Source organism: Burkholderia sp. SIMBA_051 (assembly GCF_046534915.1).
GTDB classification, from domain to species: Bacteria; Pseudomonadota; Gammaproteobacteria; order Burkholderiales; family Burkholderiaceae; genus Burkholderia; species Burkholderia ambifaria.
In genome coordinates this window covers 1-115,343 of record NZ_JAWRXS010000013.1, presented here as the reverse complement: position 1 = coordinate 115,343, position 115,343 = coordinate 1, and the positions used below count along the sequence as shown (strand labels likewise).

The 115,343-nt window shown below is 65.7% G+C and carries 90 protein-coding genes and 1 pseudogene (1 of these 91 running past the window's edge); 45 read left to right on the top strand and 46 right to left on the bottom strand.

Annotated features, from left to right (window positions below):
- From SB771_RS27785 to SB771_RS27770, 4 genes are all read right to left on the bottom strand, one after another.
- Positions 1 to 2,783: the 5' portion of an N-acetylmuramoyl-L-alanine amidase gene (locus SB771_RS27785; RefSeq protein WP_244096840.1), read on the bottom strand. 1,021 nt of this gene lie to the left of the window's left edge; only the first 2,783 of its 3,804 coding nucleotides appear in the window; it begins with the start codon at positions 2,781 to 2,783; the stop codon falls past the left edge of the window.
- A gap of 9 nt (positions 2,784 to 2,792) precedes the next feature.
- Complete coding sequence (locus tag SB771_RS27780; protein WP_175661646.1) at positions 2,793 to 3,191, bottom strand: DUF3467 domain-containing protein; 399 nt, start codon at positions 3,189 to 3,191, stop codon at positions 2,793 to 2,795.
- A gap of 158 nt (positions 3,192 to 3,349) precedes the next feature.
- A complete protein-coding gene (locus SB771_RS27775) occupies positions 3,350 to 4,312 on the bottom strand; it encodes a sigma-54 interaction domain-containing protein (RefSeq protein WP_175661647.1) in 963 nt (320 codons plus the stop codon).
- 454 nt (positions 4,313 to 4,766) lie between these two features.
- The gene (locus tag SB771_RS27770; protein WP_175661648.1) at positions 4,767 to 5,717 is read right to left on the bottom strand and encodes a LysR substrate-binding domain-containing protein; all 951 of its coding nucleotides are present in this window, start codon (positions 5,715 to 5,717) and stop codon (positions 4,767 to 4,769) included.
- Positions 5,718 to 5,856: 139 nt separating this feature from the next.
- On the opposite strand from SB771_RS27770, the gene SB771_RS27765 reads away from it, so the two are divergent.
- The 5 genes from SB771_RS27765 to SB771_RS27745 all read left to right on the top strand — a co-directional run bounded on the left by SB771_RS27765 (position 5,857) and on the right by SB771_RS27745 (position 11,743).
- Positions 5,857 to 6,702, top strand: coding sequence for a MaoC family dehydratase N-terminal domain-containing protein (locus SB771_RS27765; RefSeq protein ID WP_175661649.1), 846 nt, complete (start codon positions 5,857 to 5,859; stop codon positions 6,700 to 6,702).
- 30 nt (positions 6,703 to 6,732) lie between these two features.
- Positions 6,733 to 7,890 (top strand): acyl-CoA dehydrogenase family protein, encoded by a 1,158-nt coding sequence (locus SB771_RS27760; protein ID WP_175661650.1) that lies wholly within the window; start codon positions 6,733 to 6,735, stop codon positions 7,888 to 7,890.
- Between the two features lie 14 nt (positions 7,891 to 7,904).
- Complete coding sequence (locus tag SB771_RS27755; RefSeq protein WP_175661651.1) at positions 7,905 to 9,083, top strand: CaiB/BaiF CoA transferase family protein; 1,179 nt, start codon at positions 7,905 to 7,907, stop codon at positions 9,081 to 9,083.
- 100 nt (positions 9,084 to 9,183) lie between these two features.
- Positions 9,184 to 10,572, top strand: a complete 1,389-nt coding sequence (locus tag SB771_RS27750; protein WP_175661652.1) for an MFS transporter — start codon at positions 9,184 to 9,186, stop codon at positions 10,570 to 10,572.
- Between the two features lie 238 nt (positions 10,573 to 10,810).
- Positions 10,811 to 11,743: a hypothetical protein gene (locus tag SB771_RS27745; protein ID WP_105832216.1), complete on the top strand. Its 933-nt coding sequence runs from the start codon at positions 10,811 to 10,813 to the stop codon at positions 11,741 to 11,743.
- A gap of 384 nt (positions 11,744 to 12,127) precedes the next feature.
- Here SB771_RS27745 and SB771_RS27740 read toward each other — a convergent pair whose 3' ends face one another.
- The 4 genes from SB771_RS27740 to SB771_RS27725 form a co-directional block, all read right to left on the bottom strand.
- The gene (locus tag SB771_RS27740; protein WP_175705099.1) at positions 12,128 to 12,532 is read right to left on the bottom strand and encodes a hypothetical protein; all 405 of its coding nucleotides are present in this window, start codon (positions 12,530 to 12,532) and stop codon (positions 12,128 to 12,130) included.
- Between the two features lie 12 nt (positions 12,533 to 12,544).
- Positions 12,545 to 12,841, bottom strand: a complete 297-nt coding sequence (locus SB771_RS27735) for a hypothetical protein (RefSeq protein WP_175661653.1) — start codon at positions 12,839 to 12,841, stop codon at positions 12,545 to 12,547.
- 467 nt (positions 12,842 to 13,308) lie between these two features.
- A complete protein-coding gene (locus SB771_RS27730) occupies positions 13,309 to 14,742 on the bottom strand; it encodes a DEAD/DEAH box helicase (protein WP_175661654.1) in 1,434 nt (477 codons plus the stop codon).
- A 78-nt stretch (positions 14,743 to 14,820) separates the two neighbouring features.
- A complete protein-coding gene (locus SB771_RS27725) occupies positions 14,821 to 15,006 on the bottom strand; it encodes a hypothetical protein (protein WP_410721830.1) in 186 nt (61 codons plus the stop codon).
- A 191-nt stretch (positions 15,007 to 15,197) separates the two neighbouring features.
- Here SB771_RS27725 and dapA point away from each other — a divergent pair, with 191 nt between their 5' ends.
- From dapA to SB771_RS27685, 8 genes are all read left to right on the top strand, one after another.
- A complete protein-coding gene (dapA, locus tag SB771_RS27720) occupies positions 15,198 to 16,094 on the top strand; it encodes a 4-hydroxy-tetrahydrodipicolinate synthase (protein WP_175661655.1) in 897 nt (298 codons plus the stop codon).
- Between the two features lie 14 nt (positions 16,095 to 16,108).
- The gene (locus SB771_RS27715; RefSeq protein ID WP_175661656.1) at positions 16,109 to 17,275 is read left to right on the top strand and encodes an iron-containing alcohol dehydrogenase; all 1,167 of its coding nucleotides are present in this window, start codon (positions 16,109 to 16,111) and stop codon (positions 17,273 to 17,275) included.
- Complete coding sequence (locus SB771_RS27710; protein ID WP_175661657.1) at positions 17,272 to 18,555, top strand: four-carbon acid sugar kinase family protein; 1,284 nt, start codon at positions 17,272 to 17,274, stop codon at positions 18,553 to 18,555. The genes SB771_RS27715 and SB771_RS27710 overlap by 4 nt, the downstream gene beginning before the upstream one ends.
- An 11-nt stretch (positions 18,556 to 18,566) precedes the next feature.
- On the top strand, positions 18,567 to 19,586 hold the full coding sequence (pdxA, locus tag SB771_RS27705; RefSeq protein ID WP_175661658.1) for a 4-hydroxythreonine-4-phosphate dehydrogenase PdxA: 1,020 nt from the start codon (positions 18,567 to 18,569) through the stop codon (positions 19,584 to 19,586).
- A 129-nt stretch (positions 19,587 to 19,715) separates the two neighbouring features.
- Positions 19,716 to 21,134, top strand: coding sequence for a sodium:solute symporter family protein (locus SB771_RS27700; protein WP_175661659.1), 1,419 nt, complete (start codon positions 19,716 to 19,718; stop codon positions 21,132 to 21,134).
- A 23-nt stretch (positions 21,135 to 21,157) separates the two neighbouring features.
- On the top strand, positions 21,158 to 22,345 hold the full coding sequence (locus SB771_RS27695) for a sialidase family protein (RefSeq protein WP_175661660.1): 1,188 nt from the start codon (positions 21,158 to 21,160) through the stop codon (positions 22,343 to 22,345).
- Between the two features lie 104 nt (positions 22,346 to 22,449).
- On the top strand, positions 22,450 to 23,256 hold the full coding sequence (locus tag SB771_RS27690; protein WP_175661661.1) for a DeoR/GlpR family DNA-binding transcription regulator: 807 nt from the start codon (positions 22,450 to 22,452) through the stop codon (positions 23,254 to 23,256).
- An 11-nt stretch (positions 23,257 to 23,267) separates the two neighbouring features.
- The gene (locus SB771_RS27685) at positions 23,268 to 23,972 is read left to right on the top strand and encodes an SDR family NAD(P)-dependent oxidoreductase (protein WP_175661662.1); all 705 of its coding nucleotides are present in this window, start codon (positions 23,268 to 23,270) and stop codon (positions 23,970 to 23,972) included.
- A 31-nt stretch (positions 23,973 to 24,003) separates the two neighbouring features.
- Here SB771_RS27685 and SB771_RS27680 read toward each other — a convergent pair whose 3' ends face one another.
- Both SB771_RS27680 and SB771_RS27675 read right to left on the bottom strand, forming a co-directional pair.
- Positions 24,004 to 25,059 (bottom strand): aldo/keto reductase, encoded by a 1,056-nt coding sequence (locus SB771_RS27680; protein ID WP_175661663.1) that lies wholly within the window; start codon positions 25,057 to 25,059, stop codon positions 24,004 to 24,006.
- A 418-nt stretch (positions 25,060 to 25,477) separates the two neighbouring features.
- Positions 25,478 to 26,518: a lipase family protein gene (locus tag SB771_RS27675; protein ID WP_175661664.1), complete on the bottom strand. Its 1,041-nt coding sequence runs from the start codon at positions 26,516 to 26,518 to the stop codon at positions 25,478 to 25,480.
- A gap of 391 nt (positions 26,519 to 26,909) precedes the next feature.
- On the opposite strand from SB771_RS27675, the gene SB771_RS27670 reads away from it, so the two are divergent.
- The 3 genes from SB771_RS27670 (at position 26,910) to SB771_RS27660 (ending at position 29,216) form a co-directional block, all read left to right on the top strand.
- The gene (locus SB771_RS27670; RefSeq protein ID WP_175661665.1) at positions 26,910 to 27,656 is read left to right on the top strand and encodes an SDR family oxidoreductase; all 747 of its coding nucleotides are present in this window, start codon (positions 26,910 to 26,912) and stop codon (positions 27,654 to 27,656) included.
- A gap of 102 nt (positions 27,657 to 27,758) precedes the next feature.
- Positions 27,759 to 28,613 (top strand): DJ-1/PfpI family protein, encoded by an 855-nt coding sequence (locus SB771_RS27665; protein ID WP_175661666.1) that lies wholly within the window; start codon positions 27,759 to 27,761, stop codon positions 28,611 to 28,613.
- Between the two features lie 120 nt (positions 28,614 to 28,733).
- The gene (locus SB771_RS27660) at positions 28,734 to 29,216 is read left to right on the top strand and encodes a YybH family protein (protein ID WP_175661667.1); all 483 of its coding nucleotides are present in this window, start codon (positions 28,734 to 28,736) and stop codon (positions 29,214 to 29,216) included.
- 66 nt (positions 29,217 to 29,282) lie between these two features.
- On the opposite strand, the gene SB771_RS27655 is transcribed toward SB771_RS27660, so the two are convergent.
- Together SB771_RS27655 and SB771_RS27650 are read right to left on the bottom strand one after the other, a co-directional pair.
- The gene (locus tag SB771_RS27655; RefSeq protein ID WP_175661668.1) at positions 29,283 to 30,230 is read right to left on the bottom strand and encodes a GlxA family transcriptional regulator; all 948 of its coding nucleotides are present in this window, start codon (positions 30,228 to 30,230) and stop codon (positions 29,283 to 29,285) included.
- A gap of 59 nt (positions 30,231 to 30,289) precedes the next feature.
- Positions 30,290 to 30,688, bottom strand: a complete 399-nt coding sequence (locus SB771_RS27650; RefSeq protein ID WP_175661723.1) for a RidA family protein — start codon at positions 30,686 to 30,688, stop codon at positions 30,290 to 30,292.
- 126 nt (positions 30,689 to 30,814) lie between these two features.
- On the opposite strand from SB771_RS27650, the gene SB771_RS27645 reads away from it, so the two are divergent.
- Positions 30,815 to 31,732: a LysR family transcriptional regulator gene (locus SB771_RS27645; RefSeq protein WP_175661669.1), complete on the top strand. Its 918-nt coding sequence runs from the start codon at positions 30,815 to 30,817 to the stop codon at positions 31,730 to 31,732.
- A 64-nt stretch (positions 31,733 to 31,796) separates the two neighbouring features.
- On the opposite strand, the gene SB771_RS27640 is transcribed toward SB771_RS27645, so the two are convergent.
- The 3 genes and pseudogenes from SB771_RS27640 to SB771_RS27630 form a co-directional block, all read right to left on the bottom strand.
- Positions 31,797 to 32,672, bottom strand: a complete 876-nt coding sequence (locus SB771_RS27640; RefSeq protein WP_175661670.1) for an HpcH/HpaI aldolase/citrate lyase family protein — start codon at positions 32,670 to 32,672, stop codon at positions 31,797 to 31,799.
- 34 nt (positions 32,673 to 32,706) lie between these two features.
- A pseudogene (locus tag SB771_RS27635) lies at positions 32,707 to 32,832 on the bottom strand (electron transfer flavoprotein subunit alpha/FixB family protein); the annotation flags it as partial.
- 230 nt (positions 32,833 to 33,062) lie between these two features.
- The gene (locus tag SB771_RS27630) at positions 33,063 to 33,935 is read right to left on the bottom strand and encodes a LysR family transcriptional regulator (RefSeq protein ID WP_175661671.1); all 873 of its coding nucleotides are present in this window, start codon (positions 33,933 to 33,935) and stop codon (positions 33,063 to 33,065) included.
- Between the two features lie 120 nt (positions 33,936 to 34,055).
- Here SB771_RS27630 and SB771_RS27625 point away from each other — a divergent pair, with 120 nt between their 5' ends.
- The 9 genes from SB771_RS27625 to SB771_RS27585 all read left to right on the top strand — a co-directional run bounded on the left by SB771_RS27625 (position 34,056) and on the right by SB771_RS27585 (position 42,477).
- Positions 34,056 to 34,487, top strand: coding sequence for a DoxX family protein (locus SB771_RS27625; protein ID WP_175661672.1), 432 nt, complete (start codon positions 34,056 to 34,058; stop codon positions 34,485 to 34,487).
- 17 nt (positions 34,488 to 34,504) lie between these two features.
- Positions 34,505 to 35,194 (top strand): glutathione S-transferase family protein, encoded by a 690-nt coding sequence (locus SB771_RS27620; RefSeq protein ID WP_175661673.1) that lies wholly within the window; start codon positions 34,505 to 34,507, stop codon positions 35,192 to 35,194.
- A gap of 83 nt (positions 35,195 to 35,277) precedes the next feature.
- On the top strand, positions 35,278 to 36,489 hold the full coding sequence (locus SB771_RS27615) for an aspartate/tyrosine/aromatic aminotransferase (RefSeq protein WP_244096839.1): 1,212 nt from the start codon (positions 35,278 to 35,280) through the stop codon (positions 36,487 to 36,489).
- Positions 36,486 to 37,004 carry a DUF6190 family protein gene (locus tag SB771_RS27610; RefSeq protein ID WP_175661674.1) on the top strand — a complete coding sequence of 173 codons (519 nt, stop codon included), beginning with the start codon at positions 36,486 to 36,488 and terminating at the stop codon, positions 37,002 to 37,004. The genes SB771_RS27615 and SB771_RS27610 overlap by 4 nt, the downstream gene beginning before the upstream one ends.
- Positions 36,994 to 37,779 carry a dihydrodipicolinate synthase family protein gene (locus SB771_RS27605; protein ID WP_175661675.1) on the top strand — a complete coding sequence of 262 codons (786 nt, stop codon included), beginning with the start codon at positions 36,994 to 36,996 and terminating at the stop codon, positions 37,777 to 37,779. Before SB771_RS27610 ends, SB771_RS27605 begins: the two co-directional genes overlap by 11 nt.
- Positions 37,780 to 37,788: 9 nt before the next feature.
- Positions 37,789 to 38,640, top strand: coding sequence for an iron-containing redox enzyme family protein (locus tag SB771_RS27600; protein WP_175661676.1), 852 nt, complete (start codon positions 37,789 to 37,791; stop codon positions 38,638 to 38,640).
- Positions 38,637 to 39,974, top strand: a complete 1,338-nt coding sequence (locus SB771_RS27595; RefSeq protein ID WP_175661677.1) for a methyltransferase domain-containing protein — start codon at positions 38,637 to 38,639, stop codon at positions 39,972 to 39,974. The genes SB771_RS27600 and SB771_RS27595 overlap by 4 nt, the downstream gene beginning before the upstream one ends.
- Before the next feature lie 239 nt (positions 39,975 to 40,213).
- Positions 40,214 to 41,521, top strand: coding sequence for a dicarboxylate/amino acid:cation symporter (locus SB771_RS27590; protein ID WP_011661123.1), 1,308 nt, complete (start codon positions 40,214 to 40,216; stop codon positions 41,519 to 41,521).
- A 14-nt stretch (positions 41,522 to 41,535) separates the two neighbouring features.
- On the top strand, positions 41,536 to 42,477 hold the full coding sequence (locus SB771_RS27585; protein ID WP_175661678.1) for an amino acid ABC transporter substrate-binding protein: 942 nt from the start codon (positions 41,536 to 41,538) through the stop codon (positions 42,475 to 42,477).
- Positions 42,478 to 42,557: 80 nt separating this feature from the next.
- Here SB771_RS27585 and uvrA read toward each other — a convergent pair whose 3' ends face one another.
- On the bottom strand, positions 42,558 to 48,461 hold the full coding sequence (uvrA, locus tag SB771_RS27580) for an excinuclease ABC subunit UvrA (protein ID WP_410721829.1): 5,904 nt from the start codon (positions 48,459 to 48,461) through the stop codon (positions 42,558 to 42,560).
- A gap of 746 nt (positions 48,462 to 49,207) precedes the next feature.
- On the opposite strand from uvrA, the gene ltrA reads away from it, so the two are divergent.
- From ltrA to SB771_RS27555, 5 genes are all read left to right on the top strand, one after another.
- Complete coding sequence (gene ltrA / locus SB771_RS27575; RefSeq protein WP_124477645.1) at positions 49,208 to 50,731, top strand: group II intron reverse transcriptase/maturase; 1,524 nt, start codon at positions 49,208 to 49,210, stop codon at positions 50,729 to 50,731.
- Between the two features lie 421 nt (positions 50,732 to 51,152).
- A complete protein-coding gene (locus SB771_RS27570) occupies positions 51,153 to 51,959 on the top strand; it encodes a response regulator transcription factor (RefSeq protein ID WP_244096838.1) in 807 nt (268 codons plus the stop codon).
- A 1,306-nt stretch (positions 51,960 to 53,265) separates the two neighbouring features.
- Positions 53,266 to 56,586, top strand: coding sequence for a YadA-like family protein (locus tag SB771_RS27565; RefSeq protein WP_175661726.1), 3,321 nt, complete (start codon positions 53,266 to 53,268; stop codon positions 56,584 to 56,586).
- A gap of 110 nt (positions 56,587 to 56,696) precedes the next feature.
- Positions 56,697 to 57,491: an OmpA family protein gene (locus tag SB771_RS27560; RefSeq protein ID WP_175661680.1), complete on the top strand. Its 795-nt coding sequence runs from the start codon at positions 56,697 to 56,699 to the stop codon at positions 57,489 to 57,491.
- 97 nt (positions 57,492 to 57,588) lie between these two features.
- Positions 57,589 to 58,407 (top strand): NYN domain-containing protein, encoded by an 819-nt coding sequence (locus SB771_RS27555; RefSeq protein ID WP_105832181.1) that lies wholly within the window; start codon positions 57,589 to 57,591, stop codon positions 58,405 to 58,407.
- Positions 58,408 to 58,459: 52 nt separating this feature from the next.
- Here SB771_RS27555 and SB771_RS27550 read toward each other — a convergent pair whose 3' ends face one another.
- A complete protein-coding gene (locus tag SB771_RS27550) occupies positions 58,460 to 60,559 on the bottom strand; it encodes an ATP-binding protein (RefSeq protein ID WP_175661682.1) in 2,100 nt (699 codons plus the stop codon).
- Between the two features lie 675 nt (positions 60,560 to 61,234).
- Here SB771_RS27550 and SB771_RS27545 point away from each other — a divergent pair.
- Positions 61,235 to 62,035, top strand: coding sequence for an EAL domain-containing protein (locus tag SB771_RS27545; RefSeq protein WP_175661683.1), 801 nt, complete (start codon positions 61,235 to 61,237; stop codon positions 62,033 to 62,035).
- A 253-nt stretch (positions 62,036 to 62,288) separates the two neighbouring features.
- On the opposite strand, the gene SB771_RS27540 is transcribed toward SB771_RS27545, so the two are convergent.
- The 5 genes from SB771_RS27540 to SB771_RS27520 all read right to left on the bottom strand — a co-directional run bounded on the left by SB771_RS27540 (position 62,289) and on the right by SB771_RS27520 (position 69,794).
- The gene (locus SB771_RS27540) at positions 62,289 to 63,281 is read right to left on the bottom strand and encodes a beta-ketoacyl-ACP synthase III (RefSeq protein ID WP_175661684.1); all 993 of its coding nucleotides are present in this window, start codon (positions 63,279 to 63,281) and stop codon (positions 62,289 to 62,291) included.
- A gap of 69 nt (positions 63,282 to 63,350) precedes the next feature.
- Complete coding sequence (locus SB771_RS27535; protein WP_011661096.1) at positions 63,351 to 63,680, bottom strand: acyl carrier protein; 330 nt, start codon at positions 63,678 to 63,680, stop codon at positions 63,351 to 63,353.
- Positions 63,681 to 63,766: 86 nt separating this feature from the next.
- A complete protein-coding gene (locus tag SB771_RS27530) occupies positions 63,767 to 67,651 on the bottom strand; it encodes a type I polyketide synthase (protein WP_244096837.1) in 3,885 nt (1,294 codons plus the stop codon).
- Between the two features lie 32 nt (positions 67,652 to 67,683).
- Positions 67,684 to 68,961 (bottom strand): crotonyl-CoA carboxylase/reductase, encoded by a 1,278-nt coding sequence (gene ccrA, locus SB771_RS27525; protein WP_175661686.1) that lies wholly within the window; start codon positions 68,959 to 68,961, stop codon positions 67,684 to 67,686.
- A 74-nt stretch (positions 68,962 to 69,035) separates the two neighbouring features.
- Positions 69,036 to 69,794 carry an SDR family NAD(P)-dependent oxidoreductase gene (locus SB771_RS27520; RefSeq protein WP_175661687.1) on the bottom strand — a complete coding sequence of 253 codons (759 nt, stop codon included), beginning with the start codon at positions 69,792 to 69,794 and terminating at the stop codon, positions 69,036 to 69,038.
- 217 nt (positions 69,795 to 70,011) lie between these two features.
- On the opposite strand from SB771_RS27520, the gene SB771_RS27515 reads away from it, so the two are divergent.
- Both SB771_RS27515 and SB771_RS27510 read left to right on the top strand, forming a co-directional pair.
- On the top strand, positions 70,012 to 71,103 hold the full coding sequence (locus SB771_RS27515; protein ID WP_175661688.1) for a carboxymuconolactone decarboxylase family protein: 1,092 nt from the start codon (positions 70,012 to 70,014) through the stop codon (positions 71,101 to 71,103).
- A gap of 60 nt (positions 71,104 to 71,163) precedes the next feature.
- Positions 71,164 to 71,634 (top strand): MaoC family dehydratase, encoded by a 471-nt coding sequence (locus SB771_RS27510; protein WP_175661689.1) that lies wholly within the window; start codon positions 71,164 to 71,166, stop codon positions 71,632 to 71,634.
- Here the strand turns inward: SB771_RS27510 and SB771_RS27505 are convergent.
- The 12 genes from SB771_RS27505 to SB771_RS27450 form a co-directional block, all read right to left on the bottom strand.
- Positions 71,622 to 73,121: an aspartate/glutamate racemase family protein gene (locus SB771_RS27505; protein WP_175661727.1), complete on the bottom strand. Its 1,500-nt coding sequence runs from the start codon at positions 73,119 to 73,121 to the stop codon at positions 71,622 to 71,624. The two genes, SB771_RS27510 and SB771_RS27505, sit on opposite strands and share 13 nt — an antisense overlap.
- On the bottom strand, positions 73,121 to 74,392 hold the full coding sequence (locus tag SB771_RS27500) for a dicarboxylate/amino acid:cation symporter (protein WP_175661690.1): 1,272 nt from the start codon (positions 74,390 to 74,392) through the stop codon (positions 73,121 to 73,123). Before SB771_RS27500 ends, SB771_RS27505 begins: the two co-directional genes overlap by 1 nt.
- A gap of 183 nt (positions 74,393 to 74,575) precedes the next feature.
- Complete coding sequence (locus SB771_RS27495) at positions 74,576 to 75,490, bottom strand: LysR substrate-binding domain-containing protein (RefSeq protein ID WP_175661691.1); 915 nt, start codon at positions 75,488 to 75,490, stop codon at positions 74,576 to 74,578.
- Between the two features lie 124 nt (positions 75,491 to 75,614).
- Positions 75,615 to 75,929, bottom strand: a complete 315-nt coding sequence (locus tag SB771_RS27490) for a high-potential iron-sulfur protein (RefSeq protein ID WP_175661692.1) — start codon at positions 75,927 to 75,929, stop codon at positions 75,615 to 75,617.
- A 30-nt stretch (positions 75,930 to 75,959) separates the two neighbouring features.
- Positions 75,960 to 76,301 (bottom strand): cytochrome C oxidase subunit IV family protein, encoded by a 342-nt coding sequence (locus SB771_RS27485; RefSeq protein ID WP_006756511.1) that lies wholly within the window; start codon positions 76,299 to 76,301, stop codon positions 75,960 to 75,962.
- 8 nt (positions 76,302 to 76,309) lie between these two features.
- Positions 76,310 to 77,017, bottom strand: coding sequence for a heme-copper oxidase subunit III family protein (locus tag SB771_RS27480; protein WP_410721828.1), 708 nt, complete (start codon positions 77,015 to 77,017; stop codon positions 76,310 to 76,312).
- The gene (locus SB771_RS27475) at positions 77,014 to 77,625 is read right to left on the bottom strand and encodes a cytochrome c oxidase subunit 3 (protein WP_175661693.1); all 612 of its coding nucleotides are present in this window, start codon (positions 77,623 to 77,625) and stop codon (positions 77,014 to 77,016) included. Before SB771_RS27475 ends, SB771_RS27480 begins: the two co-directional genes overlap by 4 nt.
- Positions 77,622 to 79,382: a cytochrome c oxidase subunit I gene (ctaD, locus tag SB771_RS27470; protein WP_175661694.1), complete on the bottom strand. Its 1,761-nt coding sequence runs from the start codon at positions 79,380 to 79,382 to the stop codon at positions 77,622 to 77,624. The genes SB771_RS27475 and ctaD overlap by 4 nt, the downstream gene beginning before the upstream one ends.
- 13 nt (positions 79,383 to 79,395) lie before the next feature.
- Positions 79,396 to 80,544, bottom strand: coding sequence for a c-type cytochrome (locus tag SB771_RS27465; RefSeq protein WP_175661695.1), 1,149 nt, complete (start codon positions 80,542 to 80,544; stop codon positions 79,396 to 79,398).
- 342 nt (positions 80,545 to 80,886) lie between these two features.
- A complete protein-coding gene (locus SB771_RS27460) occupies positions 80,887 to 81,402 on the bottom strand; it encodes a hypothetical protein (RefSeq protein WP_011661082.1) in 516 nt (171 codons plus the stop codon).
- 266 nt (positions 81,403 to 81,668) lie between these two features.
- Positions 81,669 to 82,178: a hypothetical protein gene (locus SB771_RS27455; RefSeq protein ID WP_011661081.1), complete on the bottom strand. Its 510-nt coding sequence runs from the start codon at positions 82,176 to 82,178 to the stop codon at positions 81,669 to 81,671.
- A 48-nt stretch (positions 82,179 to 82,226) separates the two neighbouring features.
- Complete coding sequence (locus SB771_RS27450) at positions 82,227 to 82,469, bottom strand: DUF3820 family protein (protein WP_175661728.1); 243 nt, start codon at positions 82,467 to 82,469, stop codon at positions 82,227 to 82,229.
- Positions 82,470 to 82,532: 63 nt separating this feature from the next.
- Between SB771_RS27450 and SB771_RS27445 the strand changes: the two genes are divergently transcribed.
- Positions 82,533 to 82,721 carry a hypothetical protein gene (locus tag SB771_RS27445; protein WP_126224338.1) on the top strand — a complete coding sequence of 63 codons (189 nt, stop codon included), beginning with the start codon at positions 82,533 to 82,535 and terminating at the stop codon, positions 82,719 to 82,721.
- A 210-nt stretch (positions 82,722 to 82,931) separates the two neighbouring features.
- On the opposite strand, the gene SB771_RS27440 is transcribed toward SB771_RS27445, so the two are convergent.
- Both SB771_RS27440 and SB771_RS27435 read right to left on the bottom strand, forming a co-directional pair.
- Positions 82,932 to 83,594 (bottom strand): OmpA family protein, encoded by a 663-nt coding sequence (locus tag SB771_RS27440; RefSeq protein WP_175661696.1) that lies wholly within the window; start codon positions 83,592 to 83,594, stop codon positions 82,932 to 82,934.
- A gap of 125 nt (positions 83,595 to 83,719) precedes the next feature.
- Complete coding sequence (locus SB771_RS27435; protein ID WP_175661697.1) at positions 83,720 to 87,643, bottom strand: YadA-like family protein; 3,924 nt, start codon at positions 87,641 to 87,643, stop codon at positions 83,720 to 83,722.
- A gap of 1,466 nt (positions 87,644 to 89,109) precedes the next feature.
- On the opposite strand from SB771_RS27435, the gene SB771_RS27430 reads away from it, so the two are divergent.
- Both SB771_RS27430 and SB771_RS27425 read left to right on the top strand, forming a co-directional pair.
- Complete coding sequence (locus tag SB771_RS27430) at positions 89,110 to 89,952, top strand: response regulator (RefSeq protein WP_410721827.1); 843 nt, start codon at positions 89,110 to 89,112, stop codon at positions 89,950 to 89,952.
- Positions 89,945 to 92,272, top strand: coding sequence for a sensor histidine kinase (locus SB771_RS27425; protein ID WP_175661699.1), 2,328 nt, complete (start codon positions 89,945 to 89,947; stop codon positions 92,270 to 92,272). The genes SB771_RS27430 and SB771_RS27425 overlap by 8 nt, the downstream gene beginning before the upstream one ends.
- 87 nt (positions 92,273 to 92,359) lie before the next feature.
- On the opposite strand, the gene yjfF is transcribed toward SB771_RS27425, so the two are convergent.
- The 4 genes from yjfF to SB771_RS27405 form a co-directional block, all read right to left on the bottom strand.
- A complete protein-coding gene (gene yjfF / locus SB771_RS27420) occupies positions 92,360 to 93,448 on the bottom strand; it encodes a galactofuranose ABC transporter, permease protein YjfF (protein ID WP_175661700.1) in 1,089 nt (362 codons plus the stop codon).
- Positions 93,445 to 94,485 (bottom strand): ABC transporter permease, encoded by a 1,041-nt coding sequence (locus SB771_RS27415; protein WP_175661701.1) that lies wholly within the window; start codon positions 94,483 to 94,485, stop codon positions 93,445 to 93,447. Before SB771_RS27415 ends, yjfF begins: the two co-directional genes overlap by 4 nt.
- A complete protein-coding gene (locus SB771_RS27410) occupies positions 94,482 to 95,996 on the bottom strand; it encodes a sugar ABC transporter ATP-binding protein (protein WP_175661702.1) in 1,515 nt (504 codons plus the stop codon). The genes SB771_RS27415 and SB771_RS27410 overlap by 4 nt, the downstream gene beginning before the upstream one ends.
- A 69-nt stretch (positions 95,997 to 96,065) precedes the next feature.
- Positions 96,066 to 97,028 (bottom strand): ABC transporter substrate-binding protein, encoded by a 963-nt coding sequence (locus SB771_RS27405; RefSeq protein WP_011661068.1) that lies wholly within the window; start codon positions 97,026 to 97,028, stop codon positions 96,066 to 96,068.
- A 488-nt stretch (positions 97,029 to 97,516) separates the two neighbouring features.
- Between SB771_RS27405 and SB771_RS27400 the strand changes: the two genes are divergently transcribed.
- Positions 97,517 to 98,593, top strand: coding sequence for a DNA topoisomerase IB (locus SB771_RS27400; RefSeq protein WP_175661703.1), 1,077 nt, complete (start codon positions 97,517 to 97,519; stop codon positions 98,591 to 98,593).
- Positions 98,594 to 98,621: 28 nt separating this feature from the next.
- Here the strand turns inward: SB771_RS27400 and pqqE are convergent, their stop codons facing one another.
- The 6 genes from pqqE to SB771_RS27370 form a co-directional block, all read right to left on the bottom strand.
- Positions 98,622 to 99,746, bottom strand: coding sequence for a pyrroloquinoline quinone biosynthesis protein PqqE (gene pqqE, locus SB771_RS27395; protein ID WP_175661704.1), 1,125 nt, complete (start codon positions 99,744 to 99,746; stop codon positions 98,622 to 98,624).
- Position 99,747: 1 nt separating this feature from the next.
- Entirely contained in the window at positions 99,748 to 100,029 is a 282-nt protein-coding gene (gene pqqD, locus SB771_RS27390; protein WP_012372245.1) for a pyrroloquinoline quinone biosynthesis peptide chaperone PqqD, read from the bottom strand.
- On the bottom strand, positions 100,026 to 100,745 hold the full coding sequence (gene pqqC, locus SB771_RS27385; RefSeq protein WP_175661705.1) for a pyrroloquinoline-quinone synthase PqqC: 720 nt from the start codon (positions 100,743 to 100,745) through the stop codon (positions 100,026 to 100,028). The genes pqqD and pqqC overlap by 4 nt, the downstream gene beginning before the upstream one ends.
- Positions 100,746 to 100,747: 2 nt before the next feature.
- On the bottom strand, positions 100,748 to 101,671 hold the full coding sequence (gene pqqB, locus SB771_RS27380; protein ID WP_175661706.1) for a pyrroloquinoline quinone biosynthesis protein PqqB: 924 nt from the start codon (positions 101,669 to 101,671) through the stop codon (positions 100,748 to 100,750).
- 64 nt (positions 101,672 to 101,735) lie between these two features.
- Positions 101,736 to 101,810: a pyrroloquinoline quinone precursor peptide PqqA gene (pqqA, locus tag SB771_RS27375; RefSeq protein WP_006410019.1), complete on the bottom strand. Its 75-nt coding sequence runs from the start codon at positions 101,808 to 101,810 to the stop codon at positions 101,736 to 101,738.
- 292 nt (positions 101,811 to 102,102) lie between these two features.
- A complete protein-coding gene (locus SB771_RS27370; protein WP_175661707.1) occupies positions 102,103 to 104,112 on the bottom strand; it encodes a sigma-54-dependent Fis family transcriptional regulator in 2,010 nt (669 codons plus the stop codon).
- Positions 104,113 to 104,520: 408 nt separating this feature from the next.
- Between SB771_RS27370 and SB771_RS27365 the strand changes: the two genes are divergently transcribed.
- From SB771_RS27365 to SB771_RS27335, 7 genes are all read left to right on the top strand, one after another.
- Entirely contained in the window at positions 104,521 to 105,525 is a 1,005-nt protein-coding gene (locus SB771_RS27365) for an alpha/beta fold hydrolase (protein ID WP_175661708.1), read from the top strand.
- Positions 105,526 to 106,304: 779 nt separating this feature from the next.
- Entirely contained in the window at positions 106,305 to 108,032 is a 1,728-nt protein-coding gene (locus SB771_RS27360) for a methanol/ethanol family PQQ-dependent dehydrogenase (RefSeq protein ID WP_011661037.1), read from the top strand.
- Positions 108,033 to 108,107: 75 nt separating this feature from the next.
- Positions 108,108 to 109,382: a c-type cytochrome gene (locus SB771_RS27355; RefSeq protein ID WP_175661709.1), complete on the top strand. Its 1,275-nt coding sequence runs from the start codon at positions 108,108 to 108,110 to the stop codon at positions 109,380 to 109,382.
- Positions 109,383 to 109,457: 75 nt separating this feature from the next.
- Positions 109,458 to 109,775 carry a high-potential iron-sulfur protein gene (locus SB771_RS27350; RefSeq protein ID WP_105830906.1) on the top strand — a complete coding sequence of 106 codons (318 nt, stop codon included), beginning with the start codon at positions 109,458 to 109,460 and terminating at the stop codon, positions 109,773 to 109,775.
- Positions 109,776 to 109,791: 16 nt separating this feature from the next.
- Positions 109,792 to 111,657: a sigma-70 family RNA polymerase sigma factor gene (locus tag SB771_RS27345; protein WP_175661729.1), complete on the top strand. Its 1,866-nt coding sequence runs from the start codon at positions 109,792 to 109,794 to the stop codon at positions 111,655 to 111,657.
- Positions 111,658 to 111,909: 252 nt separating this feature from the next.
- Entirely contained in the window at positions 111,910 to 113,904 is a 1,995-nt protein-coding gene (gene acs, locus SB771_RS27340) for an acetate--CoA ligase (RefSeq protein WP_175661710.1), read from the top strand.
- Positions 113,905 to 114,131: 227 nt separating this feature from the next.
- Positions 114,132 to 115,199 (top strand): porin, encoded by a 1,068-nt coding sequence (locus SB771_RS27335; RefSeq protein WP_175661711.1) that lies wholly within the window; start codon positions 114,132 to 114,134, stop codon positions 115,197 to 115,199.
- Positions 115,200 to 115,343: the final 144 nt, after the last annotated feature.

Genomic DNA, 115,343 nt, shown 5'->3' with positions numbered 1-115,343 from the left:
AGCGCCGGATCGACGCTCTGGTTGTCGCGCCAGCCGAGCACCATCGACGCGGCCGTCGCCCAGCAGCCCATGTCGGTGGGTTGCGGGACCATCTGCACCTCGTCCCAGTTCACCGTCCAGTCGTCGGCGCCGAACGCGCGCGCGGCGCCCGGCGCGACCGACAGCGCCTGGCTCATGCCGAAGAAGCCGCGGCTCGGGATCGGCGCCTTCAGATGGCCGACATACGCGAGCGTTCCCGCGGCCATCGTGCCGGTCGACAAGCTGGCGAGATCGCCCGGCGGCACCCAGTGCGGCGGCACGCTGACGATCGGCTTGCCTGCGTCCTGAAACGACTGCGCGACCAGTTGCGAACAGAAGAAGTTGTCGGTGTCGGCGCCCTCGCCGAGCTCGATGCGGCCGACGAAACGGCGACAGCGCTGCGCCGCGTCGCCCGACAGCAGGTCGCACGCGCGGCGATCGATCAGGTAGCCGCCGCAGCGCACCAGCCCGACATAGTTGAAGCCGCGATCGAGGTAGCGCGCGGCGGCATCGGCGACCTGCCGCTGCTGCGTATCGGTCAGGCCCGGCACCCGAAACGCGACCGCGAGCCGCGCGTCGGCCAGCGCATCCGCGAGCGGGCGCAGCTGGACCCCGCCGGGAATCGCCTCGATCACCTGCCCGCCCTGACCGACATAGAGCATCGCGTGGCTGACCTCGGCGCCTGAGCCGGCGCGAATGACGCCGGAGCCGGAATTGCCGGTGGTGCTGAGAATAATGTCGCCGATCTCCAGCGCGTCGGTGCCGATCGACAGGCCGCCGACGCCGGGATCGAGCGGAATGTCATCGCCGAGGCCGCGCGCGGCGAACCCGAGCGCCTGGCCGGCCGCCTGCGGCTGGCAGGTGCGGCTGTTGACCAGCCGCATGAAGTAGTCCCAGTCCCAGTTGCCGTCGGGGCACGCGGTGTGGCCGGTCGACGTGTCGGCCTCTCGATGGCCCATGATCGTCGTGCGATTGATCGGCAGCTGATACTTGTCGCACAGCGACGCGACCAGCGCCGCCGAGGTTTCGTACTGGAGCTGGGTCGGCGCCAGCGCGTCGAAATGCTGGACGGTGCCGTTGCGACGCGGGTAGTCGGCGCCGCCGCGCTTCACCGCAATATGTTCGATGCCGATGCTGCGCTGGTTCGAGCCCTTGCAGTGCCACGCCGTGTCGGCCTCGGACACGAACTGGACCACTTCGCCCGCCTGCCCGACCAGGTAATGCGAACTCACCTTGGATGCGGCATTGGTGAAGGTATTCACCACCTGCTGGACCGTGGGTACATCGGCGATGTGGATGATGATCCGGTCGATCGTCTTGCTGCCGCGCCCCTCGTCGAAATTCGGGCTGGCCGCGGTGCGCGTGACGAGACTGTTCTCGCGCGCGCCCAGCGCCAGCGCGCTGGCCGTCGCGGGCGGCTCGGCGGCCGCATCGTCGTCGCTGTACGGCGGCGTATCGATGCCGTACGCCTCGGGGTCGTCGCTCAGGCCGCGCGACCATGCGAGCGCCGACGCGGTGGCGATCGTGCCCGACGCGGCGCGCGAGACGCCGACGAAGATGCTCACCGGGCTGCCGACGCTCACGCCGGCCGCCAGCGTGACGCCGACGAATTCGTTGCGCGCGTTGAACAGCGCCGAGATGCCGCCGGCCGGGCTTTCGCCGACCATGACGCCCACCGTCGTACCGGTGCCCGAGAAATCGTCGATATGGCCGCGCAGCAAGCTGATCTGGCCGGTGAGGCTCGCCGACAGGATGTAGCCGAAGTCGAGCTCGCCCGACACGAACACGCCGATGTCGTCGCCGTTGGCGTCGAAGATGAGGCCGACTGCGCCGGCCCCCCCGGTTTCCAGCCCTGCCCCCGCGCCCGCGCCGATCGAGACCGACAGGCCGTTGCGCATCGCGACCGGCAGCAGCAACAGCAGCGACGCGGTGGCCGGATTCGCGCTCAGCATCGCGCGCAGCGCGGCCCGCTCGACGCTCGACAGCTTTCGCGGTCGCGGCCAGGTAAAGCCGCGGCGCTCGCCGGCAAGGCGGAACTCGGCATCGCCGCTCATCCCCTGCGAGACGGGCGCCGGTGCGACGGCGGGCACCGGGCGCGCGGCCGGCGCAGGCGCCGGCGCCGGAGCGACGGGCGTCGCCGCGACAGGCGTCGCCGCGACAGGCGTGGCGGCATGGAGCGGCGGAAGCGGACCGAACCCATCGTCGTAATGGACGTCGTGGCGCGGCGCGGCGGGCTCGACGGCCGGCTGCGGCGGGGCTGACACGGCGCCCGGTGCGGCAGGCGCCGGCACGGCGGTAGCGCCCGGCCGGGTGCCGTCGCCCGCCCAGTTCAGCAGCGGGCTCCTGACGGCGGCGGGGCCGCGCGTCGGGAACACGCGGACCCTGCGCAATCCCCGATCGCTGAGCCCCGACAGCGACACGTAGGGACTGTCGGCATTCGGCAGCACGTCGACCGTCCACGCGTCGGCATCGGACGACGCCGCGGTGGCGAGACCGAACCACAGACGGCTCGCGCCCGCGAAGCGCGCCAGCACCGCCGGCGGCACCATGAACACCGCTTCGCCGCGCGGGATCGCCAGCAGACCGTCCTCGCGACTGGTATAGAACGTCGACGACGTGCGCCCTTCCTTGCGCGTGAACAGTGCGGGATCGGTGGCGATCACCAGTTCCGCGACGCACGGCGCGTGGCCGACGCGAATCGTGAAGCCCAGCATCGGGAAACGGTCGGTCAGGACCATGCGGTTGGGATGGAGTTGCGCTGCCATGTCGTGTCCTCAGCTCTGGTTTTGATCGGGCTCGTCGCGACGGCCGCCGAGCATCGGCTTGCTGCGCGCATCGATCGCGCGCCGTTCGAATTCCTGCGGGGGAAGAATCGCCAGATCCGGTTCCGGGTCGCCGATGTCGGGGATTTCGTGGTGCGTCGCCTCGAACTGGGCGATCGCGCGCGCCAGCAACTGCGCCAGCAGCTTGGCGTGAACCGGGCTGACCGCGACGCGGCTCATCAACTGGACGTTGCCGGACTGCGGCTCGACCTGTCCGGCATCGATCAGGAACTCGAACGCGTTATGCCCGACCTCGAAATAGTTCGCATAACTGGCGAGCAGCGACCGTGGCGGGCCGGCGGGCTGGGCCGGATCCGGCGGGGCGTCCTGGAGTGGCTCGATGACGTGCACGACGGCCTCCTTGCATGGCGACGGTCGGTCTGTCCGTTCTTCGCAAGGAGCGGGCCAACGCGCGCGCGCTGACGCAAGCGCATGATTAGCCGTGGAATTTTCCGACTGGAGTGGAATTCGCGAACGCTGCCGGGCTGTACCATGTGACAGCCACGCTGTCACACCGATGCAGTGTTGCCGGCGTCCAGGTTGTACTTGGCCAGCTTGCGGTACAGCGTCATGCGCGACCAGTTCATCTGGCGCGCCGCTTCCATCTTGTTCCAGTTGGTCTGGCGCAGGACCGAGACCAGCCGTTCGCGCTCCTGTTCGCCAGCGGAAAAGTCCTGCAGGAACAGGCGGCGAAACGCCGGCGGAAGGTCGCCCAGCCCGAACGGGCGCCCTTCCGGTGCATCGATGAACAACGCCTCGACCAGGTTGCGCAGCTCACGTACGTTGCCGGGCCACGGGTAGTGCCGCATGTACTCGAGCAATGCCGGATCGGGTCGCCCCACGCGCATCGCCCGCCGCTGGTTGTGTTCGGCGACGAAGTGATCGACGATCGACGCGATGTCCTCCGGCCGTTCCCGCAGCGGCGGAATCTCGATGCGCGCGACGTTCAGGCGATAGAACAGGTCGGCGCGGAAACGGCGCTCCGCGACCAGGTCCTCCAGTCTTTCGTTGCTGGCGGCCACGATCCGGACATCGACAGGGCGCCGGCGCAGCGAGCCGACCGGCATCACCGTACGGTCTTCGAGCAGGCGCAGCAGCTTCGCCTGGACAGCGGGCGGCATCTCGCTGACTTCGTCGAGGAACAGCGTGCCGCCGTCGGCCTCGACGAAGCGGCCGGGAAACGCGTGCTGGGCGCTGGTGAAGGCGCCGCGCTCGTGGCCGAACATCTCGGATTCGAACAGGCTGTCGGGCACGGCGGCGCAGTTCACCGCGATGAACGGCTTGTCGGTGCGGGTGCTGAGGTGATGGACGGCGGTCGCGACGCGCTCTTTGCCGGTGCCGGTTTCACCGGTCACGAGCACCGTCGTATCGGTTTGCGCGACCTTCGCCAGATAGCGACGCAGATCGATCATCGCCGGACTCGAGCCATGCAGCCCGAGTGACGTCGCGCAAATGCCTCCGATCGTGCTCATGCGCGCGCCGTACGGCTAGCAAACCGTTGACGGATGTTGCGCAGCCCCGAATTTCATCGCCACTTCCCCCCCGCTGGATGTTGAGGAACAAGGCAACCATCCTCGATGGCGATTGTTGGCACGCGTTTAATTAGTACTGGAATGCGTGTTGAATGGATAGCCGCGTGTCACGACGCCGGCCGATAATCAGTGTAGTGTCAATATCGAGGTTCGTACAACCTTCCGAGAGGCGACGCTTGCGCATGACATGCCGGCTCGCCGGTGCGACTGTGAGCCAGTCGACTCGGACATGCGCGGACGCGATCGCGAATGTGTCATGTCACGCATGTTCATCGATCCGTGCGCAATCAGCACGACGAACGGAACACCGATCGCGGCATCCGGTGAATGCGGGTCCTGACCGTCCGCACACTGGCTCGCCGACTCATCCCGCGCATGCCGCGCATCCCACCCGTCACGACGGCGTGGCATCGCTCTCGCGCAGCGTGATGCCCGTCCACGCGCCGCTTGCGGCCAGTTCGCCGATCAGCTCGACGATCGTTTGCCGCACGGCGAGCGCGGCGGAATTGACGGGGGACGTGTTCGACCAGCACAGGCTCGCGGGCCGGCGAATCTCCGGCTCGACGATCCGGCGCATCTTCGGCCGGCTCGACGGCTCGCGCGACGCCAGCGCGGAAGCAGGCAGGATCGTGCACGCGAGGCCCGCCTGCGCAAGCGATATCATCGTCGGCAGCGAATCGATATCCGCGACGATATTCAGCGGCACTTCTTCACGCGCGAACGTGCGCTCGAGCAACAGGCGCAGCCCGTTCTGCACGCCGGGTGCGACGAGCGGCACGCCGGCGAGCGACGCGAGGGAACAGGTTCGCGCGCGCGACGGCACCGCGCCGCCCGGCTCGCCGAGCAGATACAGCACCTCGTCGAACAGCGGCATCGCGGTAATACCGGTGGTGTTCGATTCGCGGAACAGGATCGCGAGGTCGAGCCGCCCGTTCGCCAGCAGCTCGTTGATGAAGCCGCTCATGGTCTCGATGTACTGCAGCCGGATGCCCGGATAACGCGCCCGGATCCGTTCGAACAGCGGCACCGCGAGAATCGACGTCATCGTGGTCGGAAACCCCACCGCGACCGTGCCCGACTCGCTGCCCGCGCCTTCCCGCACTTCCTGGCGCAGTTGCTCCATCTGCCGCAGCACGAGCCGCGCATGGCGGTACAGCGCCTGGCCGGCCGCCGTCGGCTTCACGCCCTGCGGGCTGCGCACCAGCAGCGCGACGCCGAGGTCGCCTTCGAGCTTCGCGATCTGCTGGCTCAGCGACGGCTGCGCGACGAAGAGTTTTTCGGCCGCTTTGCCGAGGCTCCCGTATTCCACGATGCTGACGAAGTAGCGGAGCTGACGGATGTCCATGGCGGTTCGATCGAAGCGAAAGCCATAGGGTACCCCTATGACGGGTACATTCAAACGGTATTTCCGCCGCGCCCGCGCTTCACCTACAGTCACTTCATGCCCAGTCAGAAGCGCCGGCCGCCCGGCGATGGAGGTGACAGTGAATGCTTCCCGGTCGAATGCCAGTGACGATGTGCAGCAGGTCGCGACCGACCTGATCAGCGCCGAACGGGCGGCCGCACTCGCGGCCACGCTCGACCATCCGACCGTTCCCGCCGCCGGCGATGCGTTGCCGCCCGCGTGGCACTGGCTGTATTTCTGGTCGATCGCGCCACACGCCGAGCTCGGCCCCGACGGCCATCCGCGCAAGGGCGGCTTCCTGCCGGACCTCGGGCTGCCGCGCCGCATGTGGGCCGGCGGCCGGCTGACGTTCGAACGCCCGCTGCCGATCGGCGCGATCGCGACGCGCACGTCGCGCGTGCTGTCGGTCGAGCGCAAGGAAGGCCGCAGCGGCACGCTCGGCTTCGTGACCGTCGAGCACGTGATCGAAGCCGCGGGCGAAGTCGCGATCCGCGAGGAACACGACATCGTCTATCGCGGCGCGGCGGCGCCCGGCACCGTCGCGCCCCCGCCGAAGGCCGCGCCCGAGCATGCGCAATGGCGGCGCGACATCACGCCGGACGAAGTGATGCTGTTCCGCTATTCCGCGCTGACCTTCAACGGCCATCGCATTCATTACGACCGCAGCTACGTGCGCGACGTCGAAGGCTATCCGGATCTCGTCGTGCACGGCCCGCTGATCTCGACGCTGCTGCTCGACCTCGTCACGCGCTCGCTGCCCGGCGCGACGATCAGCGAATACGCGTATCGCGCGGTGCGGCCGGCCTTTCTCGGCCACCGCTTCAGCGTGTGCGGCCGCCTCGCCGACGACGGCAAGACCGTCGAGCTCTGGGCGAACGACCACGACGGCTGGCTGACCATGTCCGCGAGCGCGACCCTCGCCTGACCCATTCCGACGCTTTCCCCGATACGACGCATGAACCCTACCGACGCGTACCAAGACATTCGCGAAGCCGTTCGCGACCTGTGCGGCGAGTTTCCCGCCGAATATTTCCGCGGGATCGACGAAGCGCGCGGCTATCCCGAAGCGTTCGTCGACGCGCTGACGAAAGCCGGCTGGCTCGCCGCGCTGATTCCGCAGGAATACGGCGGCTCCGGCCTCGGGCTGACCGAGGCGTCGGTGATCATGGAGGAAATCAATCGCGCGGGCGGCAACTCCGGCGCGTGCCACGGCCAGATGTACAACATGGGCACGCTGCTGCGCCACGGCTCGGCCGAGCAGAAGCAGCGCTATCTGCCGAAGATCGCGAGCGGCGAGCTGCGCCTGCAGTCGATGGGCGTGACCGAGCCGACCACCGGCACCGACACGACCAAAATCAAGACGACCGCCGTGCGCAAGGGCGACCGCTACGTGATCAACGGCCAGAAGGTGTGGATCTCGCGCGTGCAGCACTCCGACCTGATGATCCTGCTCGCGCGCACGACGCCGCTGTCGGACGTGCAGAAGAAGTCGGAGGGGATGTCGATCTTCATCGTCGATCTGCATCACGCGATCGGCAACGGGATGACCGTGCGCCCGATTCCGAACATGGTCAACCACGAGACGAACGAGCTGTTCTTCGACAACCTTGAGATCCCCGCCGAAAACCTGATCGGCGACGAAGGCCAGGGCTTCAGGTACATCCTCGACGGGCTCAATGCCGAACGCACGCTGATCGCCGCCGAATGCATCGGCGACGGCTACTGGTTCGTCGACAAGGTATCGCAGTACGTGAAGGATCGCGTCGTGTTCGGCCGCCCGATCGGCCAGAACCAGGGCGTGCAGTTTCCGATCGCCCGCGCGTTCGTCAACGTCGAGGCCGCGAGCCTGATGCGCTTCGAGGCCGCGCGCCGGTTCGACGCGCACGAACCGTGCGGCGCGCAGGCGAACATGGCGAAGCTGCTCGCGGCCGACGCGTCGTGGGAAGCCGCGAACGCGTGCCTGCAGTTCCATGGCGGCTTCGGCTTCGCGTGCGAATACGACGTCGAGCGCAAGTTCCGCGAAACGCGCCTGTACCAGGTCGCGCCGATCTCGACGAACCTGATCCTGTCGTATGTCGCGGAGCACATCCTCGGCCTGCCGCGGTCGTTCTGACGGGAGCGACGAGCATGCGTCCACTGGAAGGCATCAAGGTCGTCACGTTCGAGCATGCGATCGCCGCGCCGTTCTGCACGCGTCAGCTCGCGGATCTCGGCGCGCGCGTGATCAAGATCGAACGGCCGGGCGTCGGCGATTTCGCGCGAGGCTACGACGAACGCGTGTCGGGACTCGCGTCGCACTTCGTGTGGACCAACCGCTCGAAGGAAAGCATCACGCTCGACGTCAAGCAGCCCGCGGCGCTCGACGTCGTGCACAAGCTGCTCGCGGATGCCGACGTGTTCGTGCAGAACCTCGCACCCGGCGCGACGCAGCGCCTGGGGCTCGACTACGACGCGCTGCGCGCGCGCTATCCGCGGCTGATCGTCTGCGACATCTCCGGCTACGGGCTCGACGGGCCGTTTCGCGACAAGAAGGCATACGACCTGCTGATCCAGAGTGAATCCGGATTCCTGAGCATTACCGGCTCCGACGGCGAGCCGGCCAAGGCTGGCTGCTCGATCGCCGATATCGCGGCGGGCATGTATGCGTATTCGAACATCCTCGCCGCGCTGATCGAGCGCGGCCGCACCGGACGCGGCCGGCACATCGACGTGTCGATGCTCGAAAGCATGGTCGAGTGGATGAGCTATCCGCTCTACTACGCGATCGACGGTCAGCCGCCGCCGCGGCAAGCCGGCGCGTCGCACGCGACGATCTTTCCGTACGGTCCGTTCAAGGCCGGTGACGGCCACACCGTGATGCTGGGCCTGCAGAACGAGCGCGAATGGAAAAGCTTCTGCGAGACCGTGCTCCGCATGCCCGAGCTCGCGGCCGACGCGCGCTTCGGGTCGAACAGCCGCCGCGTCGCGAATCGTGACGACCTTGCATCCGTCATCGTCCGCGCGTTCTCGACGCTGACGGCCGCCGACGTGATCGACCGGCTCGAGCAAGCCGGCATCGCGAACGCGCGGATGAACGACATGCACGGCGTGTGGACGCATGAACAGCTCGCCGCCCGGCAGCGCTGGACACGGGTCGACACGCCCGCCGGCGAGATTCCTGCGCTGCTGCCGCCCGGCATCGCACCGAGCGACGAACCGCGCATGGATCCCGTCCCGGCGCTCGGACAGCATACCGACGCGGTGCTGCGCGAGCTCGGCTATGCCGATGAACAGATTCACACGTTGCATGCATCCGGCGCGGTCTGACCGGGCCTTTCCGCGCTGATCGCAGCGCGCCTCTCATCCAACTATCGAAGCGTCTCCGCGTCTGGTCAGCAGACGCGAGAGCGCCACATCTGGAGACATCATGGCGAACACCGTCAATGCCGCCGGCCGGCTCGACCGGCTGCCCGTTTCAAGGTTCCACTGGAAGATACTTGGATTGATCGCCGGCGGCGCGTTCCTCGACGCGTTCGACATCTATCTCGCCAACGGCTCGGTCGCGTCGATGGTCAAGGACGGCTTCACCGATCTGCGGCACGGCGCGATGTTCGTGTCGTCGACGTTCGTCGGGATGATGATCGGCGCGTTCGTCGCGGGGTATGTCGGTGATCGGCTCGGGCGGCGGTATTCGTATCAGCTCAATCTCGCGGTGTTCGGGCTCGCGTCGATCGCCGCGTGTTTTGCGCCCGACATCGAATGGTTGATCGTGCTGCGGTTCATCATGGGGATCGGGCTCGGCGCGGAACTGGTCGTCGCGGCCGGGACGCTCGCCGAATTCGTGCCGCCCGACACGCGCGGGAAGTGGGTGTCGCTGCTTGCGATCATTACCAACAGCGGGTTGTTCGCCGCGCTGGCCGCGGGGTACTGGATCATTCCGCATCTCGGCTGGCGCTATATGTTCGCGCTGGCCGGTATCGGTGCGCTGGTCGTATGGTTCATGCGCAAGCGGATGCCGGAATCGCCGCGCTGGCTCGAATCCGTCGGGCGGCTCGACGAAGCGGAGGCGACGCTTGCCGCGATCGAGCAGGAGGTGAGCAAGCAGGTCGGCGCGCTGCCGCCGGTGCGGCGCACCATTGATCTGCATGTCGGGAAGGCGCCGCTCGCGGTGCTGTTTTCGAAAGGGATGCGTGGGCGGATGGCGGTTGCCGCGCTGACTGCGATCGGCGTGAACGTCGGGCTCTATGGCTTCATTGCGTGGCTGCCGACGTTTTTCGTCACGCAGGGCTTGTCGGTCGTCAAGTCGCTCGGGTTCGTGTTCCTGATGTCGATCGGGTCGCCGGTCGGCGGGTTGATCGGATATCTGATCGCGGACCGGATCGGCCGTGCGAGGGGAATCGTGATCGCGTCGATTCTCAGCATCGCGCTCGGCTGGCTGTATGTGTCGCTGCGCGATACCACGGCGATCATTCTGGTCGGTTTCTGTCTCGTCAGTGCGATCTATACGATCACGACGCTCGGGTTGTTTGGGTATATTCCCGAGCTGTTTCCGACCGAGGTGCGGCTGCGTGGCACGGGCGTCGCGGGGATGTGCGGGCGGATGTCGTCGATCGGGACGCCCGCGCTGGCACTCGCGCTTTACCAGGCGTTCGGCGTGTCAGGCGTGATCGCGATGGTCAGCGCGACACTCGGCGTGCTCTGTGTCGCGATCGGGTTGCTGCGGGTCGAAACGGGGCGACAGGCGCTGGAGGAGGTCGCACCGGGGACGAGCGACGCGGATGGCGCGGCGGTCGCGACGCGGGTGACGCAAGTTTGACGTCGAAGATGTATCGGCGTACCGGTCGACGCGCGTCACCCGACTGCCCACGCGTGCCCGGCCGCTGAATGATCGGCTGAAATCCTAATGTCATCTCCGCGACGCGCGCCATAGTATTAGCAGGAATCGATCGGCGTCGGGATAGCCGCATGCGCGCCGCGCGCGCAAGCCGCGACCGCGATCGAGGTGTACAGGTGCGATGGGGCCGCCCATCGGAGTCGTCAGCCGGAGCACGTTGATGAGCAAGCGTGACCGAAACCCAGCGAGCGCCGCGCTACGCAGGAAGGCGTGGATGTTGATCGTTCTGGCGGCCTGTTGGCTGCCGTGCGTGGGGTTGTGGGCTGGAACCTCCGACGACGCCACCCGTTTGCGCGCGCTATATCAGAGTCTGAAGCCGCAGCTCGATAACAACGCGTTTCATCGGCGGCTGTATCTGGATTCGCAGGAGTCGTTCTCCACGGTCACGGGTGAAGTCTACGCAGAAGTGGACTACCCGTTCGCGACCGTCAGCAACGTCCTGGATTACCAGTCGCAGGGCCTCGCGAACTGGTGCGAGCTGTTGATCCTGCATCCGAACATCAAGTACTGCCGTGCGCCCGGCACGAATAGCGACAACATGCTGGCCCTGAATATCAGCAAACGGGAAGCCGCCGCGGAGCTCCCGGCCACTTACCGCCTGTATTTCCGTTACGACGCGGCGGCCCGGGCCCCGGGATACTTCAAGGTCAAACTCCACGCCGACAGCGGACCGTTGAATACCCGGGATTATCAGATTGTCCTGGAAGCGGTGCAGCTCGGTAGCAACCGCACGTTCCTGCATCTGACCTATGCATTCAGCTATGGCCTGGTCGGGCGCCTTGCGATGAAAAGCTTTCTGGCAACGTTTGACCGCGGCAAGATCGGCTTCACAAACGTCGCAGGTCCGTCCGCGGCACAAGCGGAATACGTCGACGGCATACGAGGCCTCGTGGAGCGCAACACCATGCGCTACTACCTCGCCATCGATGCCTATCTTGCCACCCTATCGAGCCCGCCCGACAAGCAGCTCGAGCAACGCCTGAGCACGTGGTTCAATTCCAGCGAGCAATATGCGCGGCAGTTGCACGAAATCGACCGGCAGCAGTACTTGCGGATGAAACAGGACGAATACCGGCGCCAGCAGACGGAGTAGCGGGCGGCGAAGCGCCGGCGGACAGGACCGGAATGTTCGCGCCGAGCCGCCATGAAAAGCGGACGCATCGCCGTGACGCCCGCGATCCGACGCTCGCGACGCATGGTTTAAATGTATAAGGGTGCACTAGACCGAACAGACAGCGTCAGTTCGTCTGACTCGGTTCGGCCATGAGCCGCCGGTCGAAAGCCTCACCCCTCGGACGTATAAGCGCCGGCTTCACTCCGTAACCGGCCGTCCGATTGATAAAGAAAGCTTGTTCGTCGGCCGAAGCGGTAACAGATATAGTTACTTCCGCGCGCGGTCTCATGCATCGGTCTCTTAAAGAAGACTGTATCGGCCACCACGACGCCAAGGTACCCCCTGGGCTACTGGCCTTTTTTCCTATTTTGTAGATGCGGAAGTTGTTTTGAGCTTAATATCTTTCCCCTTTTTTTGCATAGATGACCGTTTTCTGAACGCCGTACCTGCAGATATTGCAAAAAGGAGCCAAAACATAGCCGCAGTCCAGCACGCGTACGACACCGTAGAAGATTTAGAGTCAATTGCCTGATACAACGCAACAGAAAATCCAACTGCTGCATTGGATATTACTGAGGCTATAAAAATCCAAATCTCATAATCAGAGAGCGCCGACGCATCAACCATCTTTACATGAATTATCTCCGGAACGGAAATAACTACGTTAAATGGATCCCCCGCTGGATTATCTGAAGAAGGTGAACCTTTGAAAGATTCGACCTCGTCGTGTTTGGGTGCTGATGATGATTCGATATTGTTTTCTGACATTGAGCCGCCCGATCACTTTGTCCGAAGATTGATTTTTTCCCAAAGGCCCTTTGGCAGCCATCCCGCGTACGTACCGCCTTCCATCGCTGGCGTAATTAGAAGATGTATTTTTTCGTCAACGGACTTGATTACATCGTTTAGGGCGTCTTTTAATTCAATCCGATCCTCCAGTGAGTCCACCTTGACTACATATACAGACTTGAGTGGCTTAACCCAAGAATACCCCTTAAGCTTTGCCTTCATCATGTCATTTATCTCTGACCAGCGATTATCACTGGCAGATATATCCCAGCTAATAGTGACGTGCATTTGCCATCCTTTAAATATTCTTCGACATCCATCGCCGAAAAGTGATGGATGGATCGGCAAAGAAAACTGATCGCCATGCGATTATAGTGTCAAACCGGTAACAGCTCGAGCATGGATCGAATAAACGATGTTGCCCCCGCCAGCTCCGTATCCGTGAGTCGGCGCGGCCAATGTGCGCCCAAAAATGGGCGCTCAAGATAGAGAGACTGGAAGACCGCTCCGGGTCGATTACGGCCCTTGATGAAGTGACGGCCGAGCAATCTCAGACCTGATCTGACGCTGACTGAGAGATTAGGTCTTGACTTGCACGGTTTAAACGTCCGTTCGGCCGCCAAGTTGTTAGCGATCCTTGATTCTGTGCGCCCTTGCCCACCGCCCTGCTGCGCAACAAAGCCGCGCCACCCGCCCGCGGACCTCAAATCGCCCGTCCTTTCAATGACCGGCGTCAGCCACCCAACGAATCAGCGTTAGTGTTTACCGCGACCACCCGCAGGCTTCCCGGCCGGCTTGCGCGCGCCCGCACCCGCCTTGCCAGCGGGTTTGCCTTTGCCGCGCGGTTTTTGCACGCTGAACGGGCTACCGTTCAACACGCTTGCGCCCTTGCCCGCGGCTCCGCCACCCTTGCGCTTGCCGTCACCGCCTTGCGGCCGCGGCTTTTTCCCGGCCACCGGCATGGCCGCCGCCCCACCTTGCGGCACTTTGGGCTTCTTCGGCTTTTTAGGCTTCTTGATGATCTGCCCGGTCGAACTGGTTTCCGGCACGCGGTGTTCCGCTTCAAACCCCGGCTCTTCTTCGCGGCGCAGCGTCTGCCCGATCAGCGCTTCGATCGCGGCCAGTTGCGGGGCTTCATCCGCACACACGAGAGACACCGCCACGCCACTGGCGCCCGCGCGCCCGGTACGCCCGATCCGGTGCACGTAATCCTGCGCGACGATCGGCAGATCGACGTTGATCACGAGCGGCAAGTCATCGATATCCAGCCCGCGCGCAGCCACATCGGTGGCGACCAGCATCTGCACTTCGCCCGTCTTGAAGCGCTCGAGCGCCCGCAGCCGCGCGGGTTGCGGTTTGTCGCCGTGGATCGTGTCGACCGCATAGCCGGCCTCGTCCAGCATGGCCGCCAGATACTCCACGCCATTGCGGGTCTTGACGAACACCAGCGCGTGATCCCAGTTGTTCTCGGCCACCAGGTGCATGAAGAGGTCCGGCTTGTTGCGCTTGTCGACCGTCACCACCCATTGCTTGATCTTGCTCGCCGTGACATTGGGCGGGCTGACGCTGATATTGACCGGGCTGCGCAGAATGGTCGCCGCCATCGTGCGGATATCGTCGGTAAACGTCGCGGAGAACAGCAGGGTCTGGCGCTGAACGGGCAGCGCGGCGAAGACGGCATTGAGCTCGCGCGCGAAGCCCAGATCGAGCATGCGGTCGGCCTCGTCCAGCACCAGCGTTTCGACCTGATCGAACTGCACCGCATTCTGGCGGTTGAGATCCAGCAGACGGCCCGGCGTGGCAACGAGCACATCGACGCCTTTGCGCAACTTCATCATCTGCGGGTTGATGCTCACGCCGCCGTAGGCGGCCAGAAATCGCAAGTCGAGGCCCTTGCCGTAAGCGACGAAGCTTTGCAGCACCTGCTCGGCCAGCTCACGCGTCGGCACCAGCACCAGAACCCGCGCGCGGTTGCTGGACACCGCCGGGCCCTGCTGCACGAGCCGCTGCAACAGCGGCAGCGCGAAACCCGCGGTCTTGCCCGTGCCGGTCTGGGCGCCGGCCATCACGTCCTTGCCGCCGAGCACCGCGGGTATCGCCTTGACCTGCACCGGCGTAGGCGTCTGGTAATTGAGGTCCTGCAGATTACGCAGCAAGGGGTCGATCAGGCCGAGCGAGGCAAAAGACATGGACGTGTTCCGGGCTAAAACCGCAATTCTAGCGGTTGGCGCTGATCGCACCGTGCAGATCAGCGCGCCCGCGCGCCGTCACCCGAACAACTTCGTCGCCGCCGTGAGCGTATTGACGACACGCCACGCAAGCGGAATGCGCACATGGAGCCCCAACAGGGCGCGCACCGCCTGATTGGTAGGGACTGAATGAAAGCGACCGATGACATCGACCAAAATGATCGATTCGGTCACATTAGGGTTTTCATTGACTGTTTCAGTCACCACATCAGCTAGAATGCACACATCGCGCAACAATTTTGACCGAAACGAGCACATCGTTCCGTCCTGCGAGTTGCGCTGGCTGACGTACGTGGCGGCGCCCTAGGGCCCGCAAGTGCGCAGCCCCGCTGATTTTCTGCCCAACCCATGGCGACGGCGCCTTCGCCCGCCGTCCCTTCCGCGATGGAGCCTGCATGTCAATGTCGTTCAAGGGGATCGTTCCCGCGCTGATCACGCCGATGACGGCGGACGAGGACGTCGATGAAGACGGCCTGCGCGCGCTGGTCGAACGGCTCATCGAAGCGGGTGTGCATGGCCTCTTCGTGCTCGGCACCAATGGCGAATTCATCGCACTGAACGAAGAAGAGAAACTGCGCGTCGCGCGCATCGCGGTCAGTCAGGCCCGCTCGCGCGTGCCCGTCATCGCGGGCACCGGCGCCTATGCGACGCGTGACGTGATCGACCTGACCCGCAAGATGACCGAGGTCGGCGTGGATGCCGTGTCGGTGATCACGCCGTATTTCAACGGCGCGACGCAACCGGAGCTCTACGCTCACTACAAGAAGATCGCCGAGGCCACGCCGCTTCCGGTCATGCTCTACACAATCCCCGCAAAAGCGGGCATCACGCTGGCGGTCGATACCGTGCGCCGGCTTTCGGAGATTCCGAACATTCGCGGCATCAAGGACAGTGGCGGCGACTTCGATCGCCTGCTGCAACTGATCAACCTGCGACGCGACGACTTCGCGGTCTTCACCGGCACCGACTCGATGATTCTCTGGACGCTGATCGCCGGCGGCGACGGTGCGGTCGCCGCGACGACCAATGCCGTCCCGCAGGTCGTCATGTCCATCTGGAACAAGTTCCAGGCGGGCGACATCGCCGGCGCACGCGCGGCCCAGGAATCGCTGCGTGCGCTGCGCGATGCGTTCGCGCTGGGCACGATGCCCGTCGTGCTGAAAACCGCCGCGCAGATGCTCGGGATGCCCGCAGGCCCAGCGCGGTCCCCTGCCCAGCCGCTCGACGCCAGCGCGCGCGAACGCCTGGCGCAAGCGCTCTCCCTCTACCACGACGCCGCGCGCGGCCACTGAAACGGGTCATCAGCATGACTACCTATCACTTCCAGACCGTCAAGCACATCGTCCATGGCGCCGGCAGCCTCGACACGCTTGCCGACAAGCTGTCGCTGCTCGATACGCCGGTCGAGCGCATTGCGCTGATCACGCAACCTGCGATGGAAGAGCTCGGCGTCGCCGATCGCGTGATCGAATCGCTCAACGCGAAAGACGTCGACGTACGCATCATTCGCGGCGTCGAGCCGGAGCCGACCATCGGCAACGTCGAGGCCGTGTACCAGGAACAGATCGCGCCATTCGCACCGCAGGCGATTCTGTCCATCGGCGGCGGCAGCGTGCTCGATGCGGCGAAGCTGTTCGCGGTCCGGCTGACCAACGACGAACCGCTGCGCAACTGGCTCGGCATCGACCTGATCAAGCACCCGGGCGTGCCGATGATCCTGGTGCCGACGACCGCCGGAACCGGCTCCGAAGTCACGCCCAACGCGATCGTGACGCTGCCGGACGAAGCGCTGAAGGTGGGGATCGTCAGCCGTCACCTGCTGCCGCAAATCGTGATTCTCGATGCGGAGCTGACACTCGGCCTGCCGAAGCCGATCACGGCCGCGACCGGCATGGACGCATTCGTGCATGCACTCGAATCGTACATCTCGACGAAGGCGAACCCGATCAGCGACATGTACGCGATGGAGTCGATGCGCCTGATCGGCGCGAACATCGTCGAAGCGTATGAAAACGGCCGGTCGCTGAAAGCACGCGAAGCGATGATGCTCGGCTCGATGTACGGCGGCCTCGCGCTCACCGCCGCCGGCACGGCAGCGGTGCATGCGCTCGCCTACCCACTCGGCGGCATGTTCAACGTCACGCACGGCGTCGCGAACGCGATGCTTCTGCCTCACGTGATGGCCTTCAACCTCGATGCGATCGAAGGCCGGCTGTCGAACGTTGCGCGCGCACTCGATCTGGCATCGAAAACGGACGCGGATGCGGTCGCGGCACGCAAGCTGATCGACAAGATGGAGGAATGGACGGCGGCCGTCGACATTCCGCAGGATCTGCGCAAGTTCGGCGTGTCCGAAGCACATCTCGATGCGTTGGCGGTCGCGGCATCGAAGGTCAAGCGCCTGCTCGGCAACAATCCGAAGGCGCTGACGCTCGACGACATGAAATCCATCTACAGCCGCCTGCTGCCATGAACGCGAACGCGGTCGCACAGCACGCGGCACGGCTCCTGATCATCGCCGACGACCTGTCGGGCGCGGCCGATTGCGCGGTGGCCGGGCTGCGTCACGGCTTGACGGCGATGGTCCTGCTCGACGCCGACCACGCGGCGGCGCCGACGAACGGCGTGGACATCCTGTCGGTCGACGTGGACTCGCGCCGCGCATCGAAGGACGAGGCCGCCCGACGCAACGTCGCTGCCGTCGAGTCGCTGTCGCATTTCGGCACGCGCATCTACAAGAAGGTGGACTCGACGCTGCGCGGCAATGTCGCGGCGGAGGTGGCCGCGCTGGCGTCGCATCTTGGCATGGCGATCGTGTGCCCCGCCTATCCGGCATCCGGCCGCACCACCCGCGACGGGCGGCAATGGGTGCGCGGCGTGCCGGTCGAAGCCAGCGAATACTGGCTCAACGAGAACATCACGGGCAAGGCCGATCTGGTTGCGCTGCTCTGCGCCGAACATCTGCGCGTCGCCTACGCGGCAATCGGCACGGTGCGCGGCGACCCGGGCGAGCTCGCGGCGTGCCTGCGGGAAATGCAATCCGAGGGCGCGCAAGCCGTCGTGTGCGATGCGGAGTCCGACGACGATCTGCACCGCATTGCCCGCGCATCCGCGGCGCTCGACAACGTGTTCTGGGTCGGCTCGGCCGGCCTGGCCCCCGCGGTCATCGAAGCGCTGGAGCCGCCCCGCGGCATCGCCGAACCAGCGGCCGCCGGCGACGATCCGCAAGGACCGGTTCTCACGGTCGTCGGCAGCATGTCGAGCATCTCGCATGCGCAGGTGGAGTACCTCAAGGCCAACACCGGTGCCGGTCTCGTTGCGCTCGAGGTCGCCGTCTCCGCACTGGATGATCCGCGCAGCGACGTGACGACGGCCGTATGCGACGCACTGCGCGACGGCCGGCACGTGGTGGTCTCGTTGAGCCAAACGCAGCGCGGCGACGTGAACGACGGCCTGCTGTTCTGCAATCGTCTTGCGTCGTTGCTTGCGCCTGCCGTGCGCCACGCGGGCGCGATCATCGCGACCGGCGGCGAAACGGCGCGCGCGCTGCTCGCCGCGGCCGGCGCGAGCGCGTTGCGCGTCGTCGACGAAATCGAGGACGGCATGCCGCTGCTCGAATGCCGGCTGCACGGAAAGACCCTCCCCGTCGTGACCAAGGCCGGCGGCTTCGGCCAGCCCGGATCGATCCATCACGCGTGGCGCCGGCTTGCGAATCAAGGCAAGACGGCCAATACCGCTCAAACCAATTTGTGAAGGGAACTGACATGGACAACCGCCCCATCATCGGCATCACCATGGGCGACGCGGCCGGCGTCGGACCGGAAATCATCATGAAGAGCCTTGCCCATGCGTCCGTGTATGAGCAGTGCCGTCCCGTGGTCATCGGCGACGCCGCGCGCTTGCGGGACGCCGGCAGCAGAGCGGGCGTCGATCTCGAGGTGCGCGCCGTCAGCCGGCCGTCCGACGGCGCGTTCCGCGTGGGCGTCGTCGATTGCATCGACATGGCGCTCATTCCGGCCGACCTGCCCTACGGCAAGCTGTCCGCGGTCGCCGGAGACGCCGCGTATCAATACATCGCGCGCACCGTCGAGCTGACGTCGAAAGGTGAGCTCGACGCGATCTGCACCGCGCCGCTCAACAAGGAAGCGCTGCATGCCGGCGGCCATATTTTCCCCGGCCACACGGAAATGCTCGCGCATCTGACCGGCATCGACGAGGTATCGATGATGCTGGTCGCGCCCAATCTTCGCGTGATCCACGTGACGACGCACATCGGCCTGCTCGACGCGATTCGCAAGATCGAGCCGGGCCTCGTGCAACGCACGATCGAACGCGCGCACGACACGCTGGTTCGCGCCGGCATCGCGAATCCCCGCATCGGCGTGTGCGGCATCAACCCCCATGCCGGCGAGAACGGCCTGTTCGGCTACGGCGAAGAGGAAGAGAAGATCGTTCCGGCGGTCCAGGTGCTCCAGGCGCGCGGGTGGGACGTGGAAGGCCCGCTGCCGGCGGACACGCTGTTCTTCCGTGCGGGCCGCGGCGATTTCGACGTGGTCGTCGCGATGTATCACGACCAGGGGCACGGGCCGGTGAAGGTGATGGGCCTCGAAGCCGGCGTGAACGTGACGGTCGGCCTGCCGGTCATCCGCACGTCGGTGGACCACGGCACCGCGTTCGACATCGCCGGCAAGGGCATCGCCGACGAACGCAGCCTGCTGGAGGCTTTCCGCCAGGCCGTGGAGCTCGCCACGCGACGCAACGAGCCGGCGCCCGTCGCCGCGTAAGCGGCATCGGCAACGACACGCAACAACACGTAGCAACCCGCATCACCAAGAGGCGCTACCGGCAGGCACATGCCGGATCGCCCGACATACCCGAACGCATATCAACCGAAGGTAACGTGGAGACAAGCGATGGCCACCTTCAGTTATTGGGACACAGCCACCATCATCGGCATGGTGGTCGTCTACATTGTGATTACGAGCGTGATCAGCATTCGCCTGCGCAGCCGTAATTCCGAACAGTTCATGGTGGCCGGGCGCGCGATGCCCGCGCTGGTGGTCGCCATCCTGCTGATGTCGGAATTCATCGGCGCGAAATCGACGGTCGGGACCTCGCAGGAAGCGTTCTCGGCCGGCATCGCCGCGTCGTGGTCGGTGCTGGCGGCGGCCATCGGCTTTCTGTTGTTCGGCCTGTTCATGGCCAAGCGCCTGTATGCGTCCGGCGAGTTCACGATCTCCGGCTTCATCGCGCAACGCTATGGCCACGGCGCGAAGCTCGCCGTCTCCGCGATCATGATCTACGCGCTGTTCGTGGTGAACGTCGGCAACTACGTGAGCGGCGCGGCGGCCATCTCGACGGTCATGCGGATCAACCTGCCCACCGCCGCCATCATCACCGCCATCGTCAGCACCGTCTACTTCGTGTGGGGCGGCCTCAAGAGCGTCGCGTACCTGACGGTCGTTCACAGCGCCGTGAAGCTGCTCGGCATCGCCATCCTGGTCGGTGTCGCATGGAAGCTGTCGGGCGGCATCCGACCGATGGCGCAGAACATGCCCGCGCACTATTTCACGTGGACGGGCGCGCTGTCGGGCGGCACGATCGGCGCATGGATCATCGGCACGGCCGGCGCGATCTTCTCGACGCAGTTCATCATCCAGGCCATCTCGGCCACCCGGAGCCCGGAGGGTGCGCGCGCGTCGTCGCTGATCGCCGCCGTGCTGTGCGTGCCGATCGCGCTCGCGCTCGGCTTCATCGGCGTGACGGCCAAGTACCTGTATCCGAACATCAAGAGCCTCTACGCGCTGCCGGTGTTCCTGCAGCATATGAACCCGATCCTGGCCGGCATCGTCACGACGTCGCTCGTCGCGTCCATCTTCGTGAGCGTATGCACCGTCGCGCTGGCGATCGCTTCGCTGATCGTCAAGGACTTCTACGTGCCGCGCTTCAAGCCGACGCCCGACGTCGAACTGAGAATGACACGCTGGATCTCGCTGGTCGTCGGCTTCCTCCCGCTGATCTTCGTGCTGTTCGTCCCGCAGATCCTCGCGCTGTCGTTCTTCAGCCGCGCGCTGCGTCTGTCGGTGTCGGTCGTTGCGCTGATCGGTATCTACCTGCCGTTCTTCAGCGGCAAGCGCGGCGCTGTCTCGGCCCTGATCGTCGCGACGATCGCCACGACGGTCTGGTACCTGCTCGGCAACCCGTTCGGCATCGACAACATGTACGTCGCATTGGTGACGCCCGCCATCGTGCTGGTCATCGGCAAGCTGTTGTTTCATGGCGAGAGCTCGAATCTTCGCGACAAGCCGCTCACGCATCGCGAATCGCACTAACCTCGTAACTCGACAAACATTTCATGAGCACGAACCTCGTTGAAGCGGCGAGCGCCGCGTCGGATCACTGCGTTCGCACCGCGTATGCCGACGCGCAACGGCAGGAAGCGTTCCTGCCCACCGCCTGCGTGCAGAACCACGCGGCCAACCTGCATTGCCTCGCAAACGGCGACCTGCTGTGCGTGTGGTTCGGCGGCACCCAGGAAGGCATTCCCGACGTCTCCATCTACCTGTCGCGTCTCGCGGCCGGCGCGAGCGCGTGGTCGTCGCCTCAAAAGCTGTCGGACGACCCGACCCGCTCGGAACAGAACCCGGTGCTGTTCACCGCGCCGGACGGCCGCCTGTGGCTGATCTACACCGCGCAACTGTCCGGCCATCAGAACACCGCGATCGTCCGCCGCCGCGTGTCGACGGACGGCGGCGTCACCTGGGGCCCCGTCGAGACCCTGTTCGATCGCCCCGGCACATTCGTCCGCCAGCCGATCATTGCGCTCGACAGCGGCACGTGGCTCTGCCCGGTGTTCCTGTGCCGCACGGCCCCTGGTGAGCGCTGGGTCGGCAACGACGACATCAGCGCGGTCATGGTCTCCGACGACCAGGGCGCGTCGTGGGCGCTGCACGAGGTACCGGACAGCGTCGGGTGCGTGCACATGAACGTTCACGTGCTGCACGATGGCTCGCTGCTGGCGCTCTACCGCAGCCGCTGGGCGGACTTCGTCTACGCGAGCCGCTCGACGGATGGCCGCACGTGGAGCGCGCCCGAGCCGACCGATGTGCCGAACAACAACTCGTCGATCCAGTTCACGGTGTTGCGGAACGGTCACCTCGCCCTTGTGTTCAACGAGAGCGACGCTTCGCACGCCAACGAGCGCCGCGCGTCCCTGTACGACGACATCGAAGACTCGGAGGACAGCGGCGAGCTGCGCGACCAGAAGGCGTCCGCGCGCGGCACCGCTGTCTGGGGCGCCCCGCGCGCGCCGATGTCGCTGGCCATCTCCGAGGACGGCGGCAGGACATGGCGGCGCCGCCGCAACCTGGAGATCGGCGACGGGTACTGCATGACGAACAATTCCGCGGATCAGCGCAACCGGGAGTATTCCTATCCGTCCATCGTGCAGTCGCAAGACGGTGCATTGCACATCGCATTCACGTGGTTCCGGCAGAAAATCAAATACGTTCGCGTCGACGAAGCGTGGGTTCGCGGTCGATGACACTCGCCGGCGCAACTGGCCGGTCAATGCGGCAATTCGATAAACTTGTCGGTCGGGATGCGCAGACTTGCGCGCCAATGCGATCAGACCAGGAAATCACGCACATGAAAGTGACCAGGCGCCGGGAGGCGATGCTGCAGGCCGTGCTCGGGGGCATGACGGACGTTGCGACGTTGTGCGAGCACTTCGGAATGTCGGAAGCGACCGTTCGCCGGGATCTGCGTGCGCTCGCGAGCGACCGTCGCATTCTGCGCACCTACGGCGGTGCCGCCGCGGTGGGCGGCCACGAGCCGGAGCCCTCGCTCGAAGAGCGCCGCGTCAGTTCGCAGGAACAGAAGGAGGCGATCGCGCACACGGCAAGCGCATTCGTCGAGGACGGCGACACAGTATTCCTCGATGGCGGCACCACGACCGCGGCGCTCGCGCGCCTGCTTGCCGGCCGGACAGGCGTTCACGTCGTCACCAACAATCTGCTGGTCGTGAGCCCGCTCGCCGCATCGGGCGTGCAGGTGACGGTGATTGGCGGCGACGTCCGCTCGTCCAGCATGAGCACGCTTGGGCCGCTCGCGCAGATCGCGCTGAGCCGCCTGAGCGTCGACAAGGCATTCCTCGGCGCGGATGGCGTGGTCGCGGAACTCGGCTTGTGCGAGGCGAGCAGCGAACAGTCGTATCTGAAGGAGTGCGTGATGCGGCAGGCGGCCGAGGTCTTCGTGCTCGTGACCGCGGACAAGCTCGGACGCGCGAGCCAGCAGCACTGGACGCCGCTCGAGCGCGACTGGACGCTCGTGACGGACGACGCGGCGCTGCCCGAGCAGCTCGAGCCGTTCCATTCGCAAACGCGGATCACCGTGCATGCGGTCAGCACGAAGGCTGCGGCGACATCCGGCGGCTCATCGCAGGTTCAAACCTAGCAGGAGCGATCGTGGGTCAATTGGAGCAGTCGGGTTCGGGTTCGCGCCATGCGGTCGTGACGGGCGCGTCGTCGGGGATTGGACGCGCGATCGTCGGTCGTCTGCTCGCCGACGGCTGGCGCGTCACGGGACTGTGCCGCTCGCGCATTGAAACGACGCATGGTTCCCTGACCATCGTGCCGGTCGACGTCACCGACTTCGCGGCACTCGGGCCCGTGTGCGATGCACTGGGTGCGGTGGACGCGCTGGTGCATGCGGCCGGCTTCATGCGTACCGCGCCACTCGGTGAGCTTTCACACGAGGACGGCGCGGCAATGTGGCGCCTGCACGTTGAGTCCGCAACCTTTCTCGCCGATCGTCTGGTGCCCCGGATGCCCGCCGGCGGACGCATCGTGCTGCTGGGCAGCCGCACCGCCAACGGCGCAGCCACGCGCAGTCAGTATGCGGCGACCAAATCCGCGCTGGTCGGCCTGGCGCGATCGTGGGCCGCGGAACTCGCGCCGCAGCGCATCACCGTCAATGTCGTCGCCCCCGGCGCGACGGACACGCCGTTTCTGCGCGATCCGGCGCGCGCGGCAACGCCCCCGAAGCTTCCGCCGATCGGGCGATTCATCACGCCCGAGGAAGTCGCCGCGCTGACCGGCTTCCTGTTGAGCACGGATGCGAGCGCGATCACCGGGCAGCAGATCGTCATGTGTGGTGGCGCGTCGCTTTAACGCAAGCGGATGGTGTTGGCGTCGCCGAACCCTAGTTCGACACGACGCGCGCGAACGGCTTGGGCCGCCTGCCCGACTCCTGACGATCGATCATCCAGCCCGGGTAACACGGAGGCAAAGCACTCACGGCGTCGAGACGCGCCAGCTCGTCGTCGGTCAGGACGACATCGACCGCGCCGAGATTGTCTTCGAGCTGTTCGACCCGCTTGGCACCGATGATGACGCTCGTGACATGCGGCTTGGCGAGTAACCATGCGAGCGCGATCCGGGCGACCGACACATCTCGCGCGTCGGCGATGGCGCGCATCGCTGCGACGCACGGCCACGCCCGGTCAAGATCGACCGGCGGAAAATCGAAATGGCTGCGCCGCGCACCTTCTTCCGTTGGCGCGCCCGGACCAAACTTCCCCGACAGCAATCCGCCGGCGAGCGGCGACCAGACGAGCAGCCCCATCCGCTCCTCGATCGCGAGCGGCACCAGTTCGCGCTCCACGTCGCGTCCGGCGATCGAATAGTAGGCCTGGAGCGTCTCGAAGCGCGTCGCGCGGAGCGCTTCGCTGAGTCCGAGCGCCTTGCCGATCTTGCCTGCGCGCCAGTTCGAGACACCGACATAGCGCACCAGCCCCTGGCGCGTCAGATCGTCGAGCGCCCGCAGCGTTTCTTCGATCGGCGTGACGGAATCGTTCGCGTGGATCTGGTAAAGGTCGATATGGTCGACCTGCAGCCGTTCCAGGCTTCGCTGCACCGAATCCATGATGTGGCCGCGCGATGCGCCCTGATCGTTGGGCTTCGGACCCATCACGCCGGCCGTCTTGGTCGCCAGCACGATCTCGCCGCGCGGGACGCCGAGGTCCCGGAGCGCTTGTCCGACGAGGCGTTCGGCGTGGCCAAAGGAGTAAATATCGGCGGTATCGATGAAGTTGATTCCGGCCGCCAGTGCGCCGGCGATCAATCGGGTCGCGTCGTCCTGACCGACCGCGCCAATCGCCGCCCAGATGCCGGCATCGGCATTGCCGCCCAGCGTCATCGTGCCGAGACACAGCTCGGAGACATACAGGCCCGTGCGGCCCAGTTGCTTGTATTGCATCGTCGTTTCCTTCTGGATCGGCTGGAAAGAATGCGGCGGCGTCCGGTGCGGCGCGCCGCGCGCACCCGGATTTCAGTTGATTCGAGCGCGCCCGGCGCCGAACTGTGCGGCCATCGTTGCGACGCCTGCGCCATAACGGCGTGCCGTTTGTGGAGCCCCGGGCGACGACATGGGAAAGCACTCTACTGAGTCGCAGCCGGGTGATAAATGACGGCCGATTGAACGTTCTGTTACTTCCAGAGTGAACAATGCAAAACCGCAACGTGCGCTTGATCTTTGCCAAGCGTCGATCCCACGACGTATCGACGGCGGCTACCCACGCCATTGCGGCCACGCAGAACCCGACCATGAAAAAACCCGCCGAAGCGGGTTTTCACACTGCGTGCCGGTGTTCTTATGGGTTTTGCTTCGTACTACTTCACACGGGCGTCTTACCGACCTTGGGGTTGACCTGTGGCAGCGGGGGGAGATCAATGTCACTGCGGGCCATACCTAGGCAGGCAATGTATCCGTCGATATGCTGAAAGCCAACCTGCGCCTGGAAATCCAGAATGGCTACATTGACGTCCGCCTTCAGCGGGTACTCCATCGCCGTCGCCACGGGCCCTGATGGTTCGGACGTTCCCCATTGCGTGTAGTTCAGCGAATTTGTCGCAATGCTGACCATATCGACAGCAATTTTCACGTTGTCAGGGGTGTCATGGGGGGGAACGTCGCTGTAGACGTGTTTCACCTTCTGGAGGCTGTCCGCATTCCATGCCATCGGCACGATATCCCGCGTCGTGAATATGCGTACCGCATTGCCTCGCATCTGCTCGTCGAAATAGTCGGCGAACACCTTGTTGCCTGCTGTCGGCGCGGCAAACGTCTGGCAGTGGTACGTCAGAGATTGCAAGCCGCTCTGATTCTTTAGGTACAACACGATCGCGGACGCCAGCGCGCCTCCGAGGCTGTGCCCGACAACGTTGACTATCGATGACGGTGGCACGGTGCTCAGGAATTGGACGAGCGTCTGATGACTTTCATCGGGCGTCTTCAGTACGTGGTACAGCGCTCCGTTCGTACCCGCCGATATGCGTGCGTCCGACGGACAGTTCGGCACATACGCGCTGAATGGCTCGAGGGTGTCATAGGAAAAATCGCTCAGAACATCAAGCGGGGACGTGAAATTGGTGCCGCTCGTCACCACTGTATATTCGCCGCTACCGGCCAATTGCAAGACGACGGTCACATTGGCAGCTTCGCCATTAGGATCCGATACGATCGCCGGCCCCCACGCAATTTCGAATCGATCGTTCCGGGTCATCTTCGATCGGTTCAGGCGATCCACGATGATCTTTTTGACCTGCGACGCAGTCGGATGCTTGAGTTCCCTCCCGGCTCCGTCGACTGCTGCGTTGTTAAGAACATAGGCCAACGTGAGATTGGCCTGCATTTGCTCGAGTCTGCTGGATGTCATGGTTCGCCTCGTCGTCGCGCTGCGGAAGGGGGTCATTGCGAACCAGCCGATCACCCCCTGTTGCGCCGCAGCGGATCGGAATGGGGCTTGATTGCACGGAACGCAAGCGGGGCAGGCTCGCAATGAGCACGCAAATCATCGCGCGCGCGGTACGGCGGAACAACCTGTCGAGATTGGCAGGTACCGTCGGCCGGTCACGGCCGCGCGGGACGACTCGTGCTTCCGGCCGACGTGCGGCTTGCATGGCGCTTTTTGAGGGTTATACGACCTTTGCGCCATTCGCCTCACATTCCATACTTCACATCGAAAGATCACGCCGGGAAAGGCGCACGAACGCGATTGCATTTCGAGCGTTTGCCCCGATCAATCACGACATGGAAAGGAATGGAAGATGAGGCTCAAGAACAAGTCCGCGTTGATCACGGGCGGAACCAGCGGCATCGGTCTTGCAACCGCGAAGCTGTTCATTGCGGAAGGCGCGCGAGTAGCGGTTACGGGTCGCGACGATTCCGTATTCGAGCGGGTGAAGGCCGAGCTTGGCGAGCACGCGCTCGTTCTCAAGGGCGACGTGCGTTCGATCCAGGACATGCGGGCAATCGCTGCCGACGTAAACGCGCAATTCGGCGGCCTGGATGTCGTGTTCGCCAACGCCGGCTGGGCTTTCCCGTCCGCGGTCGCCGACATCGACGACAAACTCTACGACGAGATCATGGACGTCAACGTCAAAGGTGTGGTGTTCACGCTTCAAGCGGCGCTGCCGTACTTGCGGGAAGGTTCCTCAGTGATCCTCAACACGTCGTTCGTTGCGCAGACCGGCAAGCACGGCATCTCGTTGACCGCCGCTGCGAAGGCCGCCGTGCGATCGCTCGCCCGCAGCTGGTCCTACGAGTTTCTCGACCGGAAAATCCGCTTCAACGCGATCGCGCCCGGCGTGATGAACACGCCGCTGATCACCAAGTGGGGCATGTCCGACGAATGGGTTCGTGACCGTCGGGCCGAGTTCGCCGCGGCTATTCCACTGGGCCACATGGGCAAGGCCGAGGACATTGCCTACGCCGCACTCTATCTCGCCAGCGACGAGTCCGCCTACGTCGTCGGCACCGAACTGGTCGTCGATGGCGGTGCGTCGCAGCTTTGAGCCTGCGGTTCATGTCCGCCACGCGGTTCGTCGTGGCGTTGATTCAATCCGGTCCAGCCCGGTGGCACGCGCCGAGGGGCCGAAGTGCAAGGAGAAATCATCTTGACCGACAGTAGCGACAACAACGCTTCCGTAAAACCACTCACCCGAGCAGGTCGCTCGCGCCGCGATGTGCTCAAGCTTGGAAGCGCCGCCACGCTCGGCGCCGTCCTGGGCGGCGGCGCGTTGCTCGCGCACGCCACACCGGTTGGCGCACAGGCAAACAGCGAGGGGCTACTTCCCCCGAATGCCCCGCTCAACATTCTGATCGTCAACTACGACGGCGGTACGCTTCTCGACTTCGCCGGCCCCAGCGAGATTTTCCACCGGCTACCCAATACGAACGTTCGCTACGCAAGCCTCGACGGCGGCAACGTAACGCTCGAATTTGGCGTCGTGTATGGCAACACCGAACGACTGGCCGATATCGAGCAGACCGACGTGATCCTCGTCCCCGGCGGGTCCGATCTGACGGTGCCGATGCGCCCGGCGTATCAGGCGCAGATCCGGCGTCTGGCGGAAAGCGCCAAGCACATTACGTCGGTATGCAACGGATCGCTCGTGCTCGCCGCAACCGGCGTGCTCAACGGCAAGCGAAGCGCCTGCCATTGGGCCTTCGTCAACAAGCTGTCCGAATATGGCGCGATTCCCGTTCCCGAGCGCTTCGTCGAAGACGACAACGGCCGGTTCATGAGCGGCGGTGGCGTGACGGCGGGCATCGACTTCGCGCTTCGCGTCGCAGCGAAACTGCGCGGTCGACAGGCCGCCGAATTCACGCAGCTCGCGATCGAATACGATCCCGCGCCGCCGTTCCACTCCGGTCATCCGCGGGACGCACGGCCGGAAATCATCGCGATGGTCGACAAGAAACTGCCCGGCGCATCGAGGGGGCTCGCACGAATCCCCGGCGTTCGCTGAAACGCTTGTCTGCAACAGGTGCAGGCCGCGGCCACTCGATGAAGGTCGCGGCCACCTGTCCGCTCCACCGGCCCATTTGGCGCCGCCCTTTTCAATTCAAGCCCGTTCGGGAATCACACGATGCAACAGATCCGTCTTTGTACCGCTGCTCTGGCAGCCTGCGTCTCCTTTTTCGCATTCACGGCGCCGGCCACGGCCGGTGGCACGCAACGTCCACCCGAAGCGGCCATCAAGGCCGAAAACGCCCGATGGGCGAATGCTTTTGCGCGAGGGGACTACGAGGCGATAGGCCGCCTCTACACCGATGACGGCACACTCCTGCCGCCCGGAGGCGACAAAGTCACCGGGGGCCGCGCGATCGCCGAGTACTTAACCAAGGGCTATGCCGGAACGAAACCGGGCACCGTATCGTTCAGCCATTACGAGTTCTACGGTGACGACCGGATGGTGACGGAGGTGTCGGATGCGGAGGTGCGCGACCACGAGGGAAAGCTCAAGATCCGCGGCAAGCAGATCCTCGTGTTTGTGAAGCAGGCCGGCGAGTGGAAGCTGCATCGCGACATGTGGAACGACTACCCTCCGGTCAAAACCGCCGACCATTGAGCGGCCGGCGAAATCGCCCGTCAGACGGGCGTTGACCACGCAGCGCGCTGATGGGCCGACTGTCGATCAGCGCGCGCCGTTCGATCTGCTCTCGCGTCGAATCGCTTGCGGCGGATGCCCATGCAGTTTGATGAAGGCCCGTCGCATCCGCTCCGGATCGGTGAATCCCACCGCCAACGCGATCTGTTCGATTGGTTCGCTGCCGCTCTGCAGGCGCAGCCGCGCAGCTTCGACGCGCAAACGCTCGACTGCCTTGGCCGGCGTTTCTCCGGTTTCCCGGCGAAAGGCACGGCCGAACTGTCGCACACTCAATCTCGCGGCATCGGCAAGCCGTTCGACCGGCAATGCTTCAGCCAGATGCTCCCGGGCAAAATTCAGCGCGATGCGGATGCGATCCGATTCCGGCTCCATCTGCGACATGGCCGAGAATTGCGACTGCCCTCCCGGTCGACGATACGGAACGACCAACAGCCTCGAGACAGCGCGCGCGGTCTCCGCGCTCATGTCTCGTTCAATCATGCCGAGCGCCAGGTCTATGCCGGACGCGATGCCCGCCGACGTCCAGACGCGCCCGTCCACCACGTAGATGCTGTCGCCGTCGACCCGGGTGCGAGGAAAGCGCGCCTGCAATAGCGCCGCGTATCGCCAGTGCGTCGCGGCTCTCAAGCCGTCCAGCAAGCCCGTTTCCGCGAGCAGAAACGCGCCCGTACAGACGCTCGCGACCCGCGATGCCCTGGCCGCCAATTTTCTGGCGGCGGCGATATTCTCCGATGTCTGCATCGGATCGATATCGCCGCCCACGAACACGACGGTGTCGAACGTGCGCCTTGCGGCGGGCTTCGTCTCGATCGACAGGCCCGTATTGCCTTGCACCGGGCCGCCGGATTGCGAGATGACATGAAGATCGTACGGCGTATGGCCCGCGGCCGTGGCCACCTGATTGAAGGCCGCCAGGGGCCCGCCCAGATCAAGCGCATCGTAGCCACGGCAAACGAAGAATCCGATTCGATGCATGACGAGCGATTACCGAAAACTCAGAAGAGGCCCATTTTAACGAGATCCCTCGAATCGCGTCATTCGGTGACCGGAAGCTCCGCCACGACCTTGATCTCGAAGTCGAAGCCGTAAAGCCAGGTCACGCCGACCGCGGTGAGCGCCGGATGCGGCGCGTCGCCCCAGAACTCCGGCACGACCTGCCAGACGCGCTCGAACGTCGATTGTGGATCGACCATGAACACCGTGACGTCGACCACATCGTCGAACGTGCAGCCGGCCGCGTGCAGGATCGCATTCAGGTTTCGAAACGCGAGCCGCACCTGTTCCTGCAGATCCGGCTCGGGCGTGCCGTCCTCGCGACTGCCGACCTGACCGGAGACGAACAGCAACCCGCCCGCCCGTACGGCCGGCGAGTATCGGTTGCGCTCGTACAGCGCCCGACGTCCCGGCGCAAACACCACATCGCGCTTGCCCACCTTCACCTCCATGGATCACTGGTTTCGATCGGCACACTGTACCGACCGACACCCGCGCGATAAACGACCATCCCTGTCCATGACCGTTTGTAAAATGCAAACAATTCAAATGCGAGGCACACACTCATGGATCGCTTCGATGCGATGCGCGCTTTCGTCCGGGTCGTCGAGGCGGGCAGCTTCACGAAGGCCGCCGAGACGCTGCATATGAGCAAGACCACGGTCACGCAGCTGGTCCAGCAGCTCGAGGCGCGCTTGCGGGTCCGGCTGCTGAACCGGACGACGCGCAAGATCAACGTCACGCCGGACGGCATCGCGTACTACGAGCGCGCGACCCGGCTGCTCGCCGACATGGACGACGCCGAAACGAGCCTGTCGAGCGCATCGGCGGTGCCACGAGGCCGGCTGCGCGTTGATGTGCCGAGTCCGTTCGCGCGGCTGATCCTGATCCCCGCGCTGCCGGCCTTCCTCGCCCGCTATCCGGACATTCAGCTCGACATGGGCGTGAGCGACCGCACCGTCGACATCATCGGCGAGAACGTGGATTGCGTCGTGCGCGGCGGCGAGCCGAACGATCAGTCGATGGTCGCCCGGCGCGTGGCGGACCTGTCGCTCGGCATCGTTGCGTCGCCCGGCTATCTCGCGCTCGCAGGCACGCCTTCGCATCCCGCGGAACTCGAAAACTCGCATCACCGCATCGTCGGGTTCTCGTGGGGACGCGCGGGCAAACTCTATCCGCTCGTCATGCATCACGGCGGCGAGACCATCGCGGTGCAAGGCCGTTGCGCGCTCGCCGTCGATGACGGCAATGCCTATCTCGCGGCCGGCGTGGCCGGCCTCGGCATCATGTGGCTGCCGCACTATATGGCGAAAGTGCATCTGGAACGCGGCGAACTCGTCACGCTGTTCGAAGACTGGCAACTCGATCCGATGCCGCTATATATCGCGTATCCGCCGAACCGCCACGTCAGTGCCAAACTGCGTGCGTTCATCGACTGGGTCGTCGAGCTGATGAACGCCCCTGCTCCCGTGGAGCCGCAATGAGCACGTTACGTGCGTCATGCGCGACCGCGCCCTTCGTCAGGGTGGTGGCGGCATCCGCGTCGGATCATGCGCGGGCCGCCCGTTCCGCTGCCTCTCCGGCGGATGACGCCAGCTCGTCGATCCGCATCGCACGCAGCAACACGGGCCGATCGACCATCTTCCCGTCGACCGTCACCACGCCGCCATTCGACTCGCGCATCGCATCGAGCACCTGCCGCGCCCAGCGCACCTCATCCTCGCTCGGCCGATAGCACTGGTGCACGAATGCGATCTGTTTCGGGTGAATGCACAGCTTCGCGCCGAATCCCAGTTGCTTCCCGTTGAGCGCGTCACGCGCGATCCGTTCCCCGTCGTGAATGTCCGGCGTCACGCCGTCGACCGGCGACTCGATTCCGGCCACCCGCGAAATCAACGTCAGTTGCGACCGAAAGTGATTGAGCGAAACGCCATCGTCCGACATGCCCATGTCCGCGATGAAATCGAGCGTGCCGAACATCAGCCGCGCGACGTACGGCGCTTTCGCGATATCGAGCGCGTTCCACATGCCGTGCGCGCTTTCGATCAACGGATAGATGGGCACACGCCGGCGTGCAAGCGCGACGGCCGCGCACACATCGTCCGCATGCGCGGCCTTCGGCAGCACGATTCCCGCGACGCCCTTCAACGCGCCGAGCGCGGCATCGGCCTCGAACCACGGCGTATTGCGCGCATTGATCCGCACGAGCACCGGATGCTCGGGCGAAACCCACTGGGCGATCGCGTCACGCGCCGCCGCTTTCGCGTCCGGTTCGACGGCATCCTCGAGATCGATGATGACCGCGTCGGCGCCACTTGCGAGCGCCTTGTCGAACCGCTCGGGCTTGTTCCCGGGCACGAACAGGTAAGACTGGGCGAGCGCCGAGCGTCCGGTACCGGCACGCATCGCAGCATCAGACGGCATCGACCACCTCCGGAACCCGTGCGAACCGATCGCCGACGAGGCCGCAACCGGCCACTGCCCGTGACGCACCAAGCGCTGCCGACAGCTTGTCCGCCAGCGGCTCCAGCACCAACGCGAAGTGCTCGCCGCTGCTGCCCGGCCCCCGTCTTGCGTTCACGATCTTCACGCGCTGCGCCTCCATCGATTCGTTGGCTTCAACCGGTTTCGTCGGCCATTACACGCGGAAACCCGTTCGGCGACCACTATCGATTGACTCTGCCGGTCATAGCCCGAACCTATTGCGCCGCACGTGTCCCGGCGCGCACGACCCCGTGCGGCATCCCGCGATTGAAACGGCCCGGCAGGCCCATGACGCGATGCGCCCGCATCGCTGCACACCGAAGCACACGGTCAGATCTTCAGCGTCATCGACAGATATTTGAATACGGTCGAGACCCGCAGCAGATGTCGCGACTCCCGGTGGGTCAGCACCCACAGCTCGGTCTGGCAGTCGTGCAGGACATCGGTCAGTTGCACGAGATCGGAGCGGCCGCGGGTCAGGAACGTCGGCAGGATGCCGACGCCCATGCCGAGGGCGACCAGCTCCATCACGGTCAGGATACTGTTGACCTTGTAGTGCGGCACCACTTTCCTGAAATGACGTTTGCGCCAGATGACCGACGGGTGGCCCGGAAGCGCGTCGTCCGGCGCAATCCAGCGTGCCTGGCCCGCCGTGACGTCCTCATAGCAGCGTGCGGCGTCGTAGTGCTTGGACGCGAACAGCGCCACGTCGATCGACCCGACATGCTTGCCCACGAGATATTCCGGCGGCTGCTTGGTCGCACGCACCGCGATATCGGCATCGCGGCGCCCCAGGTCGGCGATCTCGTTGCCCGTGTGCAGCTCGTACGCGAGCCGCGGGTGGATGGCTTCCATCTGCTTCAACGCCGGCCCGACCAGCCCGTGCAGAATCGTGTCGGTGGTGGTGATGCGCACCGTGCCCGACACTTCCTCGGGCGCTTGTTGCGCGATCGAGCGGGCCGATTCCACCTGCACTTCCACCTGCTCCGCGTGTTCGGCCAGCGCCAGCGCGATTTCCTTCGCGCGATAGCCTGAGCGGGACCGTTCAAACAACTGCTGCTGCAGGCCGCGCTCGATCCGCCGGAGGTTGCGAAACACGGTCGAAGCATCCACGTCGAGTCGCTCGCCCGCCTGAACCAGCGTGCCCGAGCGGGACAGCGCCAGGATCGTTTCGAGGTCTGCCGCGCTGAGTTTGTATGGCATCCAGTTATCCCCCGTGCATTGCATTTTTGCATTCCGTCATTGTAATTATGCGTATTATTAAAGCATATCCGCAATGCTAAATTCGGTGCCGCTTTGCTAACTCTCGCAATGGGTGCCGTTATGAATCAATCGATTTCGACCAGTGACCAGGCCGCCGCCTATGGCGCGTTGCTGCTCCGCGTGGCGCTGGGCGTCATGTGGATTTCCCATTCACTGCTGAAACTGCTGGTCTTTACCCTGCCGGGTACCGCGCAGTATTTCCAGAGCGTCGGCTACCCCGGCTTCCTCGCCTATCCGGTCTTCACGGCCGAGCTGGCCGGTGGCATCGCGCTCGTGCTGGGCGTCTATGCGCGCCAGGTCGCATTGTTGCTGGTGCCGATCATGGTGTGCGCGACGCGTGTGCACCTGCCCAATGGCTGGGTGCATACGAGCCAGGGCGGCGGCTGGGAATACCCGGTGTTCCTGATCGTCGCGTCCGTCGCACTGTGGCTGCTCGGCGATGGTGCGCTGGCGGTACGGCGCAGCCCGCGCTTCGCGCTTGGCGCGGCCTGACACGGCGAGGTGACGACATGAGCACGCCGCAATACCACCTCGTCAGCCATGTGCTGTGCCCGTACGTCCAGCGCGCCGTCATCGTGCTGACCGAAAAAGGCGTGCCGTTCGAACGGACGGACGTCGACCTGGGCAACAAGCCGGACTGGTTTCGCCGGATTTCCCCGCTCGGCAAGACCCCCGTGCTGGTCGTCGATGGCGCGCCCATCTTCGAATCGGCCGTGATCTGCGACTACCTCGACGAGACGCTCGCGCCGCGGCTGCATCCCGATGCGCCGCTCGAGCGGGCGCGGCACCGCGCCTGGGTCGAGTTCGCATCGGCGCTGCTGAACGCCGTGTGGGGCTTCTACACCGCGCCGGATGAAACGGCGCTGGCCGCGAAAACCCGTGACATCCGCGCACGATTCGAGCAGCTCGAAGACACGCTCGGCGCCGGCCCGTATTTTGGCGGCGCGCACTTCAGCATCGTGGACGCGGCCTTCGGGCCGGTGTTCCGGTACTTCGACGTGTTCGAGCAGATCGACGACTTCGGCTTCTTCGCGGGCCTGCCCAAGGTCACCGCGTGGCGGCAACGGCTCGCCGAAAGGCCGTCCGTGCGCGCGGCGGTCCGGGCCGATTATCCGCAACTGCTGATGGACTTCCTGCTCAAGCGCGGCTCGATGCTGTCGACGCGTATCCGCGATCAGGTCTTGCGCATCCAGGATTGAACTGAACCCCTTTTACATGCCGGCGCCGAACAGGCGCCGGCAGCTTCGCTGCGCCCATTCCAACTCCAACAAGGATCCATTCCGTGACTGCAGAAACCATAGAGTTGCCGCACTCGAGCATCAGCAATGTTCAGGCGAAGGCAGACATCACTCAGCACGAAATCGCCGCACTGCGCACGCGTTACAACCTGGCGGATGCGCACACGCACCAGGATCAAAGCGCCACTCAACGTGCGATCGTCGCGAGCCTGCCCGACCTCTGGTACGCGGCGGCCAACCAGACACAGTACAAGAGCGAGCAGGAGTTCATCCACGCGTTCTATTCGTTGCACGGCCAGCACCGCGCGTTGCAGCGACACGACGAGATCTATCTCGTCTACGCGGCCTCGATCGCCATGCATATCACCGCCACGTATCTGCAGAAGAAGCGCATGCGTGTCGGGCTGATCGAGCCTTGCTTCGACAACCTGCATGACCTGATGAAGCACATGCAGGTGCCGATGGTACCGCTTCGGGAAGAGATCCTTCAGGATCCTGCCCAGATCTACGACAATCTCGTCGCGCGCGTGGATAGCCTCGACGCCGTCTTTCTGGTCGATCCCAACAACCCGACGGGCTTCAGCCTCTTCAGCCTCTTCAGCCCGACCGACCACGCGTTCCGCGAAGTCGTGCGCTTCTGCGTGGACCATGACAAGCTCCTCGTCATGGATTTTTGCTTCGCGTCGTTCATCCTCGCGTCCGGCCAGCCCCGCCCCGATGTGTACGAGATTCTCGAGGATTCCGGCGTGCGCTATATCGCGATGGAGGACACCGGCAAGACATGGCCGCTGCAGGATGCGAAATGCGCGACGCTGACGTGCAGCCGCAACCTGACCGACGACATCTATCCGATCGTCACCAGCGTGCTGCTGAACGTGTCGCCGTTCGTGCTGAAACTGGTCACCGAGTACGTGCTCGACAGCGCTCGCGACGGCTTTGCTTCGGTGCGCGACCTGCTCGACACGAATCGTGAGATCGCACGTACGCGGCTCGACGGCGGATTGCTGCGCTACCGGACGCCGGCCGTGGCAACCAGCGTCGCGTGGTTCGAGATCACCGACCCGAACTGGAGCGCGGACGCGCTGCAGGCCTATCTGCTGACGCACAACATCTATGTGCTGTCCGGCAAATATTTCTACTGGAGTAATCCGGCCAGGGGGCAGCGCTATATCCGGATTGCGCTCGCGCGTGAAACGCCGGTATTCGCGTCAGCGGTCGATGCAATCAACGGTGCGCTCAAGGAGCTGCAGCAATGACGCGGCCGCCCCTGTTCATCGACGCCAGCTTCTTCCTCGGCATGCACCACGGCAATGAGCGTCACCGCCTGAAGTCGCTCGCCTACTTCTCGCGCCACCTGTCCGGGCAGCCGCGGATGAATTACGAGCAGATCGGCATCTGCGACGCAGTCATCTGGACCCAGCGCCGCGAAGTCCAGGATCTCTATTACCCGTTCATGGATCGGCTCCACACCGACATGGCCATCCAGCGCAGCGGGTACACCTACCACGAGATCGATACCGCGCTGAGCGATCCGCACCTGCGGGCGTTGACGCCGGAGCGCGCGCTGCTCGCGGCGCAGGTGCTGCGCAGCCAGGGATCGCTGGCGACGCACGATCCCGTCCTGCTCGGCCTCGACTGCCTGCAGGGCCGCATCTGGACCGCACCGCCCGGCGACGATCAGCCGGTCGCGTTTCCGCCGGAACTGCAAGCGCTGTACGAAGCGTCGCGCGCATTCATTCACCACGATGAAGAACCCACCCATGGCAACTGATGTCTTCGTTCCGTTGATCACGCCGGTCGATGCCGACGGCAAGGTATGCGGCCGCAGTGTCGCGCACCTCCTCGCGTCGTTGCGTGTGTCCGCAAGCGGGTACATTCCGTGCCTGACCTCGGGGGAAGGCTGGCGCCTGACCGACCGGCAGTGGGAGGACATGCTCGCGTTCACGCTCGAACACGCCGGCGATCGTCGTGTCGTGGTCGGCATCGAGCGGCCGTCGACCGAAGAGGTGATCGCCCGCGCGAAGCGCGCCCGGCAACTGGGGGCGACCGGCGTCATGCTGACCTCGCCGTTCGGCGCATCCGTCGGACAGGACGCGATATTCGCTCACTACCGGCAGGTGCACGATGCGACCGACCTGGATGTCTACATTTACAACGAGTCCAGCCTGTCCGGCAACGAGACGTCGGTCGAGACGCTGCTCGCCATTGCGTCGCTGCCGCGTGTCGTCGGCATCAAGGACTCCGCGGAGGCCGCACCCGACATCGATCTGATCAACACGCTGCAACGGCACGGCCTGAAGTACTTCGTCGGCTGGGAACATCATCTGGGCGCCGGGCTGCCGGCGGATGGCTGCGTGGTGTCCCTGGCCAATCTCGAACCGGCGCTATGCCGCGTCGCGGCCGCGCTCGGGGGCGGTGTGCTGAAGAACGAGGTGGACAGGCTCACAGCGGCCTATTCGCTGCTCAGCGAGGACTGGTATGCGCAAGTCAAGGCGGAGCTCTTCACGCGCGGCATCATCTCCTCCCCGCAACCTGCGGGACAGTGAGGAATCGACATGCCCTCCCCGACACAGAAAGACCTGTACCTCTCCAACCGGGCAAGATTGCAGGCGCCGTGGGATCGGGACGACGCCGTCGACGCATTCGAGCGCGAATGGATCGCCCGACGCCTCGGCGAGCTGCCGGACATCGCGCTGCCTGCTTCGCTGGCCGAACTGAAGGCCGCGCTCGCGCAGCAGATCGCGGCGGAGCAGCGTGCCCCTCAGGCCGAGGCCGAGTATGTCGCTGAACACATGCCGCCGGACGAGTTCCGCATCCTCGTCCAGGAGTTCGCGATCGACGGATTGACGGAGGCGCAGGTCTTCTATTACGTGCTGCCTCGCCTGCCCCTCGAAGCGCAGATGCCGCTGCTGCGGATCATGATCGACGAGTTCGGCTCGGGCAATCTCAAGCGCGCGCATACGACGCTGTACGTCAACCTGCTGCGCGAGCTCGGCATGCCGACCGCGCTCGCGTTCTATCTGGACCAGGTCGGCACGTCGAGCTTCGAGTTCGTCAACCTGTTCTTCTGGCTGGCGCTACGCGCCGACGACGCATCGTATTTCGCCGGCGCGCTCACCTACCTCGAGACGGCCATTCCCGCGTTCTTCGAGTGCTACGCACGGGCATGCCGGCGGCTGAAAGTGGACGCGCACGCGTACTACACCGAGCACCAGCACATCGACGGCTTCCACGCGGTCGAAGGCCAGAAGTTGCTGGCGGCGATGCATGCCACCCGCACGCTCGACGCCGCGAAAGCGTGCCAGGGCGCGCGACTGATGAGCCACGTGACGGACCTGGCTTTCAGGAACGCGGTGACCCACGCGCAGCAATGCGGGAAATCGCTCGAGCAGGTGGCGGTCGAATGACGATGGCGCACGACAACTACGAGGAAACGGGCCACTTCCCGGTCGATATCGACGGGCGCAGATATCACATTCCCAACCATTGCCCGCATCGTGCGGGGCGGTTGCGGTACGGACACGTCGACACGCAGCGCAAGACGATCACGTGCCCGCTTCATCACTCGGTCTTCTGTCTCGAATCGGGCCGGCAGATCGCGGGAGTCGAATGCGGCGCGCTGGACGTCGGACATGCATCGATCAACGGCATCGACACACGGGAGACCGCGCCATCCGGCGGCGCGGTGCCCGTCACGATTTCTCCAGACAAGGACAAGCGCATGCAATACGTGCCCGAGCAATTGTGGACACCTTTCTCCGAATCCCTTCTCGGCTGGGACGACGCGTTCCACGACCTCATGCTCAACGACCGGTTGCGCATGAAAGCCTACCGCGACGCGATCATGGAGACCGTCCGGCCGGGCGATCACGTCGTCGATCTCGGGACCGGCACGGGCATCCTGAGCCAATGGGCGCTGGAAGCCGGCGCGGCGCGCGTGACCGGCATCGAGATGAACACCGAGATTCTCGATCTGGCGGTGCGCCGCATGAACGACGCCGGATACGGCGCACGTTTCGTTCCGGTCAATCAGGTTTCCTATGACGTCGAACTCGACGCGCACGCCGATGTGCTGATCTCCGAGATCATCGGCAACATGGCGGACAACGAGAATTTCCAGCCGATTCTCGAAGATGCGATCCGGCGCTTCCTGAAGCCGGACGGAAGCATCCTGCCGCTGTCGGTCTCGTCGTTTCTGGTGCCTGTGGCCGCCCCCCGCGCGCACGAGGACTTGCGCGGCGGCGCGGTGTCGAGCCTCACGCCGCGGTACGACGTCGCGCAGCTCTACGAGAAAAAGGGCATCCGCTCGCCCTTCAATCTCTACTACGACTGCATTCTCCCGCGCGCGCTTTACCTGAGCGACCCGCAGCAACTGTGCCACTACGCGGGCAAATGGGATCAGCCTTCCAGCTACACGCGCCAGCTGCGTTACGTGTTGCACGCGGATGGCCTCCTGACCGGCTTCAAGTGCTGTTTCACGGCCGCGCTGACGGCTGGCACCGTGCTGGACATTTCCGGCGGCGACGTGCCGGCGGGCGAGACGTCCGACAGCTGGAAGCACGCCTATCTGCCGATCGAGTGCCCGATCGAGGTTCAGGCAGGCGACACGTTGAACCTGTCGTTCAGCCGGCGCTATCCCGACGGAGGCGAAACGGGGTTCCAGCAGTTGTACGCGTGGCGCGGCACGGTGGAACGGCAAGGCAACCTCGTCGGTCGGTTCGCGCAGGACATGGGCGAGTAGCGTAGCGCCGGGCACCGCGATGCCGGGGCCGTCGGCCGGGCATTGTGCTGCCCTGCACAAATCAGGATCGGGTTGCGCCGGCGGCGGGCACGAAGTGCCACCGGCGCAATCGCCGTCGCCCGATCGGCCGTGAGACGGTGCTAGCGCAAACCCGGGTCCGGTTGCACTGTTCATCGCCATTCTGGTCCTGTATTGTCCTTCCATCCCCGGTTGCCGAACCGGTGCATGGGAGGCTCACGATGCAGAAAAAGAATGCTGCAGCCGTCTGGATCCTGGTCGCGATGGTGGCGGGCATCGTGATCGGCTACATGATCTACACGAGCTTTCCCGACAAGAAAGCCACCACCGAAATCGCCGGTTACATCTCGCTCGTCTCCGACGTGTTCCTGCGCTTGATCAAAATGGTGATCGGGCCGCTCGTGTTCTCCACGCTGGTCGTCGGCATCGCGCACATGGGCGACGCGGCATCGGTCGGGCGCGTGTTCGTGAAGGCGTTCGGCTGGTTCGTCACCGCGTCGCTGATCTCGCTGCTGCTCGGCCTGTTCATGGCGAACCTGCTCCGCCCCGGCGACAACCTCGGCTTGCCGCTGCCGGACATCGGCGCCTCCGCGAACCTCGCGACCTCCAAGTTCACGCTGAAGGATTTCGTCGGCCACATGGTGCCGAAGTCGTTCGCCGAGGCAATGAGCAACAACGAAATCCTGCAGATCGTCGTGTTCTCGATGTTCTTCGGCGTGGCGCTCGCCGCGCTCGGCGAGCGCGGCAAGATCCTCGTCGCCGCGATCGACCAGCTGTCGCACGTGATGCTCAAGATCACCGGCTACGTGATGAAGCTCGCGCCGCTCGCGGTGCTGGCCGCGATGGCCGCGACCGTCGCGGTCAACGGGCTGTCTGTGTTGCTGAAGTTCGCGGTGTTCATGGGCGACTTCTACCTCAGCCTGTTCCTGCTCTGGGCGCTGCTCGTCTGTGCGGGGATGGTGTTCCTCGGCCGTCGTGTGTTCAAGCTGCTGGCGCTGATCAAGGAAGCATTCATGCTGTCGTTCGCGACCGCGAGCTCGGAAGCCGCGTACCCGAAGATCCTCGATGCACTCGATCGGTTCGGCGTGCGACGCAAGATCTCGAGCTTCGTGATGCCGATGGGTTATTCGTTCAACCTCGACGGCTCGATGATGTACTGCACGTTCGCGTCGCTGTTCATCGCGCAGGCATACAACGTGCACCTGTCGCTCGGCACGCAGATCACGATGCTGCTGGTGCTGATGCTCACGTCGAAGGGGATGGCCGGCGTGCCGCGCGCATCGCTCGTCGTGATCGCGGCCACGCTGCACCAGTTCGGGCTGCCGGAGGCCGGGCTGCTGCTGATCCTCGGCGTCGACACGTTCCTCGACATGGGCCGCTCGGCCACCAACGCGGTGGGCAACTCGATCGCGAGCGCCGTGGTCGCGAAATGGGAAGGCCAGCTCATGTCGGAGGCGGAAGCCGAGGCCAACCTGGCGCGCATCGAGGCGGAGCAGGAAGGCACGATCGCGCATCCGGCGGACGTCTGAACGGAGGCCCGGCGATGAAGATGCAGCGATTCTGGCGCGCGCTCGCGCTCGCAGGCCTGCTTGCCGCGGGCGCAACCGCGCGTGCCGACGATGCACCCGCCCCGCCGCCGCGCGCCGAGCCGCTCGCGCCGGCCCAACTGACCGGCACGCTCGCGAAGGTGCGCAGCAGCGGCACGATCGCGCTCGGCTATCGCGACGCGTCGATACCGTTCTCGTACCTGAATGCGCGCAACCAGCCGATCGGCTATTCGATCGAACTGTGCAAGGCGCTCGTGTCGTCGATCGAGGATGCGGTCAACAAGAGCCTGACGATCCGCTGGGTGCCGGTCACGTCCGACAACCGCATCGACGCGGTGGTCAGCGGCAACGTCGATCTGGAGTGCGGCTCCACGACGAGCAACCTCGAGCGCCAGCAGCGCGTGGCGTTCTCGCCGATCATCTTCGTGGCCGGCACGAAGGTGATGGTGAAGCGAGGCTCGCCGATCCGCTCGTTCCGCGATCTAGCGGGCAAGAAGGTCGCGGTGACGGCCGGCACGACCAACGAGAAGGCGCTGCGCGACCTTGACGCACGGTTCAAGCTCGGGATCCAGTTGCAGGTGGTGCCGGATCATGCGCAGGGCTTCGCGCTCGTCGCGAACGGCCGCGCCGATGCGTTCGCGACGGATGACGTGCTGCTGTACGGCCTGATTGCCGAGAATGCGGCCAAGGGCGGCCAGTACGACGTGGTGGGCGATTTCCTGTCATACGACCCGTACGGAATCATGTTCCGCAAGGACGATCCGCAGCTCGCGCAGGTCGTGAAGAGCACGTTCGAGGAGCTGGCCGTCGACGGCGAGATCACGCGTCAGTACAAGCGCTGGTTCCTGCGTCCGCTTCCGTCAGGCGTGAGTCTGAACCTGCCGATGAGCCAGCAACTGCAGACCATCATCGACGCGATCGGCGTCAAGAGCGATTGAGCGCGGCGGCTCGCATGACGAAATGACAACGGCCCCGGTGTCTTGCCAGACACCGGGGCCGCTCGCCGCAAGCACCGCGCTTAACCGACCCGCGCTTCGTCCTGCCGCTCGGCTTCACCGCCATCCGCGGCCGTTCGCGCCAGCACCGGCTTCAACGCCTGCCCCGTATGGCTCGCGCTCACCCGCACGAGCCCTTCCGGCGGCGCCGCCGCGACGATCGTGCCGCCGCCCACGCCGCCTTCCGGACCGAGATCGATGATCCAGTCGGCTTCCGCGATCACGTCGAGATCGTGCTCGATCACGACGACGCTATGCCCGCCGTCGACCAGCCGGTGCAGCACGCGGATCAGCTTCGCGACGTCGGCCATATGCAGGCCGACCGTCGGCTCGTCGAGCACGTACAGCGTGTGCGGCGCCTTCTGGCCGCGTCGCGTGATGTCGTCGCGCACCTTCGTGAGCTCGGTGACGAGCTTGATGCGCTGCGCCTCGCCGCCCGACAATGTTGGCGACGGCTGGCCGAGCGTCAGGTAGCCGAGGCCGACGTCCTTCATCAGCTGCAGCGGATGCGCGATATTCGAAATCGGTGCGAAGAACTCCACCGCTTCGTCGATCTCCATCGTCAGCACGTCGCCGATGTTCCGGCCGCGCCACGTGACCGCGAGCGTCTCCGGGTTGAAGCGCTGCCCGTGGCACACGTCGCACGGCACCTTCACGTCGGGCAGGAAGCTCATCCCGATCGTGCGCACGCCCTGCCCTTCGCAGGCCGGGCAGCGCCCGTCGCCGGTGTTGAACGAGAAACGCGACGCCGTGTAGCCGCGCGCACGCGCTTCCAGCGTATCGGCGAACAGCTTGCGGATCGTGTCCCACACGCCGATGTAGGTGGCCGGACACGAGCGCGGCGTCTTGCCGATCGGCGTCTGGTCGACTTCGAGCACGCGGTCGATCCGCTCCCAGCCGCTCAGCGACGCGCAGCCCTGCCATGCATGCGTGACGTTCAGCGACGGCCGCGGCGCGCTGCGCGCGAGCACGCTCGAGCGGCGGTTGGCGGCCGGCGCGTCCTGCTGCGCGGCCTTGCGCGCGCGCCGCGTGGCCGGCGACGACAGCACCGAGCGGCCGACCGCGTCGAGCAGGTTCGTCATCAGCACGTCGCGCGCGAGCGTCGACTTGCCCGAGCCGCTCACGCCCGTCACCGCCACGAGCCGCGCGAGCGGAATGCCGACGGTGACGTCGCGCAGGTTGTGCAACGTCGCGCCGTGCACGGTCAGCCAGGCCTCCGGCACCGCCGGCGCGCCCTTCTTGCCCGCCAGGCTCACCGCGCGACGCGGTTGCAGCGGGTGCGTCATCGGCTGCGCGAGCAGGCGCCCCGTCACCGAATCCGGCTGTGCGGCCAGATCGGCGACCGCCCCCTCGGCGACCAGCGTGCCGCCGCGCTTGCCGGCGCCGGGGCCGACGTCGATGATGTGATCGGCGCGGCGAATCGTGTCCTCGTCATGCTCGACGACGACGAGCGTGTTGCCCTTGTCGCCGAGCTTGCGCAGCGCGTCCAGCAGGATCCGGTTGTCGCGCGGATGCAGGCCGATCGTCGGCTCGTCGAGCACGTAGCACACGCCCTGCAGGTTGCTGCCGAGCTGCGCGGCGAGCCGGATGCGCTGGGCTTCGCCGCCCGACAGGCTCGGCGCCGCGCGATCGAGGCTCAGGTAGCCGAGCCCGACCTCCTCGAGAAACGCGAGGCGGCTGCCGATCTCGCTGACGATGTCGCGCGCGATCTGCGCGTCGCGGCCGGTCAGTTCCAGCGCGTCGATCCAGCGGCGCGTATCGGACACCGTCCACTGCGCGACCTCGACGATCGGATGCGCGTCGAACGTGACCGCGCGTGCGGACGGGTTCAGACGCGTGCCGCCGCAATCCGGGCACGGCTCGTTGCCGACGCCTTCCGGTTCCTGCTCGTCCGACGGCAGCGTCTGCTCGCGGCCGCGATCGTCCCCGGCGCGCACGGTGTCGTCGTACGCCGCGCGCTGTTCGCGCGTGAGCGTGACGCCCGTGCCGACGCAGGTCGTGCACCAGCCATGCTTGCTGTTGTACGAGAACATCCGCGGATCGAGCTCCGGATAGCTGGTGCCGCACACCGGGCACGCGCGCTTGACCGACAGCACCTTGACCTCGCCGACGCGCGCGGTCGAATGACCGTTCTGCACCGCGTGGTGCAGCCCGTCGAGCGGCGCGAGCAGGTGCATCACGCCCTTGCCGAGTTCGAGCGTCTCGTCGAGCACCCGCCGCAATTCGGCTTCGTCGTCCGGCGACACGACGATGTCGGCCACCGGCAGCTCGATCGTATGCTCGCGGAAGCGATCGAGCTTCGGCCACGGATCGACCGGCACGAACTCGCCGTCCACGCGCAGATGCGTGCTGCCGCGCGCCTTCGCCCACTTCGCGAGATCGGTATATACACCCTTGCGGTTGACGACGAGCGGCGCGAGCAGCCCGACGTGCTGGCCGCGATGATCACGCAGCAGCTGCGCGGCGATCGACTCGACCGTTTGCGACGTGACCGGCGTGCCGTCGTGGATGCAATGCTGGAGGCCGAGCTTCACATACAGCAGCCGCAGGAAGTGCCAGACTTCGGACGTGGTCGCGACCGTGCTCTTGCGACCGCCGCGCGACAGGCGCTGCTCGATCGCGACCGTCGGCGGAATGCCGTACACCGCGTCGACTTCCGGCCGCCCGGCCGGCTGCACGATCGAGCGCGCATACGCGTTCAGCGATTCGAGGTAGCGGCGCTGGCCTTCGTGGAACAGGATGTCGAACGCGAGCGTCGACTTGCCGGAACCCGACACGCCGGTGATCACGTTGAACTTGCCGTGCGGGATGTCGACGTCAAGCGCCTTCAGGTTGTGCTCGCGTGCATTGACGATCCGCACGACGTCCTCGCCCTCGATCGCGCGCCGCTCGCGGGCGGCGTTCAGCACGGATTGCAGCGGCACGCCTTCGTCGGCCAGCGCCATTTCGCCGTCCATCGCGCGGTCGTACTGCAGCAGCGCGACGCCGGTATGCGATTCCGCGCAGGCCTTCACGTCGTCGGGCGTGCCCGCGCACAGCACGCGGCCGCCGCCGTCGCCGCCTTCCGGGCCGAGATCGATCAGCCAGTCGGCCGCGCGGATCACGTCGAGATTGTGCTCGATCACGATCAGCGAATGGCCGGCCGCGAGCAGCTTGCCGAACGCCTGCATCAGCTTCGCGATGTCGTCGAAGTGCAGCCCGGTGGTCGGCTCGTCGAACATGAACAGCTTCGCCCGCGCGACGCGCGCCTCCTCGCTGGCGACGCGGCGCCCGCCAGCGGCCGCCGCCGATTCGGCGAGGAAGCCGGCCAGCTTCAGCCGCTGCGCTTCGCCGCCGGACAACGTCGGCACCGGCTGGCCGAGCTTCACGTATTCGAGACCGACGTCGACGATCGGCTGCAGCACGCGCAACACCTCGGCGTCGGTCGCGAAGAACGCGGTTGCCTCGCTGACGGTCAGGTCGAGCACGTCAGCGATGTTCAGCGCACGGCCGTCGCGCTCGATGGGCACCTCGAGAATCTCGGCGCGGTAACGGCTGCCGTCGCAGTCCGGGCAACGCAGGTAGACGTCGCTCAGGAACTGCATCTCGATGTGCTCAAAGCCCGAGCCGCCGCACGTCGGGCAACGGCCGTCGCCCGAATTGAAGCTGAACGTGCCGGCGCCGTAGCCGCGTTGCAGCGCGAGCGGCGCCTTCGCGAACAGCTTGCGGATCTCGTCGAACGCGCCGACATAGCTGGCCGGGTTCGACCGCGTGGTCTTGCCGATCGGCGACTGATCGACGAACACGACGTCGCCGACCTGGTCGGCGCCCGTCAGCTCACGGAACGCGCCCGGCGACTCGGTCGCCTTGCCGTGGTGGCGCGCCATCGCCGGATAGAGCATGTCCTGCAGCAGCGTCGACTTGCCGGAACCCGACACGCCCGTCACGCACACGAGCCGCTGCAGCGGAATCTCGACCGTCACGTCGCGCAGGTTGTGCTCGGTCGCGCCTGCGAGCACGATGCGCGGCGTGTTCGCGTCCACCGGACGGCGCGCCCAGTTCGACGCATGCGCGACGTGCTTGCGGCCGCCGAGATACTCGCCCGTCAGCGTGTGCGCGGAACGGATGTCGCCCGGCGTGCCGTCGTAGACGATCGTGCCGCCGCGCTCGCCGGGCCCCGGGCCCATGTCGATCAGCCGGTCGGCCGCGAGCATCACCGACGGATCGTGCTCGACGACGACCAGCGTATTGCCCGCGTCACGCAGCCGCTGCATCGCCTCGACGATTCGCGTGAGGTCGCGCGGATGCAGCCCGATGCTCGGTTCGTCGAGCACGAACAGCGTTTTGGTGAGCGACGTGCCGAGCGCCGTGGTCAGGTTGATCCGCTGGACCTCCCCGCCGGACAGCGTGCGGCTCTGCCGGTCGAGCGTCAGGTAGCCGAGGCCCACGTCGCACAGGTATTTCAGGCGCGTGCGCACCTCGGCGAGCAGCAGCTTCAGCGCGTCGTCGAGCAGCGCGCTCGGCAGGCTCACGTCGTCGAAGAAGCGGCGGATGCGCTCGATCGGCAGCAGCATCAGGTCGTGCACCGTCAGGCCCGGCAGCGCCTCGAGCTGCGCGCGCGTCCAGTCGACGCCGCGCGGCAGGAAGCGAGCGGCGGGCGCGAGCACCGCATCGGCGTTCGCCTTCGAGCCGAGCCGCCACTGCAGCGATTCGGTCTTCAGGCGCGCGCCGCCGCACACGTCGCACGGCGTGTAGCTGCGGTACTTCGACAGCAGCACGCGGATGTGCATCTTGTACGCCTTCGACTCGAGATAGCCGAAGAAGCGTTTGACGCCGTACCACTGGCTCTGCCACTTGCCGTTCCAGTCCGGCGAGCCGTCGATCACCCATTCGCGCTCGGCATCCGACAGCTCGGACCACGGCGTGTCGCGCGGGATGCCGGCTTTCGCCGCGTAGCGCATCAGGTCGTCCTGACATTCCTTCCAGGCGGGCGTCTGCATCGGCTTGATCGCGCCGCCGCGCAGCGTCTTGCGCGCGTCGGGGATCACGAGGCCGAGATCGACGCCGATCACGCGGCCGAAGCCGCGGCAGGTTTCGCATGCGCCGTAGGCCGAGTTGAACGAGAACAGCGCCGCCTGCGGCTCCGCATAGCGCAGGTCACTGTCGGGATCGTGCAGCCCGGTGGAGAAGCGCCACACCTGCGGCTCGGCGGTTGCGGCGAGCGCGTTGTCGGATTCCGGCGCCAGCACGTAGACGTTCACGCGGCCGCCGCCGCGCTTGAGCGACGCCTCGATCGCCTCGACCACGCGCACCTTGTCGGCCTGCTGCACGCGGAAGCGGTCGGCCACCACGTCGAGCAGCTTGCGCGGGCCGGTGGGCGACGCGACTTCGCGCTGCGCCTGCACGCGCGTGTAGCCGCTCGCGGACAGCCACTGCGCGACTTCGTCCTCCGAAGCGCTTTCCGGCAGCTCGACCGGGAACGTGACGACGACGCGCGGATCGTCGGCGCGCGTGCGCTCGACGAGTTCCGCGTAGATCGTCTCGGGCGTGTCATGCCGCACCTGCCGCGCGGTCTGGCGGTCGAACAGCTCGGCCGCGCGCGCGTACAGCAGCTTCAGGTGATCGTTGAGCTCGGTCATCGTGCCGACCGTCGAGCGCGAGCTGCGGACCGGGTTGGTCTGGTCGATCGCGATCGCGGGCGGCACGCCATCGACGCGCTCGACCTGCGGGCGGTCCATCCGGTCGAGGAACTGCCGCGCATACGCGCTGAAGGTCTCGACGTAGCGCCGCTGGCCTTCCGCGTACAGCGTGTCGAACACGAGGCTCGACTTGCCGGAGCCCGACGGGCCGGTGACGACCGTCATTTCGCCGGTGCGCAGATCGAGATCGAGGTTCTTGAGGTTGTGCTGACGTGCTCCGCGAATGCGGATCAGATTGCTGGATGACAATTTGCCTGCCCGTCTGAATGAGTTAGCCGGAATCACGGTGCCGGAACGCTGCGGCGGATGCCCGCAGACGCGGCGCACGTGCCGCACGGGTCATGCCCGCGCCGCTCGAGTTCGACGGATACTATACTGTATATTCATACAGGTGCGACCTGGAAGTCGCTATCGCAATTGTCTTGCCGATAGCAATCGGACAAGACCTGCTGTTCTGCCAGCAGTAGCCTACTCGATCGTGCGTCGCTGGTAACGGCGGGGTGCGGAGCATCGAGGACAACGATCGGGGCCGCAAGGCCTAACCCGAGCCGCGAGGCAAAGGTAACACCTGCAAGCGCCAATGCGGGAGCCGTGAGGGCTTGGATGGCATGGTTAACGGAAGTGAATCCTCGCAAGCGTCGTGAGAACAGTCCAGCCAAAGGTGCTGTCAGGCTGAGGGCAAAAGCTAAGCGATCGGGTGCATACAGTCTGTAGTGGATGCACGCAGAACATGACGTCGCCGGCGTAAAGAGGAAACCTTCGCCATCTTCGTTGCAGTAGCGGAACAGGGTAAGCCCATCCCGTCGCCCTCACCGGGCAGGCCAACCGTAAGGGAAGCTGGTGGCGGAGTGGGTAAAGGAGGTTGGAGAAAGCGAATGCCTAGCTGTAATGGCTGGGATACGAGCTGAGACATCGCTCGACACGAAAGTGGGCAGACTTCCAACTGGTCTCTCATCACGAGATAACTTGCGTAATCTTTGAAGGCGAGAAAGCAAATGAACGGGCAGTCAACGTGTGCACTGGCCGACCAAGGTACGTCGTGGCACAGCATCGACTGGAACACGGCGCGCGCCACGGTTAAAAGAATGCAGGCACGTATTGTGAAGGCGACACAGGCCGGTCGCTGGAACAGGGTCAAGGCCCTGCAACGGCTACTGACCACCTCGTTCTACGGCAAAGCGTTGGCCGTTAAACGAGTGACGGAAAACCAAGGCAAACGTACACCGGGCGTCGACAAAGTGCTTTGGTCGACCCCGGATGCCAAATACATGGCGATAGGTTCGCTGACACGATGCGGGTATCAACCGCTGCCGCTGAAGCGCATCTACATACCAAAGAGTAACGGCAAGCTGCGTCCGCTGAGCATCCCCACGATTCGAGATCGGGCGATGCAGGCACTATACCTGCTAGCCCTCGACCCCGTATCTGAAACGATCTCTGATGGCCAATCCTATGGATTCCGAAAAGAGCGATCCACTCATGATGCGATAGCACAATGCTTCATGAACGGTCGGTACCACGGCAACCCAAAGGACCGGGGCGCACGGGTCTCGGCGCAGTGGATTCTTGAAGCGGACATCCGCGGCTGCTTCGACAATATCGACCACGCGTGGCTCCTAAAGCACGTGCCGACGGACAAGGCCGTGTTGGCGAAATGGCTGAGGGCCGGTTACTTGAAGGACGGTGTATTCGCAAGGACTACCGAAGGGACGCCCCAGGGCGGCATCATCAGCCCTGTACTCGCTAACTTTGCGTTGAACGGACTGGACAAGGTTTTATCGTCTGTCTTCAAATATCCGTCACATCGCATCGCCCACAAGGTCAATCTTGTGCGATACGCCGACGACTTCGTCATCACTGGTGTGAGTCGGGACGTGCTGCAAGACACAGTCACCCCGGCAGTCACCGCCTTTCTTGCAGAGCGCGGACTGGAACTCGCTCCGGAGAAGACGAAGATCACCCACCTGACAGAAGGCTATGATTTCCTTGGCCAAAACATCCGGCGATACGGCAAGAAGTTGCTTATCAAACCGGCGCGGAAGAATGTGCAGTCCTTCCTGCAAAAGGTCCGGGAACTCATTAGACGGCTATGGTCCGCGCCGCAACATGTGCTGATCGACACCCTGAATCCTGTGATAACCGGCTGGGCCATGTACCACCGCCACGTCGTTGCGCAGGAAACCTTCTCGTACGTGGACAGCCATATCTGGTACGCACTATGGCAATGGGCCAAGCGACGCCACCCCAAGAAACGTTCGGAATGGGTACGACGACGCTACTTCCACCAAATCGGCCAGCGACGATCGATGTTCGCCGTCGCCACCGATCAAATGGACAACAGCGGACATCCCCTGCTTCGAGCACTTCGGACGGCGGCGAGCATGACCATCGAACGGCATCCGAAAGTCCAGTCGGACGCCAACCCCTACGACCGGGCGTGGTATGCCTACTTCGCGCAGCGCGCTGCGATCCGAAGTCGGGTCTCCCGCGCACGCCGCAAGGGGCAAGGCCGCAGTTAGCACGCGTGCTGTCATAGAGCAGGTACATACGCCGGTCGGTACGTTGTGCCGCCGGGTTAGTTTAACCACCGGCCTTATAGAGGCTTGAGCCGTATGCGGGGAAACTCGCACGTACGGTTCTTAGGGGGCGGCGGCGCAGCAATGCGCCGTCGCTACCCGACTTTTTCCAACCACGGCTGCATCGTGCCGGAAACGTTCGCACGATTGCGACATCCGTGTGTCGCGTTGGCCCGACCCCGTTGTTACGTATAGCGAAGCGTCGCGCGGGCAAGTAAGAATTCCCTGAAAAATGCGGGCGTTCCGGCGCTTTTTACCACCAGCGACATTCTTACGACGAATTCACAAAATGTCACAATCGCGTTCATTGGCCATGATTTATATTCCCTAACCGGTTGTTCCGCACGCATCAAAAGGCAAACGTTTGCGTGCTCGTAAAGCCATGTTTTGCCATGTAAATCGAGAAGGCCAACCACGATATTCGGGGGCACGAATGCGCATTTTGGTTGTGGAGGACGATCCCGTTCAGGCGGAGGAAGTGCAGAACGCGCTCGCTCCGTTCTGTCACACGATCAAGGTCGTCGTCGATGGAGAGCAGGCGCTGCGTTACCTGCGATCCGAGTCGGTCGACGCGGTCGTCCTCGACTGGCACTTGCCGTGTCTGACCGGCATCGAAGTGCTGAACTGGATTCGCACGCGCGCCGACGTCGAATACGGCGTGCTGTTCCTGACCAGCCGCGTGCAGGAGCTCGATGTCGTCAGAGCGCTCGAAGCCGGCGCCGACGACTATCTGAGCAAACCGTTCCGTGCGGAAGAACTGGCTGCACGGGTCAATGCGTTGCTGCGCCGCGTCGCACGCAACGTGAAGCGGGACGAGCCGATTCGGGCCGGCGAGTATCTGCTGGACCCTGTGCATCGGGCCGTGAAGCTGCGCGGCAGCACGATCGAATTGACGACGAAGGAATTCCAGCTCGTTGCGTGCCTGTTCAATAACATCGGCAAAATCATGTCCCGAGAGCAGCTCGCAACGACGGCCTGGGGACGAGAGCTGGGAACGGAATCGCGTTCGCTCGATACCCACATCTACCGAATCCGGCAAAAGCTGAAGCTCGGCATCGAGAATGGCTTGCGCCTGTCCGCGATTTATACGTTGGGCTATCGACTGGATCAGACCAAGGCGACACCCGAGCTGCATTGCAGCCCGGAGGTGATGATGGAAAGTCGCGTGTGAGTTTCAGTTGGATGCCGGTGGCGGCGTCGCAGGCAATACGCGTCGTCTGCGCGCCGACGATTCTCGTCGAGCGAACGGCTCGACGCCCGCATCTCGCCGGCAAGCGAATCGGTTAATCCGAGCCGCGTCGCGTATACGATCCTGCGGCGACAAATCCGGGCGAACCACTGCCGGATACGAATGACGTCGTGCTCCACATAGTTCACGCTGCCTGCCGCCGGTGTCGGGCAGCGACCACCTTCCCCGCCTCCCCGTCGATCGATACGTCCGGCATTCTTCCATCCTGCTTCGGCTCGCCTTCCTCCCACGGTTGCTTCGGATTCCTTTGTTGTCGAACGATCAGCAATTGATCCGGGTCTCGCCGACCGCTCGGCCGCATTCTTTTCCAGGCGTTATTTCCGCGCAAGATTGCATTCATCAATCGTGTACGAGCCGATGAAAATCACCGTGTCGTCACAGTTTTAAAACTTACGCCACAGGTGACAAATGTTCACTTTTTAATTCCCCGATACTCTCCTAACATCTAGCCATCACAAGGATCATTAAATTAAGCATTTTTATATTTTCGATACAGCACGAAACCATCGATGCGATAACAAAGAAACACCACCGAAAGAACGTTTCGCGAACACGTCACATGGCCCGCGCCGCCGAGAGTCGACTCGATCATCTCAGGACGTAGCCATGCTTATCGCATCACGACATTGAGTGGTTTTTTCAGTTCGGATCAGTCAACAAAGATTTATATAGCGCATCGGGCATTTATTAAAGTAACGGCGATATATCGCCAATCGTGACGTATCTATATCGAGATTAAGAGATGTCAAATCTCCCGAGACGATTCATGGTCGTCGACACTGCATCCGGCCACACCGCATATTGCCGACCCATGGCGACGACGTGCCGCATTCGCGCAACCTCAACCGGGCTCCACGCCGCCCGACTCGCGCTCTATTCCCGGCTGCGCCAGATACCCCTCCATGTCACCCCACCCGGCCACGCCACGACCGGCGTAATGCCCGCCTCCGCGGAACTCGCGTCATGCGATCGATCCGGGAATGCGAGCTCCATCGACATGCAATGCGTGTCGCCGATTCGATGTGACATGACATTCCCCTCAGCATCGATCGCGGTCGAGACGAACGGCCATGCCAGTCACAAGAAGCCGCACAAATCACCGACGTACATGGCGCCATCCAAGTCTCGATCAGATCGATGATGACTTGATTTTTATTTGTCAATTCAACTTCGTACTACTACGAAATTTACTCTGACAGAGCGTTCTCATTTCATACGGAGCATCAAGATGAACAGAGTGTACAAGGTCATATGGAGCAAGGCGCGCGGCACCCTTGTCGCCGTATCGGAAGTCGACATGGCGGTAGGGAAAGGGAAACAGGCATCGTCAGGCACGGTCGACCGACGCGGTGAGGCCATCGACGGCGAATTCGGTATCACGCGCGGCGCAGCGGCCCTGCCAGTCGATCGCATGAGGCACCCGTCCAGGCGAGCGGTCGTCGCCGCTTCAATCGGCATTCTCACCGCAGGCATTCCGGCGTTGGGGTACGCGCAGGCAGCGGGGTCTGTCACAGTAGGCGGTTTTAACTGTGGCCCGGCCGCTGCAACCACCAACGCAATCGCCGTCGGATGTTCGGCCAATGCCGCCGGGCAGGGATCAATGGCACTCGGTTTTGGAGCCGGTGCGGGCGGGGGCAATGCAGTCGCAATCGGTGAAAACTCGAATTCGAACGGTAATGCGTCAACTGCGGTCGGCGCTGCGACGACCGCGACGGCCAGCAGCGGTGTAGCGCTCGGGGTACTCGCGGCATCCACGGGCGCCGGTAACGCGATTGCGATCGGTGCAAGTACCGCGGCGAGCGGGTTCAACGCTACAGCGGTCGGTGCCGGCGCCATTGCGAATGACACAGGCGCAAGCGCCTTCGGCCAGGCCGCGACGGCATCCAACAGCAGTTCGACCGCCATCGGCGGCAACACCACGGCGAGCGGCATTGGTGCGAGCGCGATTGGACATCAGGCACTGGCGACCGGCACCAATGCTTCCTCGCTCGGTGCGTCGGCAGCCGCGACAGGCGAAAACGCCAGCGCATTGGGCGATTTCTCGACGGCGTCCGGCGTCGGCAGCACCGCGGTGGGCGCGGGCGCCCGAGCGAGCGCCGACAACACTTTAGCCGGCGGCTTGAACGCAGCCGCCAGCGGCATTTCATCGATTTCCTTAGGCAATTCATCGGTCGCCTCGAACAATTCCGCGACGGCGCTCGGCGCCGGCAGCACCGCATCGGGTGACCATTCGACCGCACTGGCGACGATGTCGACAGCAGCCGGCGGCTACTCGATCGCAATGGGCTTCGACTCGATTACGACCACCACCGCCGCCGCCGGCGTGGCGATCGGATCGGGGGCATCGGCCAGCGGCGCGTCGGGCATCGCGATCGGCGTCAACAGCGGCGTGTCGGGCGTCAACGCGATCGCGCTCGGCCCGGGCGGCACGGCCGGCGTCCCCGGTTCCGGCACTCAGGCCACAGGCGACCAGGCGGTCTCCATCGGCTTCAACGCGCTCGCCAGCAATACTGGTGCGCAGGCATTCGGCAGCCAGGCGACGGCGAGCGGAACCACTTCCATCGCCATCGGTAACGTAGCCACCGCGTCCGGCATATCGGCCGTTGCGCTCGGATCGGGCGCCGTCGCTAGCGTTGCCAACAGCGTCGCACTCGGTGCTGGCTCGACGACGACCGCGGCGACACCGACATCCAGCGCGGTGATCGGCGGCGTGACCTACAACTTCGCGGGCACAGCACCCGTCGGCGTGGTGAGCGTCGGCGCACCGGGCGCCGAGCGGCAGATCCAGAACGTCGCCGCCGGTCAGCTGAGCGGCGCCAGCACGGACGCCGTGAACGGCTCGCAGTTGTTCGCGACCAACCAGCAAGTGACCGCCAACACGACGGCGATCTCGAACATCAGCAACGGCGCGGGGATCAAATACTTCCATGCAAACTCAACGCTGGCCGACAGCCAGGCAACGGGCACGGACAGCATTGCCGTCGGCCCTCAGGCAGTCGCCAGCGCGGCTGACAGCTTCGCAGCCGGCAGCGGCGCGCAATCGACCGCCGCAAGCGGCATGGCGCTCGGCGCGCAAACGACCGCTTCGATCGTCGGCAGTGTAGCGATCGGCTCGGGCGCCGTGTCGGACCGCGCGATCGCGGCGGGCAGCGGTACCATCCCGGCCGGCAGCCACACGGTGCCGTTCAATACGTCCGACGCGACGCTGCTCGGCGCGGTGTCGTTCGGCAGTGCATCGGGGAACACCTACCGGCAGCTCATCAACGTCGCCGACGGCACGAACGCGCACGACGCGGTGACGGTCCGGCAGTTGACCGGCGCGCTGCAATCGTTCGCCGTCACGCCGACGATGTACTTCCATGCCAATTCAACCGCGGCCGATTCGCTCGCCGTGGGCGCGGAGTCGATCGCGGTAGGGCCGACGACGGTCGTCAACGGCGACAACGGCGTGGGGATCGGCAACGGCGCGATCGTCCAGCAGACGGCGCCTGGCGGCGTAGCGATCGGGCAGGCGGCGAATTCGGGGCAGGCCGATGGGATCGCACTCGGCAGCGGCGCGAATGCGACCGGGCCTCAGTCGATCGCGCAAGGCGCCAACGCCGTCGCGACTTCGTCGGGCGGCATCGCGATCGGCTCCGGCGCGAACAGCAGCGCCACCGATGCGCTCGCGCTCGGTTCCGGCGCCAGCGCGAACGTCGCGAACAGCATCGCGATCGGCGCCGGCTCGGTCACGACGGTCGGCGCGCAGTCGAACTACATTGCGTACGGCCTGAGCAGCCCGCAATCGTCGGCCGGCGAGGTCAACATCGGTAACCGCAAGATCACCGGTGTCGCCGCCGGGTCCGCCGGCACCGATGCGGTCAACGTCAGCCAGCTCGATGCCGTCAACCAGAACCTGACGACGCTGATCCAGAATATCAGCAATACCAACGGCGGCGGCGGTTTCCCGTCGACACCGGGCTCGTCGACGCCCCCTGCGTCGACCGGCTCGAACTCGTCGGCCGGCGGCAACGGCGCGGTCGCGTCCGGTTCGAACAGTACCGCGGTCGGCAACGGTTCGACTGCGTCGGGCACCGGCTCGACCACGATCGGCGCAGGCTCGACGTCGTCGGGCAACAACTCGGTGGCGATCGGTGCGGGCAGCAACGACGGCGGACGAAACAACGTCGTGTCCATCGGTACGGCCAGCTCGCCGCGGCAGCTCACGAACGTCGCGGCGGGCACCGCGCCCACCGATGGCGTCAACGTCCAGCAGTTGAATGCCGCGGTCGGCAATGCGAACGCGTACACCGACGCGAAGATTCAAGGCCTGCGGCGAGACGCGGATGCGGGAGCCGCGAGCGCAATGGCCGTCGCGGGGCTGCCCCAACCTTCCGGGCCGGGCAAGAGCATGGTCGCCATCGCCGGCAGCGTCTATCGAAGCCAGTCCGGGCAAGCCATCGGCATCTCGACGATCTCGGAAAACAACCACTGGATCTACAAGGCCGCCATCACGACCAATACGCGCAACGACTACGGTGCCGTGATCGGCGCGGGCTATCAGTGGTGATCGCGAGAACCCGATATCCAACCGGGCTCGTCCGCGGCCGTGCAACGCCTCCATCGCGCGTTGCACGGCTGTCGGATGCGCTGCTCCCAATACGATGAGAGAAACAGATCATGAAAATCCAATGGGCACTTGCGCTGTCTATCAGCCTGCTTTCCGTTGCAACCCTCGAAGGCTGTGCCGTCAGCGGTCCGCCCAAATTCCCGGATCCGCAGTCGGCCAGCCCGAAGGGCGGCACGTTCGTGAACGTGGACAATCTTCGTAACGTCGCGCCAGGTCTGAACAAGGATCAGATGTACGACCTGCTCGGCCCGCCGCATTTCAACGAATGGTTCGTCGGCAGCCATGTGTGGAACTATCTGTTCGACTTCCGTCGCGGCAATGAGGTCGTCAGCTGCCAGTATCAGGTGCGCTACGACCAGCACATGAAGGTCACCGATACCTATTGGCGCGAACCCGCATGCGCCGACTTCATACGCGCGCCGTCGGCCGCGCCGGTGGCCGCGGCCGAGCCGCCGGTGTCGACGCTCGAGCAATTCACGCTTCAGAGCGACGCGCTGTTCGCATTCGGAAAATCGAGCCTCGATTCGATGCTGCCGGCCGGCAAGGCGCAGCTCGACGACGCCATCGAGCGGATCAAGCGGCATAAGGAGATCACGCGCATCGTCGTTGTCGGGCACACGGATCGTATCGGCCCGAGCACGGTGAACGAACCATTGTCGCGCGCGCGTGCGCAAACGGTGCGCGGTTATCTGATCTCGCACGGGCTGAACGGCAGCATCATCGACGCGCAAGGCGTGGGATCGAGTCAGCCGGTCACGCATTGCCCGGCGGGTCCAAGCCGCGCCGTGATTGCATGCCTGCAGCCGGATCGCCGGGTGTCGATCAGCGTAAGCGGCCGCAACTGAAACGCGGCGAGCCGGTCGCGCCACGCACGCTTCGCCCGCGTGGCGTGCATCGCGCGACCGGCCGCGCCGACGGTTGGAACGGATAGCGCACCTCCGGATGACGATGATGAGAAGGGTCGGGGTTTATGTGGATGGAAGCAGCATGGACGCGAACGGCGGCCATCTGATGCGGTACGAGGTATTGCGCTCGCTCGCCGGGCGTGCCGGGGCCACGATCCAGCGGCTGCATGCGTATCTGAGCTTCGACGAACGCCGCGCCGCGCGTTCGCCCGACTACGACGCACGCATCAAGGGCTACCAGGCGGCGCTGCGAGACAAGGGGTTTCGCGTCACGATCAAGCCGCTCAGGCATTACGCGGACGAAGACGGAACGGAAACCGTCAAATCCAATTCGGATCTCGGGATGGCGATCGACGCGCTGTCGGAATCTGACCGGCTGGACACCGTCCTGATCGCGACCAGCGACGGAGACTTCGTTGAAGTCGTCCGCGCGCTGCAGAAAAAAGGTTGCCGGGTCGAAGTCCTGGGTTTCGATAACGTCCCCCTCGAGCTGCGGGAAGCGGCCGATCAGTTCATCAGCGGCTATCTCGTGCCCGGCCTGCTGCCGGTTCGAGATTCGGCCGCCGGCCTGCCCGCATGGGGTCAAGTGGGTTCGCGCGTGCGTGGCGTGTGCAACCGTTTCGAGCCGGACGACGGGTATGGCTTCATCGCGTTCTGGCCTTCACTGCCCGATACGCCGCTGCTCGCGGCCGCCGAGACGAGCCCCGCCTACTTTCGTAGCAGCAGTGTTCAGGATGCGTCGATACTCCATCGCTTGCCGTCGAGAAACACCGTGCTCGAATTCGAACTGGCCACGCCGGCGAAGCAGAACGGTGCGCCCGAGGCGCGCCGGATTCAGGTCGTTTCCGGCGCGTAGCGCGGGCCGGCGCGGCGGACCGCATCACATCGTCATCCTGCCGGCGCCGCGGTCAGCTTCCTAGCGCCGCGTCGTGATCGTGCCGCGACAGGAACATGAGGAAGGTCGTCCCTTCTCCGAGCTTCGATCGCACCTGCAGCTTGCCGCCGAGTGAATCCACGACCGTCTTGACGAATGCCAGACCGAGGCCATGCCCGGACAAGGGCGAGGTCCCGTCCAGCTGCGTGAATTCCCGGAACAGCTTTTCCTGATCTCGCTCCGATATGCCCATCCCGTAATCGGTCACGGCGATCTTCACATGCCGTTCCGTGGCGGACAGCTCCACGTCGACCGTCGAGGCTTCCCGGCCGAACTTGATCGCATTGCCGATCAGATTGACGAACGCCCGCCGCAGCAGCTGCACGTCGGCGATCGTGCTCAGCCCCGGCTCTGCCATCAGGTTGACGATCGTGGATTTCGCACTTGCCTGCGGCAGCAGATCGTCGACCGCATCGCCCAGCACCAGCGCAGGGTCCACCGCGGCGAGCTTCGGCGGCAGGCTTTCGGCCTTGGCGAGAAACAGAAAATCGTCGGACAGGTTGAGCGCCCGCGTCGCATACTGCGAAATCAGTTCTGCGAACCGTTGCGGCGTGTACCGCGACGGATCGCGCTTTATCTGCGAAGCGAGCGCGAGAATCGACGCCTGCGGAGACCGCATGTCGTGCGACAGGAAACGCAGGACCATGTCGCGCTGCCGCTCGGCGAGCCGTACGGACGACACGTCCGCCACATGGAAGACCAGCGCACGCTCGCCGAACGCGGACGGCCGGATCGGCGCGCACTTGATCAGCAGCGAGAGGCCGCCGCGCGCATTGGCGATCTCGACGCCCTGGTCGAGCTGCGATTTCGTCTGCGCCGACAGATCGTCGCCATGCGGCGAGTGATTGAGCCATGTCAGCGCCTGTGCGGCGAATTCGTTGGCACGATGTGACGCCGTGATCTGAAACAGCACATCGGAGACCGAGCGCCCGGCCGGCGAATGGCGCGCCCCCGGATTCCCGTCGAGCTCCCCGCACAACGCCGCCACCCGCTCGTTCGCCAGCAGAACGACGCCCGATGCGGACGCGATCAGGGTCGCTTCCGGCAGGCTGTCGACCCATGCATCGATCAGTGCGCGATATCTGCGTACCTGCGCGTCCAGTGCGCCTGCCCTGCTCAGTTCTCGCCAGACCGGGTCCATGCAATGCGGAACGACGGCGGGCTCCGCGTGTAGCGAAGGCTCGACCGTCAGTCGATCCGCGAGCCGGACGATGAAGCGCAACAATGCTTCCAGGCGTCGCCATGACCACAGCACACAGGCGAGCGCGCAGATGAGCATGCCGGTGGACGGCGGCAGAATGCGGTCGCCAAACCGGAACAGCGCGAAAGCGCCTGCGGCGATCGTGATCGTCAGGCCGATCGACGCGACCATGCCCGCGCGCGGATTCAGCCGATAGAGAAGCGCGCAAATCGCGCATACAATCAGTTCGTTGAGCACCAGTTCGGCAGCGAAGCCGATCTCGCGCGGCGGTGCGGCCGTCGCGGGCGCAGCGATTTCATCGCCAGCGGCGAAAACATTCGCGAGCGTCGGCATGCCGCCCGAAGACGACACCGACGACCCGCCGGCACCTTCGATCGACGACCGAATCAGGACGGACCGACCGCTCAGGTTGCTCGACGGCACGCGTCCGTCCAGGACGTTGATATACGAATAGAGCGCATAGGGGCGAGGACATTGAAACCCTGAAGCCTCCACACATCCCTTTGCGCGAGTATCGAAGCCGGCCTCGGGCAGCGAAGACGCCATGCGTCCGTTGTCGCGGTCGATGGTCTCGCCAACAGCGTTGTTGGCCGCACGGCCGCGCGTCGCTTCACGCAAGCTCGTCAGATCGATACCGATCGCGGCGACGCCGCTTCCGACGAGCCGGTCCATCATCCGCTCGCGCGTTTCGCGACTGAACGGCCAGCCACCCAGTTGCTCGATCGTACGATCGTCGACGACGATGACGATCAGCGATTTACCTGCACTGCCACGAGCAGATTGCGAAGCAAGATCGAAAAAGGCACGGTCGACGCGATGCAGCAGGTGGGTCGCCGTCAACACCAGACACACGAGCATCAGTGTGAATGTCATGCATACCCACTCTCCTGCCAGATCGAAGCGGGGAACCTCTGCCAAGCTCTCGCGCTTGTCGCGCGAGCGGCACAATCTCGATAAAAAAATTCGTCCAACCATGTCAATTCGATGATGTTTCACGATATCGCACTAAACGACACTCGAAATGACGCCATCAAATTCCGAGATCTTCCCCGAAAAAATCACCAATACTTTATGCAGCATCTATTCTAATAAATTTCAATTCCATACATCCATACATCAACGACACTTGGGCCACTACGCCTCGACTACCGGCACCAAAAAGCCGATAAAACGCGCATATAAAATAACAAATAATTACAGCAATTATACACGATATAAATTCACAATTGTATTCTTGACTCGTATTTAAAATTCATATTGATAACACCCGCCAGATTCAATCATTCAACCGCCAGGCACACCGTCGCAAACACCTGAAATTCCTCACCCATTGCCGTCTCACAAATGAAGCCCACACGTTTGACCCAACGTCGAAACGTTTTCATTTCCGGCAATTCGGGCGCCCGCGCGACGCCCCTCAAATACTCAGCATCGCAAAACAAATTTACATTTGTTTGTTTTTCGAAGTTGAAAATTCAAGATCGCGTCCATAGAATCGAGTGATCGAAAAAGCAGCAGCCCTCCCCGATCCGGCATCCCGGAATATTCATGAAACCTACCTTATTGACCAACGATCCACTCGACGACGCCGAACGGGGGCTTCACGAGGATGAGTTCTTTTTCCTGCTCCAACCCAAGTTCGCGTTGCAGGAATTCCGCCTGTGCGGCTTCGAATACCTGATCCGCTGGCGACATCCGCAGCGCGGCGTCCTCGAGCCGGCGTCGTTCATCAGCGTGGTCGAGGATTCGTGCCTGGCCGGTCGATTCACGGACCTGCTCACCCACCGCGCGACACGCATGCTCGCGCGGTGGATGGCGCCCGGATATGACGCGTTGTCGCTCTCCATCAACTTGTCCTCGCTGGAATTGGGGCATGCGGGCTTTCCCGGTCAACTGTCCGCGCTGCTCGAATCGCTGGACGTCGATCCGCACCGATTCCAGATTGAATTGACCGATGTCGTCCCTCCTGCCGAGCTCGATTGGCTGGTGGAAGCCATTCACGCGGTGCAGGCTGTCGGCGTGCGGGTTGCGCTCGACGACTTCGGCGCCGGCTTCAACTCGCTGACGCTGCTGCAACAATTGCCGGTGGACATCGTCAAGTTCGATCGGTCGTTGATCCGCGATGTGGTGCAAAACGGAGAATCGATGCGCGTCGTCGAAACGCTGGTGCAGCTTGCAAAAGGTCATGGCAAGCAGATCGTGATGACGGGCATCGAGACCGCGGAACAGTTCGAATGGGCGCGCGCGTTGCCCGGCGTCGAAGGTCAGGGCTTCTACCTCGGCGAGCCGCTTTGCGAGGCGGATATCGACGCTTTCATCGCCAACAGTCAGCGCAGAACGCATCCATAGGCTGGCACCTGAGCCGAGGTATCCGCTTCGCCTGTTCAGCCGCGCGTTGCGGGATGGCGCGCAGGTTCCGGCGGCCCGGTGTGCCGGGCGCGATGCCGGCCACCCGACATCGCGTCGTCCTGAAGTGAATCTGCCATGTGCACTCCGTTCGGGCCTTTGTCTGATGAACCGCTGTAGACGGAATGCGGCCAGCATAGAACAGCGCCTCCGGTACGCAAAGTGAACATTTGTCACTTTCGCGTACGTTCAGCGCCTACCAGCGAATCAACGCCGCCCCCCAAGTAAAGCCCGCCCCCATCGCCGGCATCAGAACGAGATCGTTCTCCTTGATGCGTCCATCGGACACCGCCTCACTGAGCGCGAGCGGAATCGACGCCGCCGACGTGTTCCCGTGTTTGCCGACGGTGAGCACGACCTTCTCCATCGGCAGGTTCAACTTCATGCCGAGCGTCTGCACGATGCGCTGGTTCGCCTGATGCGGCACGACCCAGTCGAGATCGTCCTGGGTCAGGCCGTGTGCCGCGAGCGCTTCCTGCGACGCCTCGGCGAGATTGACCACCGCATGCAGGAATACCTCGCGCCCTTCCAGATGCATCTTGCCCGCGCTTTGCGTCGACGAGACGCCGCCGTCCGTATGAATCTTGTCATGATGCCGGCCGTCGGAATGCAGGTGCGTGGAGAGGACGCCGCGCGGCTTGTCGCCGTCGGATCGCTCACCGCGCAGCACCACCGCGCCGGCGCCGTCGCCGAACAGCACGCAGGTATTGCGATCCTGCCAGTCCACGATGCGCGACATCGTTTCCGCGCCGATCACGATCGCGGTGCGGGCCTGACCCAAGCGGATCATGTTGTCCGCGACCGACAGCGCGAATACGAATCCCGAGCACACGGCCTGCACGTCGAACGCCGCGCCGCCCTGCATGCCGATCGCCTCCTGCACGCGCACGGCCGTCGCGGGCATCGTGCGATCGGGCGTGCAGGTCGCGAGCACGATCAGATCGACATCGGCGCCGCTGATGCCCGCTTGCTTCAGCGCGGCGGTAGCCGCGCCGATCGCGAGATCGGACGTGTGCTCGCCGTCCGCCGCGATGCGGCGCTCCTTGATGCCGGTGCGCTGCGTGATCCATTCGTCCGTGGTATCGACCATGCGGGCGATGTCATGATTCGTCACACGCCGCTCGGGCAGTGCCGAGCCGCAGCCGACGACGCGCGAGGTCCAGTTCCCCGCGCCGGTGATTTCCGCCATCTTCCGTACTCCGGTGAAGATCGATGAGGCGCGCCGGCGCGCGACAGGCGCTGAACCGGCGCACGCGAGTTACCAGTTTCCGGCGCTTGCCCCTTCGCCCGCTTCCGTATCCGCGGCTGTGCCCGTGGGCGTGAGCGACACGAGATGCTCGGCCAACGCGATGAACGTCGGATAATCGTAGAGCACCGTATCGTCGATCTTGATCTTGAGCCGCTCTTCGAGAAAGAACGCGAGTTCCACGGAATGCATGGAATCGAAGCCGGCGTCGGCGAAGGTCTGTTCGAGATCGGTCGGCACCTGCAGATTGTTCGCCTCGGCCCATTCCTGGATCCAGCCGAGGATGGTCTGGGCGGTCACCGCGGAACCGTTCAACGTTGCGGCTTGAAGTTGGTCGCTCATGGCATTGATTTCCTGAAGTCGGATTGACGAAGAAAAGCACGGCACGAAGCGCCGTGCGTCGTACGGTTGAATCGGAACACGCGAGCCTATGCGGTCGTCACCTGCGCATGCGGCTCGAACTCGACTCGCGTGGCGTCCGGACTGCCGGCGAGGAAAGCCGCGACGCGGCGCGCGGACGGCTCACGCACGATCGAGTTGTGATCGTCGTCGAACACGCTCACCGCGACGCTGCCGCCCGTGAGCCGCCGCAGATACTGCGTCACCTGCGTACCGGACATGCCGCCCGCATTACGCTCGGCGAGCGCGTAGTCGATCCGCGTGCGCACCTGGTGCGGCCGGTGACGCGCGAGCGCCACCGCGCTCACGGCATGCAGCCGCGAGATGTGGGCGAACGTGGCGGGATGCGCGCGGCGCCGCACGTCGGCGAGGTAGAAGTCCTGATCGAGCATCGTGTCGAAGCGCGGGTCGGTGAGCCACGCTTCGACGACCTGCGTGGCATCCTCATTGATGAAATCGCCGGCAAGCGCGTGCAGCCGCGTCGCGAATTCGCCTTCATGGAGCGGGGTGTCGACGATCACCAGCGGCGGCGCGGTCCTGCCCTCCGCTTCCCACTGCGCCGCCATTTCGTGCGAGACGATGCCGCCGAACGACCAGCCGCCGAGCACATCGGGCAGCTTGCCCTGTGCGGCAAGCCACGCCGCGCGATAACGCGACGCCAATTGCGCGATCGACAGATACGCAGGCGGGCGGTCCTGGTCCGCGTACGGATGGCGAATCGCGACGATGGTCGGATCGCCCGGCCAGCCGTTGGCCAGATCCTGATAACAGAGCACGTTGCCGCCCACCGGATGCACCAGTGCGACGAGCGGCCCCGCGCCATTGCGCAGCGTGACGAGCAATCCGTGATCGCCCGGTGCATCAGCCGCTTTCTGCGTGTCGCTCGATACGGGTTCCTGAATCGGTGTAGTGCCCGACGATGCGCCGAACCACCGAGCCAGCGTCGATAGCGATGCACCGCGTGCGAGCATGGAAATCGGCGGCATCCTGCCGAAGTGCTGATGCAGGCGCACGCGCAATTCCGTCAACGCCAACGAATCGAGGCCCTGACTGACGAGTGAAAGATCGTCGGCCAGCGTTACGCTATCCGGCGTGACGGCCGCCGCGATGGTGCGGAGTGTCGCGAGCAGTTGCTCAACGTCAACGCTCGCGATGTCAGTGCCAATCTCCGCCACGTGCGAAGCGTGTTGCAGCGGCACCTCGCCCGACGCGATGTCGCGCCGATGCTGCGTACCGCCTTGCGCGGAAGCCGCAAGCACATGCTCCGGGAACGGCAATTCGAAGCGATCGCGGTCGAACGGATAGCCCGGCGCTTCCGCGGGCCGCGGCGCGTTGCCGTAGAGCTTGCGCCACGCGATCTTCTGCCCGATGCTGTAGAGGCGTGCGCACGCATGCGCGAAGCCGGTCGATTCCGTTTCTTCATCGCCGTCCGGCCCATCGGCAAGCGAAGAGACCGCACATTGCCAGTCGCCGCCCGCGGCCGCGCGCGCGAGCTTCGACAGCGCCGCGCCGGGCCCCACTTCGACGAAGATCGTCTTGCCGTCGAACGCCGCGAGCAACGCTTCATGAAAGCGCACCGGCTGCTCCACGAGATCCAGCCAATGCTCGACACTCGCGATCGCGTCTGTCGCGAACGCGCCCGTGAGTGTGGAGACGATCGGGATCGCGGGCGCCGCCAGGGTCAGCGGTTCGAGCGCCTGCCGGAACGCTTCGCGCATCGAACGCAGCATTGGCGAATGACCCGGCGTGCCGTAGGTCTTGAGCAACGACACACGCTTGCCGGCCGCGACCATCGCGTCCTGAACCCGCGTGATCGCCGCCTGCGTGCCGCTCACGACGGTTTGCTCCGGCCCGTTGATGCCTGCCACGAACAAATCCGTCCCGAACGCGAAGCGTGCGGCGAGTTCATCCACGCTCGCGGCGACCGCGAGCATCGCGCCCGCCGGCGTCGCCGTGTCGAAAAGGCGGCCGCGCGCGTCGACGGCCTTCAACCCCTCGGCGAGCGACATCACGCCGCCGATCACGGCGGCCACATGCTCGCCCAACGAATGCCCGATCAGCAGATCGGGCTGCACGCCGAGATCCATCCACGTACGCGCGAGCGCATAGCACACGACGAAATGCGCGAGTTGCCCCGGATGATGGCGCACCGCGTCGGTGGTCCGGCCGACGATCGCGTCGAGCACGTCGCGTGCCGTATCGGCGTCGAGCTGGCCCAGGCACGCATCCGCGTGTTTGCGGAACAGGCCGTTGTCTTCGTAGAGATTGCGCCCGACACCGGGCTGCCATGCCCCTTGACCGGGGATGAGAAACGCGAGACGCGGCTTGCGCGGATGCTCGCCCGCGTGCCAGTGTCCCGTCGGGTCCTCGGCGAGAAAGGCATCGAGTGCGGCAACGAAATCCGCTTGCGTCGTCCCGACCAGCGCCACGCGATGATCGAAGTGATCGCGCCGCACGCTTGCCGTGTGGCACGCATCGCGCATCGGCGCGTTCGTGTCGGCGAGCCACGCGCGCCACGCGGACGCGGCACGCCGGCGCGCTTGCGGCGAGCGTCCCGACAGCGTCAGCACGCGTTCGCGAGCGACCTGCGCGGCGGTATCCGGCGCCGCGTCCGGCTCGGCAAGAATCATATGGACGTTGGTGCCGGTGATGCCGAAGCCACTCACACCGACGAACGCATTGCCGTCACCCAGCGGCATGCCGTCGCGCGGAATCTCGAGTTGCGCGCCTTCCCAGTGAAAGCGGGGATTCGGCGTCGCGAAATTCACCTGTGCGGGCACCTGGCGATGACGGAGAATCAGCATCGCCTTGATGAAACCCGCCATGCCCGCGGCACCTTCCAGATGCCCGAGTTGAGACTTCACCGAGCCGACGAGAATCGGCTTGTCGCGCGTGACGGCGCGCGCATACACGTTGCGCAGCGCGGAGAGCTCGATCGGGTCTCCCAGTGCCGTACCCGTACCATGCGCCTCCACGTAGGCGACCGCTTCCGGGCGCACGCCCGCACGTGCCATCGCGCGCCGAATCACGGTTTCCTGCGCGGCGCCGTTAGGCGCGGTGAGGCCGTTGCTCGCGCCATCGCTGTTGACGGCGGAACCGACCAGCACCGCGTCGATACGATCGCCGTGCGTGCGCGCGTCGCCCAGCCGCTTCATGACGAGCGCACCACCGCCTTCGCCGCGAATGTAGCCGTCGGCGTTCGCGTCGAACGGGCGACACTGACCGGACACGGACATCGCCTGAAGTCGCGCGACGCCGATCGTTTCCTCCGGCCCGAGGATCAGGTTCACGCCGCCCGCGATCGCCACGTCGCACTCGCCGGCCTGCAGGCTCTGTGCGGCAAGATGGATCGCGACGAGCGACGACGAGCAGGTGGTGTCGACGAAGATCGCCGGCCCGCTCAAGCCCAGGATGTGCGCGACGCGCCCGGGCGCCATCGCGCGCAGGTTGCCGAGCTTCGAATACGTGGTTATTTTTCCGGGATCGCCGGACCACACGGTACGCCGGCCATAATCGGCTTCGCCGGTCGTCATGAAGACGCCGACGTTCTTGCCGCGCAATTGACCGGGCGCAAACCCCGCGTTCTCGAGCGCTTCCCACGCCAGTTCCAGCATCCAGCGCTGCTGCGGATCCATCTCGATCGCCTCGGCCGCCGACGTGCGGAACAGCCCGCGGTCGAAGCAGAACGGATCGTCGACGTAGCCGGCCACGCGCGAATAGGTGGTGCCGGGTTCAGCGGGATCCGGCGAGTAGAACGCGTCGATATCGAACCGCTCGCGCGGTGTTTCCCGAATCGCCGTACGGCCGGAATTCAGCAACGCCCAATAGCTCGACGCACAGGACGCGCCACCCGGGAAGCGGCACGACATGCCGATGATGGCGATCCGTTCCGCGTGTGTAGTTGACCTGTCCATACCGTTCTCGCTGCAAGAAGAATGCTTCATGGCTAGTGGCGACGCGCCGCGTCGAGATCGTCGCGACTGCTGGCCTGCACCAGCACGGCCATGTTGCCCGGCAGATGCTGATTCGCGCGAATCTTCGCGTGCGCGTCCGGCAGGCGGTGCCAAGGAAACACTTCCGACAGGCACGGATCGATCTTGCCGCTCATCACGAGCCGGTTTGCCGCCGCAGCTTCCTTGAGACTCGCGAAGTGGCTGCCCTGGATCCGCTTTTGTCGCATCCACACGTAGCGCGCATCGCAGGTGAGGTCGTAGCCACTCGTCGCGGCGCAGAAGACGACCATGCCGCCGCGCTTCACGACGTAGCAGGACGGCGCGAACGTGTTGCGGCCCGGGTGTTCGAACACCATGTCGACGTCGCGCCTTTCGCCGAGCGCGTCCCAGATCGCCTTACCGAACTTCTTCACGGCGTCGACATAGGCCGCGTATTCGTTCGTTGCATCGACGGGCGGCGGCGCGCCCCAGCATGAAAAATTCGAACGGTTGATCACGCCCACCGCGCCAAGGCGCTTGACGAATTCAGCCTTCGAATCGTCGGAGACCACGGCGACCGGCCGCGCGCCGGCCAGCGCCGCAAGCTGAATCGCCATCGTTCCCAAGCCGCCCGCCGCGCCCCACACGAGCACCGATTGTCCCGGCGAAAGCACATGCGGCTTGTGGCCGAACAGCATCCGGTACGCGGTGGCGAGCGTGAGCGTGTAGCACGCGCTTGCGGCCCACGTGAGGTGCTTCGGGCGCGGCATCAGCTGCGTGGCCTGTACGCGCGCGAATTGCGCGAACGAACCGTGGGTGGTTTCGTAGCCCCAGATGCGCTGTGACGGAGACAGCATCGGATCGCCGCCGTTGCATTCCTCGTCGTCGCCATCGACCTGCGAGCAATGCGCGACCACCTCGTCGCCCACCTTCCATTTCCTCACGTTCGCGCCGACGGCCCATACGATGCCGGACGCGTCCGAGCCCGTGATGTGGTAGGGATCGTCATGCAGGTCGAGCACGGAAAACGGCTGGCCGAGCGCGGCCCACACGCCGTTGTAGTTGACGCCGGCTGCCATGACGAGAATCAGCACGTCGTTCGGGCCGAGCGTCGGCACGTCGACGATTTCCCTCGTGAATGCGTGCTGCGGCTCTCCGTGGTTCTCCCGGCGAATCGTCCACGCATGCATCGTTCTCGGCACGACGCCCAACGGAATGGCACAACCGATGTCGAACAGCTCCGGTTGCCCGCTCTCCGTTTTCTCCACCACTTCCATCAGTTCGGAATCCATATTTATACCCGTACGAAATCGGATTGATCGACCGTAGCGCTCGCGCTACGACATGTGTGAAGACGACGTTGGCGTCAAGCCGCGGTCATGCCGCCGTCGACGGAAAGCGCGGTGCCTGTCATGAACGACGACGCATCGCTCGCGAGGAACACGACGGCCTGCGCGATCTCCTCTTCGGTACCCAGGCGGCCGACCGGATGAAAGCTCTTGATCTGGTCGGTCATATGGGTTTCGTCGAGGAATTTTTCGACCATCGCCGTGGCGACGAATGCCGGACAAATCGCATTGACGCGGATTTTCTGCTTCGCGTATTCGAGCGCGGCCGCCTTCGTCAATCCGAGAATGCCTGCCTTCGACGCGTGATACGCGCAGCCGCCGAATGCCGATGCCACCAGGCCATAGGTCGATGACATATTGACGATCGATCCGCCCCCGGTTTTAAGCAATTCCGGAATTTCATATTTCATCGCAAGGAACACCCCTTTCAGATTGATGTCCACGACAAAATCCCAAGTCGCCTCGTCGGTATCGGCCACCGCATTGCCGAACGCTTCAACGCCTGCGTTATTGAAAGCGATATCCAGCCTGCCAAATTGTTTTACGGTCTGCGCTACCGCATTCGCGCAATCCTCGGCCCTGGACACATCGGTTTTCACGAACATCGCGTCGCCGCCAGCGCTGCGAATTTCCTCGACGACGGCCAGGCCTTCGTCGATTCGGCGCGATGCGATCGCGACGCGCGCGCCTTCCCGTGCAAACAATAGCGCCGTGGTCCGGCCGATGCCCGAATTCCCGCCCGTGACGAGGGCCACCTTGTCTTGAAGCTTCAGCACTGCGCTCTCCCGGTTACGTTGATATGACCGATCCGCTGCCGCCATCGAACGATTCATTCGGCTCGGATGAAAACGTTCGCGTTCTCGTATTGGTCTGGATTCTAAACGTCAAAAAACGCCCATCCATGACAGTTCATAAAAGTTCAGAATTACTTCCCGGGCGGGCGAATATCATCGGCACCATCGATATTTTCGGCAATTGCCAGGCTGGTGCACCATGCATGCAAAAACGATATCCCGGCACAAGATTGGCATGTCCGTCATTCATGCAATCGGCAGCGAGGGTTTCTCGGACCTCAGCGCAGCGCTCGATTCGCTCGACCCCGACTTCAAGCGATTGCTGATCGAGGGCGCTTATGCGGATATCATCGCCCGGCCCAATCTGTCGCTGAAGCATCGCGAGCTCGTGACCGTTGCGGTCCTGACCACGATGGGCAATGCCGATTCCCCGCTCAAGTATCATGCGGCCGGCATGTTGAATACGGGCTGGACGCCGGAGGCCGTGCTCGCCACGGTCCTGCAGACGCTCGAGTACGCGGGCGTGCCGGTGGCCATGGCCGGCGTGCGACACGTCGTGACGGTGCTGCGCGCGCGCGGCATCACTATCGGTCAGGCAGCGAATCCGTTCGAACCCTACGCATCCGCAGTCGCGTGCACGCGTGAGCTGCGGCAACAGCATCTTGACGCACTGACACCCAAGGAGCGCGAAATCGCCACGCTTGGAATCGTCATCGCGCTCGAAAATCAGCATGCGGCCGTACGGCAGCACTTGAATGCTTGCCTGCATGTCGGCTGGTCGCGTCATGAGCTGACCGAAGTACTGATTCAGCTCACCGGCTATATCGGCTGGCCGCTCGTACTTTCCGTATCGCGCATCGCGCTCGACGTATTCGCCGCCGCGGAACAGGCGCACGTCGCCCCGACGCAAGCCACGCCGGAACGTGATCGATATGCGCATGCAGCGCCGGTGCGCGCTACCGAGATTTCGCCCGAACTCGCGCGGCACCTCGATGAGCCGGGCGCGTCGACGTCGAGCGTCGATTCGGTCGAACACGCGAAGGCGCGGCACCTGACGGCCATCGCCTGCCTGACCTGCCTCGCCCGAAATGCGGATACCGAAGCGCTCGTCATGCATATACGCGACGCGCGCTTGCTGGGTGCGTCGCGGCACGAGATTGTGAACACAATAACCGGCGCACTGCCCTACGCAGGCGTGCTCGCCACGCAATCCGCACTGGCCGAGGCAAACCGGTTGTTCGCATCGACAGATTTGCACGCTGCTTCAACACACGAGAACGCGGCGGCATGACAGATGACGGCGCGCGATGCCCGTCAACGCCACGCAGTACGAACGACACAGGAGCGGACGATGAACGACGAAGGTGGATACGATCTCGAAGACTTGATACCCGGCATGAGCGCGAGCTTCACGAAGACGTTATCCGAACGTGACATTTTCCTGTTCGCGAGCGCGTCCGGCGACCGGAATCCCGTGCATCTCGACGACGCCTACGCCAGTCGCACACGCTTCGGCGGCCGCATTGCGCACGGCATGTTGTCGGCGTCGGTGATATCGGCAGCCATTGCCATGCGCCTGCCCGGCCCCGGCTCGATCTATCTATCGCAGGATCTGCAATTCCGGCGCCCGGTGAAGCTCGGCGAAACGGTTTGTGCGATCGTGACCGTCAAGGAGATCGTCGCGAACCGGCGGCGCGTCGTGCTGGAAACCCGATGCGAAGTGAATGGGCTGATCGTGGTGGAAGGTACCGCGGTCGTCATGCCCACGACCGCGGCGGCGCGCAGCAAGGAAGCGGAACACCTGCAAGGTCAGGCGGTTTGACGATCGCGCGCCAGTCGCTCGTCCGCAGTCCGGCTCGCGAAGGACATCGCATACGCAATGCACGTGCGCGCAAGCACGTCGGTCGGATCGACGAGCGTCGCGCGGCGCCCGTTGCGCGCGACATATTCGCCGCCCGGCAGCAGGATCGGCAGCTCGGTACAGCCGAGCACGATCACGCTCACGCCTTCGTCCATCAACGCGTCGATCGCCGCGCCGATATCTTCCTCGCACTGTCCGGTCGTGAAGCCGGCCTTGACACCCTGCGCGCCGTAGATCGCTTCCATCACGCGCGCCTGCAACGCCGGCGCCGGCGCCACTTGCCGGAGCCCCTGCGATTCGAGCGCCTTCCGGTAGACCCCGCTTTCGATCGTGCCTGAAGTGGCCAGCACACCGACCTCCCGCAGCACCGGATAGGTGTCGCGCAGGTGGGCGACCGTGACGGTCAGCATGTTGACGATCGGAATGCCGAGCCAGGGCTGAATCCGCTCGACGAACGCATGCGCGGTGTTGCACGGAATCGCGATGACGTCGGCATCGCCGTCCTCGAGTTTCTTGCAGGTCGCGTACAGGGAAATCGTCGGATCCGCGCCGGCGCCCACCAGGTTCTCGGTTCGATCGGGAATCTGCGGATTCTGTTCGACCAGCAGCTTGATATGGTCCTGATCGCGTGACGCCGGCGTGTTGCGCACGATCTTGTCCAGGAAATCGACGGTCGCCGCCGGACCGACGCCGCCGACCACGCCGATCTTGAACGTCGCCGCGCGTGAACCCGGTTGCCCGGCCACCGCGTACTGCGCATACGCGAGATTCGAATCCACGAGCGGCACGCGCTGCAGGCCGATTTCATCGGCGACCAGCGCGATCTCGGTCAGGCCGGGGACGATCACTTGCGCACCCTGATCGGCGAGGTCGTCGCACGCACGGCGCAACAGCTCGACTGAACGGCCACGAAGATTGCCCCGCTTGATGCCGTCGGCGCCGTAGATCGCTTCGGTCACGAGATCGATCCCGTCGTGCGATCGCGGATGGACGATGTCGAACTGCGGCGCCGAGAAATACGCTTCGAAAAGTCGCTTGTCGCGCACGTAATCGGACGCCAGCACGCCGATGCGCGTCGCGTCGGGATACTTGCGCCGCACATGGCTGCGCACCGCTTCGACGATATCCACGATCGGCAGGCTCGTGTTCGCCTTCAACTCGTCGATGAACGTGTGGCTCAGAAAGCACGGCAGCACGACCGTCGTCACGCCCCGCTTCTCGAACGCGCGGATCATGTCGAACACGTACAGCTTGCGTTCGATGGTCGCCGCGCTGCCCGACCCCGAGCCCTTGAACGGGTATTGCTCGAAGATCAGCTCGACGTGCTCGTCGTCGGACGACGCAGGCGTCGCCTTCACCATCTTGAAGAACACATCGGCACTGCCCAGCGGCCCGAGGCCACCGACCACGCCGAACTTGCGCCGGGCATTCACGCCATCCGTGTGCATCACGCGTTCTCCGGCTGATCGAATACGGCGGCTTGTGACTTCGTGGCGCGTCGGCTCTCCCACTTCGCGATCACCGCCGTCGCCACGCTGTTGCCGATCACGTTCGTCATCGTGCGGCCCATGTCGAGAATCTGGTCGATCGCGAGAATCATCGCGACGCCGGCCACCGGCAGATGGAACATCGGCGCGACCGCCGCGACGACGACCACCGAGCCGCGCGGCACGCTCGCCATCCCCTTGCTGCTCAACATCAGCACCAGCAACATGAACACCTGCTCCGACACCGGCATGTGCACGCCGAACGCCTGCGCGATGAAGATCGCGGCAAACGCCTGATACATCATCGAACCGTCCAGGTTGAACGCGTAACCGAGCGGCAGCGTGAAGCCCACCACCTTCTTGTCCACGCCGAACCGCTCGAGCTGCTCGGTCAGGCGCGGATAGGCGGCCTCGCTGCTCGCGGTCGAGAAGGCGATCAGCGCGGGTTCGCGCACGGCCTTCAGCAGGCTGCCGACGCGCCGCCCGAGAAACACGTATCCGGCGCCGATCAGCAGCGTCCAGAGGACGAGCAAGCCGAGGTAGAACGCGCCGATCAGCTTGCCGTACGTATAGATCACGTCGAGCCCGCGCAGCGTGACCGACGCGGCGATCGCGCCGAATACGCCGAGCGGCGCCGCGCGCATCACGTAGTTGGTCAGGCGCAGCATCACCGGCACCATGCCGTCGATCGACTGGATCACGACGCCGACCCGCTTGTCGTGCTTCAGCGCGCTCAGCCCGATGCCGAGAAAGACCGAGAACACCAGGATCTGCAGGATGTCGTTGCGCGCCATCGCGTCGAGCAGGCTGGTCGGGAACGCATGCGTGATCACGTCCCGCGCGTTCAGCGCGGCGGTATTCAGGCCGGTGCCGACTTCGCCGCCGGATGCCACGAGGTTCAGGCCGGCGCCCGGCTGCAGCGCATTGGCCATGACGAGGCCGAGGCTCAACGAAATCAGCGACGCACAGACGAACCACCCGATCGAGCGCAGGCCGATGCGGCCGACGTCCTCGCCGCTGTCCATGCCGGCCAGGCCGGACACGAGCGTGACGAACACCAGCGGCGCGATGATCATCTTGATCAGGCGCAGGAAGATGTCGGTGACGATCGAGAAATAGCCGGCGACGGTTTTGAGGGTGCCCGGATCCGCGATGTGGGTGTGGCACGCATAACCGGCGACGACACCGAGGATCATGCCGACTGCAATGCTGAAGGTAAGGCGATTTTTCATGTCCATTCGTCCTTGGGTGGCGCCCTGCCGCCGGAGGCGAACGAGCGCTGCGAAGAAGGCCGCGCGACGCCGGTCACGCGTCACGATTGCCGTTGGAACGAATGGTAGGGACGGTCGATAAAACCGTGATGCCGGTGCAACATGGTGGTATGCGAGCCCCGCATAAGGCGGGAAAACCCCGACTCAGCCGAGCCGGGAAGGCGCCTCGCGCAGGTGCTGCCACAGCGTGTCGAGGAATTCACTGCGGTTGGACACATCGCGATACACGCGCAGCTCGACGTCCAGGTTCCACGCCGCGGGCCCGGCCGGGACGAGTTCGCCGGCCGCCAGTTCGGCGGCGATGGCGCTGCGGGGCAGCCACGCGACGCCCTCGCCTTCCATCACGAGTTTCTTCAGCACCTCGGCCATGTCCGACTCGTAGTGCAGCTGCAGCGCCGGCGTATCGGGGGCACGGGCGAGCAGCAGCGCGAGACAGCGGCCGAAGTAGCTGGTTTCCGTATAGGAGATCAGCGGCAGCGGGCTCTGCTTCGTTCCGGGCAGGCGAAACGCGGGCGCCGAGTGCCGGTTCGGCCGGCATGCCGGCATCAGCGTGTCGAGGCCGACCGTCAGGTGCGCGTACTTCGCCGGGTCGAGATGGAGCGGCAGCTCGGGATGGTGATAGGCAAACATCAGCTCGCAGTTGCCGTTGACGAGCATCAGGATCGAGTCATGGACATTGGTCGGAATGACGCGCGCCCGCACTTCGCCGAAATGCGGCGCGAGCGCCTTGAGCCAGCCCGGCAGGAAACTCAGCGCGATCGTGTGGCCCGCGGCGATCTGCAGGCTCTTGCCGGCGATCCGCTGCTCGGTGCGGATGATGGCCCGCGTGTCGAACAGGCGACTGAGCACGTCTTCGGCCGTCTCGCGAAACAGCCGGCCCGCCGGCGTCAGCACCGGCGGAAAGCTGCTGCGGTCGATCAGTTCCGCGCCGATCCACTGCTCGAGCGACTGGATGCGACGGCTGAAGCCCGACTGCGTGACGTTGCGAAATTCAGCCGCACGGGAAAAGCTTTGATATTGAGCGAGCGCGAGGAAGTCCTCGATCCATTTGATTTCCATGATGGCCTTGGCGGGTCGCGGGCGGAGCGGCCCGCGCGTCACCCAGGTCATGGCGAAGCGCAGGCCGACGGACGCTCACATTGTATGTGCTCGCCCCGGTGCGCCGCGCGGGCCGCCCTGCTTGCTACGCCTTTTTCGCATAGGCGCTGCACCAGCCCTTTGCATTGACCTGCTTGCCGCCGAAAATCGCGCACGGCGCCATCGCGGCATCGGCCTTGCCCTGGTAGAACTGGCAATTCGCACAGGCCTCGCCCGGCTGAAATTTCGGGAATTTCTTACGGTCGACCCGGCTGGCGTCGGTCTTGTAGCCGAGCGCCTGCGCGTTTGCATCGGATTCCTGCACGGCTACGGCCTCCGCCGCCGCCGCGCGACGGCCCACGGCCAGCGCGGAAGCCAGCACGGTGGTCGCTGTAATGAAACGTCGGCGTGAAAATTTCATGAGAGTCTCCCTTGAACGGATGCCCGGGAATCAGTGAAAGAAGAGTGCCCGCATGCCGAACGTGTGATGCGCTTCGGCGGCCATCAGCACCATGAGCACCAGCAGGCACAGCGGCGGCACCAGGATCGCGTACACCAGCGCCAGCCGCTCCCACATCATGTGCATGAAGATCGACACGATCAGCCCGGCCTTAGCGATCATCAGCACGACGATCAGCACCCAGCGCAGCACGCCCTGCACGTGGAAGTAGTCGACCAGATACGACAACGTGCTCAGAACGAACAGCAGGCCCCAGATTTTCAGGTAGACGCCGATCGGATGCTGCTGGCCGTGCGCGGCGTCGGGTCGATCGGCGGAATCGGTGTGGTCCATGGCCTGCCTCACCACAAGTAGAACAACGCGAAGATGAACACCCACACCAGGTCGACGAAGTGCCAGTACAGCCCGGCAATCTCGACGATCTGGAAGTTGCCGTGCTCGGTGAACCCCGGTTGCAGCACCTTGCGTGCGATCAGCAGCAGGTAGATCACGCCGCAGGTCACGTGAAAGCCGTGGAAGCCGGTGATCGTGAAGAAGCACGCGCCGAACTGCGCCGCGCCCAGCGGGTTGCCCCACGGGCGGATTCCTTCATGGACGATCAGCTTGGTCCATTCGAGCGCCTGCATCGACACGAAGGCCGCGCCCAGCAGCGCGGTCGCCAGCAACAGCACGGCGGCGCGTTTGGCGTTGCGCCGGTAGCCGAAGTTGACGGCCATCGCCATCGTGCCGCTGCTGCTGATCAGGATGAACGTCATGATCGCGATCAGCAGCAACGGTACATCCACGCCGCCCACCGTGAGCCCGAATACCTTGGACGTATCGGGCCACGGCGCCGTGGTCGAGATGCGCACCGACATGTAGCCGATCAGGAAGCTGCTGAAGACGAAGGTGTCCGACAGCAGGAAGATCCACATCATCGCCTTGCCCCACGGCACCTTGAAGGCTTCGCGGTCGCCCGCCCAGTCGGTGACGATGCCGCGCCAGCCGTCGGGCCCGGCGTCGGCGGGGGCGATGTCGGCCGATTCGGTGGGGAGCGTGGGCACGGTCATGGCGCGGCTCCATACAGCGGCCCGCAGATGGCGGCGACGATCGCGGGAGTCATCCACCACATCGCCGCCAGCAGCACGAGCCAGACAGCCAGCAGGAAATGCCAGTAGGTCGCGCACAGCGCAATCGCGCGCTGGGCTCGGAACGGATCCGCGCGCCGCACAAGCGCGATCGTGACGACCCAGGCGACCAGCCCGCCCAGCACATGCAACCCATGAAGGCCGGTGAGCAGGTACAGGAAGCTGTTCGAAGGATTGACGTTGACGGTCTGCCCGGCGGCGGACAGCATGCGCCACGCGGTCAGTTGCCCGATCACGAACAGCGCCGCCAGCACGCCGCCGGATACCAGCCACACCGCGCGGTGCAAGGCCATCCGCCGGGCGCGCTGCATCGCGATGCTGGCCAGCACCAGCGCACCGGTGTTCCACCACAGCAGCGCCGGATGCGGAATCGGCTGCCAGTCGGGCTCGCGCATGCGCATCCCATAGGCGAGCAGCAGCAGCGAAAACAACGTCGTGGCCACCGCCATGAAGACGATCAGGCCCGTGCGACCCGCATTCGGCAAGACCGGTTGCGCGTCGGGACCGAAGGGGCGCGGCAGCGTGGTCATTCGTGTGCCTCGTCGGAGTGAAGCGTCGGCCGGGCCGGCGCGGGCTCGGGCGCCGTCGCGGGCGGCCGGTTTTGCGGGACGAAATCTTCCGCCTCCCCTGCGGGACTGTATTCGTATGCCCAGCGATAGACGACCGGCAGCGCCGCGCCCCAGTTGCCGTGCGCGGGCGGCGATTGCGGCGTCTGCCATTCCAGCGTGGTGGCCCGCCACGGGTTGCCGTCGGCACGCTTGCCGTGCTTGAGGCTCCACGCGAGGTTGAACAGGAACAGCAGCTGCGCCACGCCGACGATCAGCGCCACGACGGTGATGAACGCGTTGAGCGTCTGCGCCGAATGCGGAATGAAGCTGTAGCCTTCATACGCGTAATAGCGCCGCGGCATGCCGAGCACGCCGAGATAGTGCATCGGGAAGTAGATCGCATAGGTGCCGACGAACGTGAACCAGAAGTGCAGCCGCCCGAGCGTGTCGTTCAGCATGCGGCCCGTCACCAGCGGATACCAGTGGTAGAGGCCGCCGAACACCACCAGGATCGGCGACACGGCCATCACCATATGGAAGTGCGCGACCACGAAGTACGTGTTCGACAGCGGAATGTCCACGCTCACGTTGCCGAGGAAGAGCCCGGTCAGCCCGCCGAGGACGAAGGTGCTGATGAAGCCGATCGCGAACAGCATCGGCACGGTCAGATGGATATCGCCGCGCCATAGCGTAAGCACCCAGTTGTAGACCTTCAGCGCCGTTGGCACGGCGATGATCAGCGTCGTGGTGGCGAAGAAGAAGCCGAAGTACGGATTCATGCCGGCGATGAACATGTGGTGGGCCCAGACCACGAAGCTCAGCGCGCCGATCATGACGATCGCCCACACCATCATCCGGTAGCCGAAGATGCTCTTGCGCGCGTGCGTGCTGATGAGGTCCGACGCGATGCCGAACGCCGGCAGCGCGACGATGTAGACCTCCGGGTGCCCGAAGAACCAGAACAGGTGCTGGAACAGCAGCGGGCTGCCGCCGGCATGGTTGAGCGTCTGCCCCATCGACACCACGGCCGGCACGAAGAAGCTGGTGCCGAGCGTCTTGTCGAACAGCATCATCACCGCCGACACGAACAGCGCCGGAAACGCCAGCAGCGCCATGATGGTCGCGGTGAAGATGCCCCACACCGTGAGCGGCATGCGCATCAGCGTCATGCCGCGCGTGCGCGCCTGCAGCGTGGTGGTCACGTAGTTCAGGCCGCCCATCGTCGCCGCGACGATGAAGATCGCGAGCGACACCAGCATCAGCACGATGCCCCATTCGACGCCCGGCGTGCCCGGCAGGATCGCCTGCGGCGGATACAGCGTCCAGCCCGCGCCGGTCGGTCCGCCCGGCACGAAGAAGCTCGCGGTCAGCACCAGCACGGCGAGCAGATAGACCCAGTAGCTCAGCATGTTGAGGAACGGGAACACCATGTCGCGCGCGCCCAGCATCAGCGGGATCAGGTAGTTGCCGAAGCCGCCGAGGAACACCGCCGTCAGCAGGTAGATCACCATGATCATCCCGTGCATCGTGACGAACTGGTAGTAGTGGTTCGCGTCGATGAACGCGAACTTGCCCGGGAAGCCGAGCTGCAGCCGCATCAGGTTCGACAGCACCAGGCCGACGAGGCCGATGGCGATGGCCGTCAGCGCGTACTGCACGGCGATGACCTTGTGGTCCTGGCTCCACACGTAGCGGGTCCAGAAGCTCTGCGGGGCGTGATCGGAATGCGCGTAAGTCATGGGGTGTGCTCCGCTAGCGCTGCGCCGCGCTGCTGGCGTCCGGCCCGCCTTGCGCCTTGATATAGGCCACCAGTGCGGCCAGTTCCTGATCGCTCAGGTCGAAGTGCGGCATGATCGGCGAGAAGCCCTTCACGACGCGGGCCGTCGGGTTGGTGATGAACGCGCGCAGATACGCGTCGTCCACCTTCGCGGTGCTGCCGTCGGCCATCGTTTCGGTCTTGCCGTACAGGCCCTTCCACGTGGGGCCCACGCGCGGCGTGCCGTCCACGGTATGGCACGCGATGCAGCCCTTGGCGGCCGCGAGCGCCTTGCCCTGGTCGGCCAGCGCCTGGGCGCTGCCGCCCGCGGCGGCCGGCGCGGCCTGCACGTTCGCCTGCTGCCGCTGCGCGAAGGTGGGCTGCCGCGCGAGCCAGCGCGAGAACGACGCTTCGTCTTCCACCACCACCACGCCGCGCATGTTCGAATGCCCGATGCCGCAGAGCTGCGCGCACAGGATGTCGTAACGCCCGGCCTTGGTCGGCGTGAACCAGAAGGTGGTCACCATGCCCGGCACCATGTTCATCCGCGCGCGGAACGGCGGCACGTAGAAGTCGTGCAGCACGTCGCGCGACCGTGCCAGTACCTGCACCGGCCGGTTGAGCGGCAAGTGCACTTCGGATGAATCGATCAGATAGTTGTCGCGGCCGTTGGGGTCGCCGGGGTTCAGGCCGAACGGGTTGGCGTCGCTGATGTAGCGCACGTCCGTCGTGCCGAGCTTGCCGGCGGGGCCCGCGAAGCGGAAGCGCCATTGCCATTGCTGGCCGAGCACTTCCATCTGCAACACCGTGGATGGCGGTCGTACGTAGTCCGCATAAACGAAGAGCCCCGGTGCCAGCAATGCGGCCACGCCGACCGAGGTCAGACCGATCAGCCACCATTCGAGCCGCCTGTTGTGCGGCTCGTAGGCCGCGCGACGGCCGCTGCGATGGCGGTAGCGCAGCAGTGCGAGCACGATGAACAGGTTGATCGCGATGAAGAACGCGCCGGTGATCACGAGCGTGATCGTCAGCATGTCGTCCATGCGCACCCAGTTCGACGCGATCGGCGTGATCCACCACGGGCTGGCAAAGTGAAACCCCACCGCCACTGCGATGATCAGGACCAGAGCAATCGCAAGGGCCATAGGCCGCCTCGCTGCGTGTCACGCACCCGAGCCGTCGACACGACGCTGCTGGCGTCGTCGCGCCGCGTCGGCGCATTTCGCGTTCGTCGTATCGTCCGCGCCGGCACCTGTGCCGGGCGCCGCTTCGCGACGCGCTGCCCACGACGGCTCTTAAGAAAAGGTAGTCCTCTGCCCTGCATCGTGCAAGGCGGCGAAACGCGCAGACGCATGCCGCGCATGTCGCGCACGAAACGCGCGAACGGCGGTGTCGCATGCGGTGATGCGATGCAAAAACGGCCGCCTCCGGCAAGGATTGCCGACGCGGCCGTCTAGCGGAGCCGATGGAGGTTCAGCGCCGGCGCGTCACTCGATCCTGCTCGGCCTGCGCCATCGCTCCAGCTGGCCATAGGCGACGGCGGCCACCACGCCGAACAGCAGGTTCGCCAGCAAGGGGCCGGAACCGCGCTCCGAGATGAACCACGGGAAAACGGCCGTCATCACATAAAAGTTCCACAGGTACGCGACGAGCCCGAACGCCAGCCCGATCACCGCCTCCATGCCCACGCTCGAATCGAACCGGAAAGGCGCCATGATCGCGGCGAGCATCATCCCCATGAGCGCGCCGAGCACGTAGTGCAGCAGCAGCGCCATCGCGACGATTTCGAGGTTGAATTGCGACAACTGGCTGAGCGCACCGCGGCCCATCACCATCGCGGCGATCTTGTGGGTCGGTCGCCACGGGCTTTCATGGAGCACCAGCGTCGACCAGAAGAATTCCAGCGCGATCACCAGCGCACCGCCCGCCAGGCCGGCCACGGCGGCGGAAACCCAGTCCGGCGTGCGCCGTTCCCAATGGTGCGATTGCATGTGCAGTTCCATATGACCTCCTTGCTGATGGTTCAGCTTCAGCACTCAGGTTCAGAACGCGCCGTTCGCGTCAAAAAGTATGTGCCGTGTGCGATTCGAAATCGCCGGGCGCGAGCCGGCACAGCGCATCGCAACACGTTCGCCCCGCGATTCGGCAACGCCACAGGCAGCCGCGTCGAAACGCAACGCAATGCCGCCCACGGTCGCGGCAACGCGAACATGCGTCCGACGAGTCGCGTCGATGAGCGCGGGTGTTCGCGTGTGCCGGTTTTGGCGTGTCAGGGGAAGATCGGCGTCGTGGGCTCGCCGCCTTCCATGTCCGCCTGGGGAAAATGCTGCGCGACCATCTGCGAGATTTCCTCCTCTCGCAGCGGCGGCACGTCGGCCATGATCAGGATCTGGCCTTCCCGAATGGCCTCGCGAAAGCGCGCGAGTCGCCCATTCGGTTCGGCAATGCCGATCATCGCGGCCGTCCACGCGCCGAAGCCCGCGCCCGCCACCGTCAATCCGACGACGGCACCGCCCGCGATCACGAGCTGCGCGGGAGGGAATACCAGCGCGACGAGACCGATGAGCGCGCCTGTCGCGCCGCCGAGTGCGACGCCCCGCTCGAGCGCGTGCACGACATCGCTGCTTTGCAGCAGCGATGCTTCGGGCAACTCATCAAGCGTGACGCTGTGATCGGCGAGAACATGGATATGGCGCCAGATGATGCGGGCGCGCAGCAAGTCATCGACGATCGCCTTCGCCATCTGCGTATCGGGTACGAGAAAATAAAGGCGTCTCATGTTGGCACCCCTCTTTTGCCAGCGGTTTATCCGCGACAGAGCCTTTTGTTATTTTATGTCAGCATCGGCGGGTGGATAGCCGGGTTTGCGCAGGGGCGCCAGCAGTTCCTTCAGGCCGTTATGGTCGATCTCGTGCATCAGCGCGAGCTGCCGCCCGAGTTCGCCGCGCGGGAATCCTTCGCGCGCCAGCCAGTTGAGGTAAGGCCCGGGCAGGTCGGCCAGGAGTCGGCCCTTGTATTTTCCGAAGGGCATGGTAACGGTGACAAGACATTCAAGGTCGGGGGTTCGCATGTCGGTATTGTGCACGTCCGGCTGCTAGACTGGTATTTCCCCCTGCAAACCCTGGAGGGAATCATGATGTCCGTGTACGTCGTGAAGACCGGCGAGCAATTCCTCTGCACTGCCGAGGACGGCGATATCGGCATGGCGCCGTCGATTGAAGATGCGGCGTCCTTCGGTTCGTATGAGGAAGCCGAAAAAGCGGCAAATATACATGCCGACCCCGGATACGAAATCGTGGCCGTCTGTGTGATCCGGCACTGACCGGCTGGTCCGCGCGGACGAACGTGCCGGACGCGCAAGTCGCCGTGCGGCAGCGTCGTCCCCTGCGACAACGATGACTCCGCGCACGCACCGCGTGACGCGTTGCCTTCGTCGACGTCGCGCATCCGGCGGCACGGCGCACGGCATCGCCGCCGCGCGCGAACCGTCCGCCCACGACGGCCACGCGTGCGGCGACCCGGTCGCACCGTCTTACTTCTGCAGCGAGATTTCCACCCGGCGATTGCGCGCCCGCCCTTCGACGGTATCGTTCGATGCCGCCGGATTGGCTTCTCCATGCCCGGTCGCGGCAAACGCATCGGCCTTCAGCCCGTGTTCCCGTAGATACGCCGCAACCGCATCGGCCCGACGCTTCGACAGCGCCTGGTTGTGCGCATCCGAGCCGGTCGCGTCGGTATAGCCGTCCACGTCCACGCGCGCGAAATGCCGGTCGCCTTGCTGGTTCAGCAGCTTGTCGAGCGCGGCGGTGGCCGCCGACGTCAGCACGGCCGAGTCGGTCGCGAAATACGCATCGCCGGTGAGGCTCACCTTCTCGACCGCGGCGGGCGCCGGCGCTGCGGCCGCGGCGACCGGCGCGGGTGCCGCGCCGCACTGGAACACCATCGAGTGCGGATCGGCGCCGTCGCGATACGGCGTCGTGGCATCGACCACGCGCACGGCGTCGTTGCCGCACATGCGCGTCGCGACCTTCATGCAGGTCTTCGCGCTCGACAGGATGCCGTGACAGTCGACGCGGAAGGTGCGGATGCCGTCACGGGACTGCAATTCGTATGCGTTGTAGGTCGGACCCGACGCGCTCGAACAGGCAGCGAGGGAAACGACGGACGCCAGCAGGGCAAGATGGATGTTTTTCACTTGATTACTCCGAAAATGCGATGGGCGCAGCGCGTGCGGCGCGATAGCGCGGCCGCATCCGCGTGCGGTTGCGTTCGACGCGGTCCGCTCCGGCAGCGCGTGCCGGAACGGACCGCCGCGCGCGATTACTTCCACTGATACAGCACGCCCGCGCCGACGACGCGCTGGCTGCCGGCGAAGCCGCCGTTCAGCGTCGCCTTCAGGTTCTCCGTGAGGCGCGCCTGCACACCGACGGCCATGGCCTTCTGACCCTGGAACGACGCCGTACCGACGCCCATCGCGAAGTTCGAGTCGCGGTCCATGTGCGGAATCGACGCCAACGCGGCCGTCGCGGCGATCCCCTCACGCGCCATCGAATCGGTCTGCTGGATCTGCTGCTGCATCTGCGAGATCTGGTTGTTGACCGTGTTCAGCGACTGCGTGAACTGGTTCGACACCGCATTCAGCTGGTTCACGTTCACCGCATCGGTGCCCTGCGTGCCCGCCGCGACGTTGACGACCTGTCGCGGCGAATCCGCCGAGCCGACCGCGACGACGTTCGAGCGGCCGCCGTCGTTGCTGCCCGTGCCGATCGCCGTCGAGTTGTTGCCCGATGCGATCGAGCCGACGCCGATCGCCGTCGAGCCGTTGCCGGACGCCGTCGAACTGTTGCCGACTGCCGTGCTGTTCGAGCCCGATGCGACCGCCCCCGAGCCGCCCGCCGACGAATTCGAACCGCTCGCCCCCGGCGGCACGTTGCCGCCGGGCGGGTTCGTCGTGTACTGCCCGCCGAGATTGGTCGTGCGTTGATCGATCAGCGTCGTCAACTGGTTCGCGATCGAGTCGAGCTGCGATACGTTCACCGCGTCCGTGCCGTTCTTGCCCGCGGCGAGGCCCGTGATCTGCCGGTTGCCGATATTGATTTCACCGGCCGACGACTGCGGGCTGCTCAGGCCGTACGCGACGTAGTTCGTCAGCGCGCCGACCGTGGTCAGCGAACCGGCGCCCAGCGCGACGCTGTTCGCGAGCGTCGCCGACGCACCGGCGCCGAGCGCGAGCGCATCGGTGGCGGTGCTGTGCGCACCCGAGCCGAGCGCGACGCTGCCCACGCTGACCGCCGACGCATTGGCACCCTGCGCGACCGACTGCGCGCCGAGGGCCGACGCACCGCTGCCGAGCGCGATCGCATCGGCCTGCGCGGAACTCGCGGCCTGCCCGATCGCGACGCCGCCGGGCGCGGTCTGGTCGACGATCGCGCCGTTGCCGATGCCCACGCCGTTGTCGCCGTTCACGACCGTCGTCGGCCCGACCGCGACCGATTCCGCGCCGACCGCGAGCGAGTCGCCGGCCGTCGAATTCGCGTGGAAGTACTTCTGGCCCGTGACCGCGAACGACTGCAACGCGCCGGTCAGCTGCCGTACCGTCACCGCGTCCTGCTGCCCGGTGCCATCTGCGACGTTGGTGATCTGGCGATACGTGCGGTTCGTCGTGTCGCCCACCGACACCGCGCCGAGCAGCGTCTGGTCCGTCGTGTTGAACGGGATCGCCGCGGTGCCGTTGCGGATGATGCCCGACGACGGCGTCGTCGCGCGATCGGCCACCGAGCCCGAGCCAAGCGCGATGCTGCCGTCCACCCGCGAGATCGCGTTCGGCCCGATCGCCACGCTGTCGACGCCGAGCGCCTGGCTGTCCGGCGCGGTCGAGTTCGCGTGGAAATACTTGATGCCGTGCGCATTGATGTTGTCGACCACGGAACCGACGTTGTTGTTGATCGTCGTCGAGCCGTCGCTGTTGTACGTCACGTACGACGGCGCCGAAATCGTGCCGGTCGTCGGGTCGTAGGTCGAGCCGCCGCCGATCGCGCCGGCCGTGCTGTTGCCGAGATTGGTGTTGTTGTTCACGATTGAGCTGAGGCTCGTCGACAGCGAACCGATGCCCGTCGACGTGGCGGTCGACAGCGAGGTCAGGTTGCTGTTCGTCGCGCTCAGGCCGGTGGACAGCGAGCCGATGCCCGTTGACGTCGACGTGGACAGCGACGTGACCGTGCTGTTGGTCGAGCTCAGGCCGGTGGACAACGAGCTGAGGCCCGTCGAGGTCGACGTCGACAGCGACGTGATCGCGCTGTTGGTCGAGCTCAAGCCGGTGGACAGCGAACCGATGCCCGTGGACGTCGACGTGGACAGCGACGTGATCGCACTGTTGGTCGACGACAGCCCCGTCGACGTGGACGTCGACAACGACGCCACCGAACTGTTGGTCGAGCTGAGGCCCGTGGACAACGAACCGATCCCGGTCGACGTCGAAGTCGACAACGACGTGATGCTGGACAACGTCGACGTCGACAGCGAAGTCACCGCCTGATTCGTCGCATCGAGCTGCGAGCCGTTGATCGCATCCGTACTCGTCGGGCTGATGCGCCCGGCCGCGACGTTGGTGATCTGCCGCTCGCTTCCGTCCGCGCCGACGCTGACGACGCTCACCGGATTGACGCCGTTGAACGTATACGTGACGCCGCCGATGGTGCCCGTGGCGGTCGGATGCGGCGCGGCCGTCACCGAACCGGAGCCGAGCGCGACGTCGTTTGCATTGTTCGCCACGGCCGACGCGCCGAACGCCACCGCGCCCGCTGCTGCCGCCGTCGACGTGTTGCCGAGCGCGACGGAGCCGATGCCTTGCGCAATGTTCGAGTTGCCGATCGCCACCGCGCCGTCGCCGTTCGCGGTGTTGTTCGAACCGGCCGTGACCGCGCCGGTGCCGATCGCGGTGCTCGGGTCGCCGATCGCGACCGCGCCGTTGCCGCTGACGGTCTGGCCAAAGCCGAGCGCGACGGCGCCGGTGCCGCCCAGGACCTTCGACAAGTTGCCGCCCGCGATCGAGCCGGCACCTGCGCCCGCGGCGACCGAGTTGCTGTCGCCGATCGCGACGGTCGATGTCGCCGCCGCCACGCTGTTGATGCCGACCGCCGTCGAATTCAATGCCGACGCCGTCGCGCCCGGCCCCAGCGCACTTGCCGAGATACCGGTCGCGAGCGCGAGGTTGCCAAGCGCAACGCCATACTGCTGCGTCGCGGTCGACTGCACGCCCATCGCGATCGAACTGAGGCCCGATGCATTCGCGTTCAGGCCGAATGCGGCCGCGTTGTTGGCGCCGGCCGTCGTCCCCGAGCCCATCGCAATCGAACTGGTGCCGAGCGACTGCGTGCCCGAGCCCGGCACGCCGGCGACGCCTCCCCAGCCGATCGCGATCGACGACGTGCCCTTCGCCCCGCTGTTGACGCCCATCGCGACCGCCGAGTTTCCGGAAGCGAGCGCGCCGCTGCCCACGGCCACCCCGGCCGAGCCCGAGCTGGTCGACTGGTTGCCGAGGGCGACCGCGCCCGTCAGGTCGGCATGCGACGCATAGCCGAGCGCGATGCTTTGCGCCCCTGCCGCGCTCGCCCCAAGCCCGAGTGCCGCCGCATACTGGCCCGATGCGAACGCATTGTTGCCGAGCCCGATCGCGGACACGCCGGTCGCCGCCGCACCGCTACCGAGCGCCACCGAGCCGCTTTGCGTCGCGCTCGACAGGTTGCCGAGCGCAACCGCGTAAGCCCCTGAACCGATCGCCTGCACGCCCATCGCCACGCTGTTGACGCCGGTCGCCTGCGAGTTGATGCCGATGGACGTGCCGCCATCCGCCATCGCATGCGCACCCGGGCCGATCGCCGTGGACGACACGCCCGCCGCCGTCGCCAGATTACCGAACGCGGTCGCATTCGTCTGCGAGGCAAGCGCGCCGTTGCCGACCGCGGTCGAACTGGCGCCGCCCGTCGCGGAGCCGCCACCGGCCGAATACTGCGCGTGGGCGCCCATCTGAAACAGTCCGAGGTACGCGGCCGCCATCATCATGACCAGTCGCCGGGGCGACAACCCAGGCGGCGTTGCCATGCTCGCGGCGGCGCCTTCGTGGGCAGCCTGCTCGCCCGCGCTCCTCGACGACGCCACGCGCTTGCCGCGCGCGCGATCGAGCTCGGACGCCGCAACCCACGCCCCCAGTGCTTCGTTCCAGATCGACTTGAACGACTTGTTCATCTTGTTTTCCCTCGGTTCACATGTGCTGGATGACGCAACAGCGAACGCGGCCGGGAGCAGACCGTCTCCACCTTCTTTGTCTCCCGTCTCGCGACGCCACGCTACTTGCTTCGCATATCTAACTGAACTGCTGAACGACTCTGCACGACACGCGCGACACACGTCGCGATCACACGACCGCACACCGCCCGTGTCGGACGACACGATGCACGGCGACGATCGCGGGTTATCGAATCATGGAAGTCGAGCTCGCCCGTCAGGCGGCGGCATGCCGGGCGACGCAGCGCGGGAAAGCGCGTGCGCACACCGTCGCGCCGGCCCATGGGCGGCGAACTCGAATTTCATGAGGAAGCGTCGGTGGACGAAAGCCGCGCCGAATGCGCCGGGCGGCCCGTCCTGGGTCATTCAGGAGGAGGATGACGTCGTGCGGCCCCGGGGGATGAAGCATGCGCCGCCGGACCGCGGACGCTGACAGCCGCCGCCGGTTCGGGCGAACCGGTGCTGTGAACTGCCGTGCCTTTCATATTCATGTTTTTCGTGCCGCCTGATTCGAGAGCGCGCCCGCGCGACCGCCGCCTGAAAGACCGAACTGCCCGGCGGCCGACGCGAACCCACCCACCCCTTTTCCGTCCAGGCGCGCGCCGGAGATTCCGGATTTCCGGAAAAACCAGCGATAGGCCGGACGACCCCTGCATCGAATTAATCGACTGACTTTCTTTGACTATTTCTTGTTGCCTTGTATGCCACACTCTCATCAGCTTCTGCCCCATTCCCTTCATCTCTTATATCAAGCCAATTCGAAGGGTGGGAAGCTTGCATTGCCCTCGTGCCGACTCTCGTCGCAGCACCGGAATCCCGGAATTTGAGATTGTCAGCACTCAATGTCACATTGAATATTGCGCACTCAAACATGCCGCCGCGACAAATGAAATTCGTGTGGAACACCGTTCTGCCGAACAACCGCTCCAGTCACCTCGGGCCTAGTGTGCCGGGACTCCGGTGCGCGAACCTTTTCCCGAGCGGACAAATTGTTTTCCCGGCCGGACGAGATTTACATTCATACATTCCGGCATCCCGATCGACTTAAACGCGAAAGCATTTTTAACCAGCGATCCATAAAAACTTAATCACGGGGACACGAAATTGATGACCGCGATCCGCGTCGAAACAGGCTGCCTGCGCGACACATTTCAACTCGATTCATCATTCGGGCCAATTCCATTTATGCCGATTCAAATCGGCAATAACGACCGAAATTTAATAGCCGGCCCGGCACTTTTTCCCAGCCTGTTTTCGCGGTGCGGGCGCGCCGCCAGGAAGGTTGCGCGCACTGTCAAACATGCCCACACGCGGCGCACGGAAACCCCACCGCGGGCGCTATTGTCGTCATATAATTTTTTGCAACAATCGTGCGCATAGATGCATCGAGTCCGATCCCGGCCTACCTCCCCAACGCGTTCGCAACCATGTCATCCCGCTCGTCCAGTCCGGCGTCGCTGCGCGCCACGCCGGATCTCGTTGGCGCACACATTCTCGTTGTAGACGACCGACCGAACGACCTGCGGCTCCTGACGGAGATCCTGCGTTCGGCGCGATGCCGGATCAGTGTCGCGTTCGACGGGCTGCAGGCCTATCACCGCGCGCAGGCCGTCGCGCCCGACCTGATCCTGATGGATGTCCGGATGCCGCGCATGGACGGCTTCGCCGCGTGCCGCCTGCTGGCGTCGACGCCGTCGACGCAGAACATACCCATCATCATCCTGACCGCCGCCGCCGATCTCGACGATCGCATCGCGGGGCTCGAAACCGGTGCGCTCGACTACATCGTGAAGCCGTTCGAACCGGTCGAGGTCATTGCGCGGATCCGCAATCATCTGAAGCGCGCGCGGCGCAGCCAGCCGTTCGCGCACCTGCCCGAGCTGCCCGAGCTGCCCGATCATCCGGACGCCGCGCTGGTGCGTGCGGCGAGCGACGTGCTGCTGCGCGAATTGCGCAATCCGCCGACGCTCGAGGAACTCGCGCGGCAGGTCGGCACGCACGAAAAGCGACTGTCGCGCGTGTTCCGCGATCATCTCGGCCAGACCGTGTTCGAATACCTGCGCGGCACACGGCTGCGCGCCGCGAAGCACTTTCTCGCGGAGACGTCGATGGGGATCGGCGACATCGCCGAGGAAATCGGCTTCTCGACGCCGGGCAATTTCGCGACGGCGTTTCGCGAACGGTTCGGCATCACGCCGTCCGACTGGCGGCGCCAGCGTCCGGCGGTCGACGCACTGCCCGCGACGCATGATCACCCGCGCGATGCCTAGGCGCCGCGCATCGGGCTGGTACACCCTTCTGCTGCTCGCGGTGGCGCTGATCGCGTGCACGACCCACCGCGCCGAAGCGACGGAAAACGCTGCACAACTGGACGCGGTGTCGATCGTCGAGGATCGGGGCGCGACGATGTCCGTCGATCAGGCCGCCGCGCGACTCGCGGCTGCGCCAACCGGCACGTCCGCAGCGCGCCCGTCATTCAACATCGAATTTTCCCGCTCGGCATGGTGGGTCGCCGCGACGCTGGTCAATCACGACAGCGTCGAGCGCCCGCTGGTGCTGGCGATTTGCGACGCACGTCTCGACCATGCAGACTTTTATGTCGAGCGCGGCGGCGCGTGGACGCTCGCCGCTCGCTTTCCGGCCGACCGCGGCGACGCGGAGCATCCCGCTTCCCGATATCCGACGCTCGACACGACGCTGCGGCCAGGCGAACGGATGCCCGTGCTGATCCGCATCACGTCGCGCAAGGAAATGCGGCTCGCGCCGTCCGTGTTCACGCCCACTGCATGGCACGCGTACGAACTGCGCGCCGCGATGTGGAACTTCGGCTTCTTCGGCGGCCTGCTCGCACTTGTCTGGTGTGCGCTGCTGATCGGATTCTTTTCGCGCAGCGGCATGTTCGTCGTGCTGGCCGTGCTGGCGCTGAGCACGACGTTGTTCGAAGCGACGTACCGCGGCTATACCGTGATGTATCTGTGGCCCGGCGCGTACGAATGGTCGGCACGCGCCGAAGTGGTCTTCGTTTATCTATCGGTCGCCTGCTTCATCGCATTCATCCTGATGGTCGCGCACCGCGAGAAGGCCAGCATGCCGATGCGTGCCGTCTACATGGCGTTCTTCGCGCTCGAATGCATCGGCATGGCCGGCGCGGCGTACGGCGACCTGCTCACCTTCACGTGGTTCTGCCTGCGGTTGAACACCGTGATGGCGGTCGTGAACATCGGCCTCGCGCTGACCTTCGCGATCCGGCGCACGCCGAGCGCCCGCGTGATGCTGATCGCCGTCGGGTTCGCGAGCTTCAACATGCTGGTGCGCGTGCTCGACGGACGCGATGCGATACCGGCGTGGCTGCTCTGGCTGAAATCCGACATCCATCCGAATCCCGTGGTCGCGATCATCGGGCTCGCCACGCACCTGCTGGTGCTGGCCGCATGGATCCACCACGTCGGCCGGCAACGCACCGAGGCGCGCAAGCGCCTCGAGCAATGGCAGCTCACCGAACAGGATCGCCTGCGCGACGAAGTCGCGAAACGCACGGTCGCGCTCAACGACGCGTTGCAGCAGGTAAGGACGCACATGCAGCAGAAGATCGAGACGCTCGGCTACGTGAGCCACGACCTGCGCGCGCCGCTGTCGACGATCAACGGCTACGCGAAGCTGCTGCTGCAAAGCGCGACCCGCAGCCAGGCGCGGCTGATCCGCTCGATCGACCGCAGCATCCGCTACCAGCTCACGCTGATCGACGAGTTGCTGCAATACACGAAGTCCGAGCTGCAGCCGCTCGGCATCTCGCCGGACGCGACCGACCTGCCCGGCCTGCTGACCGACATCGGCGACTATGCGCTCGCGCTGTGCCAGCAGCAGGACAACCGGTTCGACTACCGGCCGCTGACGCCGCTGCCGCGCAAGCTGTCGATCGACGGCATCCGGCTGCAGCAGGTGCTGCTCAACCTGCTGTCGAATGCGTCGAAGTTCACGCGCGACGGCACGGTCACGCTGTCGGTCGGCGCGTATCCGCAGGGGGATGCGTGGCGCATCGTGTTCGAGGTCGCCGATACCGGGATCGGGATCGACATCGGCAAGACGACCGACATCTTCCGCGCGTACCAGCAGGTTCAGGCGGTGAATGGCGGAACCGGGCTCGGGCTGTTCATCGCGCAGCGGATCGTCGGCGCGATGAACGGCGAGCTCTCCGTGACGAGCCAGCCGGGCGTCGGCACGTCGTTCACGTTCCAGATCGTCGCACCGGCGCTCGGGCATGCGCTGATTCCGGCGTCGGCGCTGATGCGGGCGGCCGAACCCGTCGAACCCGACGAATCGCTGAGCGACGCGCATGCGATGCGCTGCCCGTCGCCGGATGCGCTCGACGAGCTGGCCGTGCTCGCCAGCGAAGGCCGCCTCACCGATATCGAGGAATGGCTCGGCCAGCATGCGCATGCGCCGCGCCATGCCGCGTTCGTGCAGGCGATGCGCGAGCGTCTCGACGCGCTCGATCTGCACGCGATCGAGCGGCTGGCCGAGTCGCTGAAACGGATGGGTATCGCCGATGCGTCGTTCGATGCGGAGCCGGACATGGCAAGGTCGGCGTGATCGCCGCGCCGATCATGAAGCCAGTGACAGCGGGCCACGCACTCCCTCGCAGGTGCGTGCGGACGATCGCACCTGACGCGACGGTCGTTACAACCGCCGCATCGTCGACACCAGCGCCGCGTCGTCGCCCGCCGCGGCCGGCCTGACCTGCGCGGCGTCGCGCTTGCGGCGTTTCGGATCGAGCCCGGTGCCGCCGGTACGCCGCCGCGCCGCATGCCGCTCGATCACCCGCTGCAGCAGGCAGAACACGCACAGCAGCGCGCCGATCACGATCCGCGTCCACCACGAGCTCAGCGTGCCGTCGAACGTGATCAGCACCTGGATCGTGCCGAGGATGCCGACGCCGAACACCGACCCGATCACATAGCCCACGCCGCCCGTGAGCAGCGTGCCGCCGATCACCGTCGCGGCGATCGCGTCGAGCTCCATCCCCTGCGCCTGCAGCCCGTAGCCGGACAGCACGTACAGCGTAAACACCACGCCGCCGAGCGCCGAACAGAAGCCGCTCAGCGCATACACGCCGACCTTCGTGCGCGCGACCGGCAGCCCCATCAGCAGCGCCGAGCGCTCGTTGCCGCCGATCGCATAGACGTTGCGGCCGAAGCGCGTGAAATGCGCGACGTAGATCGCCGCGGCCAGCGTCGCGAGCGCGATCAGCGCGCCCGCGCTCAGCGTCCCGCCGCCGATCGGCACGCTGATGCCCGCGAGCGCATGGAAGGTCGGCTCGTTGATCGTGATCGACTGCGTCGTGATCAGGAAGCACGCGCCGCGCGCGAGAAACATCCCGGCCAGCGTGACGATGAACGGCTGCAGCCAGAAGTATTGGATCAGCGCGCCCATCGCCGCGCCGTACAGCGCGCCGAACAGGAGCACGAGCGGCACGATCGCCCACACCGGCCAGTGCAGCCGCTCGGCGCCGACCGCGCAGAAGATCGTTGTCAGCGCAACGACCGAGCCGACCGACAGGTCGATGCCGCCCGACACGATCACGAACGTCATCCCGATCGCGACGATCAGCAGGAACGCGTTGTCGACGAGCAGCCCGGTCAACACCTGCATCGAGAAGAAGCCGGTGTACATCACGGATCCGAAGCCGAACAGCGCGGCGAACAGCACGATCGTCACGACGATCGGCAGCGTGCGCGGGTCGGCGAGCCGGGCGAGGAATCGGTTCATCGGGGCGTGGCTCCGGTAGTGGCGCGCGAACGCGCGGAAGGCAGCAGCCGCGACGCATGCCGGAGCACCAGCGCGCGCGCCGCGTCCGACTGGATCAGCGTCACGACGATCACGACGATCGCCTTCACGACGAGCGTCGCCTCCGGCGGCACGCCGATCGAATAGGTCGTGTAGGTGAGCGTCTGGATGATCAGCGCGCCGAGCACCGAGCCGGCGAGGCTGAAGCGTCCGCCGAGCAGCGACGTGCCGCCGAGTGTCACCGCGAGGATCGCGTCGAGCTCGAGCAGCAGCCCCGCGTTGTTGCCGTCGGCGCTGCGCACGTTCGAGCTGGCGAGGATGCCCGCGAGCGCCGACATCACGCCGGAACACAGATACACGCCGAACACGACCGCGCCGGCGCGCAGCCCCACGAGCCGCGTCGCGACCGGATTCACGCCGATCGCGCGGATGAACAGGCCGAGCGCGGTGCGGTTCACCAGCAGCGCGGTCGCCGCGATCGTCGCGATCGCGATCCACACCGAGCACGGCACGGCCGCGAGATAGCCGCCGCCGATCTCCAGATAGCCGGGCGCACCGATCGGGATGATCTGCCCGCCGGTCAGCAACTGCGCGATGCCGCGTCCGGCGACCATCAGGATCAGCGTCGCGATGATCGGCTGCATCCCGACGAACGCGACGAGCACGCCGTTCCACGCGCCGGCGAGCACGCCGACGCCGAGCGCGGCGGCCAGCGCCATACCGAGCCGCGACGGGTCGCCGTCGAGCACGATCGCCGCGGCCGCGCCGGCGATCGCGACGATCGCGCCGACCGAGATGTCGATCCCGCGCGTCGCGATCACGAGCGTCATCCCGAGCGACACGATCACGAGCGGCGCCGCGCGGTTGAGGATGTCGATCGGCGCGCCGAACAGGTGGCCGTCGAGCAGCGAGATCGACAGGAAGCCCGGCCGATGCGCGACGTCGAGCGCCAACAGCAGCGCGAGCGTCAACAGCGGCCATACGAGCGGATGGCGAAGCAATGTGCGTAGCCGCATCATGACCGGCCTCCCGCGATCAGTTGGTACACGTGTTCCTCCGACGCGTCGTCGCCGCTCAGCTCGGCGACCTTGCGCCGGTCGCGCAGCACCGCGATCCGGTGGCTCACGCGCACGACTTCGCTGATCTCCGACGAGATGAACAGGATGGCGAGCCCCTGCGCGCACAGCGCGAGCACGCGCTCCATGATGTCGAATTTCGCGGCGACGTCGATGCCGCGGGTCGGCTCGTCGAGGATCAGCAGCTTCGGTTCCGTCGCGAGCCAGCGCGCGAGCAACACCTTCTGCTGGTTGCCGCCCGACAGCAGCCCGATCGGCTGCTCCGCGTCGCGCGCCTTGATGCCGAGCCGTGCGATGTAGGTATCGGCGAGCTCGCGCTGGCGCGCGCGGCTGATCAGCCGCCACCAGCCGCGCCGCGCCTGCAGCGCGAGCACGATGTTCTCGCGGATCGACAGCGCGGCGACGATCCCCTCCTTCTTGCGATCCTCCGGGCAATACGCGATGCCGTGGCGCACCGCGTCGTGCGGCGACGCGAGCCGCGTGCGTGCGCCGTCGATCTCGATCGCGCCGGTGTCGGTGCGCTCCGCGGCGAATGCCAGCTGCGCGGTTTCCGTGCGCCCCGAGCCGAGCAGCCCGGCCAGCCCGACGATTTCGCCGGGCCGCACGTCGAGATCGAGCGGGCTCATCATCCCGCGCCGGCCGACCTGCTGCATCGACAGGAACGGCGCGGCCGCGCCGGCATCGCGCTGCACGGCCGCCGCGTCCGCCTGCAGCGTGCCGGACATCGGCGCGCGGCCGGTCATCTTCGCGACCAGGCTGTCGACCGGCAGGTCGCGCGCGAGATACTCGCCTTCGCGCTCGCCGTTGCGCATCACCGTGATCCGGTCGGACACCGCATAGGTTTGTTCAAGAAAATGCGTGACGAACAGGATCGCGATGCCCGACGCCTTCAGCCGGCGCAGGACGTCGAAGAGCCGCGCGACCTCGCCGTCGTCGAGGCTCGACGTCGGCTCGTCGAGAATCAGCACGCGCGCGTCCACCGACACGGCCCGCGCGATCGCGACCATCTGCTGCACCGCGATCGGATACGCGTCGAGCGAGCGCGTGACGTCGAGCGACAGGTCGAGTTCGGCGAGCGCCGCGCGCGCACGCGCATGGATCGTCTTCCAGTCGATCGCGCCGCGCCGCATCGGCTGCCGGCCCGCGAAGATGTTCTCGGCCACCGACAGGTTCGCGCACAGGTTCACTTCCTGGTACAGCGTCTGGATTCCTGCCGCCTCGGCTTCGCGCGGCGCGGCGAAGCGCACCGGCGCGCCGCCGACGTGAATCTCGCCCGCGTCGTGCGCATGCACGCCGGTCAGCACGTTGATCAGCGTCGACTTGCCCGCGCCGTTCTGGCCCATCAGCGCATGGATCTCGCCCGGAAACAGCCGGAAATTCACGCGCTGCAGCGCGTGGACACCTGGAAACGCCTTGTCGATGCCGATCATCTCGACCACCGGCGGATTCGTCATGGAACGCCCTCGCTTCGAAGCGGTTGCCGGACGGCGGCAGCCCGCGCCGCCGCCCGCGTCCGTCAAGAATCAGTACTTGCGGGTCGGCAGCACCTGCGCCGCGACGTTCATCGGGAACACCGTCTCGTTCGTGACGATGCGCTTCGGCAGCTGCTTGCCGGCGACCACGTCCTTCACCGCCGTCATCAGCTGCGGGCCGAGCAGCGGGCTGCATTCGACGTCGACGTTGATCTTGCCGGCGACCATCGCCTGGAAGCCGCCCTTGGTCGCATCGAACGACACGACGCTCACGTCCTTGCCGGGCTTGATGCCGGCTTCTTCCATCGCCTGGATCGCGCCGAGCGCCATGTCGTCGTTGTGCGCGTAGACGACGTTGATCTGCTTGCCGTAGGTCTTCGCGAACGCTTCCATCACCTGCTTGCCGCCGGCGAGCGTGAAGTCGCCGCTTTGCGACGCGATCACCTTGAACTTCGGATTGCTCTTGATCACCTCCAGCAGGCCCGCGCGGCGATCGTTGGCCGGCGCGGAGCCGACCGTGCCCTGCAGCTCGACGATGTTGATCGGGCCCGCGTCGTTCTTGTAGCGCTCTTCCATCCAGTGACCGGCACGCCGCCCTTCCTCGAGGAAGTCGGAGCCGATCATCGTCACGTACAGCGACGGATCCTTCACGTCGACGCCGCGATCGGTCAGGATCACCGGGATATGCGCGGCCTTCGCTTCGGTCAGCACCGGCTCCCAGCCCGACTCGACGACCGGCGAGAACGCGATCACGTCGACCTTCTGCGCGATGAACGAGCGGATCGCGCGGATCTGGTTCTCCTGCTTCTGCTGCGCGTCCGAGAATTTCAGGTTGATGCCGGCGTCCTTCGCCGCGCTCTTCACCGACACGGTGTTCGCCGTGCGCCATGCGCTCTCCGCGCCGACCTGCGAGAACCCGAGCGTGATCGGCTTTTGCTGCGCGTGCGCGCCGGTGGCCAGCACCGTCGCCGCGGCGACGATCGCGCCGACCGCCAGCTTCCTGATGAATGTCATGGTCCGTCTCCGATGGTGTCGTTGTATGCCGCTGCGCCGGCCTTGCGCGGTGCTGTGCTGCGCTGTTCTGATTCTGCGTGGCGCGGATGCGGTGCGGGCTCGCCCGGCCTGCGCTTGCGCGCCAACCCGGTATGCATGCCCCGGATCAGTCTAGGAACAAGTCCGATAACCTTCCAATGAAATCTTGGATTGAAGCGATATCGGTATCGGCATACGTATAAACACCTAAGGGGTTGGTGTGCCGTTGGCTGGGGTGGACGCGCATGGCGTCAGCCCGCGTGTGGGCGGTCGCATCGTGCAGGCAGCGCGGGACGCGCGAAGGCGGCTCGCCGGCCAATCCGCCCACGGCGCACGAATCTTGCTGCCGCGCTGGCAGGCCCGCTCGCGCTTCGCGGCGGCCCGCCTGCAACAAGGAGAACAACAATGCCCGCCATGCATGAACGCAGCACGCTGCGCGTGGACGTTCCGTTTGATTGGCGCATCGCAGCATGAAAAAGCCCACGCCCCGCGGTGCCGCCGAAGCTCTTGCAGCCGCCGTCGCGAGTTCGACCGTGCGGCTGCGCCACGTCGACGACCGCCGCCCCGGCTACACGCGTCGGCGGCTGCGCAACGGTTTTGCGTACTACACGAAGGACGGTGAACGGATCCGCGACGCCGACGAAATCGCCCGCATCAAAGCGCTCGCGATTCCGCCCGCGTACACCGACGTGTGGATCTGCACGGACCCCAACGGCCATTTGCAGGCGACCGGCCGCGATGCGCGGGGACGCAAGCAATATCGCTATCACCCGCTGTGGCGCGAGACGCGCGACGCGAACAAGTACGCGCGGATGGCGGCATTCGCCCGCGCGCTGCCGCGCATCCGCGCGCGTGTCGACCGCGATCTCGCGCTACCCGGGATGCCGCGCGACAAGATCGTCGCGACGATCGTGCGGCTGCTCGACACGACGCTCGCGCGGATCGGCAACGCCGAGTACGCGCGCGAGAACGCGTCGTACGGGCTGACGACGCTGCGCAAGCGCCACGTGACGATCCGGCCGGGACAGGTGCGCCTGCGCTTCACGGGCAAGAGCGGCATCGAGCACGACGTGACCGTCGAGGATCCGCGCATCGGCCGGATCGTGCGGCGCTGCGCGGAGCTGCCGGGGCACGAGCTGTTCCAGTACCTGGACGACGACGGCGTGCGCCATTCCGTCGGCTCGTCCGACGTGAACGACTATCTGCGCGACGCCGCGGGCGCGGAGTTCACCGCGAAGGATTACCGGACGTGGGCGGGCAGCGTGCAGGCGCTTGCGCTGTTGAGGCGCATCCCGCATCAGGGCGTCACGCATGCACGCAAGCAGATCGTCGAGACGGTGCGGACCGTCGCCGACATCTTGCGCAACACGCCGGCCGTGTGCCGGCGCTGCTACATCCATCCGGTGGTGCTCGATACGTTCGAGGCCGGGTTGCTCGCGACGCTGGAAGTGCGCCGCACGCCGAGAGGGCTGCGTGCGGATGAGGCGGCGTTCGCGGCGTTGCTCGAGCAGGCGGCGCGGCAATCGAGGAAACGATCGAGCAAGTGACGCGCGCCGATCACGCGTCCCGTCCCGCTCAGCGCCCGATCGAATTGGCCACACTACGAAAGATCAGCGGACGCTCGTCCTGCCGCCCTGCCCGCCGTGCGAATTGCACCACCTGCTCGACCCGACCGTGATGGGCCGACTTCGCGCACACCGGATCGGCCTCCGCCGGATCGCCCGCCAGCATGTACGCCTGGCACCGGCACCCGCCATGATCGGTATGGCGCTCGTCGCAGGTGCGGCACGGGTCGCGCATCCAGCCGTCGCCGCGAAACGCGTTGAACGCGTCGCTGTCGTACCAGATCTCCTTCAACGAGCGGTCGCGCACGTTCGGCAGCACGAGGCCGGGCAACCCGCGCGCGGCGTGACACGGCAGCGCGGTGCCGTCCGGTGCGACGCCGAGGAACACCGAGCCCCAGCCGTTCATGCAGGCCTTCGGCCGCTGCTCGAAGTAGTCGGGCACGACGAACAGGATCTTGCATCGTTCGCCGACGAGCTTGCGGTAGCGGTTGACCGTTTCCTCCGCTTCGCGCAGCTGTTCGGCGGTCGGCATCAGCTGGTCGCGATTCAGCATCGCCCAGCCGTAGTACTGCGTATTCGCGAGTTCGAGAAAATCCGCGCCGAGGTCGAGCGCCATCTCGATGATCTGGCCGACGTGCGGCAGGTTGTACCGGTGCAGCACGCAGTTCAGCACCATCGGATAGCCGTGCGCCTTGATCAGCCGTCCGACGTCGCGCTTGAGGTCGAAGGTGCGCGTGCTGGTCAGGAAATCGTTCAGCTCGCGCGTCGAATCCTGCAGCGACAGCTGGATATGATCGAGCCCGGCCGCCTTGAGCCGATCGATGCGCGTCGCGTTCAGACCGACGCCCGACGTGATCAGGTTGGTATAGAAACCGAGCGATCGCGCATGCTGGACCAGCACCTCCAGGTCGTCGCGCTGCAGCGGCTCGCCGCCGGAAAAGCCGATCTGCGCGGCGCCGAGCGCGCGCGCGTCGCTGATCACCGTGCGCCATGCGTCGGTATCGAGTTCCGCGCCGTGCGTCGCGAAATCGACCGGGTTGTAGCAGAACGCGCAGTGCAGCGGACAGCGGTACGTGAGTTCGGCGAGCAGCCACAGCGGCGTGGACGGCCGGGTCGGTGCGGGTGTCGTGTCCATGTCAGTCGAGCCAGCCGCGCAGTCGCGCATGATCGAGGAAGCGGTAGACGTCCGACGCGAGGTCCGACGTGCTGAACAGCCGCTCGAGTTCGTCGATGATGTCGTCGAGCTCGCGCGTGCCGTCGCAGCGCGCGAGGATCTCGCCCGCGCTCGGATTGAGCCGGACCATGCCTTCCGGATACAGAAGCACGTACGCATCCTGGGCCGCCTCCCACTGCAGGCGGTACATGCCCCTCAGCGAGGGGCGCAGCGGCACGCCGCTGACGACGTCGTTGGAGTTCATACGGGGTACGCCTTTTCAATCGCGTCGAGCATCGACCACAGCACATCCAGCTTGAACGACAGGATGTCGAGCGCGCGCCGTTGCGCGTCCGGTGTCGTGAAATGGTTCAGCGTGACCGCGAGCCCGTGCTCGACGTCGCGCTGCGCGAGCGGCACGCGGCTACGGAAATACTGCAGCCCGTCCGCCTCGATCCACGGATAGTGGGACGGCCAGCCCGCGAGCCGGTCGAGATGGATCTGCGGCGCGAACATCTCGGTCAGCGACGAGCACACGGCTTCCTGCCACGGCGCACGCCGCGCGAAATTCACGTACGCGTCGACCGCGAACCGCACGCCGGGCAGCACGTGCACGAGCGACCACAGTTCCGCGCGCTCGATGCCGACCGCTTCGCCGAGCCGCGCCCATGCCTCGATCCCGCCTTCCTGCCCGCCGTGACCATCGTGATCGAGAATCCGCTCGACCCACAGCCGGCGCGTCTCGCGGTCCGGGCAATTGGACAGGATCGCCGCGTCCTTCAGCGGAATGCTGATCTGGTAGTAGAAGCGGTTCGCGACCCAGCCGCGGATCTGCTCGGGCGAGCACGCGCCGGTATTCAGGCGCCGGTTGAACGGGTGATGGATGTGGTAGCGCGATTCGAGCGCGCGCAGACGCGCCTCGAACTCCTGCGCACTCCAGGGCGTCGCGTGTAGCGCCGCGGCGGGAATCGGTGCGTTCATCGTCAGATCTCGAGTTGCATGCCGTCGTGGGCGACCTCGATCCCGTGCTCGCGCAACTGCGCACGCTGCGCGGAACCGGGGTCGAGAATCGGATTCGTGTTGTTGATGTGCGTGAGCACCTTGCGCGTATGCGCGGGCAACGGCCGCAGCCGATCGATCATCCCCGGCTGCGCCGCGTCGCCACACTGCGCGAGATGGCCCATCTCGGCCGCGTGCTTCGACGACAGGCCGAGGTCGATCATTTCCGTGCCGGTCCAGAACGTGCCGTCCACCAGCACGAGATCGGCGTCGCGCATCGCGGCGCGCACGTCGTCGTCGACGTCGGCGAGCCCCGGTGCGTAGAATGCCTGGCGGCCCATGGCCGTATCTTCGATCAGGAGTGCGATGTTGTCGCCGGGAACGGCCGCCGCACGTCGCGGCGAATAAGGCGGCGGCTTGCTGTCGACGGGCACGGCGGTGAAGCGGATGCCGCCGGCGCCGGGAATCGCGAACGGTTCGCCCGGCACGATCGGGTGTACGTCGACGCCGCAGTAGTGGCCGAGCAGCGGCACGAGCGGCAGCCCCGTCGACAAATCGTCGAGCACGGGGGCGCTCGCGTACAGCGGCAACGGCGACGTGCGCTCGCGCAGCATCAGCAAGCCCGTCACGTGATCGATCTGCGCGTCGCACAGCACGACGGCGACGATCGCGCTGTCGCGGATCGCACGGGCCGGCTGCAGGTCGGGATCGGCACGCAGTTGCGCGAGGATGTCCGGCGACGCGTTCACCAGCACCCAGTCGACGCCGTCACCGCTGACCGCGATCGACGATTGGGTGCGCGGCACGATGCCGTCGGTGCCGGCCCGCGCGCGACGGCAGTTGCCGCAGTTGCAGTTCCATTGCGGCAATCCGCCGCCGGCGCCCGAGCCGAGTATCTTGATCTTCATCTGCGTATGCTCCCGGTGCCGCCCGCATCATGTCCGTCGATGCGGGCGGCACTGCGCGCGTCGATCAGCGGTTGGCGATGTACATCGTGATTTCGAAGCCGAAACGCAGGTCGGTATAAGCCGGCGTGGTCCACTGCATGATGTGTCTCCTTGTTGAGTTGGTGAGTCGATAACAACCGCATCGATCGAGCGGCCGATACCTATTCAGCAAGGAGCATGCCGGGGCGCGATTTGCGTCGCGCGGCGGCGCGCGAGGGCATGCGGCGGCCGCCGCGTGGTCACGCCACCGACATTCTTTCTATTTCCATACGCAGCAATTTCATCAACCTTGCACGGACGGTTGGCAGCATGTGTGTCCGGTTGAGCAGGTGTTGAATCCTTGAACACCGGGTGTTGCAACCTGACACACCCGTGTGACACTCGCGCCACCGTCAGCGCTCGTCGGGCTCCAGCGCCTCGGGCCCGGCGGCCGGCATCTTGCGGTAGATCGTGTTGCGCGACACGCCGAGCGCGCGTGCGGCGGCCGACACGTTGCCGCCATGGCGCGCGAGCGCGGCCGCAATCGCGGACGCGGCTACGTCCTGCAACCGCGCGTCGCAGGCCGCGAACGCGGCTGCTGGCGCTGGCGCGGCGAGCGGTGGCGGCGCGCAGGCGCCTTGTTCCGCCGGCCCGTCGTCGGGCCGCACGTCGTCGAAGAAATCGTCCGGCAAATGCTCGCAGCGGATCTCGCCGTCGTCGTCGACCATCGCGGCCGCCGTCCGCAGCAGGTTCGCGAGCTGCCGGAAGTTGCCCGGCCACGCGCAGCGCTCGAACAACGCCATCACGTCGGGCGCGACGCTCAACGGCCGGCGCCCGGGCCCCGACAGCGTTTCCCGTTGCAGCATCTTCTGGACGACCACCGCGAGATCCGTGCGGTCGCGCAGCGGCGGCAGACGCACGACGAGGCCGTTGAGCCGGTAATACAGGTCCTCGCGAAAGCGGTTCTGCGCGATCATGTCGCGCAGGTCGCGGTGCGTCGCGCAGATGATCGCGATGTCGACGCCGATCGCCTTCGTCGAGCCGAGCGGGTTGACGATGCGCTCCTGCAGCACGCGCAGCAGCCGCACCTGCAGCGGATACGGCATGTCGCCGATTTCGTCGAGAAACAGCGTGCCGCCGTTCGCCTGCAGCAGTTTGCCGGTCGCGCCCTTGCGGCGTGCGCCGGTGAACGCCCCCTCCTCGTAGCCGAACAGCTCGGATTCGATCAGCGTCTCCGGAATCGATGCGCAGTTGACGGCGACGAACGGCCCGTCGCGGCGCGGCGAGTCGTTGTGGATCGCCTGCGCGAGCAGCTCCTTGCCGGTGCCGGTCTCGCCGGTGATCAGCACCGGAATGTCCTTGCCGATCACCTTGCGGACCTTCGCGATCACCGCCGCCACCTGCGGATCGCCGGTGTCGAGATAGCTGAGCCGCGACAGGTTCGCCGCGCCTTGCGCAGCGGGCGGCCGCGCGGCCGGCATGGCGCCGTCGTGCACTTCGGCGGGCCGGCTGCCCTCGGCCCGCATCGCGCGGCGGAACTGCACGCGCGCGCAGACGACCGCGCCGTTGCCGAGGTTCAGCGACACGTGCGGCTCGGTGCTTGCGCGCATCCGGTCGATCAGCTGCGCGCTCGTCACGTCGAACAGCGACGCGAGCGTATGCGCGCGCAGCGCGGCGAGCGGCATCCCGAGCTGGAACTGCGCACTGCGGTTGGCCGACAGGAAACGGCCGTCCGCGGTGAACGCGACGATCCCTTCCATCAAGGTGCCGAGGAATTCGGGGCGGCCGTGGAACGACACCTGCAGCGTCTCCTGGAAAGTCGTCGTGAACAGGTGGTTCTCGATCATCTGCACCGACATCTTCGCGAGCGCCATCGTGTGCTGGTGATAGCTGCGGTGGTCGCCCGTCACGTCGAGCACGCCGATCGCGTCGCCGTACGGATCGAGGATCGGCACGCTCGAGCAGGTCAGGAAATGATTCGCGGCCAGGAAGTGCTGGTCGCCGTGCACGACCATCGGGCACAGCTCCGCGAGCGCGGTGCCGATCGCGTTGGTGCCCTGCCGGTTCTCCGCCCAGTTCGCGCCGGGGCGGAGCGCGACGCGTTCCGCGCGCCGCAGGAAATCGTCGTCGCCGATCGAATGCAGGATCAATCCTTCCGCATCGGTCAGCACGATCATGCTTTGGGTATTGACGATCTGCTCGTGCAGCGTCTCCATCACGGGCATCGCATGCACGCACAGCACGCGGTTCTGCTCGCGCTTGAGCGACAGCGCGGCGCCGGACAGCAGGTCGTAGTCGGGACGTGCCGACGCCTGCAGGCCGAACGTCTCGGACCGCTCATGGGACTTCTGGATCGTCGGCGTCGGCCAGCCGGGCGCATGCGTGGCCCGTGCGTTGGCCGTCGGATGAACGTCATCGCGCATTGTCTCCTCCGGGGATCCTTCCGGTCGCTGCCGGACTGTTTGTCCTGAATCAAGCAAACTTCGGGCCACGGTGGCTATGCTGCTTCAACCGTGCGTCGTGGATCGCTGCTTCGATGGCCAATGAAAGCAAGATGCAAGCAAGCGCCGGACGCTCGCGACGACTGCCGACGTGAGAGGCATTGCGAATGCGGATGCACCCGTCGCCGTTACCGGATGATTCCGATCGTCGTCGCTGGCGCGATTCTGGCTTTGATGTCGGTCAAGCCACGGCTGGTTCGTGGTCCCCTGCCGCATCGGTCATTACCCTGATTCCGACGCCCCCGACGCCTCGACGACATGACGGCATGACGCACCGACGCCCTAACGCTCTGATGACATGACGCGCCGACACCCCGACGCCGCGACGACATGACGCGCCGACCACACCGACCGCGCCGCGCTACTTCCGCCTCCCCGTCCGCCCTGTCCCGCGACGCATGCCGGATCGCGTGGACCGAAGTCGGCAATCCGCGCGGGCAGCCCGTCGTCGTGCTGCACGGCGGCCCCGGCAGCGGCAGCCGACCGGCAGCGGTGCTGCATTTGTTCGATCTGACGCGGACGCGCGTCGTGCTGGTCGACCAGCGCGGCGCGGGCGCGTCGACGCCGCGCGGCGGCCTGCGTCATAACAACACGATGCGGCTGATCGGCGACCTCGACGCGCTGCGCGCGCAGCTCGGCATCGCGCGCTGGGGTGTCGTCGGCGGATCGTGGGGCGCGGCGCTCGCGCTCGCGTATGCGGGACGGCATCCATCGCGCGTGACCGGCGTCGTGCTGCGTGGGTTGTTCCTCACGTCGACGCGCGAAGTGCACGGCCTGTTCATCGGTGCACGCGCGCTGGCACCTCGGGAATGGCAGCGCCTGACCGCTGCCGCCGGCACGACGCGGGCCGATCGCCTGATCGGCTGCTGCGCGCGGCGTCTGCAGCCGGGCGCCGGCGCGGCGCGGCAACGCGCGGTCGCGCTCGCATGGAGCGCATATGAAGACGCGATCCTGACCGGGCGGCCGGCACGCGGGGCGCGCCCGACCCAACGCTCCGTCGACCGGCTGATCGACAAATACCGGATCCAGGCGCATTACCTACAACGTGCGTGCTGGCTCGGCGAGCGTCGGCTGCTCGCGCTGGCGCGAGAGGCCGCACGGGCCGGCGTGCCGTTGCATGCCGTGCACGGCACGCGCGACCGCGTGTGCCCGGTCGACAACGTCGACCGTCTCGCACGCGCGGTGCCGGCCGCCATCGTCGAACGCGTGCAGGCCGGGCATTTAGCGAGCGACGCTGCGCTCGCGCATGGCGTCGCGCAGGCGGTGCGTGAAATGCTGACCGGCACCGCGGACGCACCACCGCATGCCGAATTGCCCGCTCAGTCCCACGCATAGCGCGCGCCAGGCGACGAAGTGGCGCTTCGACGCTTCGGCTTCCTTTATCTCCATGTCGCCTCTCGCCATTTATTTATGTCGTTATCCGTAACGATGCAGGGACGTCAATCGATGCTGCTTTGATTGGCCGGAGCGTCGAAGGGCATCGGAACGATCATCGCGCTGTGTCATCGCACGCGATCGTTTGAGGTCGACAGCGGCAAGAAGCATACCGACACATGCACCGGCTAGCCGGCGGCATGCGGCCGCTGCCACGCGACGGCGCGCGGCGCGTCCCTCTTGCTGTCCGTGTCACCGCAGTCGCACCTGTATCGATCTGGATCAGTGACGCAGCAACCGGTCGCCACGCACGCGTCGCGTGCACGGGCCCAGAGCTGCCGGTAGCGTGCGCATCGTCGCCGGCACGACACCGTGCGCGCCCCCTGCGCTCCGTCGATGGCGATCGCGAGCTTTGCTCCGCACGCGCACGCCTCCAAAGACCGCACCGAATGAACACGCGCCATCGCACGCGACGCGCCGCGCACCGCCCAGACCCACTGTCATGTTTCGCAACACTCCGCCCGCGACTGTCCCCGAACGCAACACCCGCGGATCGCCCGCGCTGCGCCGCATGCGTCGCGACCACGCGCCCAATCGGCCGCTACGCCTTGCGTGGCAACGCTTCCGCCGCAATGGCATGCGATTTGCGTGACTGGCTGCGCACTGGACCCGGATCCCCACCCTTGCCGGCCCGGCCATGAGTTGGCCGCGGTGCGACCACAATGACTCAGGAGACAACCATGAAAAAACTCTCGGCTTCGACGCGCCGACTGGCAACCATCGGAATCGCGGCAGCCGTCGCCATCGCCTTGAATCCCGGCCTCGTGGACGCCGCCGCCGATTATCCGGCCGTCACGTACCAGCGCCTCACGGACGCGCAACGCGATCCGGGCTGGCTCACCTACTACCGCACATACAACGGCCAGTCGCATTCGCCGCTCAAGCAGATCGACCCGTCGAACGTGAAGCAGCTCACGCAGGCGTGGAGCTACAAGTTTCCGGCCCAGTTGAAGCAGGGTTTCGAAGCCACGCCGATCGTCAACGGCCGCTACCTGTTCGTGACCACGCCGAAGGACAACGTATACGCGTTCGACGCGGCCACCGGCGCGCAGCTGTGGAAATACGAACCGAAGCTCGGCGCGGAATCGTTCAAGACGGCCTGCTGCGACGTCGTGAACCGCGGCGTCGCGCTGTACGGCAAGAACGTCTACGTCGCGATGCTGAGCGGCGAAGTGGCCGCGCTCGATGCGCAGACCGGCGCGCTCGTGTGGAAGAAGCAGATGTTCGAGCCGGGCCTCGGCTACTCGTTCTCGCTCGCGCCGCTCGCGATCGACGGCGCGATCGTGGTCGGCAGCTCGGGCGGCGAGTACGGCGCGCGCGGCTTCATCGCCGCGTTGAGCCCGAACGACGGCGCGCTGCTGTGGAAGCGCTACACGATCCCCGGCCAGGGCGAGAAGCACGCCGATACCTGGCCCGACGGCATGCAGGCGCACGGCGGCGCACCGGCCTGGCTGACCGGCACCTACGATGCGGCGACGCGCACGCTGTACTGGGGCGTCGGCAACCCGGGGCCGTGGCTCGCGGATCTGCGCCCGGGCGACAACCTGTACTCCGATTCGCTGCTCGCGCTCGACCCGAAGAACGGCGACCTCAAGTGGCACTATCAGTACACGAAGCACGACACCTGGGACTACGACGGCGTCAACACGCCGGTGCTCGCGACGATCAAGTACAAGGGCAAGGAACACGACGCGATCATCCACGCGGACCGCAACGGCTACTTCCACGCGATCGATCGCGACACCGGCAAGCTGATCTATGCGGAACCGTTCGTGAAGGCGACCTCGGTCACCGGCTACACGGAAGACGGCGCGCCGATCCAGGATCCCGCGAAGTATCCGAAGGTCGGCACGACGATCGACACGTGCCCGAGCTTCCTCGGCGGCAAGAACTGGTGGTCGGTGTCGTACGACCCGCAACGCCATCTCGCGATCGTGCCGTCACTGCATGCGTGCATGAGCCTGTCGGGCAAGTCGGTCAACTATATGGAAGGGCTGCCGTATCTCGGCGAAGGCTTCGAGATCAAGCCCGAGCCGGGCAGCGAAGGCTACGGCGAACTCCAGGCGATCGACGTGAACACCGGCAAGAAGGTATGGAGCCACTGGAGCAAGCTGCCGTGGAACGGCGGCGTCGCGACGACCGCAAGCGGCCTCGCGTTCAGCGGCTCGCTCGACGGCCACCTGTACGCATTCGACGTGTCGACCGGCAAGGTGCTGTGGGAAAGCCCGAAGCTGGCGAGCGGGATCATCGCGCAGCCGTCGGTGTTTGAAGTCGATGGCAAGGAGTACGTAGCGGTACTGGCCGGCTACGGCGGCGCGAACCCGATCTGGGGCGGCCCGATGGCCAAGGCGGCGGACGACGTGCCGCGCGGCGGCACGCTGTACGTATTCGCCCTCGACCGCGGCTGATCTCCACCCGGCCAACCGTATTGCGCCCGCGCCGACGGCGCGGGTGCCTCCCCCGTTTCCAACCGAGCGACGATCATGAACCTTCCACTTTCCCGTCTCGCCGTGGCCTGTGTGCTCGCGGCAGGCACGGCGCTGCTCCCGGTGCCGTCCACGGCCGCGACGCCGGTGCGCGTCTGCTCGCTGCCCGGCACGCCGACGGCTGCGCTCGACAAGGCCATCGCCCGTGACGTGTTCCGCACGGCCGGCATCGCCGCCACCTTCTCCGCGCACGACGCGGGCGGCAGCGACGACGACGGCGTGTCCGCGCACGAACTCGCCGGCATCCTCGAACGCGATTGCGACGTGCTCGCCGGCTTCCCGCGCTCGGCAATCGCCGATGCATCCGATACGAAGCTGCTGTTCTCGCAGGGCTATCTGCGCTCGGGCTACGTGAGCGTCACGCGCCGCGACGCCGGCACGCCGACGGCCGGCCGTGAAATCGTCGCGGCCACCTATGCGAGCCCCGCGCAGCTGATCGCGGTCCAGCAGAAGGACGCGCGCTTCGATCTCGAGAACACGTCCGAGCAAACCGTCGACGCGGTCGCCCGCGGCCGCGCGCATCGCGCGATCGTCTGGTATCCGGCGGTCGTCGCGTATCAGGCCACGCATCCGAAGCAGGCGTTCCGCATCGGCGCGACGTCGTCGCCGTATGCCGAGTGGCAGCTCACGTTCGCGTTCGCACCGCGCTCGGCCGCGCTGCAGCAGCGTATCGACGCGGCCCTCACGCAGATGAAGAACAACGGCCGGCTCGCCGCGCTGACCCGCAAGTGGGCGCTGCCCGGCAGCGCGCTCGAAGCGCACGAGTCGCATGAATCGCGCACGCCGGCGCGCTTCCTCGACGGCGCGACGGCCGCCGGCGGCCGTCAATCGGGCGGCCTCCTGCGGGCGCGCAACGCAACTGCCGGCGGCGGCTTCATCCGCGTCGCCGCGGGCGCCGGCGACCCTGCACCCGCGTTCGACGCCGCACAGGCCGCGCACGGCAAGGAACTCTACGGCAATGCGTGTGCGAAGTGCCACGGCGCCGACCTTGAAGGCAACACCGCGCCCGCATTGAGCGGCACGTCGTTCGCACCGCTGTCGCATTCGCACCTGACGATCGGCGGCGTGTTCGGCTACATGGCGACCAACATGCCGGCCGACCAGCCCGGCAAGCTCAAGGACGAGGACTACGCGGACCTGATGGCCTTCCTGCTCGCGTCGAACGGCTATATCGCCAGCAAGAACAAGCTGACGGCCGATGCCGCACGCGCGTCGACGGCGCCGCTCATCGCCGGCCCCGCCGCCCACAAGGACGCGAACGCGAGCCAGTAACACCGGGCAAGCGGCTTCGCCACGCGATGCGGGCCGCGCCCTTCCCCACGATTTCATCTCGACCAGGACACGACCGTGACGCACTCCACTTCCCGCAGAACCTTCATCGTCAACACCATCGGCCTGTGCGCCGCGCTCGCCGCCGGGCGCACCGCCTATGCGGCGCCGCCGCTCGTCGACGAGAACGACGCCACCGCGAAGACGCTCGGCTATCGCGCGCATGCGTCCAGCGTCGACCCCGCGCAGTTCCCGAAATACCAGGCCGGCCAGCGCTGCTCGAACTGCCGCTTCTACAAGGGCGAAGCGGCCGATGCGAGCGGCACGTGCCCGATGTTCGGCGGCAAGTCGGTCGCGGCGGACGGCTGGTGCAACGTGTATGCGAAGCGCGCGTGACGCGGCGCGCGACGGGATGCCGGCGCGGCGCGCGGCGGTGCCCACGGCCCGCCGCGACGACGGCGCAGCGCCGCACGCCGTCACGCACCTCCACGCACTGATCGCGACTGGCCTGTCGCGCGGCTTCGTCACGCGCGGCGACATCATCGACGGGCTGCCCGACGATGATGCGAATGACAGCGGCGTCGATGCGGTTGCGGCGGTGCTCGGCGAACTCGGCATCGCGGTGTGCGACAACGCCGATACCGCGAGCGGCTGGACGCTCGAGCGCTACTTCCGGCCCGCGCCGCCCGCGCGCGCATGGGCCGACGGCGCCGCCACGCTCGCCGCGGCGGACCTGCTCGCGCCGCGCACGACCGATCCGGTCCGGTTGTATCTGCGCGAGATGGGCACGACGCCGCTCCTCACGCGCGACGAGGAATTCGCGTACGCGCGGCGGATCGAGCGTGGCCGCTCCGCGTCGGCCGCGGCGCTGTGCGGCGATCCCGATGCGCTCGACGCGCTCGTGTCGATTCGCGTCGAGATCGCGCAATGCCGGACCGCCGCGTCGACCTATGTGATCTTTCTCGACGATGGCCCGCACGACGACACGGCGGCCGATCACGCCGAGGCGGGCACGTCGGCCACCGCCGCCGGCGAACCCGCGCGCGACGACGATACGGAGGCCGATACGCAGACCGAGGATTCGAGCTGGCGCGACGCGGTGGTGGCGCGGCTCGCACGCATCGATGCACTTGCGCACGGCATGCGCGCGGCACTGGCGTCCGGCGGCAGCGCGTGCGCCGCGTATCGCTCGCACGTACGCGACGCGACGGCACTGCTCCGCACCTTGGGCTTGTCCGCCCGCGCGCTCGAACGGATGAGCGAGCCGTTGCGCGGCCGCGCACGCCGGCACCGCGCGTTGCGCGGCCGACTGGAGCGGATGCTGGCCGACGTGGGTGTCCCGCCGTCGTTCGCGCACGCGGCCGACGACGATCACGCCGGCTGGCTCGCGTCATGCATCGCAGCACACCCGGCCTGCGCACCGACGTTGACGAGACGCGCGGCCGAGTTCGTCGATGCACGCGACGCGATCCTGCGCGCGGCCCCCGCATCGGAACTGCCGCCCGGCGCGACCGCGTCGCTCGATGCACGGCTCGGCGCGATCGAACGCGCGATGCAGCCGGCGAAGGCGGGTTTGTTCGATGCGAACCTGCGGCTCGTCGTGTCGATCGCGAAGCGCTATCCGGATCGCGGCCTGCCGTTCGCGGACCTGATCCAGGAAGGCAATATCGGACTGTTGAAGGCGATCGAGCGCTACGACTACCGGCGCGGTTTCCGGTTCTCGACTTACGCGACCTGGTGGATCCGGCAGGCGATCACGCATGCACTCGCCGACCTCGGCCGCACGATCCGCGTACCGACGCACACGGTCGACGCGCTGAACAAGCTGTCGCGACTCGCGCGCGAGCATCGGCAGCGCGCGGGCACCGCGGCGACGCCGGCCGAACTGGCCGTCCACATGGGCGAGCCGGTCGACAAGGTGCGCGAGCTGATGGCCATCGTGAAGGAACCGGTGTCGGCCGACGTGCCGGTCTCGCCGGAAGGCGACATGACGTTCGCCGACGTCGCGCCGGACACGACGACGCCCTCTCCCGAGGACGCGGCCGGCGCCACCCAGTTGCGCAGCACGATCGCCGCGGTGATCGACCGGCTGCCGCCGCGCGAGGCGATGGTCCTCAAGCTGCGCTATGGGCTGCACACGGACGAAGGCTGCTCGCTGCGCGACATCGGCCGCCAGTTGAACCTGTCCGCGGAACGCGTGCGGCAGATCGAGGCGTCGGCGCTCGCCCGCCTTCGCGCGTCCGACACGCTCGGTCTGCTCCGGTCGTTCATCGCGTAGTACTCGGCGGCATCGCGGGCAGCGCTCGTCACTAATCGCACGCCGTGTTGAAGCCTGCAACACGTCTGCTGCATTTCGACGCAAGCGGCAAGCCGACAGGTACACCGTCCGTCCTCATTACCATTGCTTTGCAGTGCAGATCGATCGACGGGAAGAGCACGGCAGAGAGCACACACGCCCGCTCCGTTCGAATATCCGCGCGATTGGCATGCAAGTTGCGTTTCAACCGTCAGGCCACACACTACGATTTCCATGGAGAACACCTTGACCGCCATCGTATCGATCCTTCAGGAACGCCGGATCTTCGAACCGACGGCCGACACGCGCGAACGCGCAACCATTTCCGGCATGCCGGCCTATCAGGCGCTGGCTGCCGAAGCCGAGCGCGATTACGAAGGCTTCTGGGCGCGTCTCGCCCGCGAAGGCCTTTCGTGGCACAAGCCGTTCACGAAGGTGCTCGACGAGAGCGACGCACCGTTCTACAAGTGGTTCGACGACGGCGAACTCAACGCGTCGTACAACTGCCTCGACCGTCACGTCGAAGCCGGCAACGGCGAGCGCGTCGCGGTGATCTTCGAGGCCGACGACGGCACCGTCACGCCCGTCACCTATGCCGATCTCCTCGCACGCGTGTCGCGCTTCGCGAATGCGCTGAAGAAACGCGGAATAGCGAAGGGCGACCGCGTCGTCATCTACATGCCGATGTCGATCGAAGGCATCGTCGCGATGCAAGCCTGCGCGCGCATCGGCGCCACGCACTCGGTCGTGTTCGGCGGCTTCTCCGCGAAATCGCTGAACGAGCGGCTCGTCGACGTCGGCGCGGTCGCGCTGATCACCGCCGACGAGCAGGCGCGCGGCGGCAAGACGCTGCCGCTCAAGAGCATCGCCGACGAGGCGATCGCGATGGGCGGCTGCGAAGCGGTGAAGAGCGTGATCGTCTATCGCCGCACCGGCGGCAAGGTCGACTGGCACGCCGGGCGCGACCTGTGGATGCACGAACTCGCGGACGCCGAGTCCGACACGTGCGCGCCGGAATGGGTCGGCGCCGAGCATCCGCTGTTCATCCTGTATACGTCGGGCTCGACCGGCAAGCCGAAAGGCGTGCAGCACAGCACCGGCGGCTACCTGCTGTGGGCCGCGCAGACGATGAAGTGGACCTTCGACTGGAAGCCCACCGACGTGTTCTGGTGCACGGCCGACATCGGCTGGGTCACGGGCCACACGTACATCACGTACGGGCCGCTTGCGTGCGGCGGCACGCAGGTCGTGTTCGAGGGCGTGCCGACCTATCCGGACGCCGGGCGCTTCTGGAAGATGATCGGTGATCACAAGGTCAGCGTGTTCTACACCGCGCCGACCGCGATCCGCTCGCTGATCAAGGCCGCCGAAGCCGACGACAAGGTCCATCCGAAGAGCTACGACCTGTCGAGCCTGCGCATCATCGGCACCGTCGGCGAGCCGATCAATCCGGAAGCGTGGATGTGGTACCACAAGCACGTCGGCCAGGAGCGCTGCCCGATCGTCGACACGTGGTGGCAGACCGAAACCGGCGGCCACATGATCACGCCGCTGCCGGGCGCGACGCCGACGGTGCCGGGTTCGTGCACGCTGCCGCTGCCGGGCATCATGGCCGCGGTGGTCGACGAGACCGGCCAGGACGTGCCGAACGGGCAAGGCGGGATCCTCGTCGTCAAGCGGCCGTGGCCAGCGATGATCCGCACGATCTGGGGCGACCCGGAGCGGTTCAAGAAGAGCTACTACCCGGAGGAACTCGGCGGCCGGTTGTATCTCGCCGGCGACGGCACGGTGCGCGACAACGACACCGGCTACTTCACGATCATGGGCCGCATCGACGACGTGCTGAACGTGTCGGGCCACCGGCTCGGCACGATGGAGATCGAGTCGGCGCTGGTCTCGCATGAGCTGGTGGCGGAAGCGGCGGTGGTCGGCCGTCCGGACGACACGACGGGCGAGGCGGTAGTCGCGTTCGTGGTGCTGAAGCGTTCGCGCCCGGAAGGCGAGGAAGCGGCGGCGCTCGCGAAGACTTTGCGCGACTGGGTCGGCAAGCAGATCGGGCCGATCGCGAAGCCGAAGGACATCCGCTTCGGCGACAACCTGCCGAAGACGCGCTCGGGCAAGATCATGCGGCGCCTGCTGCGCTCGCTCGCGAAGGGCGAGGCGATCACGCAGGACACGTCCACGCTCGAGAACCCGGCGATCCTCGATCAGCTCGGCCAGTCGCGCTGAATCACGAGGCCGGCACCGGGCGGCCTCCCCGACTTCCTCGACGCACGCGCGTTCCGGCGCCCATCCGGGTCATGAACGCGTCGCGCGCGGCCGACACCCTGCCGCGCACGTGCGTCCCGCCGCGCCCCACCCTGCGTGCGCGGCCTGCACGACGGACCCCGCCATGCGCGGCGTCCGTCACATCCCTGTTCGATGCATGGACGTACAACAACACTGGAGACATCCCAATGAAAAACAGAATCGTGATCGGTTGCGCCGCGCTGGCGGGCGCGATGGCCAGTAGCAGCGCCTTCGCGCAAAGCAGCGTGACGCTGTACGGCAACCTCGACGCCGCCTTGCTGTACACGAGCAAGACACTCGACGCCGCCACCGGCGCGAACGCCGGCCATCAGTTCGCGATGACCGACACCGGCATGACGCCGACGACCTTCGGGATGACCGGCACCGAGGATCTCGGCGGCGGCCTCAAGGCGAAATTCCAGCTCGAAAGCGGCTTTGCCGTCACCAACGGCGCGTTCGCGCATTCGAACGGCAACTTCTTCGGTCGCCAGGCGTGGGTCGGGCTCGACGGTGGCTTCGGCACGATCAAGGCTGGCGTGCAGTACTCGCCGTTCCTGCTCGCGATCTTCGATTCGGATCCGCGCAACTTCTCGCACTTCGGCAGCGGGCTGATCAACTACGTCGACAACGTGCTCGTGACGGGCCTGTTCAATCCGAACGCCGTGTCGTATACGAGCCCGACGATCGCCGGCCTTACCGGTAGCGCGATGTTCGCGTTCGGCGGCAAGGCCGGCGACTTCCAGGCCGGACGCCAGTATTCGGCGAGCGTCAAATACGAGCACGACGGCTTCATGATCAACGCCGCGTTCTACGACGGCAACGACGGCACCAACCCGACGCCGACGCCGAGCACCGTCGCGTTCGTCGGCCGCACGATCGGCGCCGCGTACCGGTTCGGCCCGGTCACCGCGAAGGCGTCGTTCGCGAGCTACAAGGTCGGCGGATCGTTCAGCAACAACGTATACGGCGGTGGCCTCGACTATCAGGCGACGCCGGCCGTCGACCTGAACGGCGGCGTCTGGTTCACCAGCGACCGCAACGACACGGCCAATCATTCGCTGCTCGCGGCCATCGGCACGACCTACAGCCTGTCGAAGGCCACCGCGCTGTACGCGCAGGTCGCGATGGTGAACAACCACGGCGCGATGAATACCGGGCTCGGGATCAACAACGCGCTTTACGCGGTCACCGGGACGACCATCGGCGCGAACCTCGGGATTCGCCACCTGTTCTGATGTGCGCGGGCGGTGGTTGGCTTCGTCGAACCGCCGCCCTTCGGCCTTCGCAGTCCGAAGCATCTTGCGTCGCGTTCGTCGCGTTCGTCGCGTTCGTCGCGTTCGTCGCGTTCGTCGCGTTCGTCGCGTTCGTCGCGTTCGTCG

Coding starts and splice junctions, on each gene's coding strand:
- ctaD (WP_175661694.1), bottom strand. CDS start 79,382: ATGACTTACGCGCATTCCGATCACGCCCCGCAGAGCTTCTGGACCCGC.
- SB771_RS27710 (WP_175661657.1), top strand. CDS start 17,272: ATGAACGCGAACGCGGTCGCACAGCACGCGGCACGGCTCCTGATCATC.
- SB771_RS27560 (WP_175661680.1), top strand. CDS start 56,697: ATGAAAATCCAATGGGCACTTGCGCTGTCTATCAGCCTGCTTTCCGTT.
- SB771_RS27515 (WP_175661688.1), top strand. CDS start 70,012: ATGCATGCAAAAACGATATCCCGGCACAAGATTGGCATGTCCGTCATT.
- dapA (WP_175661655.1), top strand. CDS start 15,198: ATGTCAATGTCGTTCAAGGGGATCGTTCCCGCGCTGATCACGCCGATG.
- pqqE (WP_175661704.1), bottom strand. CDS start 99,746: ATGGACACGACACCCGCACCGACCCGGCCGTCCACGCCGCTGTGGCTG.
- SB771_RS27700 (WP_175661659.1), top strand. CDS start 19,716: ATGGCCACCTTCAGTTATTGGGACACAGCCACCATCATCGGCATGGTG.
- SB771_RS27510 (WP_175661689.1), top strand. CDS start 71,164: ATGAACGACGAAGGTGGATACGATCTCGAAGACTTGATACCCGGCATG.
- SB771_RS27675 (WP_175661664.1), bottom strand. CDS start 26,518: ATGACATCCAGCAGACTCGAGCAAATGCAGGCCAATCTCACGTTGGCC.
- SB771_RS27660 (WP_175661667.1), top strand. CDS start 28,734: ATGCAACAGATCCGTCTTTGTACCGCTGCTCTGGCAGCCTGCGTCTCC.
- SB771_RS27545 (WP_175661683.1), top strand. CDS start 61,235: ATGAAACCTACCTTATTGACCAACGATCCACTCGACGACGCCGAACGG.
- SB771_RS27735 (WP_175661653.1), bottom strand. CDS start 12,841: ATGCACGTCACTATTAGCTGGGATATATCTGCCAGTGATAATCGCTGG.
- SB771_RS27505 (WP_175661727.1), bottom strand. CDS start 73,121: ATGCACACGGATGGCGTGAATGCCCGGCGCAAGTTCGGCGTGGTCGGT.
- SB771_RS27370 (WP_175661707.1), bottom strand. CDS start 104,112: ATGCGCGATGACGTTCATCCGACGGCCAACGCACGGGCCACGCATGCG.
- SB771_RS27670 (WP_175661665.1), top strand. CDS start 26,910: ATGAGGCTCAAGAACAAGTCCGCGTTGATCACGGGCGGAACCAGCGGC.
- SB771_RS27755 (WP_175661651.1), top strand. CDS start 7,905: ATGCGTCCACTGGAAGGCATCAAGGTCGTCACGTTCGAGCATGCGATC.
- SB771_RS27760 (WP_175661650.1), top strand. CDS start 6,733: ATGAACCCTACCGACGCGTACCAAGACATTCGCGAAGCCGTTCGCGAC.
- SB771_RS27485 (WP_006756511.1), bottom strand. CDS start 76,301: ATGGACCACACCGATTCCGCCGATCGACCCGACGCCGCGCACGGCCAG.
- SB771_RS27555 (WP_105832181.1), top strand. CDS start 57,589: ATGACGATGATGAGAAGGGTCGGGGTTTATGTGGATGGAAGCAGCATG.
- SB771_RS27410 (WP_175661702.1), bottom strand. CDS start 95,996: ATGACGAATCCGCCGGTGGTCGAGATGATCGGCATCGACAAGGCGTTT.
- SB771_RS27445 (WP_126224338.1), top strand. CDS start 82,533: ATGATGTCCGTGTACGTCGTGAAGACCGGCGAGCAATTCCTCTGCACT.
- SB771_RS27450 (WP_175661728.1), bottom strand. CDS start 82,469: ATGCGAACCCCCGACCTTGAATGTCTTGTCACCGTTACCATGCCCTTC.
- SB771_RS27400 (WP_175661703.1), top strand. CDS start 97,517: ATGAAAAAGCCCACGCCCCGCGGTGCCGCCGAAGCTCTTGCAGCCGCC.
- SB771_RS27415 (WP_175661701.1), bottom strand. CDS start 94,485: ATGATGCGGCTACGCACATTGCTTCGCCATCCGCTCGTATGGCCGCTG.
- SB771_RS27775 (WP_175661647.1), bottom strand. CDS start 4,312: ATGAGCACGATCGGAGGCATTTGCGCGACGTCACTCGGGCTGCATGGC.
- SB771_RS27495 (WP_175661691.1), bottom strand. CDS start 75,490: ATGGAAATCAAATGGATCGAGGACTTCCTCGCGCTCGCTCAATATCAA.
- SB771_RS27610 (WP_175661674.1), top strand. CDS start 36,486: ATGACGCGGCCGCCCCTGTTCATCGACGCCAGCTTCTTCCTCGGCATG.
- SB771_RS27595 (WP_175661677.1), top strand. CDS start 38,637: ATGACGATGGCGCACGACAACTACGAGGAAACGGGCCACTTCCCGGTC.
- SB771_RS27730 (WP_175661654.1), bottom strand. CDS start 14,742: ATGTCTTTTGCCTCGCTCGGCCTGATCGACCCCTTGCTGCGTAATCTG.
- SB771_RS27345 (WP_175661729.1), top strand. CDS start 109,792: ATGCCGGCGCGGCGCGCGGCGGTGCCCACGGCCCGCCGCGACGACGGC.
- SB771_RS27405 (WP_011661068.1), bottom strand. CDS start 97,028: ATGACATTCATCAGGAAGCTGGCGGTCGGCGCGATCGTCGCCGCGGCG.
- SB771_RS27745 (WP_105832216.1), top strand. CDS start 10,811: ATGAGCAAGCGTGACCGAAACCCAGCGAGCGCCGCGCTACGCAGGAAG.
- SB771_RS27540 (WP_175661684.1), bottom strand. CDS start 63,281: ATGGCGGAAATCACCGGCGCGGGGAACTGGACCTCGCGCGTCGTCGGC.
- SB771_RS27655 (WP_175661668.1), bottom strand. CDS start 30,230: ATGCATCGAATCGGATTCTTCGTTTGCCGTGGCTACGATGCGCTTGAT.
- SB771_RS27690 (WP_175661661.1), top strand. CDS start 22,450: ATGAAAGTGACCAGGCGCCGGGAGGCGATGCTGCAGGCCGTGCTCGGG.
- SB771_RS27425 (WP_175661699.1), top strand. CDS start 89,945: ATGCCTAGGCGCCGCGCATCGGGCTGGTACACCCTTCTGCTGCTCGCG.
- SB771_RS27455 (WP_011661081.1), bottom strand. CDS start 82,178: ATGAGACGCCTTTATTTTCTCGTACCCGATACGCAGATGGCGAAGGCG.
- SB771_RS27465 (WP_175661695.1), bottom strand. CDS start 80,544: ATGGCCCTTGCGATTGCTCTGGTCCTGATCATCGCAGTGGCGGTGGGG.
- SB771_RS27585 (WP_175661678.1), top strand. CDS start 41,536: ATGAAGATGCAGCGATTCTGGCGCGCGCTCGCGCTCGCAGGCCTGCTT.
- SB771_RS27750 (WP_175661652.1), top strand. CDS start 9,184: ATGGCGAACACCGTCAATGCCGCCGGCCGGCTCGACCGGCTGCCCGTT.
- SB771_RS27590 (WP_011661123.1), top strand. CDS start 40,214: ATGCAGAAAAAGAATGCTGCAGCCGTCTGGATCCTGGTCGCGATGGTG.
- acs (WP_175661710.1), top strand. CDS start 111,910: ATGGAGAACACCTTGACCGCCATCGTATCGATCCTTCAGGAACGCCGG.
- SB771_RS27430 (WP_410721827.1), top strand. CDS start 89,110: ATGTCATCCCGCTCGTCCAGTCCGGCGTCGCTGCGCGCCACGCCGGAT.
- yjfF (WP_175661700.1), bottom strand. CDS start 93,448: ATGAACCGATTCCTCGCCCGGCTCGCCGACCCGCGCACGCTGCCGATC.
- SB771_RS27460 (WP_011661082.1), bottom strand. CDS start 81,402: ATGGAACTGCACATGCAATCGCACCATTGGGAACGGCGCACGCCGGAC.
- ltrA (WP_124477645.1), top strand. CDS start 49,208: ATGAACGGGCAGTCAACGTGTGCACTGGCCGACCAAGGTACGTCGTGG.
- SB771_RS27770 (WP_175661648.1), bottom strand. CDS start 5,717: ATGGACATCCGTCAGCTCCGCTACTTCGTCAGCATCGTGGAATACGGG.
- SB771_RS27620 (WP_175661673.1), top strand. CDS start 34,505: ATGAGCACGCCGCAATACCACCTCGTCAGCCATGTGCTGTGCCCGTAC.
- SB771_RS27435 (WP_175661697.1), bottom strand. CDS start 87,643: ATGAACAAGTCGTTCAAGTCGATCTGGAACGAAGCACTGGGGGCGTGG.
- pqqB (WP_175661706.1), bottom strand. CDS start 101,671: ATGAAGATCAAGATACTCGGCTCGGGCGCCGGCGGCGGATTGCCGCAA.
- SB771_RS27630 (WP_175661671.1), bottom strand. CDS start 33,935: ATGCCATACAAACTCAGCGCGGCAGACCTCGAAACGATCCTGGCGCTG.
- SB771_RS27600 (WP_175661676.1), top strand. CDS start 37,789: ATGCCCTCCCCGACACAGAAAGACCTGTACCTCTCCAACCGGGCAAGA.
- SB771_RS27355 (WP_175661709.1), top strand. CDS start 108,108: ATGAACCTTCCACTTTCCCGTCTCGCCGTGGCCTGTGTGCTCGCGGCA.
- SB771_RS27625 (WP_175661672.1), top strand. CDS start 34,056: ATGAATCAATCGATTTCGACCAGTGACCAGGCCGCCGCCTATGGCGCG.
- pqqC (WP_175661705.1), bottom strand. CDS start 100,745: ATGAACGCACCGATTCCCGCCGCGGCGCTACACGCGACGCCCTGGAGT.
- SB771_RS27335 (WP_175661711.1), top strand. CDS start 114,132: ATGAAAAACAGAATCGTGATCGGTTGCGCCGCGCTGGCGGGCGCGATG.
- SB771_RS27605 (WP_175661675.1), top strand. CDS start 36,994: ATGGCAACTGATGTCTTCGTTCCGTTGATCACGCCGGTCGATGCCGAC.
- SB771_RS27365 (WP_175661708.1), top strand. CDS start 104,521: ATGACGCGCCGACCACACCGACCGCGCCGCGCTACTTCCGCCTCCCCG.
- SB771_RS27695 (WP_175661660.1), top strand. CDS start 21,158: ATGAGCACGAACCTCGTTGAAGCGGCGAGCGCCGCGTCGGATCACTGC.
- pqqD (WP_012372245.1), bottom strand. CDS start 100,029: ATGAACTCCAACGACGTCGTCAGCGGCGTGCCGCTGCGCCCCTCGCTG.
- SB771_RS27530 (WP_244096837.1), bottom strand. CDS start 67,651: ATGGACAGGTCAACTACACACGCGGAACGGATCGCCATCATCGGCATG.
- SB771_RS27535 (WP_011661096.1), bottom strand. CDS start 63,680: ATGAGCGACCAACTTCAAGCCGCAACGTTGAACGGTTCCGCGGTGACC.
- SB771_RS27645 (WP_175661669.1), top strand. CDS start 30,815: ATGGATCGCTTCGATGCGATGCGCGCTTTCGTCCGGGTCGTCGAGGCG.
- SB771_RS27480 (WP_410721828.1), bottom strand. CDS start 77,017: ATGACCGTGCCCACGCTCCCCACCGAATCGGCCGACATCGCCCCCGCC.
- SB771_RS27360 (WP_011661037.1), top strand. CDS start 106,305: ATGAAAAAACTCTCGGCTTCGACGCGCCGACTGGCAACCATCGGAATC.
- SB771_RS27565 (WP_175661726.1), top strand. CDS start 53,266: ATGAACAGAGTGTACAAGGTCATATGGAGCAAGGCGCGCGGCACCCTT.
- SB771_RS27640 (WP_175661670.1), bottom strand. CDS start 32,672: ATGCCGTCTGATGCTGCGATGCGTGCCGGTACCGGACGCTCGGCGCTC.
- SB771_RS27680 (WP_175661663.1), bottom strand. CDS start 25,059: ATGCAATACAAGCAACTGGGCCGCACGGGCCTGTATGTCTCCGAGCTG.
- SB771_RS27550 (WP_175661682.1), bottom strand. CDS start 60,559: ATGACATTCACACTGATGCTCGTGTGTCTGGTGTTGACGGCGACCCAC.
- SB771_RS27475 (WP_175661693.1), bottom strand. CDS start 77,625: ATGACCACGCTGCCGCGCCCCTTCGGTCCCGACGCGCAACCGGTCTTG.
- SB771_RS27490 (WP_175661692.1), bottom strand. CDS start 75,929: ATGAAATTTTCACGCCGACGTTTCATTACAGCGACCACCGTGCTGGCT.
- SB771_RS27500 (WP_175661690.1), bottom strand. CDS start 74,392: ATGAAAAATCGCCTTACCTTCAGCATTGCAGTCGGCATGATCCTCGGT.
- pdxA (WP_175661658.1), top strand. CDS start 18,567: ATGGACAACCGCCCCATCATCGGCATCACCATGGGCGACGCGGCCGGC.
- ccrA (WP_175661686.1), bottom strand. CDS start 68,961: ATGGATTCCGAACTGATGGAAGTGGTGGAGAAAACGGAGAGCGGGCAA.
- SB771_RS27715 (WP_175661656.1), top strand. CDS start 16,109: ATGACTACCTATCACTTCCAGACCGTCAAGCACATCGTCCATGGCGCC.
- SB771_RS27740 (WP_175705099.1), bottom strand. CDS start 12,532: ATGTCAGAAAACAATATCGAATCATCATCAGCACCCAAACACGACGAG.